Origin of the sequence: Ignisphaera sp. (genome assembly GCA_038735125.1) — an archaeon.
GTDB lineage: Archaea > Thermoproteota > Thermoprotei_A > Sulfolobales > Ignisphaeraceae > Ignisphaera.
Window position 1 is genome coordinate 1 of sequence record JAVYNU010000007.1, and the last position, 96673, is coordinate 96673.

The window sequence follows — 96673 nt, forward strand, 5'->3', positions numbered from 1 at the left end:
CTTCTCTAGTAATTATCAGCGGCTCTATTGGGGCACCCACAGCTGTTATGCATGGCACTACAAGATCTATTCTCTCTGTTGGTTTCTTAGGCAGCTCATCCCCAACAACTACCAGAACATCTATATCGCTCCATTCGTTAAAATCCCCTCTAGCATATGATCCAAATAGGATGACCAGGTCGATACTGTGAAATATTCTCTTAACACATTCAGCAAATTCTCTTGCTTTCCTCAAAGCCTGGTTAGCTCTTCTTATTCTCTCCTCAATAACCTTCTCCAAACATCTCTCACCCACTCAATGACGCTTTCGGCAAGTCTTACTGCTTCCTCAGCCTCATTGTCAGTATAATATTCTTCTGGCACCCCCTCGCTCCAAGCATCAGGATATCTTGTAGGTATGTAGAATTTGCTTAATCTAGCCAGTGCCTCATAGATATTTAGGGGGATCTCTATATTCATATTCTTTAAAGCATTTCCAAGCTCAATTAGTGAATGTCCAGTCTTAGGATTGCCAAGACCCCACAAAAGAGCTTTAAGGGCTTTCTCAGCTGCTTGGTGAGCTTTGAAACAAGACCAATTATAATCTCCATTAACTTTATCCCTCCTAGCAGACTCAAGAGTAAGTACAGCGCTTCTCATCCATCTATTGAATTCATTTTCATCGACGATATTCAAAGCGCCCCACAACCTTCTCAATAAATATAGTTGTTAAACAGGATAAAAGTTTTCACCTTTACACATAATACTTGCTACCTAGGTAACCAAGATCTATATAGCTTATTCTGTATCTATGAAGTTAGCTACTATAACAATTACAAATCTACTCCTACAACAGCTCCTCAAACACTATTGCATAAGAGCAAAAAATGTTCTTATAATATATCAAGCAAAGCTATTTTGAAGCTACATCTCTAATCTTCTTTGAAAGCTCTTTTGCTAGACTCCGTAAATTCTCTACATCCTCTTTAGACGGCGTTACATTGATTTTAACTACCCCAACAAGCTCTGCTTTAAGATCACTCAACATTTCTTCTAGTTGTCTATCAGCTGCAGTACCCCAGGCATACAAAGTTATTATTGCTAGGTACTTTGTTGGAGGCTTTAGTAGCTTGGTCAGATATGCTGCTTGGACTGTTAATGGATGTGCATTTAATACTACTGTTGGTGTTGCTACCACAATTGCTCGAGAATCGACAAGATCTTTTGCAACATCACCAACATCTGCCACAGCAAGATCGTGTAAAACAACCTCTATCTCATTAGATTTAAGCTCATCGGCAAACATTTTAACGATTTTCTCTGTGTAGTGCCACATTGACACATAGAGTATCGTTGCCTTCTCTCTAGTCTCGCCTCTTGCCCACCTATAGTAGTTTTCAATGATTTTTCTCGGGTTTCTGTAGATAGGTCCGTGGGAAGGCGCTATAATCTTTATATCTAGATCAGCTATTTTCTTTAGTGCATTCAGCGCATTATTTTTGAAGGGCATCATTATCTCGCCAAAGTATCTCTGGGCATGGTAAATCAAATCCTCTACCTCATCATCCCACAGACCTTGTGCTACATGAGCTCCAAAGAAATCGCATGGAAATAGCACCCCATCTTCAACCAGATATGTAAACATAGTTTCTGGCCAGTGGAGCATCGGAGCCTCTATAAATCTAAGAGACTTCCCACCTAAATCAATGGTTTCGTCATCCCTAACAATAATTATCCTTTCATCTGCTACGCCATAGAATATCCTAGCCATTTTGGCCCCAATAGCTGTTGTTATGAGTTTTGCCTTGGGTGAGAGGTTAAGTATGTAGGGTATGACACCAGCATGATCTGGCTCAGCATGGTTCATAACAACATAGTCTAGTTTAGATGGTTCAACAACTGATGAGATCCTTTCCACTAACTCGTTTTCAAATCCGGGATTCACAGTATCTATCAAGACTATCTTTTCTGTGCCCACAACAAGATAAGAGTTGTAGGAAGTGCCCCTGGGAAGTGGTATGAGAGAATCGAAAAGTCTTCTACTGATATCTCTTGCACCAACCCAGTATACATTATTGACTATTGGAATAGCTCTATACATTACATCCACCAAAACCATATGTAGATAAAGTATTCTATTATAAAAATTTCTATTGTAAAACCTTTTCCATTATTCAAACGCAGAATAGAGCACTGGAAACCATTGGTTGATTCATAGTGGCTAGGGATTTTTCTTTCCTTTATACAGAGCTTTATATAGACTTAAAACGGATTGCATCACAAACACCATAGACACCTCGTGGATTATCGTAGGGCAGTTAACGGAAAGCAATGTTTTCAAAGCTTTGATTACATTTTACATAATTTGCAACATAGTGGTTAACAGGTTTATTGTGAGGTATTTGACGTGTAGAATAGCTTGGGGAGGGACTATAGACTAGGGCATTTCTTAGTGCTAAACCCATACATACTAATTGATTCGTTGGTTGTGCTCTAACTATGGATCCATACCGAATTTTTATGGCGTGCAACTATATTGATGTTGCTATAGCTCCATCAATTTTTTTAAGCATTTCTTCATGCCATTTCTCGTCGAGAGCAATTTTCTTGAATAGCAGCTCAATCGAAGAGAGGGTGCTGGGATCAGCACAATTACGCAGTTCCTCTTTTAGACTTAGGAGAGGTAGCAAGAGTTTATGGTATGTTTCTTCGCCCACGGCATTCTCAAGCCATATCTGCTTCTCTATAAACTTCTTCAAATCTATGTGCCTACCACTAGAAACCTCTTCAAAGAGTTCTTGGAGAACTAACCACGGCATGCCAATGACTTGGGAACAGTCATCGATTTCTTCGTAGAGGTTGTAGAGCCTTGCTATCATGTCTATAAGCTCTGCATGCTTGCTACTTTCAATAGCTATGGCAGCTAGTATAGCCCTAGCCTCACGCTCCTTAGGAGAGTCTTTAAGTTTTTCGGCATAGGTCAGTAGAAGTTTTGCTACTAGGTGCTCCAGCCTATAGCTACAATAGAGCTTTCTTTTCACAATCTGGCATGGGTCCAAGGTGTTTCATCCTGTTATTTGCATGTAGCAATAGATTTTAATACATTTTCTCGAAACCTGTCTACATAACCTATACTTGCATCACTTTTTAGCTTTTTCAGAAGCCTTAAGCCCCAATTTTCTAACCTGTTGAGGGGTAGAGCATTTACAAGTCCTCGTTTTATCTATCTACTTGGCCTTGTTTTTATTTGTAAGAGCTATGCGAGGAGGTTGATGATTAATTTTTGTCAGCTCCTCTTTTCCGAGCTTTAGCATAGAGTTGGTGAACCCAAAATATACTGGCAATACCCATTGTTCTAAGCGCTATAGTTGTATTGATGGATATACGTCTAAGCAGATGGTTTTTGCTTCACCAGGTTCTGGATGATGTTTACCACGTCATCTATGTTTTTGGCTATGAATCTTGGGCTTGCTTTTGTTTCTAGGCACCTTCTCCAGCATATCAATATGGATACAGCCCCTATTCTATTGGCTGGTGCTATATCGTATTCTGTGTCCCCAACTATAACAGCATTTGTTGGCTCAACGCCTATTCTCTCCAATGCTTTGAGGAACATCTCTGGATCTGGCTTTCTCTTCGAAACCTCGTCGCTTCCAACATAGGCATCTATATACCTAGCTATATTGTTTGCTTTGATAACACTCTCTATCACTTTTCTTGGGACAGACGATGCTATGGCTATTCTCAGACCCATTTTCTTCAGGTTCTCGAGAGCCTTGTCAACACCTGGAAAGATTTTGACCTCACCGATCTTTGATAGGTATATTCTCTGCTTAACCTCGGCAAGTCTCTGGGCCATTTGCATGTCCTTGGTTATGTTGTATGCTATGTCGATTGGAGCCAAGCCAACAAGACCTCTAACAAACTCTACAAATTTCTCCTCATCCTCAGCGCCCTTGACTATGCCAAGAGCCTTGCAAGCCTCTTTCCACGCATAAACATGCACCTCAACACTGTCGACAAGAGTCCCATCGAGATCGAAAACAACCCCCATAATCATCTCGATCACCAAACTCTTGGCTTCAGTATCTGTGTGCTGTGAATGGACAAGAGTTAAAAGCATATCTATGGAGACAAAATAGCGTTTCCTAACATTGTTTTGCTGAAAAAGCAGGTATAGTTTTATCAGCTTGACAAATTGATTTTCCTGAACCTCCAGAACCCCAAGCTAAACAATCCTATGTTCCACAGCAGTGGAACCGCTATTGCAAGTACAGAGTTGAGAGCGGATATCTCATTTACAGCTCCGTAGGATAGGAGTATATAGTACCTAGCTATATTGACGAATTGTAGAGGATTCAAATATGATAGTTTGTATGACAGTTCTTGGTAGCTTGTGCTCATAATACTTATCCCAAGCATGAATGCTATAGCTATGGTGGCTAAACTCCATAGCATTGCGAATAAAATGTATAAAGTGATTGATATGGCTAGGTAGAGACCAGATCTAGTTGTGGAGGCAATGGCGTAGCATAATGTGTGGAAGGTTAGTAGCGACGCCAATATGCCTAGGTATAGTAGCATATAGCCCCAGGGATCCAGCCCAATTCTAAGAACAAGGGGCTGGAATATGGCAAGAACTATCGAGAGTATAACGGAGGAAATAACTATAATGATCGCCCCGGCTAGATACCTAGAGAGGTATAGATCAAATCTCGTCATAGGTCTAGCCAGCACAAACTCGAGTGCTCCAGTGCTCCTAGGCTTTGCGACTAGGGTATACGAGATGTATATAACGGCTATTGGGAAGAATTCGAGGAATAGATTCAAACCTATTGAACCTATTGCTAACTCTATATATGATCTCTCCACATTTACTTTATAGCTATAGTCAAAGCCAGCTACATTTAAGTTATGGTCGACTTCTGAATAGAACTGGATAGCGTCTTTATTCGGGTCAAGAGACAAATCAAATTTCTCTATAGGGTGCCTTATCTCTATAGATCCTTGAGATTGGTTAATCTGAGTGGAAGAGAAAAATATTGAGGAGAATGTATAGTTTAGCACTATGGGCTTTGTCAATTCTACGCTCATTGATGAGGTGTTTACCGTAAACGTATATAGCCTTGCTTTCCACGATTTCAGATCATTTATAAACATTTTGAAAACATGTAGTGTAGAACCTATGTAGATATTGCCGTCACTCTTCCCACATACGAAAATAGATGATGCAATGTGGGTGAAGTTGTATATGCCAGCAGATCTAGGAGCAATAAGCAATAATGAAAAAGCAGAAATAGTGGTACAAGAGATGTTGAGTTTCACCAGATTGGTTGATATCTCAATCATATCTATGTTGTGCCTACAGATGCTCGGGTCTTCAACGATAAATGTAGAGGTGCTCTTGAAGCTGTATATTCTAGAGCTGTTAGTTATGAGTGTTAAACTGCTTTCAACAGGGTCTCCTCTTCTATCGAATATACCGCCCATCAGAACACATCTGGTATTATTACCTTCACTTGTTTTGATATATACTGCAACTCCTTCTACATTTGGATAGTAGCCTGCTAGAAAGATGTATGCATAGTATGTTGTTGCGACGCCAAGTGCTGCAAAGAGTACTAGCATGAGCAGGACTAGTGGTCTGAGGAGAGATCTCTTGACATCGTATATGATGGCACTTCTCATTTCGATTCACCTATCACCTTAAAGAATATCTCCTCTAGGCTCGCCTCCTCCTTTTTGGTCTCCTCAACTTTGTAGCCACTTCTAACAAGCACTTCTACAATGTCTGCTGGCTCTGTCTTGGGGTTGTATATGTATATAGCGTCTTTCTCAACTCTTACATTCTCGCTGTAGCCTCTGGCTATGTCTACTGCTCTACTGTCGAGGTTTCTCAGCTTGATTACTAGAACGGGTTTCGCACTAGCCTTTATCTCATCCATCGTCATAATTTTCACCACCTTCCCCCTGTTTATGAAGACAACTCTGTCTGCTAAGTCCTCTACCTCTTTAAGGATGTGCGACGAGAATAGAACAGCCCTATTCTCTTTCTTAAACTTTTTAACCAAGTCTCTGAAGAACGCCACACCAAGGGGGTCAAGCCCATTGAGAACCTCATCAAATATAAAGTTATCTGGGTTGTTGATCATGGACACAGCTAGTGCAAACCTCTTCTTCATACCAAGGGAGAAGTTCTTGAGCTTTTTATTCAAAGAGTCTCCGAGACCCACCTCCTCAAGCAGCTTTCTGCCAAGCGACCTGGCCTCAGATGTTCCCATCCCATAGTAGCCAGCAAGATAGACAAAATAGTTCAATGCACTCTCATCAGGTTCGAATATAGGTATCTCCGGAACCCAGCCAACATACCTAGAAGCATTTCTCTTGTCCCTAGTAACAGAATAGTCGTCGATAAGAACATCTCCGCTATCAGGTGGCAGAACCCCAACACAAATCCTTATAGTAGTTGTTTTACCAGCCCCATTGGGGCCAACAAACCCAACAACCTCGCCATTCCTAACATCAAAAGAAACATTGTCTAACGCTTTGAATCGTCCAAAAGATTTAGATACTCTATCAATACTAATCATGTAAACACCAATGCAATTCTACCTACAATTACCTAGCCAAAGGCAGGCTTTATATACTTAACCCTGTATCAATCAAAACAAAAATACAGATATATAGATCAAAAGATGCCAACCAATTTGACTCTGAGAATACGGCCCCCATATGACAGAGAGCAGTGTCTAATAAAATAGGTGTAAGTATTTTGAGATTGAGATTAGAGTAAGTGACATAATAGGCAGTATAGTTCGAGAGTATGATGACAATACTATGCAGAGGCTGTAGCGGATATTAGGTATAATATATTATTATTATAATAGTATTTAGAGTGTCTTGCACAAGGTTGTGGATAGTGACCACGTTGAATGTAAATTGTGTTGCCTGGTTTACAATTTGTGTGATAAAATGGGTTAATTATCTAAAAAAATGTGTTTTGTTTTCAGCATATTGTTAATGTTACTTGCTCTTTTTCTCTTCCTGTTTCTGCTCTTGCTTGCTCTCCTTCTTCTTCTTGCATGCCATTGCGTCTCACTGTGTAATGACTTTAGCTGGCAACACTATTTAATCTGTTTTGCTTGTGACTCGTGCCATATGAGCAATGGTTTTGCTGATGTTTTGTAGGCTTTGACTGCTTCTCCAACAACTATTACATGGTCTCCAGCAGGATACTCTGCAACTAGTTTGCACTCTATTACTAGGGGGGATTGGGGTATTATGGGAGCGGTTATTGCCTGTGCCTTCAGCGGCTCTATACCGGCTTTAGCAAACTTGTCTACGTCTCTTCCACTCAAAGAGCCAAAAACATTCATTGCAACATCTTCAAGCTCTTTGGAGACCAAGTGAATTGCAAAGGCCTTGAACTCCTTTATTAATTGATAGGTAAACCTCTTAGGAGAAATCGCAACAGCTACTAGTGGTGGATTCCAAGAAACTCTGGAAACCCATGCAGCTGTCATACCACCTCTTCTACCAGGTGTCTGCGGGTCCCCTGCAGTTACTATTGCAAGTGGGTGTGGTATTAGATCCAAAGCCTCGAAAACATCTATAGACTCCATTTGAAATCACAGAAAAATGGTTTAGATGGTCTGGTAAAAAGGCTTTTGCGTAGTTCGCTATTCTCTTCCTTACTAATAAGCTGGGTTTAGCATGATCTCTTCCACAAAGTTTCATCGAATGTTGTTATGGGTCTGTGTTGACATATATTTGGGTATATACCATATTCAATGATTAATCCTATACATCTAAATCAGTTAGCTGAGTAGGGCATCTAGATAAAGCATTGTGTAGAACCCTAGGAAGAATCCTAGAGCAGATATTCTTCTATACGAGGATGTTTCGTGGAGTATCTCAGGCAGGATCTCCTCGACCACTATATAGATCATTGCACCTGCTGAAAAGCCCATTCCAATTCCCAGTATGTTGTGGGCAAATGCAAACAGTGTTGCTCCGGCTACAGCCGACGCAGTTTCTACGAGTCCGCTTAGCACAGCTACTGCAAAGCCCTTGAATTTTCCTCTCCATAGCATTGAAAGGGGTAGTGCAACCGCCGCCCCCTCAGGAATGTCCTGCAAGCCTATTGCAATGGCGGTGGCAAAGCCGAGCTCAATGCTGTAAACAGTTGTTACACCAACTGCAAGTCCCTCAGGTATGTTGTGAATGGCTATAGCTATGGCAAGTAGAACAGCCTTTCTAAGCCTGTTCCTCATATGCTCTGGACCTTCATAACCGCTGACAATATGTTCGTGAGGGATGAAAGCATCTAGCAAAATCATTGCTATAACACCAATGGCCATGCCAATACCAACATCTGTGTAGAGACCCTTCTCAAAGGCTGGGATAATCAGGCTCGTGAAACTGGCTACAACCATGACTCCCGAGGCAAAGCCTAGGGAGAAGTCCAGGCCCCATCTAGGCAGTCTAACCCCTGCGAGAGACGGTAGGGCGCCAACAGATGTGAGACCTGCAATGAGGAAGCCGTTTAGAAGTGCGTGGTAGATGGTGTTGTCAACCATCGAAACACCTGGGACAAACATTTAAAGGTTTGCTATTGTGAATCGCTAGACTGTGTATATCCTAGCTCTGGACCTCTCTCCAAAGTCTCCAACTTTTTCGGCTCTACATGTATAACAATATCGATGTTGTGTTTCTCTCTAAGCTCGTTCTCAACTTTATCCACAATCTCATGTGCCTTGTCTATAGTTGTCTCTGGAGGCAATCTAATGGTTGCGTCGCCGTGGAAACTGTCTTCAAATACTCTTCTAATCCTTATCTCACCCACATCAGAAATGCCATATCTGAGCAGGGTGCTCCTCACAATTTCGACAACATCCCTTGGTGTGTGGTCGCTCACAGCATATATAATTTCCTTCAAGCTCTTAGCAATCTCCACAAAAAGATATGATGTTAGTGCTACAGCGCCTGCAAAGTCTATCATATAAGATATTGTTGCGCCCATGAAAGAGGTTGCTATGGCCACACCACTCTCTATAAACTCTATCGATGTGAATCTAGCGTACAGAATGGATAGACTCCCAAACCTTCTTGTAAACAGTATGGCAAGTGTGTAGGGGATCAAGGCCATGGCAGCATAAACAGACGAGGAAACAGTGACAACATATCTAGACGCTATACTCTCATACAGATCAATGGCTATGACCCCCGCAACAAATGAGTACAGCGAGACCGTGAATATCGCCCCGCCAAGAGCATACCTGGCATGCCCATAGCGATGATCTATATCAGGAGGCTTCAGACTCTCCCTAAAAAACTTGTAGATAGCCAAAACAGAGACTGTATTAGCTATAGAGGTCAGTGCATCCACGAAAACAGATTTCGAACCACCGACAACACCACCATAAACCTTTAGCAAGCCACCAAAGGCACTAAGCGTTGACACGAGGATGAAAGCCATGGTTGGGGACCTCTCACTATACAATGAGACAGCACCAAAGGGTGTGCAATCAAATCATAGCGAATAGCTGGCTAGAACCAATAAAAGCTTTATACACCTTTGACAGACCTCCTCACCACAAAAAAGTGGGATATTCGATCACAGCCTTGGCTCCAGCCTCATCGAAGAAAGCCAGCCTATTTAAGAGGTGCCGTTGTCGCTGGCTAGCCGGGTGAAAAACGTGATCTAGGAGATCCATTGTCGTTGAATTGAAATTCAGTTGGGTGTTTGCTGTGGGAAAGCTATAGAGAAGCTTTATTAGTTTGTATACAATCTGTTTACTTGGTGATGGTATGAGCACTGTGATCAGTGTTAGGGTGCCAAAATGGGTTAAAGAGAAGCTCGATAGATATGGAATAGACGTTGCCGAGCTTGTCAGGAAGAAACTTTTGGAGGAGGTCGAAAGGATTGAGCTAGAGGAAATAGAAAAACAATTGGATGTTCTTAGAGAGAGACTGAAAAACAAGATAGATCCGTACGAACTTGTGAGAATTGTTGATGAAGAGCGTTGGGAGAGGCGATAATGAGGTGTACGTCATTGATGCAAGTGTCTATACACCCTTGATTGCTGTTTGTGGTAGGGGTCTGGTCAAGGCTGTGAGAGCTTGGCTTTGTATTACTTGACCTTACAGTTTATGAGGCATGCAATGCTTTTTGGAGAGAACACAGCAAGTTACATAAGATAGATAGAGATGAGGCTGTCCAAGCGTGTGCCATTTCTAAGAATCTAGCTCGATATGCAAAACTATACAGTGTTGTGGATCTAGATGTTGAAGAGGTTATGAGAATAGCTATTGAGAACAACATCACATTCTACGATTCATCCTATATAGCATTGGCTCAGAAACTCAAGGCACCCATATCCACTGAGGATAAAGACATCATATCAGTGGCCCCTAGATATGGTGTGAAGATTATACGACTACACGAATTAATGGATCTGATAAAAACCTGTGGCTAAGGGCACTGCATAGCGGGGGTACTGGATAGGCTGTCGCAAGTTAGCCACCTTTGGTTTTCAGATCCCAATTCTATAGTGAACCACTTTCGCGTGGGGGAGAATAGCCTTAATTGCTTTAACAACGTCTTTGTTGTCGTCCCAGACCTCGGCTATCTCACATCCGCTTTGGATAAGCCTCTTTATGATCTCTGCTTTGAGCTCATAATCCTTCTTATAGCTTTTCGCAGGTCTGAAGAATATCTCGTCGTATGGGATCCCAGCATCTCTAAGCTGCTTGACTGTATAATGCTTTTGTGTGTCCTCCCTCCTCCCGGTGACAATCACTATTCTGTAGCCCTGGCCCTTAAGGCTCTTGACATACTCTACAAGCTCTTTGTTCGGCACATCCAAGTGCATGTACCTGTCGCTCAGAAAGCAGTTCCAGAACAGGCTTCTCCTACCCCTCGGTATAGAGTCCACAGAACCGGCACCAGCCTCAGCCAAGCACAGCTCAAGCCTCTTACTAACATCAAACAGAACACCATCCAAATCAAAAACAGCACACCTAGTCATAAAACCACCTAGCATCTCCTAAGAAAATGTTTGTCTGGAGTACACAAGCTATAACCCTGGTTGCCCAACACTTTTCTGCAAAAGGCAATACACGGTCATGAACTTGAGATATGCACTGGTGATAGATGTTGCTGTAAAGCCCGAAAACAAGTGTTTTTGCCCAGCACAACTATAGCAATAGTGTTGATCTGTATCAAATGATGTAAACAGTAGCTACCATGTCTTGATGTTTGTAGGCTGTGCACTTCCAAGCTTTTAACAAGCTTTTAAAAGGTAGTGAGTATAATCATATAACTTTTTATAATATTGCATAGCATGGTTAATACAAGTGTTGTCTGTTTGTTATGCTATTACCTCTGAGTGTTCTAGGTATTGCGCAAAGTTTTTAGTCCTAGTATACACCATTTAAAAGTTGGAGTATGGCGTATGTATACAAACAGGCATCTCTTCAGGGGGCTGTCAGAGCTAAATGCTATAGCTGTTCTACTCGGTCTTTCCATAGCTTTCTCAATGGCTTTTTTCGTCTATATCAATAGTGAATATGCCTCGGGTCAGACCAATGCACAGATCTATAGAGTTGTCGAAAACGAGAAGATGAACACACTGATAAAGCTTGCATCGGCAAGCGGGGACTCTGTTACCCTGCTCCTCAAAAAATTTGGCGGCACCAACACAATATCTTTCTTCATATACAACGGCACGGCCTACGACGACTGCTCCAAGATTGTGAAGAGCTTGGTCGGGGGTGCCATTACCTATGTCAACACATACAATGTAGACGATATACTTGTTGTGCCAAGCGATGGCAGGGGAAACCCCTACAGCTTCCGCTACTATGCGAGGTCAATGGGATATCCAGACAGCGGCAAAATAACTGTGTGCACAGTTGGACTCAGTGGAAACACTGTTGCTGTTCTAACAGGTGGTGGCCTCAAACCGCAGTACCAAGGCTATAGCTACACAGAGTTTTATTCTAATGGGCGTAAGTGGAGAATGTTCGGAACAATAGAGTTTACAGTAGCTTATCTAGGCAACCCCAACGGGAATCACCTAGCATATAACGGGACTTGGATACAGCTTAGAGTGGGGGACAGGGTCAGAATAGATGTAGACACGCAAACAGGCAAGATAGACATGACCCCGCAGACACTGCCCAACGGAAAGTTTGGTGCATGGATTCTCTCGCTCAATGTATTTGCCAAGGCTGTATACCTAAACGGCGCCCTCATAGCCCAAAACGTGCTCGTAGAAATGGTAAAATCTGAGGTGGCAATCGACCTCGGAAGCCTGTTCTCCTCCATAAGCATAGAGATATACCCCAGTCCACCGGGCTTCACGAGGATTAGGTATGGGGGTGAGACAATTCTTGACGACTGGAACAACAGCAAATACGTAAGAATCTTTGGATGGATACCATTGGTGTCTAATGATTATAGGCAGATGGTTCTTCAGCTAGATAGTGGAAACCTCTATGCCCAGGGCTTTGCCTACGCCATATATATAAGTGATAAGCCTTCCTATGGTGTTGATAGGCTGTCACTCTTTGTTGTGACGTATATCAATAACAGGCCCTATTTGGTCGACGTATATGACTATAGGCTCAGCTAGGTTTTTTACCTTTCCAAGTCTTTTACATAGTGAGAAGGGTTTGTGTGGGTGGTGGGTAGGTTTATGAGGGGTCAGAGCGAGCTTCTATCAACTTTTGTTATCATAGGTGTGGCTGTGGTTATAGGCGTGGCCATGATAAGCTATTTCGTTCCTCTGGTCTCTACGTATAGAAGCAATGTTGATCTTGCTAGCTATCTCCAGAAAGAGGCTTCGAATAACCTCATCAACATAGTTTCCTACGATGATGCCTCCTCGAGTCTGTGGATTCTTCTTAAGAAAGCTGATGGCTCCTCTACAGACTTTTTCATAGCTGTTGATGTGAATGGGAGTTTTCTCAACTGCTCAAAGGTTCTCGTCTATAATGTGACTAGAGACAGCAATGGGATTCTATGCGACTCTAAAGATAGTGACTGTGCTAAGGCTGTGGAGGTTTTCAGGGGATCTCTAAACAGGGTTTATATACCGTGGGGAGGGGCTATAAGCAGCTACCTCTCCTACGCCAAGGCGATGGGCTACACATCGAGTGGTGACATGCCCATTTGCAGAGTTTGGAATGTCTGTAGATACACAGCCAAAGCCGGTCTATGCGGAGAGAGCACAATAGCCCAGCTACAACTGGGTGGCACAACAACAAAAGTAAGGATACTTGTGATTGCATTCTACAGCAACACACCCTATGTGGTTGGGATACACGAGGTGGCTCTCAGATGAGGGGCCAGGCAAATGTGATAATAGCAACTGTATTCTTCTCACTACTCCTCATACTTGTCATACCCCTGGTACTCAGCATGTTCTACACAGCCTCATCCAGGCAGCCAATCTATGAAGACCCCGTCTACAAATCCCTCTCAATCTCACTAAAATCTGTTGGCCAAGACATCACAGCATTCTACAATGCCTCCAACTCAATGCTGTGGATATCAAATACAGGTGGGGGGGACATAAGAATAGAGAAGACAATTCTATACATATCCTGCCCCAGCGGAAACACATACACCAACTACTACATAAACACAAAGACTGGTCTCGTAATACCCTCTGGAAAAACAGTACAGCTAAAAGTCAACGCCACACTACCCTGCCAAAACCCTAACACAAAGTCCTTGTACCTTATCACAAGCGAGGGGGCTGTCATAAGTGCAGCAGTTCTAACACCACAAGACCTCCAAGCAATGAGGGGCCAAAGGCTAAACACTACACTGCCCGCCAGCCCAACAGCAGCAAAAACAATTCTGCCAGTAGCTGTATCTACTCAAGACACAATATGGAACATATCCATTCTGAGACAAAAAGGCTTCGAAATATACACACTAGACAGCATGACAAACCCGACAAAGATCATGCCCTACACAAACCTATCCAAAGGAATGAGGGGAGGGACAACAACAACCTACATATGGAGATTGCGAGACGTATTCGAGAGAACCAGCATAAGCATATCCAACCAATATGTAAGATGCATCTGGATAGGCTACGACCCCAGAAACACATCAAGATATAACATAATCATAACAACACGCTCAATCCAGATGAGCATTGGAGGAACACAGTATTCAACGAGTACAAGTACATACACAAGGATAAAGATATACGGCTTTACACCCAGAACCCCCAACGGAATTCTAAGGCTCACAGATACGAGACTTGGAAGTAATGTGTGGATTAAAAGACCCGACCAAGATGTTGCCGAGTACACATTTTTGTCGTCTGGACAGCAGCAGCCTGGGCAGATCGTCACATTGGATGGAACAGCAGATAGAATTGAGGTATACACTCGTGAGACTGGCACGGAATCTGGGTACAACCCCTACACAATGCTTATGAATACCGATGGCAGTAGGGCGGCAGGGATACTCTTTACAACAATAGATAGAACTTACGGTGGAAGCTTGTTCAGTTTAAACGAGGGATACGATAGTCTCATCGATTATTCGACCCTTCTACTGGTTCTTGTGTACAAAGGATTTGCAGTGTATAACACGAATAGCTCAGCTGTTGTTATAGCTGTTAACTACAAGTTCCACGATAACGAGGGTTTAGATGCTGATGGCGTGACTGTGGATAGTCCAATAATGTTTGTTGGCCTGGTTAATGAGAGTGGATATGTCTATAGCTATAGGAGCTACACATTTAGGGAGCTCACAAGATATGAGGACACCTATCCACCAACAGCACAAGCCCAGAGCAGCTTGGTGTTTATAACCCTTCCGCCTAGGGATCAGGGTGTGAAGAAGTTCTATGTGTTTGTAGCAATACAAGATCCCTATAGCTACAACTATTATGACGACTACTATTATGACGACGTTGACTTCACACTCTTTATAGAATCCCTAGTGGTGTTGCCTGTGGGGTAGAGGTGGTGTGGATGAGGAGACTGTCTAGAGGCATTTCAGAAGCTGTTGCTGTTGTCATAGCCTTTGCCATATTGTCTGTGGCTATGCTATATCTGCTCACAAACCTCTTGTTAGTGCCTGTGGCCGAGCAGAAAGCTGTTGAACTACCCCTAGGCTATTCAGATGAAAGTCTCGTGCTGTTTGTTGCAGGTGGGAATCTGATGGTGAAAAACGTTGGCTCTGTGCCTGTGCACATAAAATATATTGTAGCTATAAACATGTCTTCTAATAGCAAAGTTTTGTTGAATTCGCTTCGCAGTACACAATGCAACTTCAATGCTTCTAACGCTGTCATCAACCCTGGGGGGACAGCAGCTATCACTTGTGCAAGCGGCTATGCACCTCTAGCTGTTGTTACTGAGAGGGGTAGGGTGTTCTCCATAGACCCGAGGTTCTATGCCATAGCTATTGGGAGAAGCTATGGAATACCCATGACAACGGTTTATGGCGGAATAATGTTCACATCATCGTCAGGCCTTCTCAAATTTCTAGGTCTTAAGAATAAGACTATGATGTATAGCGGGGCTGTGAACACATCGATAAAAATGGATCTCTATCTCAACACATCGGGAAACATAAATGCAAACTTAAACGCAGCACTCATATTAATTGGCCTGAACCCTGCTAACAACAAGCTGAACATGCTGATTATCGGAAGTGGCAGTTTGGGTAGCGGCCAACAAATAACTGTAAATAGTGGTAGTGTGGACTTGAGCAAAGTTGCTATGTATAGGTATAGGCTGAAGATAGAGAACTTCTCGGGAACAATAAGCCCAAATCTGGGGCCAGGTATATACCCATGCTACATAAACTTTAGCAGAGGTTGCCAGCTAACAATAAACGGTAGAGCAGATAGAATTGTTCTCTATACAAACTCCTCTAAAATCACTGGAGGTATTGTTGGTCTAGACCCATACATATTTGTTGGAGATCTAAATAAAAATGGCAATGTGGAGGTGGTTTTTGTTACCCAAGACTTCTCTACAGGCAATAGCAATAGTGTAAACGATGTTCTTACAGTCTCTGGTCGGCGGCAAACATATGTTGATGCAACTGTAAAGCCTGTTAGGCTAGTCTTTAGTGGGACACCCATAGACAGTAGCAGGTATAGAATGGCGATTCTGAGTCTCGGCATGTTCTTCTGGGACAACTCTGAAGATGATGTTCAGGACAACGATAACAGGGTTATAATGAGGGTTGGGCTATACGATGCTGTGAACAAGTCTTTTGTGTATAGCACATATCTAAGCTACTACGAGCTTAATAGGTATAGGAATGTAAAACCCTTCTCCATATCGTATATAACGAAGGACTTTATGATATATGTGCCCAACACCGGCCGCACATACTATGTTGCTGTGGAGATTGCAGACCCATATAATGTTGAGGGTGCTAGAAATGATGCAGATATAATACTCGGTTTAGAGTATATAGGTATAGCCCTGTCTGTATATAGTGGGTGACGCACATGATTAGAAGGGGTGTTTCAACAGCCCTGATAGCCTTTGTAATAGCTGTCATAGTTCTAACGCTGTTTACATACATGTTTCTCAACACCTACTTCTCCCTCCTCAGCTCATCGATGACCTTCGGAAGTGTTGCCAGATACTACCACAGCTATGAGGTGTCCAAACTTGTACTCAACACCACAGGCAACAAAGTCTATATGAAGAACGTTGGATCATCCGATATAGTTATAGATAAGCTCGTCGTAAAAGACTCCACAGGATCTGTAAAGGTTCTCCAATCAGCCGACGTTCAGACGCTATGCAGCTCAAGGGTGATCCCCGCACAGCAAAGCATTGAATGTAGCTCAGGATACGACTACCTAGCTGTTATAACGCCAGACGGCGTTGTGATAAACCCCCAGCAACCTGTTGTAAAAGGCTATTTGGTGAAGACTAACACAACTTACATAATACCCATAACATTCTCCGGCATAAGTAGCCCCCTAGACTTTGTGCAGCTATTCAATGTGAGTAAAGAGCTTGTAGCCAAGCCATATACAAATGCAAGGGTAAGAGGGATGACATCTGGTGATCAGCTGCTCTTGCTTCCACTGGGTCAGGAGAGCGAGTTCTACAAAACATCTGTTCAGACAGATAACAATGGGGTTTCATTTGGAGTGGCTGTGATAGGCTATGACCCAAGCTGGGTAAGAGAAAAGCAGCTCAACCCCAATACTGCTACTCCACCGAGGTTCTCGATAATGATCGCAGGGCCCAAGGCCCAAAAAGAAAAGATTACTTATGGGAACAGACAGGTAACCCTATCTGAAAACGGCTACAGGATTTTGATACGGAACTTCACAGGTGTTGTAAAAATCTTGGATAGCTCTGGCAATACAATTGCCTGCACATCTTCTCTGCCAAGCGATTGTGGAAATGCTGTGCGCTCGGCCATGGGCTTCTGGTACTATGGCACAACAGATCTTGGATACAGACTATACCTCAGTGGTGTAGCAGACTATGTAGCCAATTTTATGAGGATTGCCAGTAGCAATTCCCCAACTCGTGAAACCAGCTACTACCCCTATATATATGTAGGCGATGTGGATGGAGACAACATGGTCGATATAGTGTTTGTGACAGAGGATGCGTACTATGGTAGCACTAGCAGGGTGGACGATTGTGTAGGTAATTGCAACCCGCCTCGCGGTAACGACATTGATTTGAGTGATTGGAGCACAGTACCTCTAAAGCTGGTGCTCCCGCAGGTGGGGAAAGCGTTGGGATCTTCAGATGGGTCGATAGATGGGAGTGTATATGCTGGAGTGACCCTGTATATGAATATATTCTTTCACGACGACTCCTACCCAGATGAGAACCAGCTCCAAGACAATGATAGAACTGACTGGATGCTGAGGATTCTCCTCATAGACGATAAGGGCAATGAGTATGTGGTCAGAGAGTATAGATACCAAGAGATATGCAACTACCACAAAACACGTATAACAGACTTTGACAAGGACAACTACTTTGTGAAGTTGTCCCAGTCCATATATGTGCCACTTCCATCAACTGGTAGATACTGGATTGCTATAGCTTTCCAAGACCCCTACAGCGAGGAAGTGGAATACTCAGGGGGTCACACATACTATGTAAATGATGTTGACATCACAGTGGGTGTAGAGTTCATAGGTGTGGTTCCCTTCTTTAGATAGCTACAAGCAGCCATTTCCAGCAGGCGGTAAACCAGGAGAAGCTCTATCAGTATAACATAATAATTTTTTATTGTGCTTGAACAGCTATTTCGTGTTTTTGTGCAAGGCTATCTCTTGTGCAATGATTTTTCGAAGGATTCCCCACCCTCCTCTACTATCTTTCTGAGCATGCTACCAGCTCTGCTCCAAGCTCAGTCGCTGTGGCAATGTATGACGCGTCGTAGTATGCAACCTTGGGTCTATGTGCAATTTCTAGCACTAGCCGCCTGTCTTGAGGGTCAACAATGTTTAGGTATCTTGTCAGGAGCTCTACGTGTTAAGTAGTTGCGTTGTTTCTTCAAGCGATATTCTATTTAATAACGTGGCCTCTTTCCACAGTGTATTGCCTATTTCGTATGGTGTAAGCGTCTTTTCTCCGGGTATCCTCAAAATGTTTAGTAGTGCTGATGCATTGAACAAGAGTTTCATCTCCCCTCACGGCTACTCCTAATAGCCTCAACAAGCTCTTTTCTTCTCCTAACCTCCTCTTCCAAGGCACTTCTAATAACAACAGTTATAGACACCCCCATACCTCTTTATCCTAGCAGAAACTGTTACATAGCCCATTGAAGCGCTGCATATAGTGTATTGTAATATATAATAAGCTTTAGTACATAAACATGTATTATGGTTGCAGGTCCTGTCCATAACCTGGGGCTATAGCATGTAGAAAATGGGGTTGTGGTGAGGGAGGGGGAGATGGATATAGATCCGAAAAAGATTGTTTGCTATGCCATGTTACGCTCTTTAAGTATTTTCCTAACCCTCGACACACTTGTTTCAAGCTCTTCGGCTATTCTTCTAAGCGAGTAGCCCTGCTGTCTTAACCTAATGACCTGCTCTGCTATATCCTCATCCTCGTTTTGTGCAACTGCACCAATTTTTGTGTTTAGGTCATTAAGACTGCTCTCAATGGCAGCCACCTTCTTCTCTATGGCTCCCAACCTCTCCTCCAGACTCGAAACCCTTTTAGCCAGCTCATCTAGTTGGGGGCTGTTGCTAGGAGAGAAGCTGGTTAGATTCGAAATCTCTGACTTGATTTTTGCTATCTCGCTTCTTGTCTCCTCAACAACCCTGGGATACTCAAATCTTTTATAGAGTATGTACAGTGCCACGGGTGTTGCTACAGAAACAGCCAGTGCAGCTACAGCTAGGCTACTCACAGGTCTAACACCTAGACTCTGTTTAGAAAATGGTGTTTAAATAAGCTAGCAGGTTCTTCAAATAAAGAAACCATGTTATGTGGATATATCGCCATATCCAGCAAATCTCCTAGCTATGTCTAAGCGGATACAAAATGCACTTAACTTTATACATGTCTTGATGGAATACCCCAATTCTTACTAAACAAATAAGGTGGCATGCGTTCTCCTGTACAATTAATCTATCAATTGATTAATGGAAATAATAAGTATTGTTACAAGTTACAGTCTTAGGTTGCCTTCGTGTTGGATGCTGGGGTTATGTGTCTAAAGAACTAAGACATTTTTTATGCATCTAAAAATGACCACGGTTTAGGAAGTGGTAGAGGAGTTTTATTACAGTGTTGTACACATATTCAGCATAGCTTAAAGCCTCTTCAGCATCGCCTCTGTCGTATAGTGGTTTCCTCATCTCCATACATTGAGGGTTCTCGTTCTCTTCGAAGAATTCTGGAGATCCTCGCTAGAATTGGGTATCTCTCTTTGAAACCATTCAGGGGAATCGACGCTTCTCTTTTCTGAGTATAGATCCTACATCATGCCATTTTGGCACATCTGCGCCAACTAATCTGAGGGCTGCTTTAAGTAGAAGTTCAACGGCTTCTTGGCTTTGTCTCATAACATATGGGTAGTTTCCTCTATCTAGAGATTCCCTAGCGTGGTGTAACCTCTCCTCAGCTTGTCTTATGTATGACCTCGCCATTTCTATGTTATTCAAATTTCTATCACCTCACCAAATACATAATCTTTCTTGAGCCTCCAATACCATTTTCTACCAATCCACACTCTCTCAGCACCTAATTCCCTAAGTCTCGATCTTAATTTGTCTAAGATTTGTTTGAAGAAATTATCTTTATCGTATAGTATCACAGCATCCTCTACCATGTCTAGGTATAGAGGGGTAAAGCGTTTAGCTTCTTCAACAGTTTTTATAATTGGTGAGAAGTCTATATAGAATCCTTGCTCAGTTAAATCCTCAACATCCTCCTCAATATGTTTCTCTATCTCTAAGAACATCTCCTATCTCCTAAGTCTGCTCCTCGGCGCTTCTCTAACAACTATAAGCAAATCGATATCACTATCCCTCCTAGCCTCACATCTAGCAACAGAGCCAAAAACAACCACGGACACTAGGTTATCTCCTAGAGCATCCAGCATTACATTCAAGAGCTTTTTAAGAACATTGGAATAGGGTCTGCATACCCACATACCTAAGGTAGCCACAGCACCAAACACCATTAGCTAGGTATACATACTATTAAAATAAATATAGTTTAGGTAGTATATTAGCCATGAATACAATCAAAATCCTTGGACATAGTCAAACATGTGTTAGGGTGATGGGGATTGGAGAAGAGGGCCTGTTTTTATTAGGTAGTGAGCAGGTCTCAAATCTTGAAATGCTGTGAAATGGAATGGCTAAGGGCTCTGATGATAGTCTCTGCAGCGTCTATATTTTTATTGTTGCTAGCACCAGATATATGTGGCTTTGAATAGTTGGATAGGTGGTTTAGATGATTAGGAGGGTTGATGATAGGCTTTTGTGGAGCGGCTACCCCTCAGCACATGATGTTGAGAAGGTTGCGAGAGAGGGTGTGAAGCTTATCGTGAATCTAGTGGACTATTCCCCCGGGAATGCGAAGTACTACAAGGTTGCAAGGTCTCTGAATGTAGATGTGCTGGCCTATCCCATAAAAGACTTTGGCTTCAGGCCTCCAGAGGATGTACACTTCCATGTTTTGAATTCTGTTCTGAGGGTTGTGCAGGGGGGTGGGCTGGCTCTAGTACACTGCGAGGGTGGTATAGGTAGGAGCGGGACTGTTGTAGCCATGTACCTAATGCTTAGGCATGGCCTTGGCGTAAAGCAGGCTCTATCCCGTGTCAAGAGCCTTGGCGGCGGCCCAGAGTCTGATATACAGCTCCTGGCCCTGGAATGGTATGGGAGGGCGCTGTCTCTGCTAGGCTCCAGCGGTCTAGACACCGTCCTTGAAATTGGACACAACTACGACTTTGGCTGGGGCATAGACCACGCATCGACTGTGGCCAACATAGCCTGTGACATAGCCTCGCTACTCGGATTCAACAAGAAGATGCTTGCAGAGCTTTACATAGCAGGGCTCCTACACGACATTGGAAGGGCTGTGGCCAGCGATGATAAGCACCATGTTAAGAGCGCTGAGATTGTTATGGAGCTGAAAAATGCTGTGGAAAGATACGGGGATCCGGAGGCAATAGCGTTTCTGCTAAGAAACCATAGAACAGAGACAGATCCGAGGAGAGACCATTACGCCAATAAACTCGGGCAAGACTATGTTCTGCTCGCATCCATACTGAGACTAGCAGATGCATTCACAGACATCTACGGTGAAGAGGAGTATCTTGGTGCGGAGCTCAAAAACAATAGAATAGCTATCAAGACTAGTAGAGCCGATGCAACTAGGGTAGAGACAAAGGCCCAGATACTGAAAGAACTGGGCTACAACATAGAGCTGGAACCCATTTGAGAGCACAAGCTGGAAACATCCAACGGGATGAGAGAATGCTGACAGGGCTTATACCAAAAATATTTTTTCTAAACCATCAGGGCTGCGCAACTCAATCGCAACCTAGCTATATCTGGATTGCTCCTGATATCATCTTTTTCTTTACTGTGTCGATTTCTACATAGGTCAGCAACCAGGCCTCGAACTCGAAAAGCCATGGGATATACACTATACGTGGTATGAATCCTGCTATTAATCTGGTTATTGGTATGAGGATGAAGATTACTGCTGTTATTAGGAACATTTTTGAGTTGAGAGCTCTTCCAAGTCTGAAGAGAAACGTTACGAGGCCTATGTATCCTAGGAGAATCAGTATAGCTGCTATCAGCACGGCAATTGCAGTTGCAGTGAATGTGGCTAGGCTCTTGGTTGATGCAGCAGCCGCGGCTATAATCACACCTATAATGAATAGTATAATCCCCCAGACAAAGCCTAGGGACAGAAGCTTTGCAGGCGTTGAGAGGCTGTCTAGCCTCCACATAGCAAAATCTCTAGCCGATGGGATAAGCTTTGCGTATGTAGCCACAAGACATAGTATTAGCATTGCCAACAAAATAATAAGGCTGACTCCGCCAACAACTGGAAGAACACCAAAATTGCGTATGGATAGAGCCATTGATCCGGTAGAAGATGCGTCAACAGCCCACACAAAGCCAAGTATCGCCACAATCATCATGAGTATAGCAGCCATGTCCAGCTTTTCTAAACCGCTTACAACAAACCATTTCAACTCTTCAGACAAACCACGCACCTAAATAAAATCAGTTCAAGACAAGGTTTTTAAGTATTGTGTATGCATCCAATGGGTAAACAAAGTAAGCGTTATGGGGACTGACATGAATTTACCCAGACTTAAAATCTTTGTGATAGGTATTGGCTTAGTTGTTGGAGGTTATAAAATGAGAGAAATGATTTCGTTGTGTAGAATGATTGGGCATCGCCACCCCTTTTAAAAGGAATAGCTCTGCTTAGGCAATGGGAGCAACACTCCAAGCTTAGGTGGGTAAAGTTTAGATGGGGTATGTTTTGTTCACCTTAATAGCTGCCCACGACCCTGTGGGATGGGCTAAGCAAGTCCTCTAGGCTAGGCGGAAGCCCCTGCTGCCACACACAAAAAGCAAAAGTTTAAAACAATATGAAGCGATAGGGGCAAACGGTATTATCTCAGTATAATTTCATAGCTATCTAAACCATTTATCTATTTGCAAGTGGCCACTCATATGTTTAGCATAGATCTTACATAAGCTTCTTCTCAAATCCTCCGGTAGGTGGTGCTTCCTCAGTTGATGGCAGAATCTGGATCTGTTAACCCTTATTTTAATCTTTGTATAGAGCCATAGATAAACAAAGTTCGCTAAAATAGTTAAGATGGATACACCGGTCTGGAGGTATAGCCAAAGATTTTCAGCCACTCTTCTCCTCCTCACCATGCTTCACCAGATAAACTTTTGTTGCGCTTCCTCTCCTCTGTGTCCTTACAACACCTATACTCTCTAGATATCTTATCTTAGATGCCACTATTCTTCTAGAGGCTCTACCTCTAATCTCCTTAACTCTTCTAGTGATCTCTGTTATAGAGAGGCCGTTTTCTATGGCTAAGATCTCTAGAATAGTCTTAGTTATGGAATCTGATATGCCGTATCTTGAGACTATATATGTAATTGTTTTAGCTGATTTAACAGCTTGTTGAATAGGTATAGTGAGGGAGGATACCAGGTCAAAGATTATATCTAGTTCAGAGATGCCTAGAGCTTTAAAAAAATTTTCAAGTTTCTCAAGACGATCCAAAACCTGTGTTAATAGCTTCTCAATTCTATCTATCTTCTCTTCAACGCTTGGCACACTACTACCCTAATTAGCTTCATTCCTCGCCCTTCTCTCCAGAGTTCTTTGCAGGCCCAACAGCTTTTTTAGTCTTTTCACCGCCCTTTGGAATTCCACTGATTAGGTTACCTATACTGCTAAGAGGCTTTAATCTCTCTTCTAAAAATCTCTCAGTCAGCGTTTTAGCTAAAGATGGATCAACACCAGCCTCAACAATACTCTTATAGAAGGCAGCTACCTCTCTACCAAGCCTATCACCACTAAAGCTCTCTAGCAGAGTATTTAACAAATCTTTTAGAGGCTCTCTAATCTCCTTTACGAACTCTGAAACAGCTTTGAGTACTTCTCTAACTTCTTCAATATCCTCATGTTTATCTAAACTGGATTTAGCCTCTTTTTCTTCACCCATTTCACACACCACATCCACAACATATTCTCTGATCACAGTAATAAACCTTCCATTAATGTAGTGAGCAGAAGGTGATCACAAAAGATATCTGGTGGCTATCCTGATATACATTCAGCACCAGAGCTCTGCATAATCTAAGTAGACATCTCTTAAACTTTGCTATAGAGATATGCTAAAGCCCATTCTCCATCTCTGTGGATAAGCCACTAGATGTACTGTAGACACTCACATGTAAAATACTATTACAGTAACAGAAGCTAAAACAAACTAGTGATTCAATCATATTGCTCCAGCCACTTTAATTATCATTGGTAGAGAGGGGAGTATGTTAAGAGGTAGATTATTAATGCTCTGACGATAGTCTTCTTGATGTATGACTTACCACTCCACACCATCTTTCGCTGAGCTACACCCATCTCAACACCTATACTTCTCCTCCTGCTCAAGACTTATAAATATAATGTTTTATCTATAGAGATGCATCTATTTATAGAGAAATGGAAGGACTACCTGCATGCTACTTCTTTTAGCTGGTGTCATGTAGGTTGTGACAGTTGTGTCACTTTGGGAGGGTACTATAAGTCTGTGTACCCACTAAATCTACTTAGAGGTGATGTAATGTTAGATGTGTCTAGATTGATAAAAATGCTTGTGGTGCTAGCCATAGTAGCCACACCTATGCTTGTATCCACTATTGTCAGCGCATGTATTAATCCCTTGGATGACGCTATAGAGATTTTGTTCAATAAGCCGGGGGTTGGCTACAATCTAATTGCGCTACTAGAATCGTTTAGGAATGTGATAACAGTTGAGGAGGACAGGCTATACGCATTTAAATATGTGTATGTGACGGGTGGTAGGGGATACGAGCTTGCTGTCTATATATACATCGAGAGATTCTGCAGTGGTGCGCCATGCATTGAGGGCTTTAACGACGAACCCCCTGTAACAAATGTTCTAGGGCTGAGAATAGAACCCTTGAAGACAAGCCCACAGCCTAGCGTCACAACCACGCCAGCTACAGAGATGACTCCGCCTCCACAGACTCTAACCACAGCTACTACGACAGTTGTATATCATATAGACGTAATCACAGTTGTTAATGACACAACCAAGGTGGTTCCAGTCTACGAAACCACAACTGTTGTAATACCTGTATCACCTCAAGTCGTGCCACAAACACTAGCAACACAAGCGATGCGTGAATATGCTAACATTGTATATGAGGCGTTCCTCGATCTCTTAAACGCTTTAGCCAAGAGCGGTGTTATAACAGGTTTGAGCGGTGATGACATTATCGATATAATGGTGGCTGTGAAGGTCTACTACTTCACTCCGTATGGTGTTAATCTAGTTAGTGGATGGAATAACAGGTTGATGTATAGCGAGGCTCTAGGGGGCTGGGCTCCCTACAGCGTTCTAGTTAGGGATGGTCTCGTCAAAGGCTTGGTTGTGAAGGGGAATAAATGTTCATATACGGTACCACAGCATATCCTCGACGAGCTTGAAAAAACTGAGGCATCGCTAATGGTTATAGAATCAGTATATACTCCGCCTCCGCTGGGTCATACAGAGACTATTGTTATAGCGACCCCATCGATGATAACATGGTTTAGCACTAGCCAACGAGAACCCACCACCATAACACCTGCAACAACATCTTTACCAATTCCCTCACCAACTCCAGGGAGCCCCAAAATTGCAACAGAACCGACATACACCTATACCTTGCCAAGCCACATAGAAACTGTTGCAACACAAGCAGCACCCATCACTTCGCCAACAGTAGCGCCACAGGCAATTATAACGGTGACAGTGCCAACAACTGTAACAGTAGTAACAGTAGGGGCGGCAACAGTCCAAGCAAGAGATCTAGTCGATCCTAAGGTTGTGACAGCCATGGTTGTAGGGGTTGTGGCATCGGTTACAGTCTATATCCTAGCTAAGAAGATTTGGCAATAAAAATACATATTTTTATCCTCTTCACCCACAAATCTCATTGTGGGTCCTCACACAATGCTCTCCAAAGAGGATCTGGAAGCCTATCTAAAGCTCAGAAACCATGGCAAGCCAGTAACTGTAAGAGGCTTTCAGAGGCTGATGGGGTATAAGAGCCCTGGCAAGGCCCAGAGGGTTCTCGACAGACTGGTTAGACTTGGTTTTGCTGAGAGGGTAGGGACGGAGTACAAGGCTAGAGATGATCTACCCCCACAGCTAGCCATGTACACTATTATCAAAGGCTTTATAGTCCCACGCATACTGGTATACGCAGTATACTCGACAGTGACCGTGGCAGTCTATGCGATTTTGTCGACACCGCCACTATACCTCATCATATTACTAACATCAATTGTTGTCCCCTACTGGCTTGAAACAATCAAACTATACAACGCTTTAAACACATTACTAAAGAAAGCAGAGCAGTTCATATAGCGACTACAGCTCTCAAAGAAGCGATGGAGATCCAGCTGATAGTAGCACGAATTGACGCATAAACTTGTCGTTGTCAAGGATTTTATGTAAAAAGCTTTTGACCACATTTTATTTCTTGTATAGATTTATAGTTGTTGTGTTTGGTGAATACTCAGCAATGAATATCTCAAATACATATTACACTTTATTAGCAGTAGATGTGAGTTGTTTTAGAGGATGCAAAGGGCATGGACCTGCCTAGAGAGTGGGTTGAAAAAAGCCGAGGTCTTTATTAGAGAAGCTGAGAGGCACCTTGGCCTAGGCATATACTGGCTAGCATGTTTTGAGGCTCAGCAAGCTGCTGAATTATATTTGAAAGCATATACTCAAGCTCACTGCCACGCATCCATATACTCATGATATAGCAGAGCTTTTTGATGTGCTGAAGAGGCTTGGATAAATGTGCCAGAGGAGCTAGTGGTCTTACGGTGATGCGCTAACACCTCACTATATACTAGCTAGATATCCTGGAAGAAAGCCGCTCGAGTATAACAAGGATCGTGCCGAGAGGTGTATTAACCAAGCCAAGTCTATAATCAGCTGGGTGCTGAGGCATGGAGACCCCTAGAATCTACGAGATATACGCTGAGAAGTTAAAGACATACGAAGAGACCTTCAGAGAATTTGTAGAGGTTCTATGCAAAAGCGATAAAGTTGTAGAAGCTTTCCTGATTGGCTCAAGAGCAAGAGGAGACAACCTCCCCTACAGCGACTACGACATAGTCGTGGTAGTGCCAAACAACATCGATAAACTCTCAGTAGCAGAGGAGCTACGCAGATTAAGAAGAAAAAGCTTTCCTCTAGATCTAATACCACTTTACAAAGATGAGCTAGATGACCCAATATACAGCGAGATGCTGAGACACACTAAGAAACTCTGTAATAAAGTAATGGGATATAGCTGAGTGGTTTTCGGAGTTAATACTATGAATAGTTGCTTTAGCATTATTGTAACGCATTTTTATTCTGTTAGTAGTCTTTGCATCGATTTTTCATGGCCTCATACAAACCCAAAGTATATTACAAAGCTATGAGAACCGGGCTAATGATTGTACACTGCCTCATCTCAAAATTTTCATTACTAGGTATGCTTGGCTAATGGCTCTCATCACCTTCTTCGAGATCTCTGCCAGTAACCCCCATTCTCTTCTGGGGACAACACCCTCTATCAGAAGCTCTAGAGCTTTGAGTTTATCGCCTTCTTCGAGTGTATAAACTATGTTGGATTCTCCATAGCTTAGCTTAACACGATAGATTATCTCATCCCAGTCCACAACTCTTCTAAATCTTTGATAGGAAACTTCAATGTATTTGAAGATAGCTTCGGGGACATCAACAACCTCTATCAGTCCATAGCAATCCACTGCAGAATAGAGATCAACATCGATTTTTATGTTGCTAGAAATACCCTCTGTTTTTCGCTTTACTGCTAAGTAGTTGTGTAACCTAGTTTTGTAGTCATCTGCTAAGTTAGTGTTTTTCAAAATGTTCGTTGCATCTTCTTCGGCTTTGGGATTCAAAATAAAGAATATAAGAGAGCCTATATCCTCTGGCGGATATTTGTAGACATTGCCTCTAGTCATGGCTATGAGCTCTTTGCTCTCGGTGTAATAGAATTCGACGGCCTTTCTACTGTGATAACTCACCCAGAGGCTAGAGTATATCAAGCCGTGGTCTTCAGATCCGCTGATCCTTACCTCAAATAACCCATAGTATTCCCCAGAAAACACAGGTTTGCAATCTTTGCATGGAGAAGATGTTGAGAGAGACTTGGTGTCAACAGCCCATATACCCAGCATCATAAGCATTGTTACAGCATCCATTAGAGATTTGGCTATCTCCGAAGCATCGAATCCCCGATATCCATTCATCAAAGGTTTGGCAGATGTGTCCATGTCGAAACCCTACTCAATGCTGTGACATGTTTTGGCTTGGGCACCACCATCCCTAATTGTGACAAAAGCAAATATAAGTTATTGCTTCAATGAGGTATGCGAAAGATGATTAGGAGACAGTGTCCATGCCTATAGATATGCCACTATATTTGCGAAGATAATATTTTGCGTAGTCTTCTGTTACAATCTCTATATGCACATTGCTACAGATATCTATGTTAGCTCTGTCCATGATTTCAGCCTTTATTCTCCCTATCTCAAGCATTGATTGCGGTAGTGTTTTACATATAACCAGTATATCTATATCGCTTGCAGGCATGGCCCTACCCTCAGCCCTACTACCAATTAACACAGCTCTGCACCCCATATATTCAACAACAGCTCTAATCCTTTCAAAAGCTTCGTGAACATCAACATTACTGCTAGTGAGAAGCCTTACTAGCTTTTCTAGATTCGACAAATTTTATCACCTCCTCAGCGAATTTAACAAGTTCTTCGGCATCCTCCTTACTAAACTCCTTTGGAAGATACCTCGAGGAGTAGTAGGCATCCTCAAGTGTATGCAATTTATATTTGTTTGCCTTTATAAACTCTTTGAATTCGTTGCTAGCGCCAAGCAACTCCCCCACAACCTGCAACAACTTTCTAAGATTGTGTGTACGGGGAGTAGCGTCTGTGTATTCCAAGATAATAGATTTGAGGTAGAGCTGAACAGCCTGCTCAGCATCGAATACCGCACCGTCGTAGTCTCCTGCCTCAAGATCCCTCATAGCTCTAGTCAATGCATTTCTACTTCTCCTCCTATACAAGTCAACTAGATGTTCATGACTTTCCTCATCGCCAACCTCCACATCGTATTCAGCAAACATGGTGCAATCGCCCAACACCACCTTCTAGTTTTGCCAAGTTATGAACTGTTCCAAGACTTAAAAACAATTGTGGGCTCCATGCCCTCAATCTCAATGCTTTTGTAGTTACAGCTACAACATCTATGGTTGTAACTCATAGAAAAATTGATGACACCTTAACCTGGTGCTTCTAGCAATACTAGCAATAAAGCATAGCATTAATGTGAACCTCTACTTCTTAAACAGTCTTAAATGTGGTTTTAGCATCCTTGCTACGAGCAAGATATACAAATGGAATTATTGTAGTGAGATGAACTAACTGGAAACATATAACCAATGCTATCCCATTTATTGAAAGACCTTGTAGCCCAAATTATCCCTCATCCCATACTGAGCCATGCTTTTCCGCAGTTGCTGACAAGCAAAATGCTTATTTTTCTAAGAAGCCAACCCATTTTATAAGCTGTGGGGTTTGTTGGGCTGTGCTAGATGGTGGCAACATCAACTACTAGTAACAGTAGCCTCAAGAGCGAATTTCTCAGGCTTTTGAAAGAGGATGAGGAGTTTAGATATGCTGTTGCCGGTCTTATTGGCTTTGGGGAGGTTTTGAAGAGGCTTGATAGGCATGAGGAGGAGTTGAAGAGGCTTAGAGAAGACTTCTTAATATTTGTCAAGGAGCAGGAGAAGAGATGGGAGGAGAACAACAGGAGGTGGGAAGAGGCATACAAGAGGTTCGAAGCTATTGAGAATGAGTTGAAGGCTCTTAGAGAAGATTTTAATAGGCTTCATGAGAGTGTTGCGATGAAAATGAATTCTTTTGAGAGGAAGCTCATGGCGTTGGGCGCTAGATGGGGTATAGAGTCTGAGGAGGCTTTTAGAGAGGGTATGAGGGGTATTGTTGAAAAGATTTTGGGTGTTGCAAGAACTGGTAGGTGGATCTATAGGGATGAGGCTGGCGAGGTTTATGGGTATCCGAGCATAGTCGAGGTTGATCTTGCAATCAAAGACGATGTGCATATTCTGGTTGAGGTGAAATCGAGTGTATCCAAAGGTGATGTGGCTGTGTTTTGGAGGATTGGAAAGCTATATGAGAAGGTGGCAAGGGTTAAGCCAAAGCTTGTGATAGTATCTCCATATGTAGATGAAAAAGCAGTTGAGCTGGCAACGAATCTGGGGATAGAGATATACACAGATGTTTGACTGTTGGAACATTCCTTTACCCTCCACACAAATAATTGAACACCAATCTAATGCTACTGTATGTGCTTAGCCACAGCACCTTACCTATCTTAGAAAATGTTTGGTATGTCTGTTCAGCGAAAATAAACATGTACAATACTTGATATCGCTACAAGTGGTTATCGGATTCTCTTGAAGAATTGAATGATATAAATTAGGAGATCTGTAGAAATGAAGAATTGTGAAGCTCTTTATGTTTGTCGCTAAGAGATGTTCAAGAAAGGTTTGTGGCGAATCTATCAACAAAGTGGAGTGTTTGATTGAAAGGTTGAGAAATTGGAATTCAATAGCCTTTGCCTCAATATTATATGATATTCGCCTCAGCTAAAATTTTTGGGTGTTTAATTTAGCAGATTCAAGATATTAACAGTATTATAGTTTTATCTCGTCTAGGAATTTCACACCTAGTTTCCCCAGATCGTTTATTATTGGCTTCATCTCATCTTCTATTCTCTTGAAGAGGGGTGTTGCCTTGACTTTTTCTGCAGATGCTATGACATAGCAGTCTGGTAATGCTATATGCAAATGCTTCTTTAGCTCTCCGGCTCTAAGCGCTATATCGCTGTTTATGTCAATTACTTCAACTCTACTCTTAATCCATTCTATAAAGTCTAGGGCTTTTCTATTAGGATCATCTACACCAGCAATTTGATAGATTCTCGATGCTATATATAGCACCTCGCTTAATGTGATGGCGCTAACATACAGTTTTAGCCCGCTTGTTGATGCTTTATCAAACAGCTTAGCAACAATGGGTCTGTAGGGGCTCCTCAAAACGATGTACTCTATAATTACACTGGTATCAAGAACGAGTCTCTCCACTTGAGACCATCCTCGAAAACCTAGCCTTCTCCAAATCATATTCTTCGCGAAGGATCTTCTCTACAACCTCCGGATCAACATCGACGACCATAGGCTTCAAAGCCCTTAAAACAAGCTCCTCGCCAACAACCTCAGCCACAACATAATCTCCTTCACCAACTCTCATCGCCTCTCTCAATCTCTTAGGCAAAACTATAACACCCTTCCTATGAACCTTCAAAACCACTCTCATACACGTTTACCAGACTAAGAAATAGCTAACCAGATATATAAAGTTTAACCATGCACAACAAGTTTATCTAAAACTAGCTAGCATATTCCAAGCCTTTCTAAATGCTACAACAATAGGTTTTACCTTGGGTGGGCTTGGTTTGGCTCTTAGGTTGAGGGTTGGAAGAAAAGGTTATATAATTTTGCCGAAGGCTGTTCGCGATGTTTTCGGTATTGATGAGGGTGACGAGCTTATTGTTGGGATTAGAGATGGTATTGTTCTTAAGCCTGCTAAGAGGGGTGTAGACATTGAGAAACTCAGAGAGTCTCTGAGGAGACATACTGAAAAACTTGCGGCCTCTCTCAAAGAAGAGAGCTCAGATCTGGTGAACTGGCGAAAACATATCTTGAGGAGGGGTTTGAGAGGTGAAGGTCTTTATAGATTCTCTACTCTTCATAAGCTAACGGTCATCATATGCCGCATTCTTTATGTAACTGTTGGCTAGCTGGTCAAAAGCCTCGCTATTCAGAGTGGGGAGGAGGTCCGTCGCTACGGTGGTTTGACCTCTTTAAACTTTTCACTTGCCGGTTCTCCGCCTACACCCCAATTCTCTTTAGAAACTTCATGAATAATGATCTCAACAGCTTGGGCAGGGATTCCAAGCTCTTCAAAAACCTTGGTTATACCCTTAATAATCTTCTCTTTAGCTTCTCTCGACACACCGCTCCACATATATACAACAACTACGGGCATACAAGCACCTAGACCACAATAAATAGAGCAAAACATAAATTTTTATGAAGGCAATTGGTCGAAGGACTAGGCTTAGATTTATTGACATAGGGAACTTCTAGTCACTATGATTTACCCATGCAATAAAGCAGATACTGTGCCAAGAGAAAAAGAGTTTAGTGAAGCATTATAGCATTAACGCAGAAGGGTGTTGCATTTATGGCTGAAACATGCATGAAAGCTTCGGTGCACAGTTTCTGGTATTCGTCAACCTTTGGATTTCTCCGGAGGTTATATGGTTTGTGTGGACGTTGGCTGGAACATTGGAATAGCCCTACATGTATACTCCTCCAGACTCTCGAAAGCTGTTAAAATCTATAGAGGGTAAAGCCATGGAAATAGGAATGTGTGCAATAAAAAGAGGAGATAGGGTGGCATCTGGAGAATTATCTTATCAGCGGTTTGAGCCCTATTGGCGGATCGTAGAATCCCAGCTCTAGTAGATGCTTTAGCTTTGTTTTGTATCGTATCTCTTAATAGGCTCTCTGTATGCGATGAGGGTGGAGCATATTTGAAAATTTCTATCAAAGTTCAAGCACTAACTATTTTAGAGTGCTAGTGTATTGATAGATGGGGGATGCGATATAATAGCTGGTTTATAATGTTATGTAACATATGTTATCGAAGGGCAGTGGTGAAGCCTGTGCATGATCGTTAAGGACAGGCTAGCTTTCGCCAAAAACTGCATAGGGATCTTGTACAAGCTCAGAACCGGTATTGAAAAACCAGATGACATAGCCGGCGATCTGGTATTGAGGGGTGCTATTGAGGGGGTATCTGCACCTCGCAATTGAAGCGATAATCGATGTTGGTATGAGACTTGCATCGCTTCTGAGACTCGGCAAGCCCGAGAGGTATCGAGATATCGCAAAGATGCTTAGAGACTGTAGAATACTAGACGGTGACGAGGCCAGGAAGCTCGAGTTGTGGATAGACCTCAGAAACATACTAGTACACGGTTATGCCGAGATCGATTACGAGAAGCTCTACGAAGCTCTTAACGAGGTTGAAGAGCTTGAACACCTCATAAACAAGATCTATAAATATGTTGCAGACAAGAATATTGATCCCAAGACAAATGGTTGTGAGAACCTTGTAGCTAGAGCTAGGGAGGTGCTTGAGAAGAGAAGCGACATAGTATTTGCATATGTTTTCGGTTCGCGTGCAACGGGTGGATACGGGGATAAGAGCGATATCGATATAGCCATCTACACAGAGAGCCCACTCAAATGGAGAGAATTCGTAGAACTGGCTCTAGAGCTCGAGGATCATCTTGGGAATAAAAGTCGACTTGGTTGATCTCAGAACAGCACCACTGCTACTAGCCTATGAAATTATATCCAATGGTGTAGTCATAGTTGATAGAGATAGGGAGAAGAGACTAGAATTTGAAGCCAAGATCTTAAGAGAGTACCTAGACTTAAAGCCCCGGTTGGAGAGGTATTACAGTGATATCTTATCCAGCTAACCCCTATGCGCTTGGACAAAGCTTATAAGCATTTTGTATGGCGATCTTGAGGGCGGAGACCCTAAATAACCATGGAACACCCCAAATAATCACTCTCAAGTGAATGGCTTATTAAGACCGAGATAAAAGTTTGAGGCGCCCAGAGCTTAGCAGTATTAAAAACCCTATACACTAGCATGGGATTCTAACATCATTGACGGTGTTTTGGTGGAGAGGGTTCATGACCGGTTTATTGCGGTGATCTTTTAGTGGGCCTGTCTTTAGCTAAAATTGTTTTTATTAATGCTTCTCTTACTCTTGGGTCTTTCCACATCTCTCTATCGGCTTTCCACGCCTCAATGAGCCACTTGTCTCTTTGCTCAAACCACTTAATGCCCAACTTCCTAACCATCTCAGCTTCCCAGCGAGCGTTACGAATAACATCTTCGAGGTTTCTCCTACGCTCCTCCCTAAGCTCTTCCACAAGACTGTTGACCATGGCTCACACCCCCTCTAGCACTCTGCAATTTGCTTTCAGCTTTGCGCACCACTTCTCCAGCTCTTCACCATATATAAAGTCTCTGAAGAGCGTGTAGAGGAACACAGCATCGCCAGCATCCTTTTCAGTGCCTAGAAATAGCTTGTAAGCTATTTGTAGCTCTAGGGGAGATATTCTAATAGCAGATTCATTATTTATCACTACTTTTATACTATTATCTAATGCGTATCTATGAGCCTCTGTCCTCGCTAGTTTGATCTCCACATTTGGGAGAACGGTGTCTCTATACATAAACCTAACACTGTAGCCCTCAGCTAGGTAGCTTCTGTACACTCTTCTAACTGACTCCTCAACCCCTATATCTCCCTGCATCAGTGTGAAGCCTGCCTTCCAAGCTCTCCTGCAAATCCCTACGAATACATCTTCATCGATCTCCTCGATTATAAAGTCGATGTCGTCACTCCTCCTGCCTCTACCAAATAGTATCGCTGTATAGCCGGCGACAACAACGTATTTCACCCCACTCTCCTCCAATACACCTGCAAACGCAAATGCAATAACGTCTTCTGGTAAAAGCACTTGTCTAGTTAAGCGAATTACACGCTCAGCTCTGTTAAACACTATGGATCCATCTGAGACTACTCTAAACCCATCTACCTCTCTACCTCTATCTCCAGAGAGATCCCACAACATAAATCTCAGCTCCCTATTAATGCCCTATAACTATAACAACAACTAGATAATTATCTTTATCTCTGGGTAAGTTTCAAAATAACATTTCTTCATAGGCTTAGCAAAAGGTGTGACGATGATCATGACTGATGTTCAGAAAGATATTTAATACAGTAGTGAGCTTGCTAGACCTCTCCACGATTTATTTCTATTATTTTCAACCTTTGACTATCTACATGGATTTCACAAGCCACACTCTTCTCTCGAAGTTCGTTTATTATTCACTAAATGGGTTTAATTACCTTGAGGCTATTGCCTATTGCCACGTCGATCAAGTCGCCTATGATGGCTCTGGCATTTAGTTGCTAGTTGCCATATAAAATTGAAGAGTTTTTGGAAAATGTGACAAATACGTCATAAAGTCTTGTATAGCAATATCTTCTAGTAGTTCTTGTTATGCTCAATTTCATTTGTAACGATGTTTTAGATGCATTTCCTAGGATTCTAGCTTATCCATTTTTCGTAAAGTTCTTTTCCTATGGTGTTTTCAATTATTTCGTCTACTAGTGCTTCGCTTTCAAATCTAACCATGTAGTCTGATGGTATATACCTGATGGCTATTATGCTCAATGGGTTTATCGAGCCTAGGTAGAGTATTTCATTATCTATGATCACAGCTTTGAAGTGTAGCTTTTGTTCTGTAACAACTTTTATGCCAGCTTTTTTTTTTTTTTTTTTTTTTTTTTTTTTTTTTTTTTTTTTTTTTATTTTAACCCTTTCCTCTATGCACTCACCATACTCTTCAACATCAACAACCTCACCAGAGTCCAGAGTTTGGAGGTCTAGTTGCAACACTCGCTTGCCTCGGGAGCTCTATAGCTATGCTATACAAATAACTTTGCATGGTTTTCCAGCGTTGATTGGTTTGGATACCAAATGGAGTAACATAGCTAGAGAAGAGCACCTCAACGCAATAACTCAATACTATTTCAACTTTTCTCAACTATACCAAGGTTCTGCTAAGGCGATGTCATGGGTAGATGTGGTGTGGTAAGCGAAATAAGGAGAATTTTTCGTTAAGAAGAAACTCTTGGGTATACACCAAAAGAAGGAGATTTGCAGCAACTGTCACAACAAGGTATTGAAGCTGATAACAGATTTCGAGCTAAAGCTAAAGGAATGTGGATGCGATAATCTCTATGCAATAAGCTTTTATCTGTGTTACCTCTGTAGAGTAGACCATAGACCATAAAGAAGCTGTGTGGAGATTGATTGTGTTATGCTTGTAGAGGTTTCCAAGAGATGGGTTTGCTTTAGATACATAGCTCTATTCAATAAATCTCCACTGGATATTGTATATCCACAGTTCTGAGAGCTGAAATGGTCATCTAGATGTCTGTCTCGGTATAGCTAACAATATTTTAACTAGTTTTCTAATAATTTATGTAGTGGGTAAGATCTTGGAGCCGATTGTACGTGAGAGCTTAGAGGTTATGCTGAAGAGGATTAATAGAGAGGCTGCGGTAGTCGAGGCTAGGCTTCAGAAAATAGCTACAAAGCTAGGTGTCGGGGACTGGAGGGAGCTAGAGGAACTGTTCACCAGTAGAGGCATTGATAACCCAGAGGTAGATCTTCTCTGGTCAGAATACCTCTACCTAAAGACAAGACTTGGAAAGCTAGAGGAGAGGAAGAAACGTGTACTAGCAATGCTAAAGGGATAAAGATATTTGTCAAGGCTACGCAACGTATTAGACTTGGTCAACAAGTTTCTAGGCGAATACAACCCTGTAGTCAGAGTTATCGAACACTATACTACTGATGAAGGAGACATAGAGTACTTAAATGTAAGGATAATCATTCCTCACACCAGTGTGTTAGTGGAAATACGCGAGTACTGGCAAGGAAATAATCTCATAGCCTATGGTTACTACCTGAGAGCTTATGACTATGAGGAGTGGTGGGATAACCGACCCCATCACCCAGAAATCCAAACCCATCCACATCACAGACACCTAGGAGGAGAAGTACACCCCCTGCAAGACCCATCACTAGAAAAATTCCTAGACACTGTTAGGCAGCTACTCCACAAACACTTGACTTAAAACTGCTTATCCCTATCCTATCCTGAAACAAACAATAATAGAACACTATACTATAGCGTCTAGTTTCCCTGACTTTCTGACGCATTTACTATGAATGGGTGTACCGATATTGTTAGTGTCAACACTGTTACGATAAATACCATTCTGTCCTTACAACCCTCATTGCTGGCCACCAAGACCAATCTCTATATGTACGATATTACTGATTAAGTTCTTCAAAGCTGTACTCTCATCAAATGCTATAATCAAGAACCTCACCTCCTTTCCTCTATCAGACTTGGGTCCTCGAGAACATCATAGAGAGATGCGTATACCAGTGGAGGGATCTTCTTGAAAAACCCCAGCTTTCCTCACAGTATAGCTGTCATATACAATGACACTGCCATTCACAATAAGTTTGTACTCAACGCTACTAACAATACTAAACCCAGCCCTTACAGTTTTGAAGGGGAACTTAACCTCAAAACTCTGCGTCATTGCCGGTAGCCCAGGTATGTAGGCTAGGTACCACCCCCTAGCCCATGGGATAGGAACCATCTTAACACTATAGAGTATAGCTGTAGGTAGTGGAGGTTGAAGCTCGGTCACATTGGTCTTAGCCTCAACGGTTATCGTAGCCTCTAGTGTAACATCTCCACTGCTAGGAACATAAGTAATAGGAACATAAGTAAAGGCTAGAACTGGTTGACCAGAATACACCTCGTAGGGGTTCTTACAAGCTTGAATTCCGCGAGCCAGTCTAAAGCTACCGATGAAGTTGGTAGCAATGTGTTGGGTACTACTGCTAGTATGATAAGAATTAATAGGGGTAGACATGTCTTAAGGGAGATACACCACCATATAAATCACTATAGCAAGAGTTTGTTTCCCAGCCTAATATCTATTTCTAAATTCTTAGAATGTTTTTCAGAAACATGCTTCGGCCTAATCTGTTTAGTTAGATATTACAACAAATTTGTCAATGGGCTTTTCAAAAAGCTTATAAAATTACAAGGTGTTGGCAAACATGGGAGGGCAAGAGGTATAATACATCTAGCATTAATAGCGATAAACATAAGAGCAATTTTAGACATGGCTAGAGACATAAATGAATAAAACAAAATAAAACCCCAATTGAGTTATTGCCTTGCTTTGCAAACTCTATGAAGTGGTAAAGCTCTTAACTAACTAAAAACTCCGAGGAAGAATAGAAAGGAAAACTTGTAAAATAAATGATAATGAAATTAACACCAATTAATTTGAAGTGAAGCAAGTATTTCACTACAATAGATAGGACTTCGCAACCTTAACTATTACGTCAAAATGAAACTGATAGTTAAGTAGCAAATTAGTTTCGTAATTTAGTTTAATGTAGTATGGGATGTCTTTTTGCTGAGGTGGGATGGGTGTATAGAAAATTTAAAGGGTGTCAAAATTTTATGAGTCGAGATAGGAATTTGTGTTGATGGTGTTTGTCTGTGGTCTCTCACTATATTCTTCCTCTTGATCTTCAGTTTGAGTAGATTAGGGCTGTGGAGGTTTGTAGGAGGCTTTGAGCACCACTTTACCTCTTTTTACCACTACATCGAACATGTCAAAATGGTCTATATGCGCTTGTGTGACAAATATAAAGATTTTTAAAAGACTTTTTATACCTACCTATCTAGATATAAAGATGTCTGGATATCTGGATAAATGTTTGGGAGCATTGTATGACTGTGGATGTAGTGCTTCTCTTTCGCGGATGTTTTAGGGGTACAACTATTCCGCTGGCTCTTGCTGTTGGTGAGGATGTTGGTGCAGAGGTTTATGGTTTTGTTGACAGGCTTAAGAGGCTTGTTGGCAAAGAGATGCTTGAGAGACTTGATAAGGTGTTTGAGGAGGCTTTGAGAGATGAGATACGTGTTGCTCTCAACACCGATAATCTTGAGCGTGGTTTTCCTGCGCTTGTTGAGAGGTTTTGGCTTAGGATAGCGTTCTCTTTGGTTGATCTCAGCAACAGTATACACACCTCGCTTGCCTCGGGGGCTCTAACATTAGCTGAGTTTAGAGGTGTTGTGGAGGAGCTTGCCAAATCCTTGGCTAAGAGACTGAAGTCCAGTGGGTACAAGTATGCTGATGACCTCGTCTACGCCATGTCTATTCTCGTGGAGAGGGATCTGTGGATAGCAGACAGGGTGGCTAGGCTGGGGCTAGAGGAGTTTGCCAATAGGCTGACCAGCAGAGCCCCAGACGCTGTTTTGCAGTTTGCTGCCTACTCCATGTACCTAGCATTTGCATGGACATCGGCAACAGTAGCTGTACTCAACATTGTTAGAGAGTATAGTGAGAGCAACATAGATGCACTAGCTAGGTGGAGCCACGAGTATGCTAAAGAGGTTGAGGGGTATATAGACACACTCGATTTGCTTCTAGACGACGAGGTCTACAGCAACCTGCTGGAGCTGGGCATTATCAAGAGAGGTAATATTAAGAGGTAGATGAATTGGGGTGTAGTCTAGACATCAAGAAAAGTGCTAGAAAATTTCTTGAGAAAGCACCAAAAGATATTACCAATAGAGTTAGCGAGAGGCTTCAGCAACTAGCTGAAAAACCCATATGCGAAGAGAAGTTAAAGCCCCCGCTAGAAGAGCTTTGCAAAACCCGTGTGGGCTCCTACAGAGTAGCATACCTGCTAAAACCATGCAACATAGTTGTCGTGGCCATTGGAGAAAGAAAACTTCTATGACAAGCTATTGCACAGCCTATAGCCAACAGCTGGCACAAATCAATAGAAGCTGTGGAACGAGATTGGGGCTACATGCAGAGGTTACATGTAGTCTGAGCTAGGTACATACTTGAAGTGGCCAAGCCAAAGAAGCTAGAGTGAGGGTATGGTACTTGGTTTAGAAATTTTAGCGCTAGTATGTGTAGGTGGTGTTGTGGGTGGCGAGGTTTCGTTAAGGGAGTTTATCAAGGCTTGGAAAGAGCTCGAGGTTGAGAATGCTAGAAGAGGCTTTATAACACATCTGGTTGTGTATATTATTGTCAACTCCTTTCTGATATTCGCCAACCTTTGGATCTCTCCAGAGGTTATGTGGTTTGTGTGGCCGTTGGCCGGCTGGACCATTGGAATAGCTCTACACGCATACCACTCTAGACCATCTGAAGTCGCCAAATCTATAGAGAGAAAAGCCATGGAAATAGAGGTGTATGCTAGAAAAAAGAAGAGATAGGCAGCAACTGGATAGGGGCTATAGATTCCCCAACACTTTTTCACCATCTCAACAGATGCTGTAACGCTACTCCTCAATATCATCTTCTCTTTGCTGAGAATGTGCAGAGCATGGCGGTTAAGTTTTTAGAGTAAATGCAATAGATACAGACCATCAAGGCAGTTACGCAAAAATCAGCTTAACAATGCCTAAATAGTTGAGCCTGAAGAACTGAGGTTGTGTACTTACTTAGGGACTCACCGCCAGGTTTATCATAAATTGCCAAGTTTCTGTCCCAGTTTTAGCTTCTATTATTGTTACAGGCGTGGTTTCCGTTATAGTCTGTGTTTTAGTTGCTGTCTGAATTATAGTTTGTGTTAATGTAACAGTTTTAGTGTGAGACTCTATGTTCACCGTGAATTCTCTGCTGTAATTCATGTATCAATTGCATTTATATTGCTCGTTTTAGCTATATACTTTGTTAAGAAAATATATAGCTATGATAGGTAGTTCTGTGTAGTAGGCACTGCAATTCTTGGGTTAATCCCTGACCCTTCTACACTTTGAGTTCTAGGAGCTTTGCCACTTCTCTAACCTTTGTTGCAAGGTCCTTTGCGGCCTCTTCCAGCCATATACGGCCCTTCTCTGCGGAGGCTAGGGTTGGTTTGCCTAGGACTGCTCTTGGATAGAGCTTCTCTTCGAGTTTGGGTGAGTAGACTGTTATGCTGGGTATGGGCTCGGTGATGTGGTCTCTAGCGCTTGACATATCGACTGTTTCTGGGGCTATGTGGAGTACGGCGCTGGTCTCGTCCTCGCCTGCGTGCCCGGGGTATGTGAAGAGTTCTCGCCTCTTCTCCTGGGCTAGATCACTCCACCAGTTCACAACCAGTATAGAGGTGCCAGTTTCAAACGAAACCTTCTTGGCGGCTAGCCGAAGAGCTAGGGTGTTGCCGCCGTGGCCGTTGACAACCACTATAATTCTGTAGCCCATGGACGCCACACCCCTCAGAATCCCACACATATATGCATAGAGGGGGCCATCGCCAACATCTATTGTTCCACTAAACCGCGCAAGCGATTTCGCTGCACCATACCACACAGGTGGGAAGAGATGTGCACAAAGCTCATCAGCCACCTTCTCAGCAACATACATAGCCTCCAAAGCATCTGTCCCCAAAGGAAGATGGTCACCGTGCCTCTCAACAGACCCCACAGGGATTATAGCCACACCCTTCTCCAGCTCATCAAACCTCGACCCAGGGACAAGCCACACCTTAACACCACAACCCATACAACATCCCAATACCTAACCGAGTCCTAGGTATATAAATGCATCTCAGTTATCCTTACCCCAGCCATCTATACTGTGCATAGAGATTCATTGCTCTAAGCTTAGGTGGTAAAGATGACTAAACATTGGTATTGCTAGTGAGGAGTTTGGTAGAATTATGCAAGTGTGTATAGCATCACATTTTAGGATTCTCGTAGCACAATCCTTTACTGATAGTGCAAGGAGAGAGGCTGTGACAGATGGTTTCTTCGTAATTGAGTTGGGGGAAGGCCGCCGAGGCCAATGCTAAAGAGATGTACAACATTATCTATAAGAAGCTATCTGACCTCTTCACGAACAGCACCGCCATATCTACTAGAGATAGCTAAGAGAGCTAGCCAAACAGCTGAGGAGCTTAGCAAAATTGCACAAGAACTAGCAAAGCTATCACAAAGCTATAGATGATAGGTCGTAGCCATCATCAAAATATGTTACGTCAATAACCTAAAGCCGGCAACCAAATGCACAATCTTACATTTTATCAAAGCATATAATTGTGGCATTGAAATTAATATTTGTAGAGCCTTTTGGTGATATGCTATGATTGAGGGGTTTTATGATTTGCAGAACGAGGTTATGAACTGTAATTTTGTGGGCTGTCCATATAGGGGTTCTTGGGATTCTGAGAAGCTGTCTGAGCACAGCCTATCAAACAAATGGTGTTGGTGGTTCAAAAACAAGTTTCCTTGTGGAAAAGATGTTTACTACATATTGTTTAGGTATACTGGGGAGTTGAATGGGGTTATAGTTGCCTTGAGGCCGACAGGAGCATGGATTATAGATACTGCAAATATCTACTTGGCAAATGCTTTGAAGAGGCTTGGGCTTGTCGAAGAGAGGTTTGCGATGGAGAAAGATACATTCGTTTACTACGACAGCAGAATACTGGTAACAGATTTGATCAAGTGCAAGGGTAAAGCAGAAGAGAAAATCAGGGATGTGCCTAAACCATGCCTAGAGTTTTTAAAGAAAGAGCTAGAGCTGGTAAAGAAGATCACTGGGAAAGAGCCTGTCGTAATAGCAATGGGTGGCGAATCAGAACGCCTACTCAAAAAACACAGAAGTGCACTGGGGATCAAGAACCCCATTCAGAGAATACCATTCCACAGCTACGTATATGGAAGAGGAAGAAATGAATTTGGAGAAACAGCTGAAGAGAGAATCAATAAATATGCAGAAGAAATAAAGAGTGCTTTCAGCAAAGCAGGACTGCCCATACCATAATCTAGAACAGTCATGAGGATGAATATGTGGTGTCGACAAGAATAGATCGGCTAATCCCTAAAGCACTTCTCGATAAAGTCCTTTGCAAACCTTCTGCAGCAGCATATTCACCAGGGTTCTCATTGTTTTCGAGAGCTGGGGCTAATCAAGAGCGCTTTAGTATATCATCTCTAAAGCATTTATTATCCACTGAGAGAACTTTGATATGGTGAGCGGTATGATGTACAGAGTTGCTGTGGATTATGGTGTTGTGAGAGAGGTTGTGGGTTTTCTATCTAGACGTAGAAACCTATAGGCCGAGAAACGAGGACATCTTTAGAAGAGAGAAAATAATTGTTATTGGCGTATTAGAGGATTGGACTCCATACAAACCAGAATCTTCAAAGATATGGGATGGGCATAGCGTAAAGTTTCATTATTTTGCTGAGTGGGAGCTTGGAGGGGAGAGAAATGTGGTTCTTCAATTCTACGATTATTTGAGAAGACTCGTTCAAGATCAGAAGAATAATAGAATAGACTTTCTCAGTGTTATAGGCTTCAACATACTTAGATTCGATGTCCTGCTTCTCATACAGAAAGGAGTAGAATACAACGTGGAAACTCTACCAAATCTAAATGAGTTATGGCACAACACCTTCACCATAGACTACTTCCAAACATCTCTACCATTCCATAACATGAAATTCAAGGATCTAAAACTTGAGTACCTGGTTGAGAAGGCAAGAAGCAGCGGAATAGATGTTCCAGAGCCTTTTGGCTATGGCAATGAAGTAAAAGAATGGTATGATAATAAAGAGTATGATAAGATAATCAAACATTTAGAAATGGATTTAAAGATTGTTCGTGTCATAGATTTGAATTACAAACGTATCTATGGTATTTAAGGATTTATTGCGTGGAGTTAAGCAATTCTAGCCTTAAGTATACTAGACATCTCTCTGGTCAAGAGTTGTAGCAACTCCTATTAATTAGATTATAATGAGTTGCATGATAATTGGTGAACTGATGCTGGGTTATGGAAGCCTGCCGGTACTACCAAAAAATGCTTGCCCCTATGTGTTCCGGCTATATAATTAATGCTTTGGCATAAATCAGTTGTTGTATGTATCGAAGTTTACGCATAATGGTAGATTAACGAGAATATGTTTTCTGTTTTTTCATGGATATTCCTTAGCAGTCTAATGACATCTGGTAGCGTCTTTAGCTCATCTTCTTGAACCTTTCCATACCTTACATCATTGTAATATCGGCTTAAGCAAATGTGTAGTGGAATTGACATAAACACATCAAGGTTGTCTACCACAATGATTTTTAAGAGTTCCTCTAGTCTTTTTTCGCTTAAAGCCTTGGGCAAAGGTATCAAACCGGCTAGCTCAGCTAGTCCCGATAGCAGTTCCTTGATTTTCATTGTCACAAGTAGAGATGCTTCGTATTCTCTTAGGACTCTGTTATAAACGGTTTCAGCTTGCTCCTCCACCTTTTCAACGAACTGTGTGGTTAGCTCGAGGCAACGCTCAGCGGTATTTATCGACTCTAAATATCTGCCAAAGATGGATTGGGCATCCATACACAAGCTTTTCCTTGTGTCGTCCATTACAATGGGTACTGGTTGCGAATAATATGAAACAATCAAATCAATTAATTTCTCAGCTGCTTCTCTCGGCATAGCCCCTTCCTCAACACCGCCTTCTATAATCCGCTCCTTACTCTTAGCTAGGCTAGTAGGTATTTGACTTAGTGTAGAATTCATGTAATCGATTAGCCTTCCCGAGCACCAGCTCTCAAATAAATTAGTGAAATCTTTTAAGAACCCCCGGAATTCGTGTCCCAGTTTTCTCGGGTCTACATAACCACTAATTCTCTTCAACAGATTGTGAACATCTCTAAACTTCTCTGATGTATTTATCTTCTCAGCAATCTCTGTAACGAAGCTTAGCTGGAGAACCCATAGATAAATAATATAGGTCTTTAGGGTCTTTTCTGAGGCCTGCTCTAAGTAGTAGAGAGCCTGTTGCTTATAATAATGGTTCTGTTTCTGCGCCTCCAGCGAATACAATATCTCAGCTATTTCTAAATCGTATTTGGCATACACAAGAAATCTTTGAGCCAATTCAATAACATTCTCTGAGCTCTCGCCCGACATAACAACCACTTCAAAGCCATTCTATTTTCACCTGGTTTGCAAAACAACATATATAGCTAATTCTCTCAATTCTTTAGGAGCTTTTCATCACCTAGATTGTTACAAGATTCTGCAAGCAATACAAAAACAAAATACTTTGATGTAGTAGCAAATGCTCTTTGAAAAGAGATGTCCTAGCAAGTAAGACATGTTTTGTAGGGCTCTAGCAAATTTGTCAATTGCCTCAGGGAGTGAGATAAGTGTTGTTACCTGGATATAAGAGTTGCCATTGCCTCCATTAGCCTATCCCACCCCAATTTTCCAGTCATAATATAGCTTGGCATATACCGCTACTTATGTATTAAGTGCATTAAAGGGTTCATCGAAGAAAGAGTTAAAACATCAAAGTGCTTAGAATTCCTAAGACCAACAAAGAATGACTCACCAGCTATGTCTAACAGTCTTTGTTGGAGATCCAAAATATCATAGAATAGATATGAAAAGCGACATCTTAAAACGTTATTGCCGGGATAGATACCTTTATTTACTCTGTTCATAGCAGATTTTATAACAGGCGCTGAAGAGTCTATGTCTACATTAGCTGTAACTAGTGTTGGAAGATGCTATAGAACAGAAGAAAAGGTGTGGGAACATGGTCAAATGTCCGTTCTGTGGTTATGATTCAAGTGAGGAGGGGTTTAAGCTTCTCAGAAAACCGTGGAAATTTAGATTCTACACCGTCAAGAGGATTGAGTGCCCGAAGTGTCATGGAGTTTTCAATTACTATTATGGTGTGAGCCCTCGCTCAAATAAAGTTTCTGTATTTGTAATTAGAGTTAGGCCTAGGAAGAGGTGAATTAGGGTGTCTCAGCGTATTAGTGTTCCTCAGCTAGATATTGATGATATAATGTTGTGTATTAAGAATTCTGTTCTTAGAGCCGCTACAGAGGAGGATGTTAGGGTAAGGGTTTCGTCGTGTATAGAGGAAAAGATTTTGAAGCCTCTGGGTCTTCAAAGTGTTGCTGGTAAGTATGAGTATACGTTGGTCTCTGGTGCTAGGGTTGATGCCTTATATGGGCATGTAATTGTAGAGTATAAAGCCCCTGGCAAGCTGTCCTCGGCCCACGATATTCAAAGAGCTAAGGAGCAGGTCATAAGATACATAAGGGATGAGGCTGGAGGCAAATCTGAGTGGTCTAGGTATCTAGGTGTAATAATAAGCGATAGAATAGCTTTTGTCAGATATGATCCTAGAAGCGATGCGTGGGTGCTGAGAGGGCCCTACGACATTAGGCGCGAGGTTGTAGTAAAGCTTGTTGAGGCTTTAAGAGGTCTCAGAAGAAAGAATTTGGATGTCAATAGTCTTGTCAGGGACTTCGGGCCCCAGTCTGAAATAGCGAGAAAAGCCATCAAGTTGCTCTACAACAAGCTTAAACAGAGCAAAAGCCCCAGAACAAAAACTCTATTCGAAGACTGGATGAGGCTCTTCAAGCAGGCAACAGGCTATAAACCAGAAGAGCTTGAGGAGTTGCCGAAGCTAGCGAGCGAGTATGGCCTTGTGGAAAGCATAGATTACGATGCACTGATATTCTCTATCCACACGTATTATGCTCTAATAATGAAGCTGTTAGCCGCTGAGATAGCATACTTGTACGGTGGAGGGAGGTTCTACAGATCCTATGTAGCCGAACTCGACGACGCATATTCTAGAGGTGGCGTTGAAGGTGTTAAAGATGTTCTAAGAGATCTTGAGAGTGGGGGTCTATTCAGAAAGCTACTCAACATCGAGAATTTCCTAGAGGGCGACTACTTCTCGTGGTATCTAGACGAACTCGATAAAGACCTAGCAGATGTTATAGCAGAGATAGCTAGAAGACTATCGGACTACGAGGTGGCCACACCCCAGCTAGAGCCCGAGTTTGCCAGGGACTTGCTGAAGAGGCTCTACCAGAACCTTGTTCCAAGCGACTTGAGGCACAGACTCGGAGAGTTCTACACACCAGACTGGCTAGCCAACTTATTACTAGATGAAATTGGTCTGAGCCTAGATAACCTGCTTAAGATGGGTGAGGAAGACTCGCTAAAACCTCTTAGGATAAGGGTTTTGGATCCGGCATGTGGCTCAGGGACATTCCTAGTACTCTACATAAGCAGGCTTAGGAGATATGCCGAGGAGCACTACCTAACAGACCAATTATTAGATTATGTCTTAGAGAATGTTGTGGGATACGATCTTAATCCATTGGCGGTCCTCACAGCTAGAACAAACTATCTGTTGGCTATAGCAGACCTGCTTAGCTATGCCAGAGGGAAAATTGAGATACCTGTGTACCTAGCCGACTCGATAATGATTGAGAGAAGCACGCAGCTGACCGGCGATGTGTACATACTTAGAACAGTTGTTGGAGAGTTTCAGATACCTATAAATGTTGTTGACAAGGGCTTGCTACCCGAGATACTGGCCGAAATATCCCAGGCTCTGAGGAATAGGTATAGCGTTGAGGACTTTAAGAATAGAATTAGGTATAAGTTTAAAGATGTAAGCGAAAGAGATGCTGAAATGCTAGGAAAGTTGTTTGGGGAGTTACTCAAGCTCGAGGAAGAGGGCAAAGACGATGTATGGATCTCAATCCTGAGAAACGCCTTTGCACCAATACTTAAAGGGAAGTTCGACTACGTTGTGGGCAACCCACCATGGGTAAACTGGGAAAACCTACCAGAAAACTATAGGGAGATAAGCAAAGATTTGTGGGTTAGATACGGACTTGCCGAAATCAAAGGTAAGACAGGTTTAGGCAAAGTTAAGAGAGATCTGGCAATGCTCTTCCTAGCGAGATGCTTTGATCTATACCTCAAGGAGGGAGGCAAGCTGGGCTTCTTAATGCCATTCACAGTATTTAAAACTCAGGCAGGTGCAGGCTTCAGAGATTTCCTTGTTAGGAAGACCCGTATACACGTGATCCACGACCTTGTAACACTATATCCGTTTGAGGGGGCAGTAAACAGAACAGCTGCAATAGTTGTCGAGAAGGTGTGTAGCCTATCAGACATTAACAATGGCAGATGTCCGCAGATGGGAGAGGTATACAAGAGCAACATTAGTGAGATTAAACACATAGTATGGGCCAATACATCAAAGAAGCCTATACCAACAGACACGCCTTTAGAGGAAGTGTTAAAGGCAACACAACGGTTTGAAGCCGTAATGGCTCCTCTAATAACAAATGATCCTACCAGTCCTTGGATGCAGGTAACTCCACGAGCACTTGAAGCCATCAGAAAAATGGTTGGTAGAAGCCAGTATTATGAAGCCCACGAAGGAGTAAATGTGGCGCTAAACCAGGTATACTTTGTGAAAATACTTGAAAAACTTCACGATGGAAAACTCAGGATCACAAATCCTCCTGAGCCAGGCCAGAAGAAAAAGGTTAAGCAAGTTGAGGTTGCCGTGGAACCAGATCTAGTATATCCGTTGATAAGAGGAAGAGACGTGAAGAAATGGTATGTAAGCTTCGAGGACAGATACATAATTGTGCCGCATGACCCTAAAACAGGCAAACCTCTTCGTGAGAGTGACTTTAAAGTAAAGTTCCCACAAACTTACGATTACTTAAATATGTATAAGAGGGAGCTGGAAGGTAGATCGGTACATAAACTGTGGGGTAAGGGAAACCCATTTTATTCCGTTTATGATATCGGCTCATATACTTTTGCACCTTATAAAGTTGTCTGGAAGGAGGTATCGGCACGTATGCAAGCTGGTGGATTTCATGTCGCTGTTGTGGAGCCTGTTGAGAGTAGGTATTTAGGTAAAAAAGTTGTCATACCTGATCATACAGTGATACTGATACCACTCTATGATAGAGATGAAGCATACTATATTGCTGGAATACTAAATTCCACAATAGCAACTGTATATGGTGTCTACATGGTAGGAGGTATGCTTGAAAATATGCGCATTCCTAAATTCGATAAGTGTAACCCTAATCATCAGAAAATAGTTGAGCTTTCTATGAGAGCTCACGAGCTTGCTAGAGAGATCTATGAAAAGGGTAGAAGGGGTCTTGAGGGTGAGCTTAGAAAGGTTGAGGAGGAGCTGGATGTTGCTGTTGCTAAACTGTTTGGCATGAACGAGACTGAGCTTAGAGAGCTCAAGAAGTTGCTAGCGGTGCTCTCTGGTGAGGAGATTTCTGAGGAGGAAGAAGTTGTTATGCCGGAGAGACCCATTGTCAATGTTTTGAACACTTCTCTGCAGCCTGATGTGGGATCTTATATCGAGGTCGATGTTGTTAACCCATCGGGTGAGGAGATAGTGTTTACGTATGAGTTGCCTTGGGGTAAGGGTTCTTTCAGTATTGTAGAGGGGAGGTATAGAATTTCAACACCTCCTCTGAAGCCGGGTAAATATAAAGGTGTTCTCAAGTGGGTTTGGCGTGGTGAGGAAAACTCTTTGGATATTGTTATAGATGTTGTAGAGTCTGCAGGTCCTAAGAGGAGGAAGACGCTCTTAGATATTGGGTGATTGTGTGAGCGAGTTGTTTAATAAGGTTAAGAGGTGTTTTGGCGATTACGCTGTTGATAAGAGGCTTGCCTATGAGCTTGAGTTAGCCAAGCTTCCTAGGTATGTGGCTGAGTTTCTAATCTCCGAGTTCATGTATGGCGGTGGTGATTGGGAAAGTAAGTTAAGAAATTTTGTTAAAGATCATTATTATGAGCCTGAGGAGAAGGAGGTTGTTAAGCACAAGTTGGTCACGGAAGGTGTTGTTAGGTTAATCGACGAGCTGAGAGTGTATGTTGATATTGAGACAGAGACTCATGTTGGTGTTATTCAGGCGCTTGATATATGGGCTCTGGTGCCTGTAGACATTGTTAATAGGAATAGGGCTACACTAACAACTGGGATGTGGGGGCTGATAACTCTCAAGAAGTCGGATATCCCCATAGAGGTTTTTGGGAGGCCTATTTCAGTGGTTGTAGCAGACTTCAAGCCTTTTCAAGCACCTGATACAGACCCAAAGATTCTTGAGGAGGCTAGAGAGTGTTTCACACTTGATGAGTGGATAGATGTTTTGATAAATACCATTGGTCTAGACCCCACCGTCTATAGCCCTAGGCAAAAGCTTCTCCTACTCTCACGCCTCATACCGCTAGCTGAGGGCAATGTGAATATGGTTGAGTTTGGCCCTAGGCAAACTGGGAAGATGTATCTCTACAGAAATGTGAGCAACTATGTTAGGATAATATCTGGTGGAATCATATCACCAGCTGTTCTATTCTACAACTTAAGAACTAGAGTTCCTGGCGAGCTAGCTGTTAAAGACGTAGTGGTCTTTGACGAGGTTAGCAAGGTTAGGTTTCAGAACCCGGATGAGATGATGGGCAAGCTCAAAGACTATATGGAGAGCGGCCACTATGAGAGAGGCGATAAGAAGGTTGTATCTGATGCGTCGTTGGTCTTCATGGGCAATATAGCTGTTGAAATGAGTGCTGAAGGTTATGTACCAATCGAAGACTTAACCTATGTGCTACCTGAGCCCATGAGAGATTCGGCATTTATAGATAGAATCCATGGTCTGCTACCAGGCTGGGAACTGCCCAAAATCTCTCAAACCAAGTATCATCTATCTAAGGGGTATGGAATAGCCTCAGACTACTTCGCAGAAGCGTTGCATAGCATGAGAAAAGAATCTCTGGTAGGTCTAGTAGGGAAACACATAGAACTCTCAGAAAACTTCAAGATAAGAGACGAGAAGAGCTTTAAGAAAATTACAAGTGCTTTAATCAAGCTACTATTCCCACATAAATCATTTAATAAAAGCGAGCTTAAGCTGGTAGCAGATGCTGCATTAGAGTTCAGGCAGAGAGTTAGAGACTGGCTACACAAGATAGCACCAGGAGAATTCCCCAAGGAGAGACTCAACATAAGAATATATTCATAGACAAACATAGTAAGCACCCTCAATACCTAGTTAAAAGCATCTCTAAAGCCCTTAAATTCGTCAACTTTTAGACGCAAAACATTGAAAAACTGAGTATACAATAGAATTACCCCTCTTACCAGATAGATAAATAAACAAGGTGCACATATAGATCTTAAGCATTTTCTTAATTGTGTTTTGTATAGCTAGAATACCTCTTACATAGGAGCATGCGTTTAATACTTTCGGCTATCTCTCACTACAATTATTGTTTATTAATGCTAAATATAATTATAATGTTGGATTTTGATGAAGGATTGCAATGGGGAAGATGTTTATGAGGAGAGGTGCTTGGTCTAAGTTTCGAGGTGGTACAATCGGTGGAAGGGGTTTTGATGACTCTGACCATTTTGCGGGTGTGCTGTGGTTTGAGTCTTTGGCTTTGGAGGAGTTGTATGGTGGTAGGGTTGGACTCTCTTTGACGCCGTATATTGGTTTATATAGGGTGGGTTTTCTTGAGGAGGTGAGGGTGTTGGCTAGGATTGCCTATGGTGGGGGTGCAAATGTTGTGAGGGGCGCTGGTGATGAGGTTGCTGTTTATCTTCTTCATTATGGGAATTATGTTAAGGTGGGGTCTTCGAGTGTGTCTAATGTTGTAGGTAGAATGTTTTCGCAGGCGCCTCTCTGTGGCATGGTTGTAACTTCTCTTATATTTAAGGAGAGGGCTAGTTCAGAGGAGGTTTTGGACAGGTATTTGGTTAGGAGGGTAAGGGGTCTGTCTGTTTTGAGAGGTGCAAATATTCGTACTAGGAGAGAGTATGTTGGTGGTTTGGTTAATAGGATTGTTAGAGGGGCTGTAGATCCTAAGACACTAATAGATGGACTGATTGGCATAGCTAATGCTATGTATGGTTTTCTATGGGATGAAGATGTGTTGCATAGGTATGAACCGCTGTTGCCGCCATCGAGGTACTGGTTTACTATGTCGATATGTGATGAGGATATAGAGTTCCTAAAGAAGCTCAGGGCCTCTGGTACTAGATATGGTGTTCCAAGTGGTTTAAAGCATGTAAATGAGTTGGTCAAAGGGACTTTAACTGTTCTCCACAATGCTTTGTGTGTTGTTGGCATAGAGAACAAGACGTATATAGACTATTGCGACAAGGTCTCTAGGAACATGCTCTTCGAGGTTGTTTAGAGATGGATGGAGAGAAGATTTTTGTGCTAGCCTTTCCAATAACCATTAGCAAAGCCCCCAGCACCATATACGAGTATCTGGTTCCCGAGGAATACATAGGCTTTGCACGCTCGCTGCTATACCAAGAGAATATACCGCATGCAGTAGAGAGAAGAGATGGTGTAACCGGGTTAATAGTATATGCAGCTGATGAAAGCGACAAACTAGAGAATAGAGTGGGTGGTGCTAAGAAAAAGCAGGTAAAGCAGGCAAAACTCTCACCAGACATAATCAACAGGCTTATCTCTTCGGCCATAAGAATAGCCTTCATCAACAATGGGTGGGTAAGCTCATCATCAAAGCTCTACAACCCCGACAAATCCGAGGCCCAGCAGCTAGCCAAAGAACTTGCCCTAAGATACACTGCTGTCAGAATCGCGGTTGACGATCTAGGCAACGAGACTAAAGCTCTATTCATAGACCCAACATCAAAGATAGAGTTTATCTATAGTTTGAGGTACATCCACGAGAAGTATCCTCAGCAGGCAGAGAAAATAGACTTTGTTAAAATTATGGGAACAACAGTTTCATTCTACACTGTGAAAAGCGAGGTACCAGAAACAAACATAGAATATGGCGATGTCATAGAAAAGGCTATCGAAACAATAAATATGTTTAGAGGCACAGAAATCGACACGTCACTTAGCAGAAAAACAGATAACATAGTCTATGTAACGCCAAAAAGCGTAAAACTCTCGACAACTCTCCAAAACAGGATACCTGGGCTACCAACCATAGGCAAAAACCGAGTGGCAATACCACTGCCAATGGAGATTCTAACACCAGTGGGATCGCTAGACAACATCGCTCTATTCGAAAAGGTTCCAATTCTCACCAAACCACCTCACGAAAGATTCAAACAAGCCTTGGAGATCCTCACCAACACCATCTTAGAAAGCGTCAACAACGTCAAAGGTATGCAAGTCTCTATCAACACTCAAAATATTATTGAGGTTCCTCCCAGCTCCGTACACCTCACCCAAATAAAGAGCAAGTATTGGAAGTGGTACCCAAAATTCGAGGGTAACAGCAAAAGAGTGCTACTTGTGGTTACTTCACCTGGTAATTCGAAAAGGTATGATAGAAGATGTTCAATTGCAACAGATATCATTAAATCCTTGGCGGTTAGCTGTCGTTTGCTTAGTTCTCCCAGGCTTGTACAAGAGATCATGTTTTTAGATAATCTAGAAGACATTTTGAAAGCATACAAAGATTATGATGAGAAGTTTGCGATATTGCTATATGATAAGAGCTTGGATAAAGAGGAGATAGACGATATCATAGGCAGGTTCGAGTATAAAGCCGCTAGCCAGGGCTTCTATCCGCATGAGCTTGGAATAGAGACAGATATAGATGAAGATGATTTTAAGCGCAGGATCCCATTCAAGATCCAAAGCATTATAAAAGACTTTGCTACAAGAATTGGTGCTATACCCAATGATCTAAACCCACCTAGCGGGCTTGAAGACGCCTATGTTGTAGGGATAGATGCGACAACAGTTTCTGTAGGAAGAAATCAGATATATTTAGGTGTTGTAGTCGTAACTGTGAAAGCCGACAACATAAAAGACTATAGTGTAGAATTCAAATACATCGACGAAAGCGATATAGAGGTTCTGACCACCATCGTAGAGGATATTGCTAGTAGATACAAAAAAGCGCTCATCATGGTAAACAAATCAAGTATAGAAAGGTTCCTAGAGGAACTAGAGAAAGAAAAGCTTCAGAACCATGTAATAGTCGGTATTAGCAAGACACATTCATATTCCAGAATACTGGCCTCTGCATCGATAAAAGGCGGAGCTGAAATTAGATATGTTAACCCGCCTAGAAGCGGGGTATTCGTAGAATTGTCGCCGACATGGCTCAAAGACATAAGGATTTCTAGGTATCTTGGGGTCACAACAAACTCGATAAAGGGCGAATATGAAAAGGGTACCATAAGGCCTGTGATAGTAAATATAGCAGGCAATGCTGATCACAAAAGGGTCTTAGACTACATCCAGGATCTAACACACTACGCCTCCATATCCACTGTCTGGCTACCATCAATACCATGGCCACTACACAAAGCAGATAAACTATGCAAAAAGCTGAACAGAATCATAAAAGTCAGCAACAAAATACCTGACTCATCTATACTAAGAAGACTGTAAAACACCAATATACAATCCTCAAGACAAAAAGCATATCAATTGATGGCACCAATCTTATCTGTTGCAATTCAATTCGCATCAAAAACTAGGCTTTAGTAAGCGTAATTTCTAAGAGTATGGCACTAGACAGCAAATCCATAAAATAATGTGCTGTATCTGGAACCTAGTTAGCAGCTATAAGTTCTTCTGTGTATAGAGTAGCTGATGTGAGAGAAATGTTTATTTGTATGCTGTGAAAGTTTGCTGTGTGGGGGTGTTTGTATGGCTAGGTACTGGATTGTTGTTGTGTCTGAAGAGAACTGGAATGTTGTCAAGAATGTGAATGTGTATGGGGCTCCGGAGCAGGGGGGATCTAGATCAATCGACAAGCTGGTCTCTGTAGGCGACTACCTGATCTTCTACGTCTCGAAGAGGGGGTCTAGGAGTCTTGGCGGAAAGTTTGTGGGTGTATACAGAGTGGCGTCAACATGGTTTAGAGAGGAGAGGCCTCTGTGGCCAGATGAGATTAGAGAGAACAGAGTTAAGTACCCGCTGAGGGTTAGGATAGAGCCAGTTAAAATCGGTGTGGCAAGCTTCGACGAACTCGCCCCAAAACTCAGCTTCATAAAGAACAAGAGCAGGCCAAACGCATACCTCGTGGGAACCCCAGCCAATCTGAGAAGACCCATACCAGAAGAAGATGCGAAGATAATCATAGACTCTCTGGCTTAGCAATAAACCGTTTTGTGTTGGTAGGCTCTACACCATCTAGAAACATATAAAAGGCTCTTTTCCTTGTCTACATACCTAGCTGCAATAGACACGTGTATCTAGAACGTCCAAGGGCTAGACATTATATATGATGTGTATAGAGCGTCCACTACACCACATATTCTTTGCCACTATTCCACAGCTCATCGAATTTCCTAACATATTCACCAACCTTGGCAGGGTCTGTAATGATTTTACTCAGATTCTCTATGTTGAATGTCAGTCCAGATTTTGCGAAATTGGACGAGCCCTCGATAACAACCATATCATCTATTATTATCGCCTTTGCATGGAGGTCCTCATTTATCCTCACCTTGATACAGCCTCCCAACCTGTTTCTTAACTCATTTACAGCTGTTCTCGAAACCCCATCATCAACAGCGTTTTTACCCAATATCACATAGATGTTGCCCCCATTTCTGCAGAGTTCTGAAAGAGTCTCGATTATATTGTTGTCTATCGATGTATTTGATGTTATTATCCTAAGCTTTGCCCTAGCCATTTTCAGCCACGGCAATATAATGTCTCTGATGTTTGTGCCTAGACTCAAGTCCTCCCCAGTTCTGCTATGCTGCTTAGTCAGGTACTCCACAACAGTATAGCTAACAGAAAGAGGCTCTAGAAATGGCCCTAGAGAGCACCCATCCTCGATAAACCCACAGCCAATATTCCCGTCAAATGCTGAGAACATCGATATTACCCTCTCTATAATATTGCCAAAGGCTTCGCTGAGCCTGCCTGGCACCAACTTCCTCTGTAGAATATACCTGATTGTGTATGGGTGAATTGTAACCCCATGTCTACGGTATACCTCGTACAGTAGTGAGATGAATCTGCCCAACTTATTTGCAGTGTCAGCTAGTTCCCTATCTCCTTGTGCATATTTTGCAACATTTTCTAGAAACCTCTTCAACTCGGCTACATCCCTATCATCTATACCACCCCTGCAATACTCTTCCACAATTCTAGATCCAATCAACGACTCGTTGTACAAGCTCTTCACAATTATTTCGTATAGCCTAGATTTTTGCATCGCCAAGTGCTTTAGGTATCCCAGCCCACCAGAAACGGTTTCATACAAATATATCTTCCATTTGCCACCATCATACAGAACCCTATATGACAGATAATCTTGGTCGAGACCCAGATCACTCCATAGCGAAGAGATTATGTTGTGGGCTATTGTGTGCACGACTATAAATCTGTAATACTGTTTGTTTGCTTCATCAAGACTCTTCGAGTCTCTGACAAGCGTATCAAATGTTTCGGCATTGTTTGATTGTATTGTACTGTATAGACGCTTCCAAGGTGCCAAATAGTCTGGTTTCATATCGCATTTAGAATCATCACAAAGCTTGCTTTCAGACAACAAAACCTTTTTGTAGACAACCCACTTATGCTCCATCAAATCGTTTACAATTTTGTCAAGTGTAGAGGTTTCAAACTCTAGAACAATAGCATCTGTGTTTAGAATCCTTATACCTAGTGTGTATCTAAAGGATGCAAAGTGGTATGGAATCCAACACTTCTTTGGCTGGAAAACCACCCCCTCGTAAAAAGCTAGCAGAGATAATTCGTCAACAAAATACACATATGCTAAGGGGTGAAAACCAAATGGTATAACAAACAATCTAACTCTAGACCTTTTTCTATCACCTTCCACAGTCTCTGAGTCGAGCGGCTTTACCTTAATTTGTGGAATAACCTTATATAAACCGCTGTAAGTCTCTCTAATGCTATACAAATTCCCACTGCACCTTCCCCATATAGCAAAAGGACACACATATTTGATTGGACACGACTCCCTATGCGATATTAAGACAAGGCCCCGAGGACAAAAACGTGGGTGTGCCAATGACTCGTAGCTGTACTCTGCTAGCAGAAACAGCCCACTGTGCTTACTTAAAAGGTTCCTCAGCCTATGATACCCGATATAGATATAGATATCCTCTGTTAATGCCTGATACAAAATACTGTGTAGAACCACAACATAGGGCCCCTCTTTTTTGAATTGAAAAGCAGGCCAATCCACATATTCATATATATTATATCTATTGTCAACAGATATGGGAAGCTTTCTCAGTGTACTACGAAACCAGAACCCCCATACATTTTTCTTTGGATACTCTCTTTTGAGAAGATCAATCAAATTCTTTTCGCAAACATCCCCAAAATCTTTGTAGTAAAATGCTTTGAAGCCCGTTGGAGGTAGTATAACCAATGTATAAGCATCGCTAGGCTCTTCACCAGCCCCTCCACCATGTTGCTTATAAACTATCTTAAATGGGGTAAATGTATACAATGCTTCGAGGCCTCTCCTCTCATACCCCCTCTCATATCCGCTGCGATCCAGCATAGGCGCCTTACCTCACAAAGGCCTAAGACCTACAGTATCTATGCTTTCCCAGGCAAAGGTTATGGGGATAATCTTAGACACTATGTTGAAGAACTCATCACGTAGAACCATATACCAACACATGCTCAGTTTAATCGCATCGATTTTATTGCACTCTTCAATATCATACCCGCTAAAATTGATGAATTCGCTTATCGCCATAAGTAATGATGCAGGGCTCTTTTCAATACTATTTCTTAATAGATTAAAAAATGGCTCTAAGCGTTTGCGTATTCTCATTAACTCGACATTGTATATTTCTGGCAATACACATTCAACCATAATTTTATTGACTCTGTCGATGTCTGTAACAGGCATTTTACTAGGAAACATTGACATAGTTTTGCAACCTTCCAAATCTCGTTTTTTGTTAAGTTTATTATACAATTCTTGAATTAGAGAATGCAAATATGATTGAATAGATGATATGTTAACATATGAAGCACTTGAGTTTTCAAACCTAGTTACATCTTTCTCAACATCTTTCACTATATTGTATATCTCTTTTAGTACGTCCTTTGTACACTTGATTACTTCTTTCTTATTATCTTTCAAATTAATACCGTATCTCTGCAAAATGAGTTTGATTTCTTGGCTCTCTCTTAAGAATTTTAGGGGTTTCTTTTTTGCTGCTCCATATTCTTTTAATAGCTTTTTGATCTCCTTTCTAAATTCTTTCCATGTCTCTATTGGTTTTACTGCTTCTAGCTGTTCTTTAAGCATTTTCATTAGTTTAAGGAAGTCTGCTTGTGATAGTTTCTTCAGTAGCTCGTCTCTAACTCCCCATCTTCTCAGCCATAGTATATTTTGGCTATTCAGCGACTCGGCGATGTATTGAATCATAATGTTTTTGGCTTCATCTAATCTAACCTCACCTATTTTGCCATTGAGTATAGAGCTTTTCAGCTGTTGAATAATATGATATTCTAGAACACGTTGGAGAAAGACTAGTTCAAGTGTCACTTCGTCAGGTAAAGCAACATCTTTTTTCTGTTGTGGTCTACTGAAAAACCTTTGTATTGTCACGGGGGTTAGCGTAGGTATGTAGAATGCTAGCGAGATTCTATAGGTATTTTCCTTTCTACCAGCTCTTCCGACTCTTTGTTCCAGCGCTTCATCGCTTATGGGGTCTTTGTATTGTACAATGAATGCGACGTCGTCATAGTCCATTCCCAGGTCTAGTGTCGATGTAGCTATCAATGTTTTTAGCGAGCCGGTCTCAAACTTCTTTTCAATCTCGCGCCTCTGTTCTTCGTTTAATCCGCCATGATGCAGACCTACGTGGTTGATCAATGTGCTGAGCTTTTCAATCAAATCCTTTACATATTGCATATTTGATAAATCGGTTAGATGGACCCAGCTATAATCACTGTTATCTCTTGTGAGAGCATCTCTGGGCGTCAACTTATCGTATTCGTGATTTCTACAGGAAACTTGGTTTATGTGGTCACAGAGTTCAACACCTCTTCTATACTTAAATGTTGTTGTTATGTAGTCCATTATTGTGCCTGTCTCGCTTATGCTATCAATGAATACTATGGACTTTAGCCTTCTGCCCATCTGTATTAGGAGTAGGAGCTGTATAATCCCATGCAACATTGTTTCAATACTTCGTCTATATGGAAGCAGTGTAACAATAATCTTAAGTCTACGTTGCTCCTCATGCCTTGGCTCAAGCTCCTCATAGTCTAGACTTTCAACAGACTGTTTGCTTACACCAAACATCCATCTAACAAGGTCTTCAACATCTGATAGTGGGATAGTGGCAGATGATGTTATAACAAGAGGTTCTTCATCATAGATTTTACGTAATTGAATAAGTAATCTAAGTATTGCTGTTAGTGGTACGTAGTTCACGTTTATGTAAACATGCGCTTCATCCAATATTACGACTCCACACCCTCTATATAGTTGCTGGTATTCGCTTTTTGGATGCAACAAACGCTGTTCAACAGTCCAAGGATTGGAGATTAGTATGTCCGGCTTTTTAAATGCTACCTCATCCCTATCTTCCTTGGTATACACTATTCCTACAAGAAAATCCAGCGGCTTATTATCCGAGCATTCATATCTTATAGCGAAATTGTTTTTATATAGTGCACGTATTGTTAGCTTATCGTTTTCTGGGCATGGAATTCCCGTGTCTATATATTTCCCCTCTAAAAGAGGTTCTAATCCATATCTAACCCCGCTGTCAACAGCCAAGGTTACCGTGTATCGTTGGAGCCCAAGCTCTTTAAGTTTATTATTTATGAAGTAAAGGGGTTTTACCAGTCTCCCCAACTGCTGCTTTTGAAGAGCCCTCCTTGGATATACTATTAGAACCCTATTTTGATTTCCTCGATATTTGAATAAAAGTGAATGGGCTATTGCAACAATTTGGAATACCAAGGTCTTGCCTGTAGCTGTTGGCGCTGATATGACGAAGTATCTCCTCTCTTTTGATGCCATCAAAATTCTTTCTATGGCCTTCAGCTGCCACTCAGCCAGTTTCTGATACCCGCTTCTATGAAGCCCCTCTACAATGGCTTCGCAAAACCTCTCTGCAATGTCTTTTTTCACACCATTATCTATGAAGAACCTCGCCAAAACATTCTTCAGATCTGAAGAAACACTTCTAGCCCCAAAATCAGGTGCATACTCATACTCAATATCTATGTTGAAACCTCCAACCCACCTCCCATTCAAATCATCCTCATAAGCTCTGCCCCTCAAAACCCTAAACACCAAATCCCCATGCAAAGTAGTGTAAATAGTAGCGCCATCCACCTTGCCAAGCTCAACTAGCATACCATCACTGATAAGCCTACCCAAAACATTTTGATCCACCTGAGTCTTAGGAACCACCCGAATCTCATAGCCCATGACACTATGAGAAAAAACTCTTTCTTTACACGACGGCCCAAAACAGAAAACAACATACCTCAACAATCCTTGTGTCTTAGAAGACTCCATCTCTTTAAGCTGCTCTTCAACAAGCTTTTGATAGAAAAGCATATGTGATAATTGACTCGTTAGCTTCACCCTCAATCATTTTAAAAGCCACACAGTTTTTAAACTTTCTTTAATTAGATCAAAACCTTTGCCCCAAATCACATTCGTCATAGCTAATAGAGAATTTGATGTCTATGGGACAAACGGTGTTGTGACAGTTGTTGGGGAGGCCAGGACGAGGGTTGGGGCGAAAACTGTTAGGAGAGTTGTTGAGATGGTTGGGGAGGCTAGGAGGGCCCAGCCAGAGAGGTTCCCGGGTAAAATAGTTGTTGTAGTGTATTGTTTGAGGGCAACACCAGATGCTGTTGAGGAGGCTAGAAAGCTTGGTGTGTGGCTGGTTGAGTCTGGTAGGGAGAAGACGGAGCTGAGGATGTGAAGAGATTTTCTGTAGCCATCATCTACTGTAGGCATAGAAGTGATGGCACTAAACCTGTGCCTATCATTGGTGGTGGGCAGGGTCTAGGGTAGCCAGTTGTGTTGTGGCCGCATCTATACATCTATTATACATCTATTTATGTAGCTAGATAATTGTTGTTTATTTGGCTTCTCCGGAAATATCTTTGGTGGTGGGACTTTGAGGATTCTCGTAATATCTGATGTTCATGGCAATGCAGATGCGCTTAGAGCCGTTTTGGAGAGTGCTAGTGGATGGGACTATGTATGGGTTTTAGGGGATTTGGTCGACTATGGCCCCGAGCCCCACATGGTCATCGACATGGTTAGAGATCTTAGGCCAGATGCAATTGTTGTGGGCAACCACGACTATGCTGTTGCCTATGGCGTTGACTGTAGATGTGGCCCGGCTATCCACGAGCTTAGTGTTTATACAAGGGAGTTCATATCCAAGAGGCTCTTGTCTAGAGAGCAGATCGAGTGGCTGAAGAGCCTGCCAACAAAAGTTGTTAGAGAGGTCTCCGGAAAAAAGATTTGTCTTGTCCACGGAAGCCCCAGAAACCCTCTCTACGGATATCTAGAGCCAGATCTGCCGACCACGGTTCTTAGAGAGCAGCTCTCAGAATCAAAGTTCTCACTCGGCAAAAGGGCGAGGCCGGTAGATGCACACACTGTTCTTGTTGGACACACGCATAAGCCGATGAAGACAGAGGTAGACGGGGTACTAGTCCTCAACCCAGGTAGCTGTGGACAGCCCAGAGACGGAGACCCAAGAGCATCTTTCGCCATATTCGATCCAGAGACAAACACATTCACAATACATAGAGTCAAATACGATGTAGAAAAAGTTATTGAAAAACTAAAACAGCTGCAACTAGAAAACCTCTACACAGCATGGCTAGCAAACATCCTTAGAAAAGGCGTTGCCCTAGACAAACAAAGTGTTGAAGCCAAATAAAATACCTTTTTGAGACTCTCAAGCCCATACCGTTGCTATAGTGCTTTTAACTTTGTGAGCTACTGCTATTACTGCTGGGTCTACCATGCCCAGTCTCCTACTTCTAAGAGTTACATCTTCTGCTTCTGCAAGCATCTTATCCCCCTCGATCTTTATTTTAGCGGCCTTGATATAGTCGTTGAGATCTAGCTCCACTATCTTGAAGTAGCTTCTAAGATATGTTACAAGCTCGTCAATGTTTTTAAGCCCTGGTATCCTCTCCCTCAACCAGTGCACAACATATTCATATAGAACTGTGGCCGGTATTAAACCATCTATATCTCCTCTGCGAATACCCTCAAGCACATTCCTCACGCTGTTCCCTACTTCATCGTATGCTATGGCTAGGGGGGTATAGGTATCAATAACTACTTTTCTGGATCCCTCTCTCTCCAAAACTCTTCCTCCTCGCGATCAAGCTCCAACTCAGCTTCCTCGGCTGATCCCCTCCCCTTTGCACACCCCCAGACCCTGTCCCACAGATCCACAGGCTTCAAAACAATTCTGTTGCCCTCCACAGAAACCTCTAGAAGCATGCTCTCCTCAATACCAGCCTCCTCACGAATACTCTTAGGCAAAACTATTACACCCTTCTTATGAACCCTAACAACAACCACAACAAACACCTAAGTAGATACATATCGAAAATAACTAATAGGTTTAGCCAAAATGCCAACCCATAAGCTAGTCCACGGAACCTCCACACTACTGAACTCTTCGCTGAGACAACACATATTTGATTTCATCAAACAGTTGCTATGAGCTTTAGAGATATCAGGGTCTGTGTTCGTGTAGAACAGCTAAGCTTGTTGGGAAGAGATATTCTTCTGCATAGTGTTTACAACATCTCTGAGGCCAGCCCCACCACTGGTTACGCACCAGGCCAAGGCCTTGGAATACATTCTCAATCACTTATCAAAAGCTATAGAGTCTAGCTAGAAACTATTGTTATTTTGCTGTAGCATACTTTAATTTTTTAGAGCATATGTATTGGTTGGGTGTGGCCAGATGTCTAAAGTTGTGCGTGCAAGATATGAGAAGGGGGTTCTCAAGCCTCTTGAGCCGCTTGAGCTAAGCGACGGTGAAGTGGTTTTGGTTAGAGTTGAAAGAATTGAGGATAGAGAAAAAGTTGTGGAGGAGTTCTACGGGAAGAGGGGGTCTGCTCCTAAAGAGCTTCTTGACGAGTTTATGCTTGAGGCTGAGGCACAGTGATGATATTAGATGCAAATGCGATTGTGTATTACCTTCACGGCGTCGAGCCATATGCTTCAAAGGTAAAGCAGGTAATAGTTAAGAGAGAAGATTTGGCTGTAACCCTTAGGATAGTTGATGAAGTGGTATTCACCCTAATCAGGCTTGAGGCGTGGAGAAGGCATGGACTTAGAAAACTAGGTGAATTAAGAGATTACATAAGGAGACATGGTCTCAAAGAATTCTATGATGTTATCAACGATTTTGAAGAATTCATATACAAACTTGGTATACAGGTGCTAGAGGATAGAGGCAGTTTCACAGATCTTCTAGAGACTATGAGAAGATATGATCTCCTCCCAGGAGATGCCCTAATTGCTACAACAGCTAAACACTATGGTATAGACACTATACTTACATTTGACGAAGACTTTAAAAGAGTGCCGTGGCTTAAGGTGGTTCCATAAACAGCGTCTCTCCTTATTGCTAAAGATAGTGTGTCTTGAGGTGTAATTGCATTGGATTTGATTTTCTTTCTCTCTTCTTTATCTAAGTCTGATCATAGCAAATAGGGTGTGCAATACCTAGTAAAGCCCTGAAAACCATGGAAAGCCTAACAAAATTGTAACTCAGCAAGTTTCCAATGCTAGTTCTACGTCTGCTGTTGTGTTCTCTTCATAATGGCTCTTATGGGTCTTAGCTCCCTTTTGAATGGATCTAGGATTAGACCGAATATCTCGAGTGTTACAATGCCCAGTAGATTCTCGTCTTCACTCTCGCCAAGGACTATAGGTGTATGTCTTTCCCCAAAGCCGGGTAGCTCAAGCAGAGCCTCGGATATCTGTCTTCGAATAACTGTTCCATCGGCTAGCACAAACTCCATTTCGCCTTTGGGCTCCAGCCCAAGGAACTCCCAAACAGATTTGGTTAACACAGTATATGTTGCGCCAGAATCAACTAGAAACCTGACCCTAGCACTTTTACCTCCATACTTGACAATACCGTCAATATACACCAAGCCCATGCACTAAATCCCTTCTATACAATTCTTGGTAAACAGATTTAAAATCTATTCTCAGCATTTTTGTTATATTGGCAAAATATCATGCCCGTTGTTATATCAGAAAGATTTTTATTTGGATCTAACCATCTATGTTTTGTGGTATCTATGGAGGGCTATCTGGATCTGTTTAGGGAAATGGCTAGGAGGGAGAAGGAGTATTCTGAAGCTCTACAGAATTTGGGTAATAGGATTGCCCATCCAACTCTAAGAGCAATCTTCATTGCTATTGCTAATGACAGTTTAAAGCATTCAAAACTTTACGAAGCAATTGTAGAGCTGTTGTCAAATCCCCAGCCAATTTTATCTGAAGCTGAGCTAGAGGCTATATCCAAGGAGATTGAGAGACATATAGAGACGGAGGCTAGGATGATTGAAGTTGCTAAAAAGGCTCTTCAGGAAAGTTATGATGCTAGGATAAAGCTTATTCTATCTGCTATTCTAAGTGATGAGGTTGAACACCACAAGGTGCTGGTTGATATAAGAGATAATCTAGCCAAGAAAGAGGCTGCTACAGAAGAAGATGTTTGGGAGCTTATATGGAGAGATAGCCCGTGGCGTGGAACGCCAGGTGGCTAGACAACATCCTTGCATATGCCTGTCAACATAGTCTGTATCCTTTTTAGAACACCCTCGAATATATCCACATATATTTTCTGTTGAATAAACATCCTCGCCTTAACCTCGAAATCCCTAGCGTCTTTGCACAACTCCACAATATGCCTTCTCCTCATATCATCATCTAGAGGCTTCTCCACCTGGATCTTTGGATTCCCCTCCATAAACCCCTCCGGATAATACCAGTCTTTAAACCATGTAAACCCGTTCTCAAGAAGCATGAAACCAAGTCTGGTTAGATGTGGTGGCACACCAATTTCTAGAGCTTTCCACGTCTCCCTATCATATACATACTCTATGAACAGCCTCTCCCCAGGGTTTATATACCTAGACAGGCAGTCTATGAGCATCTTCTCCTCTGCAGAATTAACAAAAACGTATTTGGCCGAGCCAAAATCTGCTACAGGATTTATTGAGAAAACTTCTACCCATTTCCTATAGAAAGGTGGTCTACCATCAAAAATCTTTAAAACCATTAGCCTTTGCCAAGAGCTTCCACACCCAATATAAAGCTCTATCGCCTTTTCCTCGGGAAACCTCCCCCTCTTCTCCAAAGCCTTAAACCCAAAACCCCTCAGCGATCTAAAGACATCTATACAAGGTATCTGCATACTCATACCATCTTTCAATACACTCCTAAATATTCAAAATAAGACAAGTGCTTGAATAAATAATAAACTTTGTCGATAAAACATCGTTAAATAGGCAACAAATTGCTGTGGCTGGTTCTGTGAAGAAATCTTTTGTGCTGGGCTACTTGGCATATTCAAAAATCGATTTGGTTTATCTATCATCAATTTTTATATTTGCCCTGCCCAATTTTTTTTAAGGTGTTTAAATGTCTGTGGGAACCTCATTTAGATTGGCTTTTCCTAGAAAAAGAGCTGGGAGGGAGATATATGACTGTGTTGTTGTTGGGGCTGGCCCTGCTGGGCTAACAGCAGCCATTTACCTGGCTAGATTTGGTTTAAAGACTGTTGTTGTTACCAAGGATATTGGGGGGAAGATGGCTATAGCCCCGCTGGTTGATGACTATCCTGGTGTTCCTGAGGTTCCTGGAGGTAGGCTTGCAAGTCTTTTTGAGGCTCATGTGCGCAAGTTTGGTGTTGATATTGTTGCTGGGAATCCAATGGATAATCTTAGGAGAGAGGGAGACCTATGGTGTGTTGAAACTGTTAATGGAGATGTCTTTTGCGGCTATGCCGTTATAATTGCTATTGGATGTGAGAAAAGAAAGCTTGGTGTTCCTGGAGAGGATAGGCTGGTCGGAAAAGGGGTTTCCTACTGCGCTGTTTGCGACGCTCCATTCTTTAAAGACAAGGTTGTTGCTGTTGTTGGTGGCGGAGACTCTGCATTATCTAGCGCTATCCACCTTGCATCCTATGCTAAAAAGGTCTATATCATCCATAGAAGAGATAGGTTCAGGGCCTTCCAAGCCTATGTAGAAAAGGTTTTGAATGAGCCAAAAATAGAGCTTCTTCTAAATACAGTAGTTGTTGAGATAATCGGGAAAGACAGGGTTGAGGCTGCGAAGATCAGAAACGTTGTTAGCGGTGAGGAGAGGATTCTACCCATAGACGGAGTATTCATCGAAATTGGGTCAGAGCCCCCAGTAAACATTTTGAAGAAGATTGGACTGGAGCTCGATGAAAAGGGCTACATAGCTGTAAAACCAGATATGAGCACAAACCTGCCAGGGGTTTTCGCGGCAGGCGATGTTGCTGGAGGGCCGTGCAAAAAGAGATTCGAGCAAATAGTTGTTGCAGCAGCTGAGGGGGCTCTTGCGGCAGACTCTGTCTACCACTATATCCTAAGTCTGAGAAAAGGTGGTGAACACAGGTAGCGGATGTTGTAAAGCAAAATACAAGTATAGAAAACTTTCATAATAGAAAACTTTATATGAGATCTTCTTGAATGGTCTACTGGGTGAAAAAATGGTTAGATCAATGACAAAAGATGCGCTTCTATCGGCTTTTGCAGGGGAGTCCATGGCCCATATGAGATATCTCATATTTGCTGATATCGCAGAGAGAGAAGGTTTCAAGAATGTTTCGAGACTCTTCAAAGCTATAGCATATGCTGAGCAAGTCCATGCATCTAACCACTATAGAGTGTTGAGAGACTATAAAGAAGATGCAAAAGTCTATTCAGGAACCCCCATAGGACCCGGCAACACGAGTAAGAATCTTGAGCTTGCCATAGCCGGAGAAGAGTATGAGGTCAAGGAAATGTATCCAGTGTTTCTAGAGATTGCAAGATACCAAGGAGAGGCAGAGGCTGAGAAAAGCTTTTCCTATGCGTACCAGGCAGAACAAATACATGCATCACTTTATAAACAGGCCAAGGAATATGTGGATAAAGGGCAAGACCTTCCACTAAAACCCGAGGAAAAGATTTGGATATGCCCAGTATGCGGCCATACAATAATTGGTGCAGAACCGCCAGAGAAATGCCCTGTTTGCGGAGCACCGAAAAATAGATATGTTGGATTCTAAACAAAATAAAATCTTTTTTTAAACCTAATAAAACTAGTAAATAGAAGTCTGTCAATTCTTGCATATTTAATCTGACACCAGTTTCAGCTAGTATGTGGTGAAGACCATTTCCCAGAACCTTATAACGCTTAGAGATTTGTTGGAGTGTTGCATTGTTGAGAGGATATCTAGATTCACTGTGGTTGTAGATATTGGCGGTGCTGAGGCAGTAGCTTATCTAAACAATACAGGTAGGCTTGAAGGCTACTTGGCTAGAGGCAGAAAAGGTTTTTGCATACCTTTGGAGAGGGGTAGAGCTAGATACAGACTTGTTGGCGTAGAAGACAATGGGTATGCAGCTCTAGTTGACACCAGGCTCCATGAGAAATCCTTTGAAGAACTTGTGGCCAGAGATGCTATCCCATGGCTAAGAAACTGTGCATTGATTAGAAGAGGCTATCCTCTACACAGCTCTAGAATAGACTATGAATTGGAATGCAGAAACAAAACCACTCTAGTTGAGCTCAAGAGCGCTGTTATGAGGTTTCCCGACAACTTCACTGGGTACCCCGATGCACCAACACCTAGAGGAAGAAAACACATCGAAGCACTAGCAAAATTTGTTTCAGGTGGAGACAGAGATGCATATGTGGTTTTCGTTGCTGGCATACCAAACGCAAAGGGGTTTAGACTCAACTGTCACATAGATAAAGATATCTGCAAAAGCATTGAAAATGCATTAGAAAATGGGGTTAAATTCAAGTCAATCAACATCTATCTAGACCCATATTTAAAAAACATTGTTTTTGGAGATCTGGATCTCCATGTCGATTTTAGTTGTTGCGGTCTCTAGCTATACAAAGTTGGGCAGAAAGAGATGTCAATCCTAATACGTCTCGAAAATGTGTTGTCAAGGCTAGGTCTACTTAAATTATAAATATTGTAACAATAAAGTAGAGAGGAATGCTAAAATGCTGTTACCTTACACAACGCTACCTTCTTTACAAAACATGGCTATTTCATTTAACCCGCCCAGCTACAAAAAATCGAGTCTTTTTCAACACTTTACCGTATTAGAATAGATTCTAAATCGTTTATGCTTCTAATTAGTTCTTCATGTTTTCCATGGCCTATTCTTTCCTCTTCTATTCTCTCAAATTCTTCAACTAACTCTCTATCTGTGTCATAATCTAGTACCTGTGTTGCTAGTTGGAATAGAATGTTATCTTCTTTGAAAATGTGATTTCTCAGAAGGTTGATGTAGCCATAGGCATTTTCTACAATATCTTGTAGAGCACTAGCATCGCCTGAATAGAATTTTTCTATGCTATCCTCAAGATTTTTTATATACCTTCTGCCCATATCATGCTCATATAGCATAACGCCTATAGGGCCGCCCTCTTTTGGAATTCCCAATCTTTCTAATGTCGGGAAGAAGGCGCTCTCCTCTTTTCCATGGTGACACCTATCAGCAAATAGTTTGAAGAATGTGATTAAGGTTTCAAAGACTTTTCTATCAACATTTTTCCCTTGCTGTAATTTAATTACCGAATTTTCAAGCAACTGCAAGGCCTTCTCTATAACTCTATGGTCATTCATGAGGAGCTCTATAGACCTCAAATTCATCTCCCATATTGTCTATCTCTACAAAAACACTTTTATGTTTTGCCTTCATAACAATCTGGAACAACAAAACAAAACAGTGTTACAACATTCAGATTTAAAAGGTGGTAAAGAATAACACGAAACTATGTAAAGGGTGTACCAGATGGCTAGAGCCGTTCTGATAGATGATGGCGTTTGGTGGGTTGGGGCAAGAGACATTAGTAGAAGAATCTTCGATTCCATCATACCTCTGCCTAAGGGTACATCATATAACTCATATCTTGTTGTTGGTAAGGAAAAGATTGTGTTGATAGACACCGTCAATCCTGGATTTGAGAGTGAGTTGGAGGAAAGAATTTCTTCTGTTGTTAAACCATCAGATATAGATTACGTTGTTATGAATCATGCTGAGCCAGATCATGCTGGGGCTATTCCACATATACTCAGAATCTCTCCCAAGGCAAAGCTTGTGACAACGGCTGTGGGAGCTAAGATGGCCAAGATCTTCTATGGTGTTCCAAATGATAGAGTATATGTTGTTAGGGACGGCGATACAATAGATCTGGGAGGTAAGACCCTAAAGTTCATAGAGGCTCCCATGCTTCACTGGCCAGAAACAATGTTTACGTACTTAGAAGAGAATAAGATACTATTCACATGTGATTTCTTTGGGGCTCACATAGCCCAGGGTCTGTGGGATGATGAGGTAGAGGATTTGATATACCACGCACAAAGGTACTTTGGAGAAATAATGATGCCCTTTAGAGTTAATGCTTTGAATGCATTGAAGAAAATAGCTGGTCTTGATATAAGAGTTATTGCCCCTTCTCATGGACCCATATACAGAAATCCGAGGAAAATCATTGAGAGTTATTATAGCTGGGTAGAGGGAAGAACAAAGAGGAAAGCTGTTGTACTATATGTATCAATGTGGGGCTACACTGAAAACATCGTCAAAACATTTGCTGATGATCTTAGAGCCGAAGGAATAGATGTTGTTCTACATAATTTAGCGGTAGCAGATTTAGGCGATGTAGCGAAAGATCTTGTAGACTCTCGTGCAATTGTATTAGCAACACCAACAGTTGTGCTAAATGCACATCCACTAGCAGCACTAGCGGCTTATCTAGCTAAAATACTGAAACCCCCTGCAAAGTACCTAGCACTAATAGTTCTATATGCTTGGGGTACACAAGCAGAAAGACAATTACAAGAAATAGCGAGAGATCTTAAGGCAGAGCTTATAGGAATGGTAAAAATTAATGTGACGCCTTCCAAGGAAGATATAGAGAATTTAAGAGGTTTAGCAAAAGAACTTTCAAAAAGGTTGAAAGCAGAGCCAGAATAAAGCACTAAGCAAAGCACTCCCATTGATCTGAAAACATATATGGCGTTAGTGAATAGATAACAGATACATAGCGCTGTCACGCTTTTTGCTGTTACCCTAAACTTTTTTAGCCAATCAGCTAGAGAAACTGATGATAAAATGCTCTGGTCAAACTCTTCTGCTTCTCTCATGACAAGCGCGATCGCATTGTATCGACAAGCTGCTACACAAGAGCCAAATCCATCACATTAGCCTTCCCATTTACTAGAGCGAGGACCCCTGTTAAACACGCCTTCACACACATTTGCTCCTATCTATCGCCACTACTAGCCTAACCCTCCTCTTTGTGATCATTTTCATGCACTCCGTATGCTATTTCTCTCTAACAAGATAGTTGTTTTGTCCACCATTCCTGACCTCCAATCTTCGACATCTCTTGCGAACACCCTGACAATTTTATGAGATAATGATTGAGAGACTATGATTAAGCTCTACTTTAAGAGTCTTAGTGAGTTTAGCACTACGCTGGCATCACTTAAAACCATTGCTACAGCTCCTAGCTCTGGCTTTATGAAGATGCCGTAGCTATAGAGCGCTCCAGCTGCTATTGGAAGCAATATCGTGTTGTATATAAGTGCCCAGAAGATGTTTTCAAGGAATTTTCTTCTAACCTTTTTGCTAAACTCTATCAGGAAGACTATATCTGTTAGCCTGTTGCTTGTTATAATCACATCTCCAGCCTCCTTAGAGATGTCGGCTCCACTACCCATAGCTACACCGATATTTGCGGCTGAAATTGCAGCTGCATCATTTATTCCATCGCCTACATAGAGAACTTTTTCTCCATTCAACTGAAGCTTCTTAACAACATCTACTTTATCAAGGGGTTTGAGCTTGTAGTAGTAAAAGTCTATCTTGAGCATCTCTGCATAATGTTTAACAGCTTCTTGAACATCGCCACTGGCAATACCGATTCTCAGACCCAGACTCTTCAAATAACTGACCACTTTGGCGGCTTCCGGTCTGAGGCTATCGGAAATCTCTATAACTGCAACAGGTCTCCCCTCTACTGCCACTATAACTGGTGTTCCACCTCTTTCACCAATTTCTTTTAAAAGCTTTTCAATGTTATTCGACAACTCAATGCCCATTCTATCCATAAGCTCAGCATTTCCCATAGCCACAGTAATGCCATTGACCCTGCCCACAACCCCAAGCCCTGGGAAATGCTCAAATTCTTCAACTTGTCTTAGCTCAACGCCTTTCTCGTTGCAGTAATTCGCTATGGCTTTGGCTATTGGATGTTCGCTTCTAGACTCTATGCTACACACATAAGAGAGTATAGCATCTGCACCAGGATTTCCATCTAGAAACACAATTTCTTTCACAGCTGGCGAGCCAATGGTCAGAGTCCCTGTTTTGTCGAATAGCACAACAGAGGTTTCAAGAACTCTGTCAAACACATCTCCACGTCTAATTACAATTCCTTTTCTTGCAGTGGCTAGAACAGCTATTGAAACAGCCATTGGGATTGCGATTCCTATTGCACAGGGGCATGCAGTTGCAAAAACTGCTGCAACGAAGAGTATGGCCTTTGACACATCTCCCACGTATATAGACCAGTACAACGCTGTGGCGATGCCAAGGCCTATGACAACCCAGGTAAAGTATCCGACTATCTTATCTGCAAGCCTAACTATTCTAGGCTTGTAGAATTGGGCTTCTCTAATAGTCTCAACTATTCTGTAGAGAATTGTCTCATTACCCACTCTCGTTGCTCTAACCCTTAGATAGCCAGATACAAGCTTGCTTCCAGCTAAGACGGGGTCTCTTGTCGAAGCCTTTTTGTGTATAGGCATTGGCTCTCCGGTAAAACTAGATTCATCGACATATCCCTCCCCCTCGACAACGACGCCATCTACAGGCACAATCTCTCCAGCTCTAATCTCTACAATAGCTCCAAGAGGGACCCTATCCGCGTTAACCTCAACAACATTTTCGTTGGAGACTATCCTTGCTTTGCTGTAAAGCCTCTTTACATGCTCTTCAACATCTCTCCAAGCCCTTCTCCTAACCCTCTCTTCAAGATAGAGACCCAGACCAACAAAACCCAGAACACCTGCAGAAGCCTCGAAGAATGATGACACATGTATTTCATTGCCAAGGGAAATAGTGTTGGATAGAGACAAAACTCCAAAAAGAAATGATATTGTCGAGGAGAGAGCCACAAAAGAATCCATTGTTGGCGCAAGCTTTAGCAACGATTTATAGCCTCTGAAAATAATATCATGGCTCAGTATAATGATTATCACAGAAGCTGTTGCTAGGAAATAGACATAGCTGTCTATATGGAGACCGGTGAACATGGATAGGATAGCGAAAAGCACAACTGAGAGTCCTATGGCAAATGATGTGAGTCTTCTAACAAGAAGCCTATGTTCACCTTCCCCAGTCCCAGACCTAGCTTCCTCTGATATATGCTCAAACTCTATGCCAAGCCCAAGAAGAATTTTCTCCATGTCTTGCTGAGCTATGGTCAGAGGATTGTAGATCACCTTGATCATGGATGTAGAGACAGAGGCTCTGCATTCGAAAACCCCTCTAGCTCTACTCAGCTTCTCCTCAACAACCCTAGCCAAATTGGCATCGAGATCCTCTACAGAAAATACTGCAACCTCTTTAACAACATCGTATCCAGAGTCTCTAACAGCCTTGTATATATCGCCTAGACTACATCCAGAATCATCGTATTCTATTAGAGCTTCGCCAGAGGATATATCTACACTGAAATTGCTTACACATCCGAGCTTCGCCAACTCCCTGTTAATCGAGTATACGCAGCTAGGACAGTCAACACCAATTAGTCTAAGTCTCTCTCTAACCACAGCCATGGCTATAGACACCCAAGAGGCTAGGATTGGCCATGGGGCATGCCTTTGGGTCCGTGAGTAAGATAGTATTCGGGATTCTTCTCAAACTCATTTAAGCAATACCTGCTACAGAAGTAGTAGACCCTGCCCTTGTAAATAGTTTTATACTTGGTTTTCTCAGGATCTACAGTCATACCACATACAGGATCTATATGCATAGGCATAGAGGATCCAAAAGCTATTTGTAGCATAGCAGATTAAATATTTGCTCGATATAAACTCCTATACTAAGTTTATTTATCTAGTGTTTATTAAACCGCTTATAACAAGTTTATTTAGCATTGGATACAAAAATCATGGGGTTTTTATGAGCATAACCAACCTGAATTGGGTTGGAGATGCAATAGACAGGCTTAGAAGCAAGAAGCCTTTGGTTCACAACATCACTAATTTCGTTGTTATGAACACAACTGCTAATGCTCTCTTAGCTTTAGGTGCATCACCAATCATGTCCCACGGCATCGAGGATCTAGATGATCTTGTGCCTGCTGCAGATGCTATTGTGATAAATATTGGTACTATTGATGAGGAATTCGCTTATTCCATGCTTAAAGCTATCCAGCTTGCAAAGATGTACAAAAAGCCTGTTGTTCTAGACCCTGTAGGGGCTGGCGCAACTAGGTTTAGAACCAGAATTGCTCTATCACTACTTGAAAACAGTGGTATAAGCGTTGTTAAGGGTAATTTTGGCGAGATTTTGGGTCTGTTGGGAGAGTATGGCAAGACTAGAGGTGTTGATGCAGCCTCATATGATAGGAGTATTGCTTCTGAAGCTGTTTTGCAGACCTCGAAAAAATTCAGCTGTGTTGTTGGTTTGACAGGTTACACGGATTTTGTTAGCGATGGTGTCAATGTTTATGAGGTGAGGCTTAGGGTAGAGTCTCAAAACCTCGAAAAAGTGATTCACAGAGTCACAGGTTTGGGGTGTATTGTATCAGCTTTGATAGGAGCGTTTCTAGCAATAGAAAATCCTTTGAAAGCTACTATAGCTGGGTTGGCCACATTCAAAGCTGTTTCCTACAAGGCCTCTGAAGAGACTCCCTATCCAGGCTCATTCCATGTCAAGCTATATGACTGGCTCTATAGAATTGATGGAGATATCGTTAGAGATGTTGTTGAGGTGAGAGAGGTTGGGTCTAACTGAGAAACTCAGACTTCTTGTTATAACAGATAAAAGGTTGAAGCCAAATGTTGTAAAATCTGTTGAAGAAGCATTGAAAGGTGGTGCAACATCTATTCAGCTTAGATTAAAAGAGTCGTCAACACGTGAAATGGTGGAGATAGGTAGGGAGGTTAGGAGGCTAACTAGAGATTACGGAGCTCTATACTTTGTCGATGATAGGGTAGACGTTGCATTGGCCACGAACGCTGATGGCGTTCAGCTAGGCCCTGAGGACATGCCTATTAGGATAGCCCGAGAAATAGCTCCAAACCTACTCATCGGGGCCTCTGTATATAGTGTTGAAGAGGCTTTAGAGGCCGAAAGAGAGGGTGCACACTTCTTAGGAGCTGGATCGGTGTACTCAACACCATCAAAACCAGATGCGAGAGTTATTGGATTAGAGGGTCTACGGAAAATAGTTGAGAGTGTGAGCATACCTGTTGTTGCCATAGGGGGTATAAACAAGGATAATGTTAGAGAGGTTCTTGAATCAGGTGTTGTGGGAGTAGCTGTTATATCGGCTGTTATGGCTGCTGAAGATGTTTATAGGGCCACCTTAGAACTTAGAAAAATTGTAGACGAGGTGCTAAGACCAAGTGGGCAAACTAGATGAAATCGTCAAGAAACTGGCTAGAGGGGCTAAGAGGCATCCTAGATCTCTCCTCACATGGTTTGATGATGCAGGGGCTGTAGAAATAAATGGGAGATACTTTGTTGTGAAAGCCGATGGTTTTGCCTCTTCCAGGGCTCTCTATCCCTGGTGTAGCTATAGAGATTTTGGTTTTAGAGGTGTTGCGGGGGCTGTCAGCGATGTTATTGCCAAGGGGTGTAGACCATATGTATATGCCATCTCAATTGGTGTTAAGCCTGAAAACGTTGATTTTATAGAAGATATTATTAAGGGTGTTGAGGAAGCTGTCGACATATTTGGGGGCTATATAGAGAATATAGATACAAATATCGGTTACGACGACTGGATAGACGTTTTTGTCTTGGGGGAATGCCTCTACTATCCTCTTCCAAGAGGGGCAAGGGAGCTAAGCAAGGTTATTTTGCCTAGGAGAGTAGGGCTATCTGTGATGGCATATATGGAGTATGTCGAGAAGAGAACACCTAGCATCGACGAGGTACGCAAATTCAGTTGTAGACCCATGCCATATACGCGGATAGTTGATGCAATAGAGTTTAGCAGAACAGGTTTAGAGGGCTCTATAGATATTAGCGACACATTTGCGGAGGCACTTCAGCAGCTAAGTGAAGTCAGTGGGACGGGTGTATACATACAGGAGAGCCCCTCTAGAATTTTGCACCCACTAGCAATTGAATACGTCAAGAGGGTGGGTTTAGACCTGCAACTAGCTGTTTTGGCGTCCAACGAAGAGTACATACCTCTCTTAATAGTGAAACCAGGATACGAAGAAGAGGTTCTAGATGTGTTGAAGAGCATAAGTTTAGAACCTGTGGTGATAGGCACCATAACATTGAAGCAAGACTTGATGTGGATGGGTAGGGTAATGCCAAAGGTGGTGTGGGACTATATCCAAGGTGCAGTAACCATATGAATTCCATAGAATGTGACAGAGAAATCCTATGAAAGCAATACATCGTAGTTATCTCAATAAAACTCTTCAAGCGAAAATCATTTGATGCTATCTATTATTTCTTTGTACAGCTTTAGAGCTTGGTCCGCGTCTGTTGTTCCCTTTACAAATACTTTTCCATTACGTAATATCATTACCTCGAAGCCGCTTACCACACCATAAGCCACAGCACCATCATATATCCTCAGATTCTTAATAAGATTGGATTTTGTCAGCTTTTCTAAATCTAGCTCTGCACGGCTTTCAGATACTATTTTAACTGCTCTTGCCCCACACATAGGCTTTACATTTTTGCCTCCTTTGAATAGGTAATCAAATCGCTTGTAAACACATGTAGGACAAGAACTATTTCTCCTTACATAAGCTCTTTCAATTGCTGCACTATATGCATCGACCACATATAGGTGCTCATCCACATAACCCTCGGTCAAATATTTTATTGCGATAGATAGTGCCACTGATACTGTTAAATCTACAGCTATTGGCGTCACACCAAAAATTTCACATGCATTTTCTCTCGCTCTAGCTCTTGGAATAAAGCACTTTAGACAAGCTGTTTTCTCTGGCACAACAAGCTTTACATTTCCATACCATCTCTCAACACCAATCATAACCCAGGGTTTGCCAAGATTCACACACGCTTCGTTTATCAGGTACCTAGTATCCATATTGTCAGTGCCATCTATAACGAGATCTACATCTCTGATAAAATTCTGGATATTATCAGCATCAACATCATCTACAATAGCCTCAACCTCAACACCACTGTTAATCTCCTTTAAACGGTTTCTACATGCAATAGCCTTGGGCACCCTCCCAAAAGCATCCTCTTCTCTAAACAGACGTGTTCTATGGAGATTGCTTACCTCAACAACATCCCTATCAACAACTCTGATAAAACCGGCACCAGCCCTGGCAAGAACTTCAGCCACGCTACTGCCTGTAGCACCGCAGCCGATGATGGCTATTCTGGACTCGGCTAATTTAAGCTGCTTTTTGATTCCTAGAACAAGTATCTGTCTCGAATATCTCTCAATAAAGTCTGCAACATCTATTCCCCTATTCATATCCGATCAACCCAAATAACTAAAATCGCATATCATAGCCAAGCACCTCAAAATATAGATTAGGGAGTCATATTCAACGGAAATGCGGCTTTGATGTATAGACATAATGATCAGTGAAGCACAGTGAAATATCTTAGAATTCCGCTGTTTTTCTAAGCCTTACTTCGTAGTACTTATCTTTTTCATTTACATCAATTGTTCCAATGCCAAATGCCTCAACAGATTCTCTAATCATATCGACACAGAGCTTTGATGTTGTTAGCACAACTATTTCCTCTCCTCTGCGCACCTTGGAGAATTCTCTAATGGTCTTGACCAGTGGTTGCGGACACTCTTCGCCTCTAAAGTCTAGCACCTTCATTTGCTTAAAGCCCTTCCTCGCCAGCGCATTTAATGATCATGAAGTCCGTGTACAGCCCCTTATATTCGTGTTCTACCACATCAACTCGATTAATGGTGTATACCCTATTCTGGAGTACTCTGTCTATCAGTTCACGTATTTCACTGTCTATGCCTTCAACATATATCTCAACACAGTCGCTATTAGGTATATTCATTATAAAACCTCTTAACCCAAGCATCTTTGCTATTCTCCAAATATATCTTCTAAACCCAACACCTTTAACTTCTCCACAAATAGTAATTGAAGATGCTTTGAGCATCTCCCTCACCCTCAAACCAACTTAAATTGTGAAAGAATCTTTTTATCAGCAACAAACTTTTCCAGTGATTTCGGTGCTTCGACCTCCGGCTCACCCAAATCTACAACCTCGCCTATTACAGCTGGTTCTAGTCCCCGAGACTTCAGATCCCTAACTATATCCTCAGATATTTCGCTAGGTGCGATAATTATGAAGGGCCCATTAGTTCCACTTGTAGCATTTGGAATCACATACAGCTTTGTTGCTATCTCCGATATCTCTGGGTATAGGAGAGGTACTGAGTATAGTCTTATCTTACTATTTGTTCTCTCTGCAAGCTCTTTAACAACAAAAATACCAGGTCCTGTGACGTCTGTTGTAACTGCTATGTGTTCATCTGGTTTGTATTCCTCTTTACTGGGTGGCAGATATTTGTACACAACCTCTGCAGCATGTATATTGGGTTTAGATATGAGTTCCACAACACTATCTTTTATTTTCTCTATATATTTCACATCTATGCCTTGTTTCTCTAGGTCTTTAACAAGGCTCTCATCTATTACACAGGATAGGTATAGGTTCAGTGGGGCTAGCTCTCCCATAGGCCTTGTTATGATGAGCTTCATACCCTTCTTGACCTTATCTTCAAATAGTGGCGGAGCTCTATCTGTGTAGCCAATAACAGTTGCTCCCATTAGTAGCCTCCCCTTCTTTGGCTGTATCACATCGATTATTTTGATGCCATATTGTTTTGAGTAAAGGTCTACATTCTTTAATAGCTTTCCTAAAAGTTCTTCTGTAGGAGCATTTACCACCGGTGCAATTCTTAGATCCTTGTACACACCTAAGACGAATATGTCGTTAAGTGCATTACTCAAAGCTCCGCTAACCTGCTTAAAGTCTCCAGGCTCTTGAGATGGATCTATAATATGAATTGTATCATTGTTAATAGCTGTAAAGCCCTCTAGTTTAGTTGATGGAGATATGAAATCAAAAAGTGCAAACTCGTCTTCTGGAAACGGAGTTATAATTGAGTGTCCCTTTCCAACTACTATCTCTAAACCGCTTTTGGCAAGCCCTCTGTATACAGGCAAAACTCTGTTGATGAATCCCTCTGGAGAATCTGCATATCTCTGATACACTTGGACAACAGTAACAGAATAAAGCTTTTTATGTCTTTTCAAACTATTCTCCACATCGATATCAACTCCAAGAGGGTATATAGACCTATGAACCTCATCAGCACAGCCAGGCAAAACTAGGGCATCTTCTCTAGGTGCTATGAAAAACCTAGAGTTTTTAAGTTCATCCCTAATAGTCTTTAAGGCAGGGTAGACAACCCTTAGAAGATCAACCTTAACAGCACAGCCAGTTGCAAGCGCAAGCGGATTTAAGCCAAGTTTCTTATAATACTCAACTCTCTTGATAATCTCTTCAAACATAAGCCACCTACCTCTTCTTCTTAACAACTATTCTCCAAACACCTCTATCGATATTCTCAACACCTAGTACCTCATGACCATCGGCTTCAACAGCTTTTGGCACGTTCTCACAAGATGGCGGATTATCAGTTATAACCTCTAAGACATCGCCGGGATTGATCTGTGAAAGAGCTTTTCTAGTATATATGACTGGATATGGACATACAAACCCTCTGACATCAAGTACATACTTATTGTCGCCAATCTTTGCAAATCTCAATGTAAAAACACCTATAACAATGTTATAGATGTATGAATATATAAGTATTGCGAATTTGAATGCATAAAAAGTTGGATGGATTGTGTTAAAAGCAATATTCTTAATTTACATTAACAATCCTTATTATATTAACAGTGTTATAGGTGATATAATGGTCGATCACACTATAAATGACAGGGCAAATACTAAAGACGTTATCAGCTTTAAGAAGTATTTGGAGAGCAACTATTTTAGAAAGGTTTTCGGATCAGATGGATGGCCTATTGTGGTAGCAGGTATTTTAATAGGTTTAATAAATGTTGTATCATATGTATGGGTTAAGAAGCCTTTTACTGTGTATACAGGGTTTCTAAACTGGGGGCAGCACATATATAGCTTACTAGGCTTGAGCAGTCTAGCGGATACGCCTAAGACCTCGCCTCTTCTAGACCCTACAAGTGCTGGCGATATAGGGGCTATTTTAGGTGCTATGATAGCTGCTATACTATCTAATGAATTCCGTTTACGGGGGGTAGATAGACTAGGAGTTATTGAGAGTATTGTTGGGGGTGTTTTAATGGCTCTGGGAGTTTCAATGTCGTTTGGATGCAACTGGGGAGGCTTTTTATCTGCTATAACATCTTGGAGTCTACATGGATATGCATTCCTATTAGGAGCCTTAGCAGGTGGCTATCTAGGACAAAGATATGTGCTGTGGAGAGCTGAGAAAACATTTAGACTAGAATCAAAAGTTGATCTCTCGATAGGCTCCGGCTATGAGAGAAAGCGTGAAGCTGGCCAATATGGCGTATTGTTGGTTATACCACTAACAATAATAATTTTAGCATCTATTTACTACGCCTATATGAAAAGCTATATGATTGGTGGATTACTAATAGGCGTAACCATGGGCATGATACTACAGAGAGCAAGATTCTGCTTTGCAACAGCATTTAGGGATTTGTTTGGTGGCCCAGAGGCTCTAAGGGCAATCAACATTCATAAGGGAATTGCTGTAGCAATGCTTGTAGGGGCTACGGGTGTTTTTGCACTAAAATACATGGGTTTGGCTGATATATGGATACTTGTCTCACCTGTTTATATAACTAATGTGATTGGAGGAGCCATATTTATATTTGGAGCTATTATGGTTGGTGGTTGTGCATCGGGAATTCTATGGCGTATAGGCGAAGGCCATTTGAAAGCACTGATAGGATTGATATCAACAGTTTTAGCATATCCAATGTTTGTCAATATTATTAGCAAGCGCTTAGTTACATACCCAAGAATCTTTATGCCAGGTGCGGTTGGCTGGATTGCTGCATATGCAATATTCATAATATTCATATCTATATATCTAATGCTTCTTCTCTATCAAGAGTATAGACTGCAGAGAGAAAGGGGCTTGTCACAACGCTAATCCTTTTACGAATTCCAATTTCCTTTTTATCCAACTTTCATAGTTCAAAACCCATCTAAATTTGTTTTAGAATCTACAGACATGTCGCAAGCGTTACATTAAAAACACTTGTATAGCTATTTTGAGTTTGGGTGGCTCTATGGCTAAGAGTAATTTGGTGCAAATTGCAAGAGCTTTAATATCATTGGTTAGAAGTGGTTGGATGCTAAGGGGTGTTCCCAGTGGTATTGCCGAGTCTGTTGCTAACCACAGTTTTCTAACAGCATATATATGCATAGAGATTGGCAGTAAAATTGAGGGCGTTAACATAGGCAAGCTTGTTCTATACTCTCTTCTACACGATGTTAGCGAGGCTTTTACTGGCGATATTGCTAAGGTGGTTTCTCTTCGTGTTGGTGCTGTGAAGAAGGAGTTGGAGTTAGATTTAATTGAAGAGAATGTTGATAATCCATTGGTTAAGAAGATGTTTAGAGAGTATTTAGAGCAAAAAGACTTTGAATCTAAAGTAGCTAAGCTATGCAATTATATAGCCACATATCTAATAGGGTTAGAGTATAAGAGACTGGGCTACAAAGTCGATGATATAATAGACAACACCTATAGAGATATCATGGAAATGACTAAAAAATATAATTTAGAGGAGATTGTTACTGAACTTCTCAACAGCTAAAGCTATGGTAATGGACATGTGAAGATAATTCTGTTTAAAGGTCTCTGCTTTAAATATCTCTGCTAGATAGATTCATTAAAACTATACAATGCTTTGGGTACATATATACAGATCTTTTATCGGTCTATATACGGTTGGTATGCTTAGTCCATAGTATACATGCCTAGTTGTTTTAGGTGGGTACACACTCTTTCTGATATGCGCCATTTCTATGATGCTACGTTTTGATGTGTGTATATCCTTTCTAAGTGAATATACATCCACATAGTTTTGTAGATAATTTTTGTAGATAATCTACAAGAAATGTTGCTGCACATTTCACACCAATTTTCTTAAGGGCTTCTACTCTGTGGTGCCCATCAAGAATAGTTAGAGTCCTTACATCGACTATTATCGGGTACTTCAAATATCGACTAACTTTCATCTCTTTTGCAATAAGCTCAACTAAATCGCTATAAACATCTTCATGTGGTCTAAGCATTTCTATGGGTATGTCGTATACCCTTAAACTATCTTTGTATGGATTAAAATGAGATAGTTTATCTTTGCCAAAGGCTCTGATTAGAAAGGGCAATGTGTCTATATCTAAATCCATTGGCATGGCCTTCCCAAGACTAGCTTATATATCTAGATAACTGCTCTACATACTTAAAGCCGTGGTCTGGGAATATGAGGATGTAGTCACCTTCATCAAGAGCCCCCCTTTCTACAAGTTTTCTATAGGCCATGTATACAGCCCCACTACTCAGCCCTATCAATATTCCATCTCTTCTAGCAACTTCTATAACGCCCTTGGCAGCCTCGTCAGGTTTAATATCTATTACACCATCTATTTCCACATGGTGTACCCACTTCATACCGCTTTCAATTCTTCTAATGCCTTGGATGGCAGTCCCCTCTGCAGGTACAACACCATAGACCTTAACCCCGCTGAATCTGTTTTTGAAGTATAGGGCTATGGCTGACATGTGTCCAGATGTGCCTAAGCCCCCTATTATGGCCTTGGGCTTTATCCCAGCCTCTCTTATTTGAATCTCAAGCTCTTTAGCTGTATACCTTAAGTGAACCTCGAAGTTTGCATCGTTGTAAAACTGGTTTAGGTGTATAGCACCCTCAGTTTTTGCGACAGCCTCGACTTCGTCTATGAGATCTACTGTCAACGGTTTTGGTGATCTAACAACTTCTGCACCAAAGATTTTTAGAAGAAGTTCTCCCGTTAGAGAAACTGTTGAGGGTATATATGCTCTAAGCTTAGAGTTGTGGATATTAGACATAGCAGCTATAGCAAGCCCTGTATTTGTTGATGTGGACTCCACCAAAAGACCTAGCTGAAAACTGCCAAGTCTCTCAGCAGCCTTTCTATACATATACCATCCAATCCTATCCTTAACACTCATACTCCAAGGGTTAAAGCCTTCCAGCTTAGCCCACACAATCCTGCCGTCAACGGAAGATCTTGGCAACCTTACCAAAGGTGTTGGCCAATTTCTATACAAAAGCTCTTCAGTATCAGCAAAAACTCTGTACCTACTCGGATTAATTTCATCGAAAAAGCCCAGCCTTTCAAGAGGGACAAACGTGTTTTCTGCAGAGCCACGTGATACAGATATGTATTTAACCCCCAGTTTCTTTAAAGCAGCGCATAGCTTAGCATTTTCAACAACCCTTCCACTATCTACATCAATGGCTACTGTTTTGTCGACACCACCCTTTCTAAGAATCTCGCTTACAATAGCTATAAACTCTTCGAGCTCTAGTCTATCGCTGCAAACCACTTTACCAATATCTTCTAGATACACAAATTTTGATCACCAATAACAATGTTAATGGGCCAGGAATAAAAAGCTTTTCGGCTTAAAAAGCGAAACAAAGGTTTTGGTATAGGCCTTGGGGCTGTCTTCACATAGACAAGCTTTATATTTCTATTTGTATAAATATGTTATTGGTGTTTAGATTGAGTAGCAGAATACCCTTGCCATATAGCCCAAAAGTGCTAGAAATATTCAGAAATCCGAGAAATCTTGGGCCACTAGAAGATGCTAATGTTGTTGAAATGGCTGGTAGCCCTGCATGCGGAGATATGATAAGGCTCTATCTAAAAATTGTTCATAGAGATGATGGTGACTATATCGAGAAGGCCTCTTTTGAAAGCTATGGATGTGCAGCAAACATCGCTGCTGCTAGTATTTTAACTGAAATGATTATAGGGAAAAAGGTTGAGGATGCTTGGAAAATATCGTGGAAGCAAATATCTGATGAGCTCGGAGGCCTTCCACCAATAAAATATCACTGCAGCATTCTTGCTGTAGGCGCTTTGAAAAGAGGTATAAGAGCTTACTATAAACAGCTTGGCTATAACCCACCGTGGCTTCCAAAGGATTTGACTGCTGAGGAGAGGCAGGTTTTAGAGGAAGAGGAGATGATGGAGAGATACTATAAAGCGATGAAGGCCTTGAGCGGTGAAAGCCGATGAGAGAAATCGATTTGAGATACATCCCAACATCATGCACATCGCATCCAGTTATAGTCTTAGCCAACACCCTTAAGGATCTGGAGAGAGAAGGTGTTGAAAAATTCAAACTCATTTTCAATGTTGATGACATTCCTGTAAACGCCATAAAGTTCTTTCTGTCTAAACATGGCTATTGTGTTGAAGAGGAGAGTCCTTTAGACAATAGATCAATGTCTGTTCTAGCCAGTAGATGTGGGAAGAGATGATGTCTATAGCTCAAAAAGTTAGAGAGCTCTTGAAGTCCCATGGAAGCCCCTCTAAAGAGGTCTACTTTGATTTGGAGAACAGTGGTTTTGTGCCGCAAGAAGTTGTTGAGGCTATGATACCATATTTTAATAGAATTGGCTATGGACATCCATCAATAACACACAAACCTGGTTGGGAAGCTCTTGAGGTTGTATATGAAGCTAAGGAGTTGTTGGCCAAGACTATAGGCGCTTCAGATCCAGACGAGATAGTATTTACACATAGCGGTACAGAGGCAAATAACTTAGCCATACTGGGCTATCTTCTGAAGAATAGGGGTAGAAAGGGTAAGGTTGTTGTATCTGCAATTGAGCATCTAAGCGTTATATTTCCAGCTCAATTCGCTTCAGAGCTATTTGGATTCAAAACAGTTTTAGTGCCTGTAGACAGCGAGGGCTTTGTTGATCCAGAGCTATTCAAATTGTATGTAGATAAGGAGACTGTTTTTGTCAGTATTCAAATGGTTAATCATGAGATTGGAACTATACAAAGACTGAAAGAGCTAATCGATATAGCGAAAAGTGTCAACCCCGATATTGTTTTCCACACAGATGCCGCTGATGCCTATGGGTGGATACCAATAGACGTTAATAAACTTGGGGTGGATATGCTTACAATCAGTAGCCACAAGATTCATGGACCTAGAGGAGTAGGAGCATTGTACATTAGAAAAGGAGTAGAGGTTGAGTCCCCTATAAAAGGTCAGCTAAGTGTTGAGAAGAACTGGCCTGGCGTTGAAAATGTTCCGCTTATAGCAGGTTTTAAGAAAGCCGTTGAGATAATGTTTAGCAACTTCAATTATAGAGTTGAATATGTTAAAAAACTTAGAGACAAGCTTATAAAGGGAATAATATCGTCTGTACCCCATACAATAGTCAACGGACCTATAAACGAGTATAGAGTTGCTAACAACGCCAACATAAGCTTTCTGTACATAGAGGGAGAAGCTCTAACAGTTGAGCTAAGCCTACGCGGAGTCTATGTATCTAGCGGAAGTGCATGTTCAAGTAGAGTCTTAGAGCCAAGTCACGTTCTACTAGCTATTGGAAGAAAGCATGAGGAGGCACACGGGAGTATACTGTTCAAGGTATCACACTACCACAGAGAAGAGGATGTAGATTACGCATTAGAGGTCATACCAAAAGCTGTTGAAAGACTTAGAAAAATGAGTGCATGGAAACAGTAAAACGAGTTGATGAAAATGATTAAAAAGTCTTTTTGCGAAGAATTCATAAAGAAATACTCAACAACTCTAAGAATTGCAATAGCTCTAAACCTTGTCAAAAAATACAACATATCCCAATTCCAAGCATCAAAGATGACAGGTGTTCCGCAACCACTTCTCAACTACATCATAAACGGAAAGAGAAGAATACCAAGATTAGAAAAAATATTGAAAAACGCACAAATGTCTTCGCTGGTAGACGAGCTTTCAACTAAACTAATCAAAGGAGAGGAGCTGGACATGTGTAATGTATGCATAAGAGTAAGGGATGTGCTAGGAATATCACATCCATTAACAGAAAAATCCGAAACCAGCTAGATCTATAAATTGCGATCCCTAAAATAAATCAGCACACCTTCTAGATATGCTTTTTAATAAGGTTTTCAACGTATTTCAATATAGTATCGTCATCTAGTATACTAAGAATCTTTATGTGTATTGGGATATCCATTTTGGCTCCAGCAGCCGTTTTATGGCCCCCGCCTCCAAGGGCCACAGCTATTTTTCTAACGTCGAAGCCTCTGCTCCTCAAGCTTATTTTACCGCTTCTATCAACAACTATGGCTATGTCGGCATCTGCTATGCTCATAGCTCTTGAAGCTAAAATGCTGTTCTCAACCTTCTGGTTTTTGAGTATGATAGCAACTTTGATTCCATTTTTCTCGAAGACTCTCATAGAAGGTTTTTTGCTAAGCTCTTTAACCTCTTCTTCAAAACGCTCGATCACCTTCTCCTCGAACTCCTCTGTCCATATAACCCCTTTCGAAAGTGTTTCATACACATATTGTCTCCATGCATCTGGGTCTCTTCTTCTGATTAGCCTCATAAAAAATGGTGATAATCTGTGGTCGAATCTCCAGAGGTCGGCTCCGCACACAGCGTCTACAAGCCCTTTGACGAATGCCTGGTCTACTAGTCTAGTGGGCGTGGCATATCTTGCGACAACACCTGTTGCACAAGTTGATCTGTCTATGAATAGCTTTGCACCAGCATCCCCAATTCTCTTGATCCAATCATCTTCCCACACATGGTGATCAAACCAAACAATTTCAGCGTCTTTGTTGCGTAGAAGCTCGATGACACCAACAACAAAATCTATGGTATCTGTGTTTGGACCAATATCAAATATTGCCACATGCTTTGGCCTCTTCTTGTAGACTCTATACAAAGCTTTTTTGAGGTTGTACGGCTCAACAAAAACAACTTTGTGGTTGTCGCCAACAAGATATGTGTAGAGAGCTGCTGCTGCCACACCATCGGCATCTGTATGGGTTATTATGTAGCTCAAATCCTGGCCCCTCCAAATCTCTGCATTTGCTTGTCAGCTGATATTGTTTTGCTTTGTGAAAATAATGTGGGTAAAAATCTTGTAGTCTACTGGATGTCGAGTACAAGCTGGCCCAGTGGGCTTCTATATTTAAGCTCTTTTAGAGCTTCGTTAGCTTCTCTAAGCCTATAGAGCTTCACAGTAGGCTTCACACCGTATTTCGATGCTATTTGAAGTGCTTCTCTAACATCTCTTCTAGTAACATTTGCAACACTCTTCACCTCTCTCTCATGCCACAGTAGACTATATGGAAGCTTCTCAATGTCGCTCATATATATCTCAGCCAAAACAACCCTGCCACCCTTATCCACTTTTTTCAAAGCCTCTATGAACACCGATGAGACTGGTGCATAGACAATAGCTGCATCGAGTGGTCTTGGAGGAGTCTCCTCTGTTTTTCCTGCCCAGTCAGCACCGTTTTCCACAGCTTTGGATATTTTCCATGGGGAGCTTGTAAACACATATACTGTTAGACCCACTTTCTTAGCCATTTGGAGAACAAGATGGGCGGCAGCGCCATAGCCGAAGAGGCCCAGAACACCTTCTCCACGGTCAAGAAGACCTGTGAGCCTCAGTGATCTATATCCGATAGACCCTGCACACATAAGTGGCGCAGCATGTTCATCCTCTAAGCCACTTGGTATAACATGTACAAAATCTGCTGGAGCAACCATATACTCTGCATACCCGCCATCAACAGAGTATCCAGTGAATAAAGCACTGTCGCAGAGGTTCTCCAAACCCCTTCTACAATACCTGCAAACACCACATGCTCTATAAAGCCATGGAACGCCAACCCTATCACCTTTCGAGACGTTGGAAACCCTCTCGCCAACCTCAACAACGTATCCAACAACTTGGTGACCTGGTATAACGGGAAGCTTTTTAGGGGGCAGCTCACCCTCGACAATATGGAGATCAGTTCTACAAACACCACATTTGGAAATCTTAATCAATACCTCATCTTCTCCAGGCTTTGGAGTCTCAACATCTGTATACACAAGGGGGTTTTCATCTATGGGCCCCGGCTTATAGAGCACCATTGCCCTCATAAAAACAAAACCTGTAGCAATTCTAGCTTCTAAAACTAAAAACTGTTTTACTAATAACATCTACCACAGTTTCAAAATCGCTGATAGAGGTCCCGCTTTTTCTGATAGCCTCTAAAAACCTTTTGTCTAATCTGTAGACATTGCATAGATTAGTAATGTACTTACCATCTTTCAATCTAACTGGCTCTACATCAAATATGTGCATCTCTCTACAATAAATTTTAACAGAGCCAATCTCATATCTTTCGAACTCGCCCCACACATCTCTGGTGAATATTGCAACTGGTGTTGAGCTCCACACAGTGTTTGGTATTGCTAGCCCCTTTCTCTTAAAGATTCTAACAAGAAGATCTGTATACACCTTCTCAGAGTTTTCACATTTAGCTATAAATGCTTTTAGCTTGTCTCCTATCCCCAGCAACAGTATATCCCCACCTCTTCTCTCAACAACCATAGCAAAGCTCCTTGCAGTATTGACATCATTGAACAAAACAACTTTGTTTGTCATCATAAAACCTCTGAATCTCTTTGAAGCATAGAACTCTACCCACCTGTAGAGCTTACCAACAACAATAGCTATAGCCTTAAATGTAGAGAAGCTATTTTCAGATGCGTCAACAGTCATCATGCATCAGCTCGTGGAATAGTCATCACAGTTTGGTTGTGGTAGAGAAATAAAAACTATTTATGATTGCATATGGGTTTTCTGATCAATTATATCCTTCATCCATTTAGGAATAGAAAAATTATCGACGTGTTTGTCAGGGGTGTACGGCTTTATGTCTATAACGGGGGTATCATTATACAAATCTATTCCCTCCACAAATATCTTATTCCCATCGATTCTAATAAGCCTTGGGATTGAAATGGCTATTGGATTGGGTCTATGCGGAGAATTCGATGCAAATACACCAACTGTTGGCAGGTTGTCTAGAGGCGCACCAAATCTTCTTGCAAACCCTCTTTGCTTAACCAACAACACCTTTCTTTGATCCTCTCTCACCTTGTGGAGATATGCCACCACTATAATATGCGAGTATTCATCTAGGCCCTTCAGCCCATCTACATAATCGGGAAGAATCTCTATAACAGCATCCACACCTTTCTCAGATTTTGAGACAAATTCATCTGGATAGCCATGTCTTATAATACCAATGGGCTTTAAGATAATTGTGTATTCAGCCAGCCATCCTACGGTCATTCTGTCCACCAGCTCACCTTTCTCATCATTAAAAATAATTAAAAAATAATTTTGTTTAAGCTTCTTGAAGTTCCATATATGTGAGCGTCTTTAGAAATGCTATTCTCTTGTATATCGGTGGATGAGTTGCCAAAATCTCTTCAAGTCCTATGAAAGGCTCTGCAAATGCATAAATAAATAATGCTTTAATCTTGCTACCCTCAAGTCTTGTAAAAGCTCTTTTATTCACACTATAGTATCTATCTAAAGATTGGAGTGCCGAGATCATAGCATTTGGAGATGTCACTTTGGCGCCGTGAACATCTGCATAGTATTCCCTCATTCTGGATAGCGCCAACACAATAATTTGTATAATGACGCTGACAATGATAAGTGCTATCCCTATCAAGACCAGTAGGAACCCTCCTGACTGGCTTCTCCTATTCTCAGAGCCACCATCTCTATACATACCCGTTGTTATGCCTGCGAACATTAGGAATCTGCCAAGGAAGTATATAAACGATGGGAACATTCCAAATATCAGCATAATGCTGTTATCTCTGTGCTTGTGGTGCCCAAGCTCATGCCCAATAACAGCCTCTAGCTCATCAGAACTTTTCACAGTGTTTAGAAGCCCTCTTGTAATCGCTACATACCTGCCCATCAACGGGGATGAATATGCAAATGCATTTGGAATAGCTATGTCGGCTACCATAGCCTTTGGAGGGTCTATGCCAGCCCTCATAGCAACCCTATCAACAATTTTTTGGAGCTCTGGATCGTGTTTACAGCCATAGGAAATGTTTATCAAGGCTGGTGATATGAGCCACGATATAAAGGATGGTATGATGGCGAAGGCCAGGGCGAAAGAGGCTATAGCTAGCGTTGCTTGATACCCAATTAGATATGCTATAGCTGTTACAACAAGCATCGTGGCCGCTATAACACCTGCTGATGTTGCTAGCATAGAGCTTTTGAGGTGCTCCAACCCAGCAGGAATCCTGTTCCTAACCATTCTCTCAAGGGATGCCCCAGCCAAGATTAGAACGGCTATCGAGACTATATATGCTAGGAGATCTACTAGAAGCCAGCTCCAATAGAATGGTGGGAGCCCGTAGAGGGGTACCGCAGATGGATACACAATAGATATTATGATGCCTATGAGAGATATGACTAGTAGCATAACTGCGATAACGCTTATAATATACAGTACCTTGCCTTTCAAGGCCATGCCAACCACCTTCATATACACTAGATTCTAGGGTATTTAGATAGCGCCTTTATTAAGTTTACCACATCTTATTGTATACAGTGTTTTATAGAGGTGCATCCATTGAAACTACGATGCATGCAGGAATACATTAGAGAGGAGTATTTTGAGAGAGATAGTAGAAGGGGGCTATACGCAACATTCACATGGCTTGTTGAAGAGGTTGGCGAATTGGCGGACGCTATTTTGAGTGGGGATAGAGACAATATCGAGGAGGAGCTGGCAGACGTTATAGCATGGACGCTGAGTGTAGCTAATCTTCTTGGGGTAGATGCTGAAAAGGCGTTTCTGAAAAAATATGGTGGGGCCAGAAAATGTGTTGAGGAATCATCTTCTCTTGGACAAAAGCCTTAGAATCTTTTTATGCGTATTCAAATCCTTGTCCGGCTTTCTAGGCTCTATATGTATATACACAAAGCTGTTTAGATGCCTCGCTATATCATTTTTTATATCCTCTATAACCTGGTCAACATCCTCCATACTGAGGCTGGGGTCAAGCTCAACATCCATGAAGATGGCGTATCTGTTTGGCTCTAGAACAAGCGTCTTCACAGAGTTAACATCTCTCACAGCTGGATTAGACAAAGCTATTTTCACAGCTCTAGCAATGACATGTGAGGGGGCGGATCTATACACCAAGACATTTATATTCTCAGCAATCATTTTGACTAGATATGCAACAAGCAGAACGTTGAGCACAAGAGATGAGATACCATCAACATATGCAAACCTGTTTGAAAGTGCTAGAGAGGCTATGGCTATACCCTCTCCAACCACATCATATATGTTCTCAGCTATTATATAGCTTAGAAGAGGATTTTTATACCCCCTCTCATAGACAAACCTGCTGCTATCTCTCGCCGCTAAGAAAGCTACTGAAAGATCTATAGCCATTGATACAAACATTAGAAGAAGACCTAGCTGAGTATTTTCAATTCTTGATGGGTGGAGAAATGCATGCAAGCTCTCGATAAAGCCTATGACAGCTATAGAGGCTAGTGCTAGAAGACCTATTGCAAATCCAAATACATAGATATACATCCTCTTGCCAAATGGATCAAAAGACTCTTCTTTGCCAAAGGCAATTCTATTCCCTGTAAAGGCAAGACCACTGTTAATCAGATCTCCAAAGCTTCTCAGAAGCTCTACAAAGACAGCTGTAGATCCTGTTGATATTGATGCAACTGTTTTTAGAGCGAGTATAGCTATATTTGATAGAAAAGCTATTTTGGTGCTCTTCAAATCAATTATAGACACCAGTCAAAATAAAAGTATGTGTGGTTTGCTTATAAGCTTAAAACTAAAAGATTCGAAACTTATGCCTTGGAGGGTTGTTAAATGCCACAGTATTTTACAGGAGTTGATGTACCTGCATACACTATCGCTACAGTCGTTGGCATAGTGCTTTGTTTTTGGGGGCTTCAACTATCAAGATTCATAGCATCTATAACATTTGCATCTATTCTAGGCTATCTAACATATGTTTACACATTCAAAGCGTTTGCAAGTATAGCTCTCTCAATAATATTCATGTTGCTTGCCATTGTAGTGGGCTTTATACTAGGATTCATTCTATTCAGAGCCTCGCTATCGATAGTATTTGGATATGTCATTGCATCTATCCTAGTTAGAGATGTTGCAAAGAGCAAAGAATTGGTATTGCTGATTATACTGACAATAATATTCTCTGTCCTAATATATATTCTGAGCAAATATTTTCTTGCACTATTATTTGCTGCAACAGGCTCAGCATTGATATACAAGAGTCTTGCTGTTCTCGGGCTACAAAGTACCATAGCTTTTTTGATAGCTATTGTAGTAGCTGTTGTCGGTCTGTATAATCAGCTTAAAAGGAGGATCTAACTCTTTTTATCCTCTTCTCCAAGATCCCGAAATTCTTTCTTAATAGACTCCTGGAGTTCTTTAATCTTCTTAGCATGCTCCAAAGCCTTATCAATGAGATCCTTACTAGCCTCAATACCACGTCTAACAAAGTAGGCAACAGCCTCGCTTCTACTCCTAAAAATACCTATATCAACAAGCTTATCAATAATCTCAAGCTCTCTCTTACCAATCCTTGTAGACACAACCTCTGTAACCCTCCTAGAAATACTCTTCAAACCCTCTTCAATAGCCTCATCAACCTCTCTAAAAACACTATCAAGAGATTTTATAACATCGCCAAAAGATCTGATAAAAACGCTTGGCTTTTCCCCAAAACTTGGAATAGATATGAATATACTTGTGCCAAGGCCTCTAACCCTCTTAAACAATTCATTTAAACGCTTTGAAACACTATCAACAACATTGTTTATAGTCTCTTTAAAGTCGTTTAGAATAGCATCAAGATTTTCCTCATCAATGTTCCTGCTCAGTTCCTCGAGATCCTCTAGAGAGTCTCTAAGCTTCATTATGATTTCTCTGGATCTTTCTTTCCAGAGCTTGTATGCCTCTCTAACCTCTCCCTTGTTAAGCAAGTCCTCAATATTATTTACAAGCTCTTTGAACTCTTCTTCAAAATCCTTTATCACTTTCTCGAGTCTTTTTCTAAACTCTTCACTCATATGTAACACCAGTTACATGTAACTCTAGTTACAGTTATTAGATTAGACACTTTATAAAGCTTTATATATTTGGGTAAGTAATTCTATTAAAGGAGTTTGATTATGCTCAAAACAAAGCATATTTTTTTACTAGTAATAGCATTGATTGCTCTATCTACTTTATACGTTAACCAAGGTTCATCTCAAAGTGGGTTATACATCAATTGGTTTGTTTATGAAAATCCTTCTCCGACAGATGAAAGGCCATTTTCTGTATGTACACTAGGAAAATACATCTATGTGGTTGGATATGATGCGACTAAGATAAACTATGGTTATAGAGTTGAAAAGAGATTAAAGGATAATGGTGCTCTTGTCAAGGTTTGGCAGTATAACCCTACAGTAAGAGATGATGTTCTATTCGATTGTCTTGCATTGAATAACACAATATATGTTATAGGAATTGAAGGTGCATTGGTGTTTCCAAGTGCAACAGACTTTGGAAAGATTGTTGTTATTGCTCTTGACCAAGACCTAAATATTTTGAAGTATTTTAAGATGAATATCACAGGCTTTGCCACATCTATTACAACAGATGGTATTTATATCTATGTTGGGGGTTTCTATCAAAAGAATATTGATAGGGGATGGTTTATAGCAAAGCTTACTCAGAATCTTGACTTGGTAAAGCTTGTTCTCTATAAACCCTCTCTATCCGATGATTATATCTACCAGATAAAATTTGATAGAGCTAGCAATATGCTTTGGATTGTTGGTTTGGAGGGAGGTATGTATGCATCGGTAGCATATGTAGATGCAAACCTCTCTTTTAGAGAACCTGTAAAAGTATTGAATAACGAAATACTTGGCTCTGCATTATCGATAGATTTTGATGAGTATGGAAATAAGTATATATCTGTATATGGCTCTATGGGGAACAAATTCATTGGATTGATAAAACTTGATAAAAACAATAACATCGTGGCAACAGTGAATAGGTATTATGGACAGAAGGTGATGTGGGCGTGGGGAGCTCTGTATGTCATTCAAACAGATTCAAAGGTTTCTATAACGGTGCTTGATTCTAATCTTAATCAGGTCTACTCATATACAATAAATGAATCAACATACTGCAACCAATACCTCATGCTGGGGAATGTCGCTTTCGATGAAAACAACCTTTATTTTGCTGCAAGTCTTTGCCAATCAGGGGACAGTGGCTGGGGGATATACTCATCCAGACTTTTGATTCAAATAAGATATAACACCGTGACACAAAGATTAACACTAACGACAACGAGGATCCTTGAGAATACAGTAACGACAGTTAATTCATATACTATTACAGTTGTTAAAACCATACCACCAGAGACCATAACCTTTATTCAAAGCAGTACCATCTCGAGCTTAGCAACAACCACTATGACCATGCAAATGAACTTTACCATAACACAAAACAGTGGCTTTGAAACAAAAACAGTTATATTAACAACAACAAGTAGCGTAACAAGCATTGTGAGGGAAGTGGTTTATCAAACATTTACAGAAACTTTACCATCATCGACAGCCACCGTCACTATTACGCAATGGTGTACATACACAAAAACAGTATCGCCTAAAAGCCAAAACAATCTCGAATCTGTATTAGCTGTTACATCCACAGTAGCTGTGATTTTAGGTGTGTTTATTGTGGCTACCCTAAGAAAAAGAAACTGAATTTATAGACATGAATAGCATATTAAGCAGTGCTCGCCAATAAGATAGGGGCTACGCTAAATTCATTTGATGTCCTGGGAGACCTGGTTTGTGTGGAATAATAGGATTTGTAAAGAAAGGTGATAATGCTTCTCTTAGTTGTATTGAGATTCTTAAGCAAGGTTTAAAGAAACTTGAGTATAGGGGGTACGACTCTGCAGGTATCGCTGCTTTAACCAAGAATGGTATAGTTGTTGTGAAAGATGTTGGCACTGTTGACAAGCTTTTTAGCTATCCAGAGCTACAGTCAGTCGAGGCCAATGTCGCTATTGGTCACACCAGATGGGCTACACATGGAAGGCCCTCGAAGATTAACGCACATCCCCATACTGATTGTGAAAAAGGCATTGCTATTGCTCACAACGGCATTATAGAGAACTACATTGATTTGAAGAGGCTTCTATCTATAGAGGGCCATGTCTTCTCAAGTGAGACTGATAGCGAGGTTATTGCCCATCTGATTGAGTATTTCAAAAAGGCTGGTATGAAACCTTTTGAAGCTTTTAAAAAGGCTGTTTCAATGCTTAGAGGATCCTATGCTATAGTCGCCATAGATTCTAGCGAACCAGACAAGATATTTTTTGCTCGAAACGTCTCCCCACTATTGATAGGCATTGGTGAAGGGGTAAAGTTTGTCTCAAGCGATCTAACAGCATTCATCAAGTACGCGAAAAGTGTTATAGTTCTGAAGGATGGTGAGGTGGGGTACATATCCCCGGAATCCGTACACATCGAATCTATTGATGGAACGGTCATAGACATTTCCAGCAGGATTAGCAACATCGATGCATCTATACAAGATGTTGACAAAGGTGAGTACCCTCATTATATGCTTAAAGAGATTATGGAGCAGCCCTACGCCCTTGCACAGACATTTTCATCCCTTCAGACACAAGATTTATCAGACATTTTGAGGGAGCTTGAAAACGCTAGAAGAATATACATAGTCGCTGCAGGGACATCCTATCACGCATCATTGTTAGGGGCAATATCATTCAAGAGGTTTCTTGGGATAGAGGCAGAGGCTCTCATATCATCAGAGTTTAGGGTTATTTCCAGAGCTGTTAAATGGGGCGATGTGGTTATTGGTGTTAGCCAGTCTGGAGAGACAATAGATACTCTACTCGCTTTGAGAGAGGCTAGAGAAAAAGGGGCTAAGACAATAGCTATTGTAAACAACCAGTTTTCTACAATAGCAAGAGAGTCAGACTATGTAATACCGATGAGGGCAAGTCCAGAGATAGCTGTTGCAGCAACAAAGACATTCACATCACAAGCACTCACAATGCTGTATATAGTAGCCAAGTTAGCTGAAAGAACATCGATTATAGATGTTGATGCCAAGGCCATGATTCAAGGGATTAAGATGAGCTATGAAATCGCTGGAAGCATTCTTAGTACAACCCAAGACATTTCAAAGATTGTGGCAAGAAAACTAATGAACAAGCAGTCAGCATATTATTTGGGGAGGGTCTTCGGCGTCCCGTTAGCTATGGAAGGGGCCCTGAAGCTGAAGGAGATAGCATATATACATGCAGAGGCATACCCAGCCGGAGAGTCAAAGCACGGCCCGATAGCGCTAGTCGAAAAAGACTTCCCAGTCATATTTGTCTACATAGGCTTCTTAGACGAGTATATAGAGGGCAATATAGAGGAGATGAAGGCTAGAGAAGCATGGATAGCCACAATAGCACCTGAAAACATGGTACATGGTAGTGTGGCCAGATACAGTAACACAATAATCAAGATGCCTAGAGCACCACTAGAAACAAGGCTAATCACATACATAATACCCCTACAGCTAATAGCATACTACACAGCAGTGGCAAAGGGTCTGGACCCAGATAAGCCTAGGAACCTAGCAAAGACAGTTACAGTAATATGAATGATGTTTTAAAAAGTAGGAACAGCCTTTAGCTCGTGAATTTCAAAGGTAATTGACGCTGTAAAAACAGCTAGCATTTAAGACAGTTCTTCGCTAGCTACTCTAAAATGGCTTTGATCCAAAGTGTAGACCTCTTTGGCTTGGATGCGAGGTATATGTGAAAAAAATGATTTGGTAAACAAACTTGGACAACATGCTTTTATGATGAGAACATTTCTCTTAGGTATGTTGCTACAATTAAGTTGACAAATCTTCCATGCCTCTCATCAAGCTTGTGTCCTACACCATTTATTCTTATTGAGATTACGGGTACTCCGTAGTCCTTTAATTTCTTTGCGTATGTTTCTCCCTGGT

At 41.7% G+C, this 96673-nt stretch carries 108 protein-coding genes; 53 read left to right on the forward strand and 55 right to left on the reverse strand.

Translation table 11 applies throughout. The features are described from left to right. From QW284_07495 to QW284_07540, 10 genes are all read right to left on the reverse strand, one after another. A partial coding sequence (locus QW284_07495) for a nucleotidyltransferase domain-containing protein (protein ID MEM0339505.1) occupies nt 1-280 on the reverse strand: 280 nt, incomplete at its 3' end. Next, complete coding sequence (locus QW284_07500; protein MEM0339506.1) at nt 253-675, reverse strand: HEPN domain-containing protein; 423 nt, start codon at nt 673-675, stop codon at nt 253-255. The genes QW284_07500 and QW284_07495, both read right to left, overlap by 28 nt. Nucleotides 676-892: 217 nt before the next feature. Then, nucleotides 893-2080, reverse strand: coding sequence for an FprA family A-type flavoprotein (locus tag QW284_07505; protein ID MEM0339507.1), 1188 nt, complete (start codon nt 2078-2080; stop codon nt 893-895). Between the two features lie 430 nt (nt 2081-2510). Beyond that, nucleotides 2511-3038, reverse strand: coding sequence for a hypothetical protein (locus QW284_07510; protein ID MEM0339508.1), 528 nt, complete (start codon nt 3036-3038; stop codon nt 2511-2513). 329 nt (nt 3039-3367) lie between these two features. After that, the gene (locus tag QW284_07515) at nt 3368-4039 is read right to left on the reverse strand and encodes an HAD family hydrolase (GenBank protein ID MEM0339509.1); all 672 of its coding nucleotides are present in this window, start codon (nt 4037-4039) and stop codon (nt 3368-3370) included. Nucleotides 4040-4164: 125 nt separating this feature from the next. After that, nucleotides 4165-5667, reverse strand: coding sequence for an ABC transporter permease subunit (locus QW284_07520; protein ID MEM0339510.1), 1503 nt, complete (start codon nt 5665-5667; stop codon nt 4165-4167). Beyond that, entirely contained in the window at nt 5664-6569 is a 906-nt protein-coding gene (locus QW284_07525; protein ID MEM0339511.1) for an ABC transporter ATP-binding protein, read from the reverse strand. The genes QW284_07520 and QW284_07525 overlap by 4 nt, the downstream gene beginning before the upstream one ends. A gap of 534 nt (nt 6570-7103) precedes the next feature. Further along, nucleotides 7104-7601: a flavin reductase family protein gene (locus QW284_07530; GenBank protein MEM0339512.1), complete on the reverse strand. Its 498-nt coding sequence runs from the start codon at nt 7599-7601 to the stop codon at nt 7104-7106. 195 nt (nt 7602-7796) lie between these two features. Further along, the gene (locus QW284_07535) at nt 7797-8558 is read right to left on the reverse strand and encodes a ZIP family metal transporter (protein ID MEM0339513.1); all 762 of its coding nucleotides are present in this window, start codon (nt 8556-8558) and stop codon (nt 7797-7799) included. A gap of 32 nt (nt 8559-8590) precedes the next feature. Next, nucleotides 8591-9481, reverse strand: coding sequence for a cation transporter dimerization domain-containing protein (locus tag QW284_07540; GenBank protein MEM0339514.1), 891 nt, complete (start codon nt 9479-9481; stop codon nt 8591-8593). 308 nt (nt 9482-9789) lie between these two features. Here QW284_07540 and QW284_07545 point away from each other — a divergent pair, with 308 nt between their 5' ends. Both QW284_07545 and QW284_07550 read left to right on the forward strand, forming a co-directional pair. Continuing rightward, nucleotides 9790-10020, forward strand: coding sequence for a hypothetical protein (locus QW284_07545; protein MEM0339515.1), 231 nt, complete (start codon nt 9790-9792; stop codon nt 10018-10020). 233 nt (nt 10021-10253) lie between these two features. Beyond that, nucleotides 10254-10457 (forward strand): type II toxin-antitoxin system VapC family toxin, encoded by a 204-nt coding sequence (locus tag QW284_07550; GenBank protein MEM0339516.1) that lies wholly within the window; start codon nt 10254-10256, stop codon nt 10455-10457. Between the two features lie 57 nt (nt 10458-10514). Here the strand turns inward: QW284_07550 and QW284_07555 are convergent, their stop codons facing one another. Next, the gene (locus tag QW284_07555; protein ID MEM0339517.1) at nt 10515-11009 is read right to left on the reverse strand and encodes an HAD family acid phosphatase; all 495 of its coding nucleotides are present in this window, start codon (nt 11007-11009) and stop codon (nt 10515-10517) included. A 426-nt stretch (nt 11010-11435) separates the two neighbouring features. On the opposite strand from QW284_07555, the gene QW284_07560 reads away from it, so the two are divergent. The 5 genes from QW284_07560 (at nt 11436) to QW284_07580 (ending at nt 18173) form a co-directional block, all read left to right on the forward strand. After that, the gene (locus QW284_07560; GenBank protein ID MEM0339518.1) at nt 11436-12617 is read left to right on the forward strand and encodes a hypothetical protein; all 1182 of its coding nucleotides are present in this window, start codon (nt 11436-11438) and stop codon (nt 12615-12617) included. A 63-nt stretch (nt 12618-12680) separates the two neighbouring features. Beyond that, nucleotides 12681-13328: a hypothetical protein gene (locus tag QW284_07565; protein MEM0339519.1), complete on the forward strand. Its 648-nt coding sequence runs from the start codon at nt 12681-12683 to the stop codon at nt 13326-13328. After that, nucleotides 13325-14971, forward strand: coding sequence for a hypothetical protein (locus QW284_07570; GenBank protein ID MEM0339520.1), 1647 nt, complete (start codon nt 13325-13327; stop codon nt 14969-14971). Before QW284_07565 ends, QW284_07570 begins: the two co-directional genes overlap by 4 nt. An 11-nt stretch (nt 14972-14982) precedes the next feature. Next, nucleotides 14983-16473, forward strand: coding sequence for a hypothetical protein (locus tag QW284_07575; GenBank protein ID MEM0339521.1), 1491 nt, complete (start codon nt 14983-14985; stop codon nt 16471-16473). Nucleotides 16474-16478: 5 nt separating this feature from the next. After that, complete coding sequence (locus QW284_07580; GenBank protein ID MEM0339522.1) at nt 16479-18173, forward strand: hypothetical protein; 1695 nt, start codon at nt 16479-16481, stop codon at nt 18171-18173. Between the two features lie 309 nt (nt 18174-18482). Here the strand turns inward: QW284_07580 and QW284_07585 are convergent, their stop codons facing one another. The 5 genes from QW284_07585 to QW284_07605 all read right to left on the reverse strand — a co-directional run bounded on the left by QW284_07585 (nt 18483) and on the right by QW284_07605 (nt 20638). Beyond that, complete coding sequence (locus tag QW284_07585) at nt 18483-18641, reverse strand: hypothetical protein (protein MEM0339523.1); 159 nt, start codon at nt 18639-18641, stop codon at nt 18483-18485. A gap of 299 nt (nt 18642-18940) precedes the next feature. Beyond that, entirely contained in the window at nt 18941-19375 is a 435-nt protein-coding gene (locus tag QW284_07590; GenBank protein ID MEM0339524.1) for a helix-turn-helix domain-containing protein, read from the reverse strand. Between the two features lie 532 nt (nt 19376-19907). Beyond that, nucleotides 19908-20132, reverse strand: coding sequence for a HEPN domain-containing protein (locus QW284_07595; GenBank protein ID MEM0339525.1), 225 nt, complete (start codon nt 20130-20132; stop codon nt 19908-19910). Beyond that, on the reverse strand, nt 20129-20431 hold the full coding sequence (locus QW284_07600) for a hypothetical protein (GenBank protein ID MEM0339526.1): 303 nt from the start codon (nt 20429-20431) through the stop codon (nt 20129-20131). Before QW284_07600 ends, QW284_07595 begins: the two co-directional genes overlap by 4 nt. Nucleotides 20432-20434: 3 nt before the next feature. Then, nucleotides 20435-20638: a nucleotidyltransferase domain-containing protein gene (locus QW284_07605; GenBank protein ID MEM0339527.1), complete on the reverse strand. Its 204-nt coding sequence runs from the start codon at nt 20636-20638 to the stop codon at nt 20435-20437. A gap of 290 nt (nt 20639-20928) precedes the next feature. Between QW284_07605 and QW284_07610 the strand changes: the two genes are divergently transcribed. After that, on the forward strand, nt 20929-21918 hold the full coding sequence (locus QW284_07610) for a dual specificity protein phosphatase family protein (GenBank protein ID MEM0339528.1): 990 nt from the start codon (nt 20929-20931) through the stop codon (nt 21916-21918). A 106-nt stretch (nt 21919-22024) separates the two neighbouring features. On the opposite strand, the gene QW284_07615 is transcribed toward QW284_07610, so the two are convergent. The 4 genes from QW284_07615 to QW284_07630 all read right to left on the reverse strand — a co-directional run bounded on the left by QW284_07615 (nt 22025) and on the right by QW284_07630 (nt 24190). After that, on the reverse strand, nt 22025-22699 hold the full coding sequence (locus QW284_07615; protein ID MEM0339529.1) for a hypothetical protein: 675 nt from the start codon (nt 22697-22699) through the stop codon (nt 22025-22027). 439 nt (nt 22700-23138) lie between these two features. Further along, complete coding sequence (locus tag QW284_07620) at nt 23139-23384, reverse strand: hypothetical protein (GenBank protein ID MEM0339530.1); 246 nt, start codon at nt 23382-23384, stop codon at nt 23139-23141. Then, complete coding sequence (locus QW284_07625) at nt 23362-23799, reverse strand: hypothetical protein (GenBank protein ID MEM0339531.1); 438 nt, start codon at nt 23797-23799, stop codon at nt 23362-23364. The genes QW284_07620 and QW284_07625 overlap by 23 nt, the downstream gene beginning before the upstream one ends. Nucleotides 23800-23818: 19 nt before the next feature. Then, nucleotides 23819-24190, reverse strand: a complete 372-nt coding sequence (locus tag QW284_07630) for a hypothetical protein (GenBank protein MEM0339532.1) — start codon at nt 24188-24190, stop codon at nt 23819-23821. 618 nt (nt 24191-24808) lie between these two features. On the opposite strand from QW284_07630, the gene QW284_07635 reads away from it, so the two are divergent. The 4 genes from QW284_07635 to QW284_07650 all read left to right on the forward strand — a co-directional run bounded on the left by QW284_07635 (nt 24809) and on the right by QW284_07650 (nt 27567). Further along, entirely contained in the window at nt 24809-26152 is a 1344-nt protein-coding gene (locus tag QW284_07635; GenBank protein MEM0339533.1) for a hypothetical protein, read from the forward strand. A 54-nt stretch (nt 26153-26206) separates the two neighbouring features. Next, complete coding sequence (locus tag QW284_07640) at nt 26207-26623, forward strand: hypothetical protein (protein MEM0339534.1); 417 nt, start codon at nt 26207-26209, stop codon at nt 26621-26623. A gap of 216 nt (nt 26624-26839) precedes the next feature. Next, nucleotides 26840-27022 carry a HEPN domain-containing protein gene (locus QW284_07645; protein MEM0339535.1) on the forward strand — a complete coding sequence of 61 codons (183 nt, stop codon included), beginning with the start codon at nt 26840-26842 and terminating at the stop codon, nt 27020-27022. Nucleotides 27023-27216: 194 nt separating this feature from the next. Continuing rightward, nucleotides 27217-27567, forward strand: a complete 351-nt coding sequence (locus QW284_07650; protein ID MEM0339536.1) for a nucleotidyltransferase domain-containing protein — start codon at nt 27217-27219, stop codon at nt 27565-27567. A 156-nt stretch (nt 27568-27723) separates the two neighbouring features. On the opposite strand, the gene QW284_07655 is transcribed toward QW284_07650, so the two are convergent. The 3 genes from QW284_07655 to QW284_07665 all read right to left on the reverse strand — a co-directional run bounded on the left by QW284_07655 (nt 27724) and on the right by QW284_07665 (nt 29444). After that, nucleotides 27724-28557, reverse strand: coding sequence for a hypothetical protein (locus tag QW284_07655; protein MEM0339537.1), 834 nt, complete (start codon nt 28555-28557; stop codon nt 27724-27726). Between the two features lie 109 nt (nt 28558-28666). Next, entirely contained in the window at nt 28667-29017 is a 351-nt protein-coding gene (locus QW284_07660) for a nucleotidyltransferase domain-containing protein (protein ID MEM0339538.1), read from the reverse strand. Then, a complete protein-coding gene (locus QW284_07665) occupies nt 28980-29444 on the reverse strand; it encodes a HEPN domain-containing protein (GenBank protein MEM0339539.1) in 465 nt (154 codons plus the stop codon). Before QW284_07665 ends, QW284_07660 begins: the two co-directional genes overlap by 38 nt. Before the next feature lie 450 nt (nt 29445-29894). On the opposite strand from QW284_07665, the gene QW284_07670 reads away from it, so the two are divergent. Beyond that, complete coding sequence (locus QW284_07670; GenBank protein ID MEM0339540.1) at nt 29895-30605, forward strand: DUF3782 domain-containing protein; 711 nt, start codon at nt 29895-29897, stop codon at nt 30603-30605. Between the two features lie 411 nt (nt 30606-31016). Here QW284_07670 and QW284_07675 read toward each other — a convergent pair whose 3' ends face one another. After that, complete coding sequence (locus QW284_07675) at nt 31017-31466, reverse strand: PIN domain-containing protein (GenBank protein ID MEM0339541.1); 450 nt, start codon at nt 31464-31466, stop codon at nt 31017-31019. Further along, nucleotides 31447-31698, reverse strand: coding sequence for an AbrB/MazE/SpoVT family DNA-binding domain-containing protein (locus QW284_07680; GenBank protein ID MEM0339542.1), 252 nt, complete (start codon nt 31696-31698; stop codon nt 31447-31449). The genes QW284_07675 and QW284_07680 overlap by 20 nt, the downstream gene beginning before the upstream one ends. 139 nt (nt 31699-31837) lie before the next feature. Between QW284_07680 and QW284_07685 the strand changes: the two genes are divergently transcribed. After that, nucleotides 31838-32182, forward strand: a complete 345-nt coding sequence (locus QW284_07685) for an AbrB/MazE/SpoVT family DNA-binding domain-containing protein (GenBank protein MEM0339543.1) — start codon at nt 31838-31840, stop codon at nt 32180-32182. Between the two features lie 44 nt (nt 32183-32226). Here the strand turns inward: QW284_07685 and QW284_07690 are convergent, their stop codons facing one another. Further along, nucleotides 32227-32430, reverse strand: coding sequence for a 2-hydroxymuconate tautomerase family protein (locus QW284_07690; GenBank protein MEM0339544.1), 204 nt, complete (start codon nt 32428-32430; stop codon nt 32227-32229). A gap of 686 nt (nt 32431-33116) precedes the next feature. On the opposite strand from QW284_07690, the gene QW284_07695 reads away from it, so the two are divergent. Genes QW284_07695 through QW284_07705 form a run of 3 tightly spaced genes read left to right on the forward strand, consistent with a single transcriptional unit; the run spans nt 33117 to nt 33937 of the window. After that, a complete protein-coding gene (locus QW284_07695) occupies nt 33117-33263 on the forward strand; it encodes a hypothetical protein (protein ID MEM0339545.1) in 147 nt (48 codons plus the stop codon). After that, complete coding sequence (locus QW284_07700; GenBank protein ID MEM0339546.1) at nt 33235-33768, forward strand: HepT-like ribonuclease domain-containing protein; 534 nt, start codon at nt 33235-33237, stop codon at nt 33766-33768. The genes QW284_07695 and QW284_07700 overlap by 29 nt, the downstream gene beginning before the upstream one ends. Beyond that, nucleotides 33761-33937 (forward strand): hypothetical protein, encoded by a 177-nt coding sequence (locus QW284_07705; protein ID MEM0339547.1) that lies wholly within the window; start codon nt 33761-33763, stop codon nt 33935-33937. The genes QW284_07700 and QW284_07705 overlap by 8 nt, the downstream gene beginning before the upstream one ends. A 229-nt stretch (nt 33938-34166) precedes the next feature. Here the strand turns inward: QW284_07705 and QW284_07710 are convergent, their stop codons facing one another. The 3 genes from QW284_07710 to QW284_07720 form a co-directional block, all read right to left on the reverse strand. After that, complete coding sequence (locus QW284_07710; protein MEM0339548.1) at nt 34167-34415, reverse strand: hypothetical protein; 249 nt, start codon at nt 34413-34415, stop codon at nt 34167-34169. 3 nt (nt 34416-34418) lie between these two features. Then, a complete protein-coding gene (locus QW284_07715) occupies nt 34419-35108 on the reverse strand; it encodes a hypothetical protein (GenBank protein ID MEM0339549.1) in 690 nt (229 codons plus the stop codon). Nucleotides 35109-35591: 483 nt separating this feature from the next. Beyond that, entirely contained in the window at nt 35592-35939 is a 348-nt protein-coding gene (locus QW284_07720) for a hypothetical protein (GenBank protein ID MEM0339550.1), read from the reverse strand. A 608-nt stretch (nt 35940-36547) separates the two neighbouring features. On the opposite strand from QW284_07720, the gene QW284_07725 reads away from it, so the two are divergent. Together QW284_07725 and QW284_07730 are read left to right on the forward strand one after the other, a co-directional pair. Then, on the forward strand, nt 36548-36808 hold the full coding sequence (locus tag QW284_07725; protein ID MEM0339551.1) for a hypothetical protein: 261 nt from the start codon (nt 36548-36550) through the stop codon (nt 36806-36808). Between the two features lie 6 nt (nt 36809-36814). Beyond that, nucleotides 36815-37189 (forward strand): DUF6516 family protein, encoded by a 375-nt coding sequence (locus QW284_07730; protein ID MEM0339552.1) that lies wholly within the window; start codon nt 36815-36817, stop codon nt 37187-37189. 294 nt (nt 37190-37483) lie between these two features. Here QW284_07730 and QW284_07735 read toward each other — a convergent pair whose 3' ends face one another. Continuing rightward, nucleotides 37484-37888, reverse strand: a complete 405-nt coding sequence (locus QW284_07735) for a hypothetical protein (protein ID MEM0339553.1) — start codon at nt 37886-37888, stop codon at nt 37484-37486. Nucleotides 37889-38880: 992 nt separating this feature from the next. On the opposite strand from QW284_07735, the gene QW284_07740 reads away from it, so the two are divergent. The 3 genes from QW284_07740 to QW284_07750 all read left to right on the forward strand — a co-directional run bounded on the left by QW284_07740 (nt 38881) and on the right by QW284_07750 (nt 40383). Beyond that, nucleotides 38881-39648: a hypothetical protein gene (locus QW284_07740; GenBank protein ID MEM0339554.1), complete on the forward strand. Its 768-nt coding sequence runs from the start codon at nt 38881-38883 to the stop codon at nt 39646-39648. Nucleotides 39649-39653: 5 nt separating this feature from the next. Further along, nucleotides 39654-39896 (forward strand): type II toxin-antitoxin system RelE/ParE family toxin, encoded by a 243-nt coding sequence (locus QW284_07745; GenBank protein MEM0339555.1) that lies wholly within the window; start codon nt 39654-39656, stop codon nt 39894-39896. Between the two features lie 193 nt (nt 39897-40089). Continuing rightward, on the forward strand, nt 40090-40383 hold the full coding sequence (locus tag QW284_07750) for a 2TM domain-containing protein (protein ID MEM0339556.1): 294 nt from the start codon (nt 40090-40092) through the stop codon (nt 40381-40383). Between the two features lie 535 nt (nt 40384-40918). Here the strand turns inward: QW284_07750 and QW284_07755 are convergent. Beyond that, a complete protein-coding gene (locus QW284_07755; protein ID MEM0339557.1) occupies nt 40919-41653 on the reverse strand; it encodes a creatininase family protein in 735 nt (244 codons plus the stop codon). 282 nt (nt 41654-41935) lie between these two features. On the opposite strand from QW284_07755, the gene QW284_07760 reads away from it, so the two are divergent. From QW284_07760 to QW284_07770, 3 genes are all read left to right on the forward strand, one after another. After that, nucleotides 41936-42097, forward strand: coding sequence for a hypothetical protein (locus tag QW284_07760; GenBank protein MEM0339558.1), 162 nt, complete (start codon nt 41936-41938; stop codon nt 42095-42097). A 135-nt stretch (nt 42098-42232) separates the two neighbouring features. Continuing rightward, nucleotides 42233-42916 (forward strand): hypothetical protein, encoded by a 684-nt coding sequence (locus QW284_07765; protein ID MEM0339559.1) that lies wholly within the window; start codon nt 42233-42235, stop codon nt 42914-42916. 260 nt (nt 42917-43176) lie between these two features. Continuing rightward, entirely contained in the window at nt 43177-43800 is a 624-nt protein-coding gene (locus QW284_07770; GenBank protein MEM0339560.1) for a hypothetical protein, read from the forward strand. Between the two features lie 230 nt (nt 43801-44030). On the opposite strand, the gene QW284_07775 is transcribed toward QW284_07770, so the two are convergent. Then, nucleotides 44031-45059 carry a hypothetical protein gene (locus tag QW284_07775; GenBank protein ID MEM0339561.1) on the reverse strand — a complete coding sequence of 343 codons (1029 nt, stop codon included), beginning with the start codon at nt 45057-45059 and terminating at the stop codon, nt 44031-44033. A 631-nt stretch (nt 45060-45690) separates the two neighbouring features. Here QW284_07775 and QW284_07780 point away from each other — a divergent pair. The 6 genes from QW284_07780 to QW284_07805 all read left to right on the forward strand — a co-directional run bounded on the left by QW284_07780 (nt 45691) and on the right by QW284_07805 (nt 55060). Continuing rightward, nucleotides 45691-45894 carry a hypothetical protein gene (locus tag QW284_07780; protein ID MEM0339562.1) on the forward strand — a complete coding sequence of 68 codons (204 nt, stop codon included), beginning with the start codon at nt 45691-45693 and terminating at the stop codon, nt 45892-45894. 6 nt (nt 45895-45900) lie between these two features. Beyond that, on the forward strand, nt 45901-49560 hold the full coding sequence (locus tag QW284_07785) for an N-6 DNA methylase (protein ID MEM0339563.1): 3660 nt from the start codon (nt 45901-45903) through the stop codon (nt 49558-49560). A gap of 4 nt (nt 49561-49564) precedes the next feature. Beyond that, complete coding sequence (brxL, locus tag QW284_07790; protein MEM0339564.1) at nt 49565-50977, forward strand: BREX system Lon protease-like protein BrxL; 1413 nt, start codon at nt 49565-49567, stop codon at nt 50975-50977. A gap of 316 nt (nt 50978-51293) precedes the next feature. Beyond that, on the forward strand, nt 51294-52154 hold the full coding sequence (locus QW284_07795) for a hypothetical protein (GenBank protein ID MEM0339565.1): 861 nt from the start codon (nt 51294-51296) through the stop codon (nt 52152-52154). A 2-nt stretch (nt 52155-52156) separates the two neighbouring features. Continuing rightward, complete coding sequence (locus QW284_07800; protein ID MEM0339566.1) at nt 52157-54349, forward strand: hypothetical protein; 2193 nt, start codon at nt 52157-52159, stop codon at nt 54347-54349. A 261-nt stretch (nt 54350-54610) separates the two neighbouring features. Then, entirely contained in the window at nt 54611-55060 is a 450-nt protein-coding gene (locus QW284_07805) for an EVE domain-containing protein (GenBank protein MEM0339567.1), read from the forward strand. 148 nt (nt 55061-55208) lie between these two features. On the opposite strand, the gene QW284_07810 is transcribed toward QW284_07805, so the two are convergent. Both QW284_07810 and QW284_07815 read right to left on the reverse strand, forming a co-directional pair. Then, nucleotides 55209-57455: a phospholipase D family protein gene (locus QW284_07810; GenBank protein MEM0339568.1), complete on the reverse strand. Its 2247-nt coding sequence runs from the start codon at nt 57453-57455 to the stop codon at nt 55209-55211. A gap of 12 nt (nt 57456-57467) precedes the next feature. Next, nucleotides 57468-60308 (reverse strand): DEAD/DEAH box helicase, encoded by a 2841-nt coding sequence (locus QW284_07815; protein ID MEM0339569.1) that lies wholly within the window; start codon nt 60306-60308, stop codon nt 57468-57470. A 268-nt stretch (nt 60309-60576) separates the two neighbouring features. Here QW284_07815 and QW284_07820 point away from each other — a divergent pair, with 268 nt between their 5' ends. Together QW284_07820 and QW284_07825 are read left to right on the forward strand one after the other, a co-directional pair. Next, nucleotides 60577-60864: a hypothetical protein gene (locus tag QW284_07820; protein MEM0339570.1), complete on the forward strand. Its 288-nt coding sequence runs from the start codon at nt 60577-60579 to the stop codon at nt 60862-60864. Nucleotides 60865-61062: 198 nt separating this feature from the next. Beyond that, nucleotides 61063-61839, forward strand: coding sequence for a metallophosphoesterase family protein (locus tag QW284_07825; GenBank protein MEM0339571.1), 777 nt, complete (start codon nt 61063-61065; stop codon nt 61837-61839). Nucleotides 61840-61857: 18 nt separating this feature from the next. Here the strand turns inward: QW284_07825 and QW284_07830 are convergent, their stop codons facing one another. Next, nucleotides 61858-62274 (reverse strand): PIN domain-containing protein, encoded by a 417-nt coding sequence (locus QW284_07830; protein MEM0339572.1) that lies wholly within the window; start codon nt 62272-62274, stop codon nt 61858-61860. After that, on the reverse strand, nt 62247-62495 hold the full coding sequence (locus QW284_07835) for an AbrB/MazE/SpoVT family DNA-binding domain-containing protein (protein MEM0339573.1): 249 nt from the start codon (nt 62493-62495) through the stop codon (nt 62247-62249). Before QW284_07835 ends, QW284_07830 begins: the two co-directional genes overlap by 28 nt. Before the next feature lie 391 nt (nt 62496-62886). On the opposite strand from QW284_07835, the gene QW284_07840 reads away from it, so the two are divergent. Together QW284_07840 and QW284_07845 are read left to right on the forward strand one after the other, a co-directional pair. Continuing rightward, nucleotides 62887-63090 (forward strand): antitoxin family protein, encoded by a 204-nt coding sequence (locus QW284_07840; protein ID MEM0339574.1) that lies wholly within the window; start codon nt 62887-62889, stop codon nt 63088-63090. Further along, complete coding sequence (locus tag QW284_07845) at nt 63090-63536, forward strand: PIN domain-containing protein (GenBank protein ID MEM0339575.1); 447 nt, start codon at nt 63090-63092, stop codon at nt 63534-63536. The genes QW284_07840 and QW284_07845 overlap by 1 nt, the downstream gene beginning before the upstream one ends. Before the next feature lie 185 nt (nt 63537-63721). Here the strand turns inward: QW284_07845 and QW284_07850 are convergent, their stop codons facing one another. Beyond that, on the reverse strand, nt 63722-64093 hold the full coding sequence (locus QW284_07850; protein ID MEM0339576.1) for a retropepsin-like aspartic protease: 372 nt from the start codon (nt 64091-64093) through the stop codon (nt 63722-63724). A 144-nt stretch (nt 64094-64237) separates the two neighbouring features. Between QW284_07850 and QW284_07855 the strand changes: the two genes are divergently transcribed. Continuing rightward, on the forward strand, nt 64238-64708 hold the full coding sequence (locus QW284_07855) for a ferritin-like domain-containing protein (GenBank protein MEM0339577.1): 471 nt from the start codon (nt 64238-64240) through the stop codon (nt 64706-64708). On the opposite strand, the gene QW284_07860 is transcribed toward QW284_07855, so the two are convergent. Next, nucleotides 64705-65358 carry a DUF1122 family protein gene (locus tag QW284_07860; protein MEM0339578.1) on the reverse strand — a complete coding sequence of 218 codons (654 nt, stop codon included), beginning with the start codon at nt 65356-65358 and terminating at the stop codon, nt 64705-64707. The two genes, QW284_07855 and QW284_07860, sit on opposite strands and share 4 nt — an antisense overlap. A gap of 227 nt (nt 65359-65585) precedes the next feature. Between QW284_07860 and QW284_07865 the strand changes: the two genes are divergently transcribed. The 3 genes from QW284_07865 (at nt 65586) to sfsA (ending at nt 68074) form a co-directional block, all read left to right on the forward strand. Next, nucleotides 65586-66590 carry an FAD-dependent oxidoreductase gene (locus tag QW284_07865; GenBank protein ID MEM0339579.1) on the forward strand — a complete coding sequence of 335 codons (1005 nt, stop codon included), beginning with the start codon at nt 65586-65588 and terminating at the stop codon, nt 66588-66590. A gap of 91 nt (nt 66591-66681) precedes the next feature. Then, a complete protein-coding gene (locus QW284_07870) occupies nt 66682-67242 on the forward strand; it encodes a rubrerythrin family protein (protein ID MEM0339580.1) in 561 nt (186 codons plus the stop codon). A gap of 97 nt (nt 67243-67339) precedes the next feature. Then, entirely contained in the window at nt 67340-68074 is a 735-nt protein-coding gene (sfsA, locus tag QW284_07875; protein MEM0339581.1) for a DNA/RNA nuclease SfsA, read from the forward strand. Between the two features lie 212 nt (nt 68075-68286). Here sfsA and QW284_07880 read toward each other — a convergent pair whose 3' ends face one another. Then, entirely contained in the window at nt 68287-68841 is a 555-nt protein-coding gene (locus QW284_07880; protein MEM0339582.1) for a hemerythrin domain-containing protein, read from the reverse strand. Between the two features lie 148 nt (nt 68842-68989). Between QW284_07880 and QW284_07885 the strand changes: the two genes are divergently transcribed. Beyond that, on the forward strand, nt 68990-70174 hold the full coding sequence (locus tag QW284_07885; GenBank protein MEM0339583.1) for an FprA family A-type flavoprotein: 1185 nt from the start codon (nt 68990-68992) through the stop codon (nt 70172-70174). A 470-nt stretch (nt 70175-70644) separates the two neighbouring features. Here the strand turns inward: QW284_07885 and QW284_07890 are convergent, their stop codons facing one another. Both QW284_07890 and QW284_07895 read right to left on the reverse strand, forming a co-directional pair. After that, entirely contained in the window at nt 70645-73044 is a 2400-nt protein-coding gene (locus QW284_07890) for a heavy metal translocating P-type ATPase (GenBank protein MEM0339584.1), read from the reverse strand. A gap of 20 nt (nt 73045-73064) precedes the next feature. Beyond that, a complete protein-coding gene (locus QW284_07895; GenBank protein ID MEM0339585.1) occupies nt 73065-73247 on the reverse strand; it encodes a YHS domain-containing protein in 183 nt (60 codons plus the stop codon). Nucleotides 73248-73390: 143 nt separating this feature from the next. Between QW284_07895 and thiM the strand changes: the two genes are divergently transcribed. Genes thiM through QW284_07910 form a run of 3 tightly spaced genes read left to right on the forward strand, consistent with a single transcriptional unit; the run spans nt 73391 to nt 75807 of the window. Next, nucleotides 73391-74227, forward strand: a complete 837-nt coding sequence (gene thiM / locus QW284_07900; protein ID MEM0339586.1) for a hydroxyethylthiazole kinase — start codon at nt 73391-73393, stop codon at nt 74225-74227. Continuing rightward, complete coding sequence (thiE, locus tag QW284_07905) at nt 74214-74858, forward strand: thiamine phosphate synthase (GenBank protein MEM0339587.1); 645 nt, start codon at nt 74214-74216, stop codon at nt 74856-74858. The genes thiM and thiE overlap by 14 nt, the downstream gene beginning before the upstream one ends. Next, nucleotides 74842-75807 carry an AIR synthase related protein gene (locus QW284_07910; protein ID MEM0339588.1) on the forward strand — a complete coding sequence of 322 codons (966 nt, stop codon included), beginning with the start codon at nt 74842-74844 and terminating at the stop codon, nt 75805-75807. The genes thiE and QW284_07910 overlap by 17 nt, the downstream gene beginning before the upstream one ends. A gap of 77 nt (nt 75808-75884) precedes the next feature. On the opposite strand, the gene QW284_07915 is transcribed toward QW284_07910, so the two are convergent. The 5 genes from QW284_07915 to QW284_07935 all read right to left on the reverse strand — a co-directional run bounded on the left by QW284_07915 (nt 75885) and on the right by QW284_07935 (nt 79255). Beyond that, nucleotides 75885-76913 carry a ThiF family adenylyltransferase gene (locus QW284_07915; protein ID MEM0339589.1) on the reverse strand — a complete coding sequence of 343 codons (1029 nt, stop codon included), beginning with the start codon at nt 76911-76913 and terminating at the stop codon, nt 75885-75887. 133 nt (nt 76914-77046) lie between these two features. After that, complete coding sequence (locus QW284_07920; GenBank protein ID MEM0339590.1) at nt 77047-77274, reverse strand: sulfurtransferase TusA family protein; 228 nt, start codon at nt 77272-77274, stop codon at nt 77047-77049. 4 nt (nt 77275-77278) lie between these two features. Next, a complete protein-coding gene (locus tag QW284_07925; protein MEM0339591.1) occupies nt 77279-77575 on the reverse strand; it encodes an acylphosphatase in 297 nt (98 codons plus the stop codon). 11 nt (nt 77576-77586) lie between these two features. Then, nucleotides 77587-79023 carry a SelD-related putative sulfur metabolism protein gene (locus QW284_07930; protein MEM0339592.1) on the reverse strand — a complete coding sequence of 479 codons (1437 nt, stop codon included), beginning with the start codon at nt 79021-79023 and terminating at the stop codon, nt 77587-77589. After that, nucleotides 79004-79255, reverse strand: a complete 252-nt coding sequence (locus QW284_07935) for a sulfurtransferase TusA family protein (GenBank protein ID MEM0339593.1) — start codon at nt 79253-79255, stop codon at nt 79004-79006. Before QW284_07935 ends, QW284_07930 begins: the two co-directional genes overlap by 20 nt. A gap of 151 nt (nt 79256-79406) precedes the next feature. On the opposite strand from QW284_07935, the gene QW284_07940 reads away from it, so the two are divergent. Continuing rightward, a complete protein-coding gene (locus QW284_07940; GenBank protein MEM0339594.1) occupies nt 79407-80654 on the forward strand; it encodes a YeeE/YedE thiosulfate transporter family protein in 1248 nt (415 codons plus the stop codon). Nucleotides 80655-80793: 139 nt separating this feature from the next. Further along, complete coding sequence (locus tag QW284_07945; GenBank protein MEM0339595.1) at nt 80794-81324, forward strand: HD domain-containing protein; 531 nt, start codon at nt 80794-80796, stop codon at nt 81322-81324. 244 nt (nt 81325-81568) lie between these two features. Here QW284_07945 and QW284_07950 read toward each other — a convergent pair whose 3' ends face one another. After that, on the reverse strand, nt 81569-81925 hold the full coding sequence (locus QW284_07950) for a ParB N-terminal domain-containing protein (protein ID MEM0339596.1): 357 nt from the start codon (nt 81923-81925) through the stop codon (nt 81569-81571). Nucleotides 81926-81938: 13 nt separating this feature from the next. After that, nucleotides 81939-83123: a pyridoxal-phosphate dependent enzyme gene (locus QW284_07955; GenBank protein ID MEM0339597.1), complete on the reverse strand. Its 1185-nt coding sequence runs from the start codon at nt 83121-83123 to the stop codon at nt 81939-81941. A gap of 155 nt (nt 83124-83278) precedes the next feature. On the opposite strand from QW284_07955, the gene QW284_07960 reads away from it, so the two are divergent. Genes QW284_07960 through QW284_07975 form a run of 4 tightly spaced genes read left to right on the forward strand, consistent with a single transcriptional unit; the run spans nt 83279 to nt 85625 of the window. Continuing rightward, on the forward strand, nt 83279-83797 hold the full coding sequence (locus QW284_07960; protein ID MEM0339598.1) for an iron-sulfur cluster assembly scaffold protein: 519 nt from the start codon (nt 83279-83281) through the stop codon (nt 83795-83797). After that, entirely contained in the window at nt 83794-84042 is a 249-nt protein-coding gene (locus QW284_07965; GenBank protein ID MEM0339599.1) for a hypothetical protein, read from the forward strand. Before QW284_07960 ends, QW284_07965 begins: the two co-directional genes overlap by 4 nt. Further along, a complete protein-coding gene (locus QW284_07970) occupies nt 84039-85268 on the forward strand; it encodes a cysteine desulfurase family protein (GenBank protein MEM0339600.1) in 1230 nt (409 codons plus the stop codon). Before QW284_07965 ends, QW284_07970 begins: the two co-directional genes overlap by 4 nt. A gap of 15 nt (nt 85269-85283) precedes the next feature. Then, nucleotides 85284-85625, forward strand: coding sequence for a helix-turn-helix transcriptional regulator (locus tag QW284_07975; GenBank protein MEM0339601.1), 342 nt, complete (start codon nt 85284-85286; stop codon nt 85623-85625). A 40-nt stretch (nt 85626-85665) separates the two neighbouring features. On the opposite strand, the gene QW284_07980 is transcribed toward QW284_07975, so the two are convergent. From QW284_07980 to QW284_08000, 5 genes are all read right to left on the reverse strand, one after another. Beyond that, nucleotides 85666-86595: a DHHA1 domain-containing protein gene (locus QW284_07980; GenBank protein ID MEM0339602.1), complete on the reverse strand. Its 930-nt coding sequence runs from the start codon at nt 86593-86595 to the stop codon at nt 85666-85668. An 86-nt stretch (nt 86596-86681) separates the two neighbouring features. Beyond that, entirely contained in the window at nt 86682-87686 is a 1005-nt protein-coding gene (locus QW284_07985) for a zinc-dependent alcohol dehydrogenase family protein (GenBank protein ID MEM0339603.1), read from the reverse strand. Nucleotides 87687-87708: 22 nt separating this feature from the next. Further along, nucleotides 87709-88311 (reverse strand): hypothetical protein, encoded by a 603-nt coding sequence (locus QW284_07990; protein ID MEM0339604.1) that lies wholly within the window; start codon nt 88309-88311, stop codon nt 87709-87711. 60 nt (nt 88312-88371) lie between these two features. Then, nucleotides 88372-88887 (reverse strand): tRNA (N6-threonylcarbamoyladenosine(37)-N6)-methyltransferase TrmO, encoded by a 516-nt coding sequence (gene tsaA / locus QW284_07995; GenBank protein ID MEM0339605.1) that lies wholly within the window; start codon nt 88885-88887, stop codon nt 88372-88374. Nucleotides 88888-88942: 55 nt separating this feature from the next. Further along, nucleotides 88943-90097 carry a zinc metalloprotease HtpX gene (locus QW284_08000; GenBank protein ID MEM0339606.1) on the reverse strand — a complete coding sequence of 385 codons (1155 nt, stop codon included), beginning with the start codon at nt 90095-90097 and terminating at the stop codon, nt 88943-88945. A 102-nt stretch (nt 90098-90199) separates the two neighbouring features. Between QW284_08000 and QW284_08005 the strand changes: the two genes are divergently transcribed. Then, nucleotides 90200-90490: a MazG nucleotide pyrophosphohydrolase domain-containing protein gene (locus QW284_08005; GenBank protein MEM0339607.1), complete on the forward strand. Its 291-nt coding sequence runs from the start codon at nt 90200-90202 to the stop codon at nt 90488-90490. Here the strand turns inward: QW284_08005 and QW284_08010 are convergent. Then, nucleotides 90464-91378, reverse strand: coding sequence for a cation diffusion facilitator family transporter (locus QW284_08010; GenBank protein MEM0339608.1), 915 nt, complete (start codon nt 91376-91378; stop codon nt 90464-90466). The genes QW284_08005 and QW284_08010 overlap by 27 nt on opposite strands. Before the next feature lie 96 nt (nt 91379-91474). Between QW284_08010 and QW284_08015 the strand changes: the two genes are divergently transcribed. After that, the gene (locus QW284_08015) at nt 91475-91999 is read left to right on the forward strand and encodes a hypothetical protein (GenBank protein ID MEM0339609.1); all 525 of its coding nucleotides are present in this window, start codon (nt 91475-91477) and stop codon (nt 91997-91999) included. Here the strand turns inward: QW284_08015 and QW284_08020 are convergent. Next, nucleotides 91996-92700, reverse strand: coding sequence for a ribbon-helix-helix domain-containing protein (locus QW284_08020; GenBank protein ID MEM0339610.1), 705 nt, complete (start codon nt 92698-92700; stop codon nt 91996-91998). The genes QW284_08015 and QW284_08020 overlap by 4 nt on opposite strands. Before the next feature lie 102 nt (nt 92701-92802). Here QW284_08020 and QW284_08025 point away from each other — a divergent pair, with 102 nt between their 5' ends. Then, nucleotides 92803-94395, forward strand: coding sequence for a hypothetical protein (locus QW284_08025; GenBank protein ID MEM0339611.1), 1593 nt, complete (start codon nt 92803-92805; stop codon nt 94393-94395). Nucleotides 94396-94483: 88 nt separating this feature from the next. Then, nucleotides 94484-96319, forward strand: a complete 1836-nt coding sequence (gene glmS / locus QW284_08030) for a glutamine--fructose-6-phosphate transaminase (isomerizing) (GenBank protein ID MEM0339612.1) — start codon at nt 94484-94486, stop codon at nt 96317-96319. Nucleotides 96320-96673 lie beyond the last annotated feature (354 nt).

Excerpts from the sequence above, each read along its gene's own strand:
- QW284_07885 (MEM0339583.1), top strand. The coding sequence starts at position 68,990 with ATGGCTAGAGCCGTTCTGATAGATGATGGCGTTTGGTGGGTTGGGGCA.
- QW284_07800 (MEM0339566.1), top strand. The coding sequence starts at position 52,157 with ATGGATGGAGAGAAGATTTTTGTGCTAGCCTTTCCAATAACCATTAGC.
- QW284_07890 (MEM0339584.1), bottom strand. The coding sequence starts at position 73,044 with ATGGCTGTGGTTAGAGAGAGACTTAGACTAATTGGTGTTGACTGTCCT.
- QW284_07650 (MEM0339536.1), top strand. The coding sequence starts at position 27,217 with ATGGAGACCCCTAGAATCTACGAGATATACGCTGAGAAGTTAAAGACA.
- QW284_07895 (MEM0339585.1), bottom strand. The coding sequence starts at position 73,247 with ATGCCTATGCATATAGATCCTGTATGTGGTATGACTGTAGATCCTGAG.
- QW284_07535 (MEM0339513.1), bottom strand. The coding sequence starts at position 8,558 with ATGGTTGACAACACCATCTACCACGCACTTCTAAACGGCTTCCTCATT.
- QW284_07505 (MEM0339507.1), bottom strand. The coding sequence starts at position 2,080 with ATGTATAGAGCTATTCCAATAGTCAATAATGTATACTGGGTTGGTGCA.
- QW284_07655 (MEM0339537.1), bottom strand. The coding sequence starts at position 28,557 with ATGGACACATCTGCCAAACCTTTGATGAATGGATATCGGGGATTCGAT.
- QW284_07950 (MEM0339596.1), bottom strand. The coding sequence starts at position 81,925 with ATGCCAATGGATTTAGATATAGACACATTGCCCTTTCTAATCAGAGCC.
- QW284_07570 (MEM0339520.1), top strand. The coding sequence starts at position 13,325 with ATGAGGGGCCAGGCAAATGTGATAATAGCAACTGTATTCTTCTCACTA.
- QW284_07870 (MEM0339580.1), top strand. The coding sequence starts at position 66,682 with ATGGTTAGATCAATGACAAAAGATGCGCTTCTATCGGCTTTTGCAGGG.
- QW284_07920 (MEM0339590.1), bottom strand. The coding sequence starts at position 77,274 with ATGAAGGTGCTAGACTTTAGAGGCGAAGAGTGTCCGCAACCACTGGTC.
- QW284_07765 (MEM0339559.1), top strand. The coding sequence starts at position 42,233 with ATGATTGAGGGGTTTTATGATTTGCAGAACGAGGTTATGAACTGTAAT.
- QW284_07975 (MEM0339601.1), top strand. The coding sequence starts at position 85,284 with ATGATTAAAAAGTCTTTTTGCGAAGAATTCATAAAGAAATACTCAACA.
- QW284_07515 (MEM0339509.1), bottom strand. The coding sequence starts at position 4,039 with ATGATTATGGGGGTTGTTTTCGATCTCGATGGGACTCTTGTCGACAGT.
- QW284_08020 (MEM0339610.1), bottom strand. The coding sequence starts at position 92,700 with ATGAGTGAAGAGTTTAGAAAAAGACTCGAGAAAGTGATAAAGGATTTT.
- QW284_07710 (MEM0339548.1), bottom strand. The coding sequence starts at position 34,415 with ATGGTCAACAGTCTTGTGGAAGAGCTTAGGGAGGAGCGTAGGAGAAAC.
- QW284_07775 (MEM0339561.1), bottom strand. The coding sequence starts at position 45,059 with ATGTCGGGCGAGAGCTCAGAGAATGTTATTGAATTGGCTCAAAGATTT.
- QW284_08000 (MEM0339606.1), bottom strand. The coding sequence starts at position 90,097 with ATGGCCTTGAAAGGCAAGGTACTGTATATTATAAGCGTTATCGCAGTT.
- QW284_07670 (MEM0339540.1), top strand. The coding sequence starts at position 29,895 with ATGGTGGCAACATCAACTACTAGTAACAGTAGCCTCAAGAGCGAATTT.
- QW284_07810 (MEM0339568.1), bottom strand. The coding sequence starts at position 57,455 with ATGCTGGATCGCAGCGGATATGAGAGGGGGTATGAGAGGAGAGGCCTC.
- QW284_07760 (MEM0339558.1), top strand. The coding sequence starts at position 41,936 with ATGCTAAAGAGATGTACAACATTATCTATAAGAAGCTATCTGACCTCT.
- QW284_07580 (MEM0339522.1), top strand. The coding sequence starts at position 16,479 with ATGATTAGAAGGGGTGTTTCAACAGCCCTGATAGCCTTTGTAATAGCT.
- QW284_07545 (MEM0339515.1), top strand. The coding sequence starts at position 9,790 with ATGAGCACTGTGATCAGTGTTAGGGTGCCAAAATGGGTTAAAGAGAAG.
- QW284_08015 (MEM0339609.1), top strand. The coding sequence starts at position 91,475 with ATGCCACAGTATTTTACAGGAGTTGATGTACCTGCATACACTATCGCT.
- QW284_07860 (MEM0339578.1), bottom strand. The coding sequence starts at position 65,358 with ATGCAGATACCTTGTATAGATGTCTTTAGATCGCTGAGGGGTTTTGGG.
- QW284_07970 (MEM0339600.1), top strand. The coding sequence starts at position 84,039 with ATGATGTCTATAGCTCAAAAAGTTAGAGAGCTCTTGAAGTCCCATGGA.
- QW284_07520 (MEM0339510.1), bottom strand. The coding sequence starts at position 5,667 with ATGAGAAGTGCCATCATATACGATGTCAAGAGATCTCTCCTCAGACCA.
- QW284_07555 (MEM0339517.1), bottom strand. The coding sequence starts at position 11,009 with ATGACTAGGTGTGCTGTTTTTGATTTGGATGGTGTTCTGTTTGATGTT.
- QW284_07940 (MEM0339594.1), top strand. The coding sequence starts at position 79,407 with ATGGTCGATCACACTATAAATGACAGGGCAAATACTAAAGACGTTATC.
- QW284_08025 (MEM0339611.1), top strand. The coding sequence starts at position 92,803 with ATGCTCAAAACAAAGCATATTTTTTTACTAGTAATAGCATTGATTGCT.
- QW284_07925 (MEM0339591.1), bottom strand. The coding sequence starts at position 77,575 with ATGCTCAAAGCATCTTCAATTACTATTTGTGGAGAAGTTAAAGGTGTT.
- QW284_07600 (MEM0339526.1), bottom strand. The coding sequence starts at position 20,431 with ATGTTCTTAGAGATAGAGAAACATATTGAGGAGGATGTTGAGGATTTA.
- QW284_07795 (MEM0339565.1), top strand. The coding sequence starts at position 51,294 with ATGAGGAGAGGTGCTTGGTCTAAGTTTCGAGGTGGTACAATCGGTGGA.
- QW284_07645 (MEM0339535.1), top strand. The coding sequence starts at position 26,840 with ATGCAAAGGGCATGGACCTGCCTAGAGAGTGGGTTGAAAAAAGCCGAG.
- QW284_07695 (MEM0339545.1), top strand. The coding sequence starts at position 33,117 with ATGATCGTTAAGGACAGGCTAGCTTTCGCCAAAAACTGCATAGGGATC.
- QW284_07855 (MEM0339577.1), top strand. The coding sequence starts at position 64,238 with ATGGAGGGCTATCTGGATCTGTTTAGGGAAATGGCTAGGAGGGAGAAG.
- QW284_07740 (MEM0339554.1), top strand. The coding sequence starts at position 38,881 with ATGACTGTGGATGTAGTGCTTCTCTTTCGCGGATGTTTTAGGGGTACA.
- QW284_07635 (MEM0339533.1), top strand. The coding sequence starts at position 24,809 with ATGTTAGATGTGTCTAGATTGATAAAAATGCTTGTGGTGCTAGCCATA.
- QW284_07845 (MEM0339575.1), top strand. The coding sequence starts at position 63,090 with ATGATATTAGATGCAAATGCGATTGTGTATTACCTTCACGGCGTCGAG.
- QW284_07640 (MEM0339534.1), top strand. The coding sequence starts at position 26,207 with ATGCTCTCCAAAGAGGATCTGGAAGCCTATCTAAAGCTCAGAAACCAT.
- QW284_07840 (MEM0339574.1), top strand. The coding sequence starts at position 62,887 with ATGTCTAAAGTTGTGCGTGCAAGATATGAGAAGGGGGTTCTCAAGCCT.
- QW284_07560 (MEM0339518.1), top strand. The coding sequence starts at position 11,436 with ATGTATACAAACAGGCATCTCTTCAGGGGGCTGTCAGAGCTAAATGCT.
- QW284_07990 (MEM0339604.1), bottom strand. The coding sequence starts at position 88,311 with ATGACTGTTGACGCATCTGAAAATAGCTTCTCTACATTTAAGGCTATA.
- tsaA (MEM0339605.1), bottom strand. The coding sequence starts at position 88,887 with ATGACCGTAGGATGGCTGGCTGAATACACAATTATCTTAAAGCCCATT.
- QW284_07610 (MEM0339528.1), top strand. The coding sequence starts at position 20,929 with ATGATTAGGAGGGTTGATGATAGGCTTTTGTGGAGCGGCTACCCCTCA.
- QW284_07630 (MEM0339532.1), bottom strand. The coding sequence starts at position 24,190 with ATGGGTGAAGAAAAAGAGGCTAAATCCAGTTTAGATAAACATGAGGAT.
- QW284_07530 (MEM0339512.1), bottom strand. The coding sequence starts at position 7,601 with ATGGAGTCTATAGATGTTTTCGAGGCTTTGGATCTAATACCACACCCA.
- QW284_07915 (MEM0339589.1), bottom strand. The coding sequence starts at position 76,913 with ATGAATAGGGGAATAGATGTTGCAGACTTTATTGAGAGATATTCGAGA.
- thiM (MEM0339586.1), top strand. The coding sequence starts at position 73,391 with ATGAGCATAACCAACCTGAATTGGGTTGGAGATGCAATAGACAGGCTT.
- QW284_07565 (MEM0339519.1), top strand. The coding sequence starts at position 12,681 with ATGAGGGGTCAGAGCGAGCTTCTATCAACTTTTGTTATCATAGGTGTG.
- QW284_07690 (MEM0339544.1), bottom strand. The coding sequence starts at position 32,430 with ATGCCCGTAGTTGTTGTATATATGTGGAGCGGTGTGTCGAGAGAAGCT.
- QW284_07585 (MEM0339523.1), bottom strand. The coding sequence starts at position 18,641 with ATGAAACTCTTGTTCAATGCATCAGCACTACTAAACATTTTGAGGATA.
- QW284_07985 (MEM0339603.1), bottom strand. The coding sequence starts at position 87,686 with ATGAGGGCAATGGTGCTCTATAAGCCGGGGCCCATAGATGAAAACCCC.
- QW284_07525 (MEM0339511.1), bottom strand. The coding sequence starts at position 6,569 with ATGATTAGTATTGATAGAGTATCTAAATCTTTTGGACGATTCAAAGCG.
- QW284_07680 (MEM0339542.1), bottom strand. The coding sequence starts at position 31,698 with ATGAGAGTGGTTTTGAAGGTTCATAGGAAGGGTGTTATAGTTTTGCCT.
- QW284_07780 (MEM0339562.1), top strand. The coding sequence starts at position 45,691 with ATGGTCAAATGTCCGTTCTGTGGTTATGATTCAAGTGAGGAGGGGTTT.
- QW284_07755 (MEM0339557.1), bottom strand. The coding sequence starts at position 41,653 with ATGGGTTGTGGTGTTAAGGTGTGGCTTGTCCCTGGGTCGAGGTTTGAT.
- QW284_07850 (MEM0339576.1), bottom strand. The coding sequence starts at position 64,093 with ATGGGCTTGGTGTATATTGACGGTATTGTCAAGTATGGAGGTAAAAGT.
- QW284_07805 (MEM0339567.1), top strand. The coding sequence starts at position 54,611 with ATGGCTAGGTACTGGATTGTTGTTGTGTCTGAAGAGAACTGGAATGTT.
- QW284_07715 (MEM0339549.1), bottom strand. The coding sequence starts at position 35,108 with ATGTTGTGGGATCTCTCTGGAGATAGAGGTAGAGAGGTAGATGGGTTT.
- QW284_07865 (MEM0339579.1), top strand. The coding sequence starts at position 65,586 with ATGTCTGTGGGAACCTCATTTAGATTGGCTTTTCCTAGAAAAAGAGCT.
- QW284_07575 (MEM0339521.1), top strand. The coding sequence starts at position 14,983 with ATGAGGAGACTGTCTAGAGGCATTTCAGAAGCTGTTGCTGTTGTCATA.
- QW284_07965 (MEM0339599.1), top strand. The coding sequence starts at position 83,794 with ATGAGAGAAATCGATTTGAGATACATCCCAACATCATGCACATCGCAT.
- QW284_07945 (MEM0339595.1), top strand. The coding sequence starts at position 80,794 with ATGGCTAAGAGTAATTTGGTGCAAATTGCAAGAGCTTTAATATCATTG.